Genomic DNA, 115,343 nt, shown 5'->3' with positions numbered 1-115,343 from the left:
GTCAACAATTGACAGCCATTAAATCTTAAAATCAAAAAAAGTCGCGAGGCATTTAACCCGCGACCCTTTTAATTTCGTTCAAACCATCAGCCAACAACCATTGACCAAGGACTATTGACTACTGACTAATAGATAAAAAGCATCTCGCGATACTTCGGCAGCGGCCAAAGTTCGTTCGGCACAATCTTTTCAAGGCCGTCCACTTCCTTGCGGAGAGCGGCAATCGCATCGACAATGCCTTCGTGGAGTCCACCGAGCGATTTTTCCATTACGTCAATTGCGGCGAGCAAGCGGTTCATGCCTTCGCCAAGCGATTTGGCGTAACCGTCAAGACCCGGGAATCCCTGGTTAAGGGCCATTTCGTTTGTCTTAAGCGCCTTAGAGTAAGCTTCGACAACGGCAGGCAAAATGATATTCTTCGCCATGTCGCGGGCGATTTCGCCTTCGATATGGATGCGCTTGTGGTAATCTTCCACATTCACTTCGTAACGGGAAACCATTTCGGCACGGTTCATCACGCCATACTTTTCGAAGAGCGCAATGTTTTCGTCCTTTGTCAAAGCCTTGAGTGCTTCCATAGAAGTACGGATGTTCGGGAGGCCGCGCTTTTCAGCTTCCTTCACCCATTCTTCGGTGTAACCGTTGCCATTGTAAAGGATGCGCTTGTGTTCCTTCACGATCTTTTGCAAAATCTTTTGCAGGCCCGTGTGGAAGTTCTTGTCATCGAGCTTTTCGAGCTGTTCTGAGATCATGTCGAAAGCTTCAGCGACAATCGTATTTATAACAACGTTCGGTTCAGAACAACTTTGGCTAGAACCCGGTGCACGGAATTCAAACTTGTTGCCCGTAAATGCAAACGGCGAAGTTCTGTTGCGGTCCGTAGCGTCACGCGGAAGCGGCGGGAGCGTATCGGAACCAAGCTTCATCGCGCCAGCCTGCTTGCTGGACTTCGGCACGCCTTGTTCCAGCTGTTCAATCACGTCGGTGAGCTGATCGCCAAGGTAAATGGAGATGATTGCCGGAGGAGCTTCGTGAGCGCCGAGACGGTGATCGTTACCAGCACCTGCGCAAGTCATGCGGAGCAAATCAGCATGCGTATCGACAGCATACATGATGGCACAAATAGCAGTGAGGAACACGGCATTTTGATGCGGGTCCTTACCCGGATTGAGCAAGTTACCCTTGCCGTAAGAAAGGCTCCAGTTGTTGTGCTTACCAGAACCGTTCACACCTGCAAACGGCTTTTCGTGCAACAAGCATACGAGACCGTAGCGGTCAGCCACGTTGCGAAGCGTTTCCATCACGAGCATGTTGTGGTCGCAAGCGAGGTTCACTTCTTCAAAGAGCGGAGCAAGTTCGAACTGAGCCGGGGCCACTTCGTTGTGACGAGTCTTTGCCGGGATGCCGAGCTTCCACAGTTCCTTTTCCACATCGTTCATAAAGTTCAAGATGCGGCTCGGGATGCTGCCAAAGTAATGGTCATTCATTTGTTGGTGCTTTGCAGGAGTAGCACCGAAAATCGTGCGGCCGGCTTGGTACAAGTCCGGGCGTTGCAGATAAAATCTCTTGTCGATGAGGAAGTATTCCTGTTCAGCGCCGAGCGTAACGGTAGTCTTCTTCGGACCGGCCTTGAAGCAAGTCATGAGGCGGCGAGTCGACTTGGAAAGAGCTTGCAAGCTGCGGAGGAGCGGAGTCTTCTTGTCGAGAGCTTCACCCGTGTAGCTGCAGAATGCCGTCGGAATGCAAAGCGTTGCACCATTGCCGTGACGCTTGATGAACGCCGGAGAAGTCGGATCCCAAGCGGTATAGCCGCGAGCCTCGAACGTGGAACGTAAACCACCACTCGGGAAGCTCGAAGCGTCCGGTTCGCCCACAATCAAGTTCTTGCCGCTGAAAGCCATAATGGCCTTACCGCCAGACGGTTCAATAAAACTGTCGTGCTTTTCGGCCGTCGACCCCGTCAAAGGCTGGAACCAATGCGTAAAGTGCGTTGCGCCGCGATCCATCGCCCAGCGCTTCATAGCGTGAGCGACATCGCCTGCGATGCTCGGATCAAGAGCCACGCCCTCGTCGATCGTTGCGAGTAACTTTTCGCAAATATCCTTCGGGAGGTAGGTGCGCATGGCATCAGCATTGAAAACGTCTTCGCCATAGAAATCGACATTCGCAGGAGCGGCAGGCATCACAGCACTCACCGGAGCAGTTGCGATATCGTAGATGGCCTTATTACGACTATTGTTCATTTTTTACCCTTAATGTCTTCTCCGTCTTGTCATCCCGGACTTGTTCCGGGATCACCATTTCAGAGATTTTTAATTAACAGACTTAAAACTAGCAATGCTTTTACCCCTTTGCACCGTACAAAATCGCCTATTTTTTTTGGTTTTCATTACATTTTTGTAAAATTATATTACTTTATTACATTTTTGTAAAACAAGAACGCAAATTATTACTATATTAAACACGTTCATCTCTCCTAGAGCTGCGTCGGGCAACCGCAAGCCCGGCGCAGCAACAGAGATTCCCCGAAACGCAAAATGGATATTGAAGCTCTTGAAAACACGACTTTCGCGGCCATCGTCGAGAAGATCCAAAAGGTTCGCAAGCGTGGCGAGCTTTTAGAGAGCATTCACGGGATTTTAAAAAAGAACTTTGAATCCGTCGAAGAGCAGCACCAAATCGAATGCCAGAAAATCCGTAACGTCATTGAAGGCATTCCAGGCGAACTCATCGGCAACACGCGCGAAATGCGCGAAGTAAGCAAGCTCGTCCGCCAAATCGCCCCCACCGCCGCAACAGTCCTTATCCGCGGCAAGGCAGGCACCGGCAAGGAATACGTCGCCCGCAGCATCCATGAACTTTCGGAACGCAAGGATTCCCCGTTCGTAGCGCTCAACTGCGACGCCCTCACCGAAGGCGCAAACTCTTTTGAAAGCGAACTTTTCGGTTTTGAACGCGGAGCCTTCACTGGCGCCACTAACCGTCACATCGGCAAGGCCGAACAAGCAAACGGCGGCACGCTATTTCTAGATGAAGTTGCCGACTTGCCGCTCCCCGCGCAAATCAAGCTTTTGCAATTTATTCAGGAACAAAGTTTCAAGCGCCTCGGCAGTAACATCGAGCAGCGCTGTAACGTGCGCCTCATCGCAAGCACCGGCAAAAATCTCGAAGCCATGATGCAACACGGCGCATTCCGCGAAGACCTTTATTACCGCCTGAACATTTTCCAGATTTCGCTCCCCGAGCTCATCCAGCGCAAGACGGATATTTTACTTTTAGCGGACCATTTCATCGAAAAGATGAATTACAAATACGGCAAGAAAATTTTGCGCTTAAGCTCACCCGCCATCGACATGCTCATGAGCTACCATTGGCCCGGAAACGTGCGCGAACTTGAAAACTGCATTGAACACGCATGCCTTGCCACAACCGATGTCTGCATTAACGCCTACGATTTGCCGCCCACGTTGCAAACCGACGTCACGTCAGGAACGTCCGTACTCCCCGAAGGCAACAGCCCGCTTGCCACGCTGATGGACAGCTACGAGCGTGAAATCTTAAGCGAAGCACTCCGCCGTCACGACGGTAACATGAGCGCCGCCGGCCGCGACCTTTCCGTAAGCCCGCGCATGATGCTATACAAAATAAGGCGGCTAGGAATAGCCGCCTCGAACTAAGCAAATTGTCATCCCGGCCAAAGCCGGAACATCAATCAATTATCTCACAAGAGCGATGCCGTAAACCGGGAGAGCATCCTTCGGAGCATCAATCTTTGAGACCTTCTTGCCGTCATACTTATAAAGGCCACCCTTAGAGCCACGGTCACCAATGTAGAGGACGCCGTCAACATCGTCAAAGACGAGAGAGCCAGACACATCGCTCACATCAGAAACAGTCTTCACAGACTTTTCAGAGAGATTAACCTTAGCAAGAGGAACATCACCCCAAGTCTTATACACTGCTGCGTATGCAACGCCATCCGGATCAACAGCAAATGCATAGACACCACCGCCAAGCTTCTTGCCGTCAACAACCATCGAGGATTTCTTCTTAGCGAAGTCTACGACTTCAATGCCGCGAGCATCATCGGCATCCGTGCCATAAGCTTCATTGTATTCACCCTGAGAAGCCACATAGAGTTTGCCATCAGCAAATCCCATTGCAGTCGGATTCTTCTTAGCAAGCTTAATCGTGTCAAGGAGTTCACCATTGCTGAGCTTATACATAGCCAAAAGACCCGGAACCTTGAATGCATAAGATTCAGAACGCTGGAAGAGGGCAAACAACGTATCACCGCTCACATCAAGATCAACAAGGTTCGGAGTCGTAGCTTCACCCTGATTGAACTTATTCGTCTTAACAGTCTTTGTGACCTTGCCATCCTTGACAGCAACCTTCACAATCTTAGCAGCACCTTCCAATGCCACCCAGACTTCGTCCTTGTTGGCCTTCACGACATCGCTCGGATTTTCGCCGTCTTCAAAGTCAACCTGCCACGATACCTCATTTTCCGAAGCATCAACAAGAGCAAGGTTATCAGCACCGAATCTTTCGAGCACGAAAAGATTTCCATCAATTCCAATAATTTTAGAGTCTTTATGGAACTGAAGAGACTTATCAGAAATTCCATCTTCGTTAACCCAACGAAGTTCTCCAGACTTCGAATCAGCACCGAACACATAGACCGAAGCCGGTTTGAGAGGATCGTCATCGGCAGAAGTAGAGTTGTCCGAGCAAGCCGTCATATAGAGGGCAAGGGACGATGCCGTTGCAAGCATGAGGAATTTTTTCATAGTTGTTCCTTTTTATGTTTTTCGCAGACAATGTGAATTACAGATTTTGCAAGTCCCATTCTGCGCGGGGTTTAAAACCCCTGTGTTAATGTTAATTTGTACTCTCGCCCTGGAGTCGGGAATGAAATATATGGATTTCTATACGTTTCATCCGTCAAATTCCGGAGCGCAAAGACAAGTCGTGTTTTTGTAAAAGGTGTATAGCCCAACGCAAAGTGGTGTAAATCTACAGAAGGCTGCTTGATGCGATTGGCACGGTCATCAAAGATTTCAGTACGATATTCCGAAGTCCACGTAAAATCAAAGTGGTACGGCAAGTCAAATCGCGCCTCGGCATAATATGAACGCGCAGGTTCATTCGGGAGAACCTTGCCATTGTAATAAGGTTCATCGCTTCGATCTTCTGCATCCTGGAACGTCGCACGCAAAATCACAGAGAGCCATTTTTTAGGCTTGCTTTCGAGTTCCGCTTCAAGTCCACGCACATGCGATTCACCAACATTCATCGGCTTTGAAAAACCTGCACTTACCAACCAATAAATCCCGTTATCGACTTGAGTTTCAAAATACGTCGCCCGAATTGCGGTATTGCTTTTCGGAATCATGTAATAGCCACCGACTTCAAAACGCAAAGCCGTTTCATCTTTCAAATCAGGATTCGAGAGCATCCCCGGATAAACACCATAGAGTTCCATCAACTGCGGCATACGAGCAAAGCGGCCAAAGCTTACGTTGCCACCGTACCTAGAATTTGGAGCATCATAACGTACAAAGCCGCGACTTGTCCAAGAAACGCTTCGAACATTCTCCGTTTTCAACGTTTTCGCCGTCGTCGGCTGCACAAACTTTCCACCATGCACATCGTCTTTAACAATCGACGCCGAAGCTTCACCACCAACAGAAAGATTCTTAATAATATCATAGGACACATCACCAGAGATATTCGTCGCAATACGCATCAAGTTCCATTTGCTCGACGACGTTCCTCTTTTTTCGTAATAGGCAGCATCCATAGACAAACGCACATTGGCATCAAGACGTTCAGCAGAATAACTTGCAACAATCTCAGGAACAAGAGTATAACCCGCAGCGCCATATTCCTGAACACCCGGCAAATCATAGCCCAGATGGTCTAGCGGATAATACGAATGCGAAGTCGCCTTTTCGTACTTTCCCGTCAACGAGAGTTCCAACCAAAGCCAGCCGAGCAACTGCGGAAGTTCTGCACGATATGTTGTCTGCGCAAATTCGCCCTTGTAGCCCGCCACAGACGTCTGGTAATCATCACGTCCAGGGTTACCGCCTTCCGAACGGCTAAAGTTCATATTCAACGTCGAGAACACACCATTTGAATGCAGAACGCGAGCCTTGAAAAGCCCCGAGTATTCCGTAAATTCCGCATTGCGGCGCGTGTCCTTGAAATCATCATTAGGGTTGTAAGGCGTTCCGTTTTGGCTTTTAAATTCGTAATCGTTATCGCTGTGACGCGCCGACAAAGACGCACTCACCGAGGCGCTATCCGTCAAGCGAGATAGCAACTGCGTCGAAGCCTCCCACGTGTTGTGGCTGCCGTAACTTAAAAGCACACGACCCGACTTCTTTTCTTCAGGCTTGAGCACAGCTTCGGCAGGCTTCGAACCTTTCGTGATAAAGTTGATGGCACCGCCAATGCCGCGACCACCAAACTTCGCCGGCACACGGTCCTTGTAGACTTCAATCTTTTCAATCTGATTCAAGTCAATCGAACCAAAATCAACCGCACCGCCCGAGGCATCGTTCAGCGGAATTCCGTCCATGCAAACGACAATATTTTTTGCCGAAACACCACGAATGCTCACCGTCTGGAAACTCCCGACACCGCCCTGGCGCGTGTACTGTACGCCCGGCAAAGACGCGAGGACTTCAGCCGCCGAAAGCGAACGGCCTTCCCACGCTTCGGGCAAAACTTCGGCATAGCTCGAAGACGCCTGCAAAGGCTTTTCAACACTCGTCGTCTCGTAAACAGAGGACTCGCCTAAATCTTGAACAAACTCTTCGGAAAAACTAGAAACGCTCGCAAGCAGTACGGCCGCGCACACGCGAACGCCCAAGAGACTGCCAGAACGACTGCACGCAGTCAAACACCCACGCAAACGCGTGGCTATGCAAAGCGATGTCTTTCGCACCGTTTAACAACCCGTGGCGCAAAGCGCCCGTTGTGCCTTACAGTTCTTCTGACTCGGGGATCACTCTACTTCCAGCCCCTTCACACCCACCTTGCGGCAAGCATTGGTTTATGCTGGTTTCGTCCTCCCTTACAGCGGCGAGACCGTTCCCGGCTTTCACGGGATTCTCTTATATCGCACCAGTGGTGACACGATACAGCGTTTTACCGCATAAGGCATTACCTATGAAAAATATAGTAAACAATTCAGGGCGCTGTAAACAAAACTTGTCATGCCCGTCACCGAACGGGCATCTCCCTTTCATGAAATCTTACTTTCGCGGTTTCCACTCCGCAAGGACCATGCCCGCAACAATGGCAACAGCACCCGCAATCGCGACCGACGTGATGCGTTCCCCAAGAGCAATGACCGCCGTAATAATTGTCACCAGCGGAATTGCGTATATGTAATTGCTCGCCAAAACCGTCCCAAGTTGCTTTAAAACTTTATTCCAAATCAAGTAGCCAAACAGCGACGAGAAAACCGTGAGGCAAAGGAAGTTGAGCGACACGACAGGTTCCGCAAAGTTCTGCCACGGAACACCGAGGAAATGCCCAGCGCCGGTCTCGTTTGGAGCAAAAGCCGTTTCGCCAAGCATAATGATTATTGACGAGAGCGCGCCATAGAAAAACATCTTTCGCGTGACAAACAACGTAGAATATTTTCCGTTGAGGGGCCGGACAATCAAGGAATAAATCGTCCACATGCATGCCGAACTGAACGCGAGCAAATCGCCAACCGGCGAAAGCTTCAGAATAAACTTTCCATTCAGCACCACAAGCACCATGCCGATAAACGTAATCACACACCCGAGAATCTGTCGCTTGCAAAGGCGTTCGCTCTTGTAAATGAGCCCGCCAAAAATCATCGTCAAAAGCGGATTCGTGCAGACAATCAACGAGACATTGCTCGACGGCGAAATCGAAAGCGCCGTATTTTCCGCCCAAAAGTAAAGTGTGCAACCCGTGAGCCCACACAAGCACAGAATCAACTCGTGCTTCCAGTTTTCGCAACGGAATTGTTTATGAGTCATCGCAAGCAGCAACAAGTACGTCACCGTAAAGCGCAACGTAAAAATCTGCACCGCCGAGAAACCGTGATTCAAAAGCACCTTCGTGCTCACAAAACTCGTGCCCCAAAATGCAATCGTCCCTATGGCAAGCAAATGCCAAAGAGCAAGACCGCGCGAAGCGTTTGCAGAAGATTCGAAAGCTTTAATCGGAGCCGGTTTCATCAACCGCAAAGATAGTTTTTTTCTAAAGCCGTCAATCTATAACGGTTGGTTCCCCATATCGCACAGGTTCCACACGATTTACATCTTTATTCGATAAAAGACAATCAATCGTTTCTCTCGTAGCTGTGCTAAGAATGACAGATCGATCCAATGCGGCATCCTCGCCTTTGCAAGTTTTCACAATTTCTTTGCAAGCATCCATTGGTACATCATCCCAGCAGCCGACAACAATTTCAAGAGACACATCTTCAACAACCCAATGCGCCCCCATGTAATCAAATTCCAGCTTTGTCGTATCATCAACACTGAACGTGTTATAAAACCCTACAATCAAGGAATCCATGGTGGCCTTTTGAATATCGCGAGCCCCCTTCATAAAGCAAATGCCCATGTCCAAACTTTCGGTATGGAGAGCAGAACAGCTTAGCGTTTCTACTCCGAAAGCTTCAAGAGATGCTCTTGCTTCTTTGTTCAACGAATAATCCGTAATAAGCCAAAAACGCCCTGCGGCTTGCGTCATAAGGGAATCATCGCCAAATCTTTTGACCACCGTTTTCTGATCTCGGGATTCCCAGACAATGCCTTCCGCCACCGTTTCATCCGCATCAAATGAGTTGTAGAATTCGTTAATCCGTGAATCGATAGCACTCTTCTGGACATCTTTTTCCGCCTTCATAAGGCAAAGACACATGTACCCCAAATCATCTTGGGAGGGACCATTATAGTCATACAGATAATACCGATAGCCTTCATAGCAACGTTGTCTGTAAATTCCAATATTTTCAAGGGATTCTGTTTCTTTTTGGTTTAGGGGATCCCTCATCACAAGCCAAAAACGCCCCGCGGCCTGAGTTTTAACAGAATCGATGTCAGACTTTTGGACAGCTGTTTTCTTGTCACCATTTCGAAAAACAATTCCTTCAAAACGAGATACCGAAGAAGATGAAACCGCAGTACTAGACGTAGCCTCAACCTCGCTACTTGAAGAAATCAAGTTTTCAGACGGCAACGCATCACTAGAAGAACCCACACTGTTCCCAGACATTTCGCTAGACGATTCGTTAAACGTTTCACTGCTAGAGGAAATCGCAACAAAAGCATCATTTATCGCAGCGGAGTCGTCACTACATGCGACAAGACAAAGTGCCAAAACACTTGAGCAAAAAATATTTCTCGAAAAGCGCATTTTTTTCCTTTCTTTGTTCTTAATTTACAAAAAAAAACGCGAAACACGACATCTTTTCATAAAATAAACGGCATTAAAAACAAAAGAAGCTGTTCAAAATACATTTCACAGTTATAATGTTTTCCTATTACTATCTATAACTTTTACCTAATTTTGCCAATACTTTCTGTTTTTCCGCCATTTTTGGAAATTTTTTTTACTAGACTACGCTATAGAATCTAACTATATTACACAACATAAAAATTTTATAAAGGATTCTAAAAAATGTCCAAAATCGAAACTCTTTGCATTCAGAGCGGTTGGCAGCCGAAAAATGGCGAACCGCGCGTTCTCCCCATCTACCAGAGCACCACGTTCAAGTACGAAACGACCAACGACATGGCCGACTTGTTTGACCTGAAGGCTTCCGGCTACTTCTACACCCGTCTGCAGAACCCGACGAACGACGCCGTCGCCAACAAGATCGCCGCTCTCGAAGGTGGTGTGGCTGCTATGCTCACGAGTTCCGGTCAGGCAGCAAACTTCTACGCCGTTTTCAACATTTGTGAATCCGGCGACCACTTCATCAGCACTTCCGCTATTTACGGTGGTACGAGCAACCTCTTCTCCGTGACGATGAAGAAGCTCGGCATCGAATGCACGTTCGTTGACCAGGATGCCTCTGACGAAGAAATCGAAAAGGCTTTCCGCCCGAACACCAAGTGCGTCTTCGGCGAAACCGTCGCAAACCCGGCCGGCAAGGTCTTGGACCTCAAGCGCTTTGCTGATCTCGCCCACAAGCACGGCGTTCCGATGATTGTCGACAACACCTTCCCGACCCCGATTCTCTGCCGTCCGATTGAATTCGGCGTTGACATCGTGACCCATTCCACGACCAAGTACATGGACGGCCACGCTATGGCAGTCGGTGGCTGCATCGTTGACAGCGGCAACTTCGACTGGGAAGCAAACCACGACCGTTTCAAGGGCCTCACCGAACCGGATCCGAGCTACCACGGCCTCGCCTACACGAAGGCTTTCGGCAAGGGCGCTTACATCACGAAGGCAACCGCACAGCTCATGCGCGACTTCGGTTCTATCCAGTCTCCGCAGAACGCATTCCTTCTGAACGTCGGTCTCGAAACGTTGCACCTCCGCATGCCGCGTCACTGTGAAAACGCTCTCGCCTGCGCCAAGTTCCTCAAGAACCACCCGAAGGTGGCCTGGGTCAACTACGCCGGCCTCGAAGGCGACAAGTACTATGACCTCGCTCAGAAGCAGTTCAAGGGTGGTCTCCCGTGCGGCGTTCTCACGTTCGGTATCAAGGGTGGTCGTGAAAAGTCCATCCAGTTCATGGATAGCCTCAAGATGATCTGCATCGTGACCCACGTGGCCGACGCCCGCAGCTGCGTGCTGCACCCGGCAAGCCACACGCACCGTCAGCTCAGCGACGAACAGCTCATCGAAGCAGGCGTTGCTCCGGACCTGATCCGCTTCAGCGTCGGTATCGAAAACGTCGAAGACATTATCGCCGACCTCACTCAGGCTCTCGAAAAAGTGTAATCTGTAACTGAGAAATCTGCGATTTCACAAGTAAATTCTGCACGGCACCGCAAAAACGGTGCCGTATTTTTTTGACATTTAGTCACCATTTTTATATAGCCACGCACTGCGTATATGCCTATATTTAGGGCACCTCAAAAAGAAGGATATAACAATGCTTAATTTAATAAAGGCTGTTAGCCGCTTTTTATCGACATACACATCGCTTTTCGTCATCGCATGTGCAGTCATCGCATTTTTCATCCCCACGCTTTTTGGCTGGGTTCACGGCAACACAAGCTCGATTATTCTCGGCATCATCATGCTCAGTATGGGTCTCACCATTACCATGGACGATGTCCGCAACTTGATGAAACGCCCTTACGACATTTTTCTCGGCGCCGTCGCACAGTACACCATCATGCCACTCGTCGCGTTTACACTCACGAAGATTTTCGGACTGGACCCGTATTTGGCCATTGGCATCATTCTCGTCGGTTGCTGCCCAGGCGGCGTTTCAAGCAACGTCATGAGCTTTTTGGCTAAAGGCGACGTGACCTATTCCGTGAGCATGACTATGGCAAGCACACTTCTCGCTCCGCTTATGACTCCGCTTTTGGTCCTTTGGCTCGCAGACACGAGCATCGAAGTGAACGCAGTCGGCATGTTCCTCAACATCCTTTACGTGACCGTCTTCCCGATTGCAATCGGCTTCACTTGCAACTACTTCTTCGGCAAGCGCGCTGGTTTCAAGGAATTCCAGGCAAACATGCCCGCCGTGAGCGTTATCGGCCTTGCGTTAATCGTCGGTGGCGTTATCGTGACCGTTCGCCCGCAGCTTTTCGCGAACGGCGTTGGCCTTATCGCGCTCATCCTCGCGGTGGTATTCTTGCATAACGGTCTCGGTTACGTGCTCGGCTACAGTGTCGGTCGTTTGTTCAAGTTCAACACTGCCAAGAAGCGCACCATCTCCATTGAAGTCGGCGTGCAGAACGCAGGCATGGCAACAGTCCTCGCCGGAGCATTCTTCGCCAACCCGGAGAATCTCGCGCTCCACCCGGAAGCCGCCCTCTGCGTTGTGCCATGCGCCATCAGCTGCGCCTATCATTCCATCAGTGGCACAATCCTCGCCGGCATCTACGCTCACATGGACAAAAAGAAAGCAGGGCAAGGGTAAGGGTAAGGGTAAAAGCTAAAAACACAATCTTTACTTTCAATATTACAAGAAAGAGCTGTTGCATTCTTTGCAGCAGCTCTTTCTCTAAATGCAATTTCAAAACGCCGAATTATTTGACCTTCGACTTTTCTTGCATCGCTTTTGCTTCCTGAATTTTTTCTTCAGGAACCCCAAGCTTGCGCATAGCATCCAAGGCGTCATCAAAGCCTTCTTTACGACCTTCTTCAAGACCTTCTTCTCGACCTTTTTTCAAGCCATCTTCCCGACCAGCTTTTTCAGCGGCACGGCGGGCATCCCCGGCGCTTACAAAGCCCATCCTCTGTCCGATACTTTTCCATGCCATCTGAAGTTCCTCCACGGTACTTTCGTCAATATACTCTCCTAAAAAACCTTCAAGCTGAGAGCAGCGTGAAAGCTTGCTTTCACATTGCCGAAGCGAAGGGGTTTTCTGTAAATATAATATGATTTTTTCGACAAGGGTAGCCTGCTCAGCGCTAGACATTTTACGAAGAATAGTTTCGACATTCGGGATAGCCGACTTAAAGCCTTCAGGACTGAAAGCGTATTTCATCGCCATTACCCCGACAGCCGCCGCAGGGGAATCCGATTCAACACAGGCAATATCATCAGCTGCAGCAAGGTTCACAAGCACGCACTCAAAAGGAAGCTCATTCCCCTGGAATTTAGCGCGTGCCTTTTTGCGAAATTCTGCCAAAGGATCCCATCCGGTAGGGCCGTTATAAATGATAATAGCCTTCGTCGGAATCCAGCTGAACACTTCGTCTTCGTGATCCATGATGACCCTGAGAGCGTAACGCCCGACTTGATTGAGCACGCTCTTCTCCTGTTTGGACTTGTGCTCCAAAAGGATACCGACATTAATTTCACCACCACCCGAAAGATGAGCCTTGAACGCAATGTCTGCTTCGCCGCGTTCACCAACTTCGCTGTAAGTGTCCGGCAGACGCACAAGCGTATCCAAGTTTACACCAGCAAGGATCCTATCAAGATCGCTATTGTTTTTACTACAAATGTTCAACAGCGCCTTGGCATTCTTGGGAACGCTATAGACATAACGGAAGAACCCATCGTGGTCACGCGAACGTGTTTTTTCTTGACTCATTTAGCCTCCTAGTTTTGAAAAAAGAAAAAGCATCCGATTTTTTTCGGATGCCTGAGGCCTTTTCAAGGGTCACGCATTAATGTATCAATATTTGAATATAGTGGCAAGCGACGTTTTGTAACTTTATTGTAAAAAGTCTAAAAACGTTCACTCAGCCTCTCCAAAATAAATAGTACTTCCGCATACACCAACATCTGCGCATAGTACCAAATCATCAACATACCCAAAATAACCACTAAAAGTTTGAGACGTCTTTCCATTTTTAAATCCTCGTTTTGCCATAATCTAGATTCAAGGCACGACAATTAATGTCGTCTCTAACGACTCCCACGCATAAAAAAAGAACTGCTGCATTTTACTGCAACAGTTCGTTTTTTTCAAAATCAGTTGTTATTTCAACCAGTTTTCTTTAAGCCAACTACAGAAGAAATCTCGTGAAGTCATGCCACAAGCTTTTGTGTAGCCCGTCATCGGCTGGTTCCAGTGGACACTTGACGGATGCTTCGTATAGATATATTCAATGCCGTGCGGTCCCATCCAATCCCAAAGTTCACCGCCAAAATACTTCGGGTAATCAAAGCCCTCCGCCTGTTTGCAGACTCGAGAACTCAAGAACACAAACATGTCCGGCTTCAAAATTTCCAGCACCTTGATAAAATTGCGGATCGCTTGTTCGCAGTCAATTTCTTTGCCACCATAAGCATTCCACAAGTCCTCGATTCCAGTCGCACAATCCGCCGGACGCAAGAAGTAATTGAGGAACGCCACCTGATGCCAGCCATTGCCACCGCTCGGCAGCACCAGATTCAAGCAGCGATCAATCTCTTTCCCGAAACGCCCGCTCTTGCCCTCACGAGTCCCACGAGTGTTGCACCAATCCTGTTCATCATTCGTTAGCATGGGAGTGCCATACCACGAATTCGCATTGTGATGCACCGTAGCACCTTCAGGCAAATAAAAGCTCTCGCCCACAAGCAAAAGCTTTTTATGCACCGAAGATTCGTAAGCATCCCCCACAAAGGGCATCATGTACGGATGAGATCTGTAGAACGGGATAGAAAGAAAGCGGGAATCGTAAGCGGTATTGGACATTAACAAACCCCTTATTTTTTTCCCATTCTTTCTTTTATTTTTTGAATTTCATCTACCGGAAGTTTGGCGATTGTCGAAACATCTCCTATAGTCAAATTTTTATCAAGCAATTGAGCTGCGACACTTTGTTTTTCAAGACGCCCATCACCAAATAAGTTTTTTGTTTTCTTGTACTGTTCAATAATTTTATCCAATTCATCAAAGCAAGCATCATAATGTTCAAAACCCATTACAAGCAAATCGGATTCTATTTTGAACTTTTGGATTTGAGATTTAAAATCTGCGTTCAAACCAATATCAAAACCAAATATTCCAGACAACACAGTTGCAATTCCACCAGAAACAATAGACATAGGAGCAGCAACCGAAGCGCTAGCTGATGTAGCACGTGAAATAATCCCCGAAACATCAATCGCTGCGGCAAGAGTCAAATATTTGCTTAAATCTGAAGATATTTGATACTGTATAAAATCAAACTTTTTCAAGCCATTTTCGGGGTTACGAGATTCAAGAAGAGCCCGAAAATCTTCATTATAATATAACCTATTTTTAATGAGAAATTCTTTCGCCTTTTCCCATCGTTGTTCATTATACTCTTTAGTTTCAAACACTTCATATTGCAAAAAGCCTCTATTTAATTTTTCCTGAATCAAAGACTGGATATTAAGATTTAGTGCCCCTTTTTTTTGATCACTAGATTCATTTTCAAAATCAGCTTTTATTTCAAATTTCGGAGTCTTTGCGTTACCTTGTACTTTTTTATCAGATTCATTTACTTTACCGCCACCAGAACCTAAATGAAATCTAAACCCATGGTTCATTTCATCTTCTTGAACATTCATCTTTGTTATCATTGTCGCGCCCAAAATATGAGCAACATGCTTAAACATGTTGAAACGTTCACGATTCATTCTATTTATTGAATCAAACGTAGCTTCATAATACACATCCGGTTCATCAAAATATTTTGCACGAAGATAAGCTTTATCAACCTCAGGATCAATTTCGACTCCAGAAACATCTATAAATTTCGGTTTCTTTAAATCGTCTAATTTTACAACATCAACATTATGCAACTTCGGGTCGACGCCAACCATCGTGTGATTATTGTACGATTCGGCAACAGCATCCTTAACAACAACCAACATATCTTTATTTAATTCATTCATTTAAATACTCCTTATTTTAGAATGTTTAATAAAACTCGTTTTACCATCAATAAAGTTTCAGTCCATTTACAAAAAAAGAGCGATATAAAACTTAATACTGCACAAATCAGAGTTGTACAAAGCTTCTTTTTCGTCAAAAAAGGAACAAAATTTTGATTTACATACAAACGCAAGAATCTATCTATAGTTTCGGAAGGTGGAGTTAATCTATTGTTCTTCAAACGCTGATCAAGCAAAGTCATGACATGAAATATGTTTTTTTCTCTTGCAAAAAAAGCAAAAGCGATTTTACGTCCAACCGAATCCAAATTATCAACATGCCCTTGAACAACAATGCCGATTTCTTTTTCGCTGTAAAAAACCCTTATTTGGTTATCTTTTATTAATTTATAATTAGGATTATTTACAACAAAAACATAATCAGCAATATCAATATCACTTGCAACGCCATCAACAAGTACAGATGATTCTGGTTCTGTTTGAATCCACAAAATATCATGCATGAGGCAATTCCTCCATTTTGTTCAATATCTGCATGAGCATGTCCTTAGCTTCTTCTTCATTGGTCAAGTTCACATAAAAAGAGTTATCTGACGTAAAAAGTTGAAAATCCGTTCCTCCCCTTGCTGGCGATGAAAAGAAATCATGCATTTTCTTCTTCATTTCATTTACATCATAAGTATCACTGTGCGTCGCAATAAAGAACACCCTTTTATTTTCTAATCCCTGCAAACGTTGCAGAAAATAACTTTTTTTTGGATTTGAATCGTCCAAAACAACATCTTGGGGATTATAACAGAAAAAAACAATATTTTTATCTATGCACAATACCTTTTGCTTTCTTAAAAATTCCTTTGCTCCCGATGTATCAATTACCGTCTCTATAGGCCGATTCCATAATGGGGATTCAAAAGAATCATGTTTTTCTTCAACAGAATGTTCTTTGACATCAACAAACCGACCTTTTTGCAAATAATTAAGCAAAGTAGTCTTTCCTACAGCAACATCTCCAACTAAAGCAACAGAATATATTGTTCTCTTTTTTCTCAACAAAGCAACCATAATGGTAGCGGGAATTGTCACTCTATACGCAGGACCAGCAACGTCAATTGCCGTCCACACCCCCGTAATAACCCATCCTACAGGATTTCCAAGGAGAAGAAGTCTTCCTAGCGCAACTTTGGCAACAGATTTTCCAAAAAAATATTTCAGAATAGCTCCTACGGTACTTTTTATTATAAAGCCACCACCTGTAGCAAAAATTGTCTGAACTGAGGCTGTTATAAATTGAGGTGTTATATTTCCCGTATTTTTTATTCCCAACTCACCTGCAAATTCTTTTAGTTCTTCTTCACTCATTTTTTTTGTCACATCTGACAGCACTTTTAGCAACAAACTATCTTCAATTTCAGGGACACTTTTTTTTTCATCATAGTCTACTTTGAGTTTTTTGCAAACATCAACCAACACTTCTTTGTACAAAACTCCTTTACCGCCACGAAAAACCGTTGCAAAGCTGTTCGCCCCAAAGCACTGAATTTCCGCAGCTATCTCTTTCCAATATTGATGATGATCTGGATAATATTTTTTATACACCTCACTCCCTGTCAATTCTTCGGAGAACCGAGCGACAGCATTCTTCTTATCCGCGCCATCCTTTTTACCATACGTCAAGCAATAAACCAAATCATCCAAATCTTCAGACTGCAACTGACCTAAAAATTTAAGATCTTCGTCTTCACGATATGCCATTATACATCTCCTTGCTACAAAATTTCATTTTTCAACTTTGGCTTCACGTCAATATAGAACAAGCAAGCGACAACTAATGTCGTCTACTATACCCAGTTAAGCAGGAACTTAGACCAAAAGCCGGGAAACAAAAGTTTACACGAGAATGGGTAAAGGAAATTCGACTCCAGCCTTATTCCCAGAACAGCAAACTTTACCAAATCTAAAGCCACCATATTTCCATTACCTAAAATCATCTGCAATAAATATACATTCATCAAAAAAAATAATTAGTCAAAAGGTCCCCAAAAATGTTTTTTCCACCATTTTAGCCCAGCAACTACAACTTAAGCACACAGCACAGCATGCCAATATTTAGACATATTGGCATGTAGATTTTACAACTTACTCGTTCAACAAGTTACAGAGCAGGTTCGTGACCGCCTTTCGACGGCCCCTTTAAACAACGAGCATTCACCATGGCAAATATCGTCGGGAATTGCAGCCCACAATACTTGCAAGTGTACTTGGACTTTTCAGACCCCTCATACAACACATGGTTTGCACCGCGGCCCTGTTTTGCACAGCGAGCATTTACTAGAGCAAAAACCGATGGGAAAGCGATTCCGCAATATTTACAGTAGAACTTGGAAGACATTTTTTGCTAATTCACAATTTCAGCATCCTGAACGTTATCTTGCACCCATTTGTCGTAGCGAGCTTTAAACTTTTCAAGATCATCAATTTTCTTTTGCAATTTATCCAGCTCATCTTTTTGAGATTTTATCATATTTACCAATTCAACGTATCCGGGAGCAAGATTCTCAAAATACTCAGAATCGTTCATAAGCGTGCTGTATTCAGCAAAGAGGTCATTGATAACCTTTTTTAACTTGTCCTTCAAATCCGTCAATTTCTTATTATCACGGTATTTACTCCACCACGACCAAGCTTCTACAAGAGCGGCAATAACAACAGGAGCCTTTTCCAACACCCTAGCAAAGCCCTTTGCTAGATTATTCAATTTACCAGCAAACTTTACAGCGCCCCACGGTTTAAATTTAATCCCTTTTGCGAGCACATTTCGAGCATTTTTCACCATTTCTGCATTAACATTAACATTCCCAAAATACTTAGCCCCTTCAGCCGCTCCTTTTTCCAAACCTTTCTTTAAAGCACCATCAACAATCTTGTTAGACTCGTTAAACGTTCCTTCAAAGTCTACTTTTTTATCCATTAAATCAATCGCAGATTGGTTATTCGCTCCGCACTCTTCAAAAATTTGCCGGATGCTATTCTCTAAAATCCAAAACGAGACTTCGCTCTTTCCATTTTCTTTATTCGTCTGCACCCCTATTTCCGTTTCAATAAAAGAGCCAAACGCATCCTGATTCATGCCATTAATTTCTGAGATAAGTCGATTTTGCAATTCAATCAAACGTCTATTTGCATTTTGCTGATTTAATTGCAAGTCTTTTTTCAAATGGTCCGAATCTTCTTCCAACGACTTTATAATTTGTTTAGAAGATTCAACAGCCCGTTTCATCGGCAAACATTCAGCATCAATGCCCCGGCAAACTCCATCTAACATTTCCTTAACAGAATTATCCGAAGTGTCCACTTTTATTTTCAAAGCATCCGTCTGTTCAACAACATCATCTACAGCATTTCTAAAAAGGTCAATTCGCGAGCGTCTTTTATAATCCTGCCATTTTTCAATCCAATATTTTAGCCCCTTTCCTTTGGGATCTGCAGATATACAAACTATTTTGAGTTTTTTTTCCTCATCTGGAGTCAAATTAATCGTCGTGCGAAGCCTGCCAATCAAATTATTTTTCTTTATCTCGGAAACACGTGCATAATCATCATCATCAAGCATGTCAACATCCGTTTCGTCCATTTTGTTAATAACGAAAATGGTAGAATCCAACTTGTTCAAATCTCGCAGGACCTTTTTCACAATTTCAACATGGCTATCTTTAAGTGGAACAACAGCATCACATAAATAAACCACTATATGAGCTTCCGAAATATAATTCTTTGTGATGTCCGAAAAACGAACAGATTGTCCATCAATCCTTTTTTCCTTAGAGCCAAATAGCCCCGGAGTATCGACAATTTCAAATCCTTTTTTCAGTCCCAAAGGTCTATATACAATAATTTCATCAGAAGATTCCGTTTCATCAATTTTCATGGAATCTTCTAGCTTACCAAGCAGTCCTGCTATTGCCGAAGTTTTACCATCAGAAAAACTTCCTAGCAAAACAATCTTGACAATTCCATCGTCAACAACTTTTTTTACTCGCTCTAATTTTTCCAAAACAAAATGAAAATCGAGACCAACATTTTCTCCTTGTTTTACAATTTCATAAAGAGAATTCAGCTTTTGAAGTATCTTTTGTTTAAAATCAAATTCTTCCATTTTACGCTCCTTGCATTTAGGCAAGACAAACCCGTTTAAATTTTACTTTTAAATCAGCAACAATCGAGACTATTTCTTCGACAGATTGAAGTTCTTTTTGGATCTTTTGTTCAATTTCACCATGCTTAACAGAAACTATTTTTTGGAGTTCTTCAACAAGTTTAATCAATCGCCGATTTAACCGTTCTTTTTCGTCTGCAATATCACGTTTTGCAGTTTTCTGAGCATCACCTACACCGCCATCACCAAAAACACATTTTTGACCAACATAGCTTATGCCACCCACTACGGCTCCTCCAATAGCTCCGGCTAGATTTCCGAGTCCAGGTATTACGCTTCCCGCTCCAGCTCCAGTCAAAGCACCACCACCAACCGCAGCAGCAAAGCCACCTACATCACCTAAACTCACATCCAATTTTTCAAGAGCATCCGAAAAATCTATCTTCACTCCACCCTTTTTCTGAAGCTGAGGGAAAATCAAACGTACATTATCAAATCCATCAAAATCAGCACTCTTTTTTTCGACAAATTCATTCCAGCTTTGGGCACAGCCGTCCATTATTGATTGTATTCCTAACTGTATTTCATCAGATAACTTCGAAACGCACTTATTCAGTTCTTCTTTCTTATTTTCAGACTTCGAAGCCAGAACATCATTGGCCGTAGATACAACAGAATCAAATTTTTGATTAATGAGCGAATCTATTCGAAATTTAAGATTAGAGTGTTGTTCATCGGCAATTTTCTTCAAATCAGATTTAAAGCGTTCCAATTGTAATTTATATTGATCAACCCCCGCATCTGAATTAATGGATTCCAATTCTTTTAAAATTTCATTTTTCAAAGATCGCACTTTCAATATGTTTGCAGATGAAATTTCATCAGCAAAATTTTTCGCCTTCTGCTCTACTTGATTAATCAACGTCTGAAACTGACTGAACCGCAATATTCCATCGGCAGATCCAAAATATTCTAAAAGACTTTTCTGCTTTTTACTTAAATCATCCCGTTCGGGAGCAAACGACGCCTTTGCGCACATAGCCAGCAAAGCTTGCAATGTGATATTTCCTTTATACACATCACCAAGAGTTTGGTAAAATGCATTTTTTATTTCATTTTCAATCTTTAGTGTACTATCACTAAACAACGTTTCTCTTTCTTCAGGCTCATCATAATTATTGACATTGCCGCGAACGTTATATATAGAATAGACCTGAACCCAGTCTCCTAGATATGATTGTATTTTTCCTAGAGCTGTGGTTTCCAATGGTTTGTTATGACCATGAACATAAAAGACACAATGCGATCGACCTAAAGCCTTCTTTATGCCATCTTTAAATTCTTTTTCATTTCCTTCAATTCCAGGCACATCAATCAAAATAAAAGGAAGACCATTAATTTTTAAATCATATTCATGATACTCTTTTGTATAATCAGACTCTCCGTTACCAACAATATTACCATCAGAAGCAAGAGGTCTATTAGAGTCAAACAGAATCCTGAACGTTTCAATGATGGTACTTTTCCCAGCATTGGTTTCACCAAAGAAAGATATTACCAACTTGTCCCAGTGCATATCGTCCAACGAGCGCTTCATCGAGTCTTGCACACAACTAAGTTTTTCTTTTAACGATTCTACAAGCTTCGACTTAAGCTCTTTGGATTGTTGGTTTAAAAAGCTAGACGTATCTACCTTGTCAATAGTAGACTTGATTACATTCATCAATTCATTGTATTCGTATTCAACAACTTGGCGTTTATCCATAATTCAAATCCAATTAAAGTAGATACATCTATGTTACTTAACCTAAAGTAAAAGGCTCATCTGCAGCAGCTTCACCCACGAGGTATTTTTTACGCAAAGCGGCAATCTGAATAACCGCAGGAATCGTGACTCTATACGCAGGGCCCGCAATATCAAAAGCAGTCCAAAGGCCTGTCAAAACCCAGCCAATCGGTCCAGCAAAAGCAGCCATGACACGAGTCAAAGCAGCGTTTCCAGCAACAGAGAGTCCTCGTCCAATCAACAACTTTGCGACAGCATTGACAACAATTAGTGTAATTTGATACGACATAAATCCACCAGCAACAAAAGCTGCTTGGAAAGTCCCCGTCAAAACTTCAGCAGTAATTCCATCTGTATTTTTCAAACCTACAGATTCCGCAAGCTTTCTTAACTCCTCTGAGCTCATCTTTTCAAGAGAATCAGCAATGATCTTCATCAACATATTGTTTTCTATTTTTTCAACAGATGAATTTTCGTTGTAATTCACTTTCAATTTATCGCAAACATCGGTCAAGACTTCTCTATAAGGAACCCCTTTCCCTCCACGAAAAATAGTGATAAATGAATTCGCTCCAAAACACTGAATTTCTGCAGCAATTTCTTTCCAATATTGATGATGGTCAGGATAGAACCTTTTATACAATTCATTGTTCGTCAATTCTTCAGTATAGCGAACCTCTCCATCTTTATCATGCGTTAAACAATAAACCAAATCATTCAAATCCTCGGATGTCATTCGACCAAGAAATTCCAAGTCCGAATCTTCACGATATGCCATTTTTTATCTCCTTGTTATTTTATTTTCCATTGGTAATATAATATATATTCAACAATCGTTGAATTAGCCAAAATCGCTAAAAAAACTAATTTTTCGACTATTTTTGTCGGCAAAGACAGCGAAAAAATATACCCTATTCCTATTCTGCCGAAAATCACTAAATTCAAAGCCCTGTTTTGCCCAAATTCACCATTTTTTACAAAACAGCCCCATATTGAAAAGGGCGGCCCTTTCGAGCCGCCCTTTGTTATGACCAGGAAAACCAAAATAACTGTTATCGTGCCACGCGCATCTTGTTATGCATTTCTCCGCGCATCTTGCCTATGCACTAAGAGATTAGCAGTATCGCAAGCACTTGCCCACTCAAGATTCTCAGCAACATCGTGAGCGGATAGACAGATGCGTAACCGATGTTCGTTGCTTCAGAATTGCTGAGACCGTTTGCGAACGCGAGAGCCGGAGGGTCAGTCGTTGCACCTGCAAGCACACCGCAAAGCGAGAGGTAATTGACCTTGAACACCGCCTTGCCAACAATCGCCACAATCATCAGCGGGAAGAACGTGATAATTGCCGAGAGCGCCATGTAGTAGAAACCGTCGCCATTCAAGAGCACATCGAAGAACTTGATACCGGCATTGAGACCCACGCAGCTGAGGAATATCGTAATACCGAGTTCACGCAGCATGAGGTTTGCGCTGTTTGCCATGAAGAAGTTGAGCGGGCCCATTTTGCGTTTGCGGCTGAGGATAATCGCGACAATGAGCGGGCCGCCAGCAAGACCGAGCTTGAGCGGGGTCGGCATTCCAGGAATCGCAAGCGGGATGCTTCCGACAATCACGCCGAGGAAAATTCCGAGGAATGCAGGGAGAATTTCCGGATGGTCAAGCGCCGTGAGCGAGTCACCAAGTTCCTTTGCGGCAGCGGCAATGCTTTCCGGCGTACCGACAACGAGCAACTTATCTGCAAACTTCACACGGATATCGAGGCGCCCGGTGAACTTGAATCCGCCACGAGTCACGCGGCTCACGGTCACGCCAAAGCGGTCATTGAGCGCAAGCTGCTGAATGCTCTTGCCAAGAATTTTCTTGTTCGTCACGAGAATCGTCTTGACCGCCAAATTCGACTTCTGGAGCGTAATCGGATTTTCTTGCTTTTCTCCAATAATCTTCTGCAAACTCTCAATCGCATCCGGCATTCCGACGACATGCACCAAGTCATGGAGCTCAAGCGTCATATCGCCCTTCGGCATGTTAATCACCTGGTCGCGAGCATGGCGCGTCACCACAGCACCCGAAGAGATAAGGCCCGGAATATCCTTGATCTTGCAGCCCACAAGATTTACGTTATCCACACGGAGCGTGCAAGAGACAATTTCCTTGGACTGTTCTGCAATTTCTTTCTGGTATTCGGCAGCAGCGACATCCGGCTTTTGCCTAAAGAACACGCGCACAAGAATCATCACGAGGATAATGCCAATCACACCAAACGGGTAAGCCACCGCATAGCCAACGCCCGTGAGTGAAGCGTCCACGCCAGCCGCCGTAAGCGCCGAATTTGCAGCACCGAGCGACGGAGTGTTCGTCACGGCTCCGCAAAGCATGCCAATCAGCACCGGCACGTTATCGTGCATGTTCGTCGTGAAGTAAATAAGAACGGTAGCAAGTACACCCAGGAGGACGATACTCACCGCAAGAATGTTGAGCACCAGACCGTGTCGCTTTATGGAGTCAATAAAGCCCGGGCCTACTTGCATACCGATTGTATAGACAAAGAGAATGAGGCCAAATTCCTGCATAAAATGAAGAACGCTGGGCTCGATTCGCATTCCGATATGACCGAGAAGGATTCCTACGAAAAGAGCGCCAGCTCCCCCAAGGCTCACGCCTTTCACCTTGACCTTGCCCAGCATGATGCCGATGGCAGCCGTCAAGGATAGCGCGAGTACTTGTTGCCCTACAGAGGGCTTTGCAAACAGGTCAATTAGCCAGTCCATTTTATACACCTTCTTTTTTTCGCACCCAAATGTAGCATAGGAGATTAATAATGACTAATAGATTATTCATATTAGATTAATAACGAAAAATGATAGATAATGCATTTGCGCAATTTGCGTCCCTCCAGTTGCTAGTATTAATATAATTTTACCGCGCTACAAAAGGCAAACAAAAAGGTCTACCCCTTACAGATTTTCGGCAAAAACTACTCCAGATACACTACTTCGCCCATTTGCGGCATAAGCACAAGCTTTCCTGATTCCTGAGCGGCGCGTTTTGCGTTTTCGAGCGGTTCAAAATACGTATGGTAACCCAAGCAGAACTTGGAATGGTGAACCGTCATGTAGCGGTCTGCATTCAAGTCCAGCATTTCTTTACTGAGCTGTTCGGGCAAGGCATGAATTTGGTTCCAATCTTCATTGTACTGCCCGTTCTCGAGAATGGCGAGGTCGATATCTGCAAATTTTTCACCAATCTTCTTGAAATGCTTGCCGTAACCGCTATCACCACCAATCCAAACAGTGCGTTTCGGAGTATTGAACACAAACGAGGACCACAGCGACTTATTCGGCCTTATCCCACGACCCGAAAAATGTCTAGCAGGTGTCGATGTCACCACAAACTTTGCATCCTCAGCCGCTTCCAAGTCAACAGTTTCCCACCAATCAAGTTCCACGAGTTTTTCGACAGGGTAACCCCAGTATTCAAAATGTTCACCCACGCCAAGTCCCGTCACCACACGCTTTACGCGCGGTTCGAGTTCCTTCACGGCCTGATAATCCAGATGGTCCCAGTGGTCGTGCGAAATCACCAGGTAATCGATATCCGGCATGTCGACAGGCTTGTAAACGTCTGTTCCCTTGAACATCTTGTTCACAAAGCTTACTGGCGAGCCCTGATAAAACACGGGATCCACAAGGATCTTTTTCCCGGACAAGTTCATCAGATACGAAGAATGCCCGAACCAGACAATCCAATCACGGTCCTGCGGTAGCGATTTTAAGTCCGTCTTGACAACCGTCAGCGCTGTATCGGGAACGGTTTGCGACCTTTTGCCGAACAAGAATTCAAGCGTCGTTTCAAACAAGTTCTTATCGCCCGTCATTGTGACAGTCTTTTCGTCATTCACGAACTTCTGGCCATCGTAATGTGGTGACTGCTTGATGCGTTCAAGGCGTTTACCTTGCGGAATACGCCCAAATTTCGCTTGGTTCAGGAACAGCACGCCAACGGTTCCCAAAATAAAAAGGGTCGAAAGTGCGATAATCATAATTTTCTTTTTCTTCGTTAATTTTTTCACGTCTAGCCTGTTACCTTGTCAAAATCGTCCGGTGATTCGAACAGTTTTTTCTTGAGTCGTAAAAGTTTCGGATTCTTGTCAGCGGCATCAAGGCTTCCCTGCTTGATAGCTTCCTCGTACAAGAGTTCCTTGAAGTGGATCTTGTTCAGCACCACCGTAAGGCGTTTCATTTCTTTTTCAACCGCCTCACGACGGCTTCGGAAAAGTTTCAATCGTTGCTGCAACGTAGAATCACCTTCGCGGTACCAGTCGATATACTGGCGGATTTCCTTGATTTGAAGCCCCGAATCCTTGAGGCATTCAATCATCGTCAACCATTGCAAATCCATATCGGAATAGGCTCGCATTCCGGATTTATTCTTTTGCACAAAAGGAAGCAGTCCCTCTTTTTCGTAATAGCGCAACGTATGCACAGAGAGACCCGTCTTCTTGACAACCTCACCGATAGAATAGCTCATTGCTTTACCCCCATGTACACCTCTTTCCTTGCCTTTTTCACAATCGTTCTGCGCGGTATTGTCCATAGCCATTCATCCTTGGTTTAGATGTTCTCTAAAAATATAACATCTAGAGTTAGCTCTAGGTCAAGGTATTTTTTTTTGAAAAATTTGCGCTTAGAAAAAAATTTCTCTTGCCGTCCACACATTTTCGTTCATTACTATATTATACTGCAACAAGTTTTTTTCGGGCGGGTAGACATGGCAGAAGAGATGATTGACATTTTGAACAGCGACGGCACTCCGGCGGGGTATTCCCGCGGCAGGACAGAAGTCCATGCGAAGGGACTTTGGCACCGTACCGTCCACATTTGGGCATTTGCTCCTGACGGAAGAATCGTCTTTCAGCTCCGGAGCCACCTCAAGGAAAACAACCCAAACCTGCTCGACACGAGCTGCGCCGGGCATATTACCGCAGGCGACGACAGCCGACACGCTGGCGTCCGTGAACTCCGCGAAGAGATGGGCATCACCAAACGCCCCGAAGACTTGGAATACCTTTTTGAGGCGACCCACGAGAACGCTTTAAACAACAGAACGTATTTCGACAACGAATATTATGACACGTACAAGATAACGCTATCTGACGAAGAAGTGGAACATCTCGTTCCGCAGCCAGGCGAAGTAGACGACTTCATTTTGATGACGCGCGATGAATTTTTGGCCATGTTCGCTCAAAATCCCGAAAAATTCGTAAATCACCCCAAAGATTACGCTTGGATAAAATCAATACAAATTATGCAAAAATAAGTTTAAAGTAGTTAAATAGCCAAATTAATTAATATAGATTAATAAGTCGGATTTGGGTTAATTTTATGAAGTACAAAAACACAGCCATTGTTGTCGAGGGCGGCGGTTTACGCGGATCGTACGCCGGCGGCGTTCTTGACATACTCGCCGACAAAGAAATCAAGTTTGGAGGGGCCTGCGGCACATCGGCAGGCGCCACGCACTTATGCAGTTTCCTCTCGGGGCAAATAGGTCGCAACTTCCGCGTCGATACCGTACACTCCAAGAGCCCGCGCTACATGAGCTTCAGGAACCTGCTTTTCACAGGCGACTACTTTGCTTTCGACTATTGCTACAAGCAAATTCCATACAAAATTGACCCGTTTGAATTTGACAAGTTCGCCGCCCAGTGCCAAGAAACCGAATTCCGCGTCTGCATGACAGACGTTGAAACCGGTCTTGCCGAATACCCGCGCATTTTGGACTACCGCAACGAAGACGACATGAACCGCATCCGCGCATCGGCAAGTCTCCCGATTTTAAGCAAGGTTGTCGAAATTCACGGGAAAAAGTTCCTGGACGGCGGCGTTGCCGACAGCATCCCGTTCGAACCCATGTTCAAAAGCGGTTTTGAACGCGCGGTCGTAATCCTCACACGTCCGCTCGGTTACCGCAAAAAGATCAACAAGGCTCTCCCGCTCGTCAAGCTTGCGTTCCGCCATTACCCGAAATTCGTCGAAGCGGTCGCCACGCGCCATATCCGCTACAACCAGGCGCTCGACAAGCTCGCCAAGCTCGAGTCCGAGGGAAAAGTCTTCATCTACCGCCCGAGCCGCCTCATCAAGATTTCGGACATCGAGAGCAACAAGAAGAAAATTGCGGAACTTTATGAACTCGGCAAGGAAGACGCGCACAATAAAATGCCAGATTTGTTGAAATTTTTAGAAGGATAGAGTTGTCAAGAGGGTGATGCCCGCTCCCCGGAACCTGTCCGGGGCAGGCTCTGGCGGGCATGACAGGCCTCTGCACCTTGCGTTTTTCGCTAAAAAACAGCAATTTACAACGCTCGTTGAAAATTTTACAACGCGAAGCCTATTTTCTCAACGCGTTTTCGCAACACGTCCCTATAATAATATAGATTATAGGGTATGCCTGAAGTATTAGATTACCTGGAATATCGCGAGTACCTTAAGGACTGGTTTGTCGAGACCAAGAAAGACAACCCGTTTACCTCGTACCGCTATCTCGGCCAGAAAACCGGCGTGGACCCGGCCTGGCTTGTTCGAGTTTTCCAAAAAGAAGGCCATCTGAACGAGAGCACCCTGCCCGTGTTCATCAGAATTTGCGGCCTAGACGATCGAAGGGCAGAATATTTCAAGACCCTTTACAGGTTCAACAAGACCAAGGCGAAGCAGACGCTCTCCGAGCTTTACTACAAGCTCCTGGAACTCCGTTCCCTTGAAACGCGCGTGCTTTCGGAACCGGAACTCGCCTACTTTGGCAGCTGGGCATGCGCAGCGCTCCGCGCCCTCATCGGCATTACGAAGGACACGAGCGATATCGCAGGTCTCGGCAAGCATTTGAACCCGCCTATTTCGCAGGATGACGCCCGCAACGCGCTCGGCATCTTGAAGCAGCTTGGGCTCGTCGTGCCGGACGGCACCGGCGGCTGGAACATTACCGACCAGATTATCAGCACCGGCGGCGAAGTCAAGAGTTCTGCAGTCCGCAGTTTCCACAGACACACAATGGAACTTGCGCAGGAATCACTTGACCGTCACAAGCCCGAAGAACGCGACATTTCGAGCGTGGTATTCACCGCTGATGAATCCGACCTGCCCGAAATCAAGCACAAGATTGAAGAATTTCGCCGCGGCCTTCTGCAGTTTGCCCGCAAGAGCGAACGCGCCGACCGCGTATACGCACTGAACATCGCCATGTACCCCCTCTCCGACAAGGTAGCCGACCCGGCAACAGGCCCTACCTCGCCCGAAAACAAAGGAGGTGCAAAATGATTTTCAAAAAGAAATTATATATTAAGGGTATGGACTTGAAGCAGAACAACAACAGACGCATGATTTCGCTGATTGCACCGCTTGCAATCGGGTTTTCGCTTTGCGCCTGCGGTTCTGACAACGTAGCAGGTGGCGGCCCGAGCGGCACAGAAGCTGGCAACGCCATCACTGCACAGATCCTTATCGCCAATGCACCTGCAGCAAATGCACGCGTCAAGCTCGTCGAGCACAACAGTCTCGACGGTCAAGGCTATACGGCTACCGCAGACTCGAACGGCTTTGTCTCCATTGAACACGTCGCCGTTGGCAACTACACGATGGAAGCCACCCTTGATGAATCTGCACTTGCACTCCAGCTCCCTGTGGATGTCAAGGATACCGTAAGCGACGTTGCACTCGGCCAGCAGAACTTGCAGAAGTCAGTCTTTATCGGTGGTTCGATTACCGACTTTATTGACGATACGACTGAAAGCCTCAAAAACATGAACGGCTACGTCAAGTTCCGCGGCCTCGACCATTCTGCCGCCATCACGAACGGCAAGTTCGAAATCTTCGGTCTCCCGGCAGGTCACCTGAACATGGTGATTATTCCGGCAGAAACCGCCGACACGGTGAAGGTCACTGTTGAAACAGATGCAGGCGATTCCGTCACGACACTCAAGCCGAACACTCCGGAACCGGAAAAAGAGACTCTCCTCATTGACGATTTTGAAGACGGGGACTTCTATCACCGCCTGGCTCCCGAATACACAAATTTCATATTCGGCTCTTTTGGTGGACAGTGGGCGATAAACACCGATCCGGTATTTATAAACGATTCATCAAACCCTGCATCGTTTACAATCACTCCGACAGCATCTTATGCAAATTTCGGCTCACCTTTTGTAGCCGTTATCCAAGATGATGGGAACGGAGGCAAGGAAGTCCACTTTACAATTGAGTTCCCGGATACATCCGCATACAAGCAGGCTAGCGCCATTGTCAAAGTGGATATCGGAAATTCCGGTGTAAGCTACGACCTCTCCCCCATCGATACGATTGCATTTGAAGCATGGGGCCAAGGCACCGCAGATTTTGTAATTATTGATGCAACGCTCAAGGACGTCGACGCCTCGCTTGGTGGAGCAGCATTCACCATCGGCAAGACCTTCATGGAGCTCACGCAAGAGAAGAAGAAGTACAAGTTCGCACTTGCAGACATTGTGCCCAACGAAGAAACGCGCAAGAGCGCAACTACAATCGGTCTCGTATTCCACAGCGATGCAGAACTCCACTTCGACAATCTCGAGTTCATCGGCAATGACTTGCTGAACATCTGGAAATCGAACAAATAATGTCTGGAGCAAATTCCGTAACATCGAATCAGGAAACCCTGCATAAAGATCTTGAAGAAGTTGTCCGCAAATACGCACGGACAACTTTTTTGCGTCCTATCGCAGACCACACACGAGAAGCATTTGCAGAAGTCGAGACTTTTGTAGAGAAATTTTACGGGAAAAATGGTGACCCCGGAACAGCGTCCGGGGTGACAAATGCAATACGCGATGGCGCCCCCGGTGCAAATGCGGAGACTGCGCCGCGAGCTGTCATTCTAGATTCCGGTTGCGGAACAGGCGAAAGCACAATCCACATCGCTCGCCGCTTTCCGGGCATTCCCGTCATTGGGATAGACAAGTCCTGCGCCCGCCTGAACAAGGCCGGCAACCCATCGCAAACGGCGGGCGAAGACGTTCCCGCAAACGCATTCTGGATTCGCGCAGAACTGCTAGACTTTTGGCGACTCGCATTGGATTACGTCAAAGCATGCAAGTGGACCATTCCGTACCATGCCGTATATTACCCGAACCCGTGGCCCAAGCAGAGCGAAGCCACGAGACGTTTCCACATGCACCCGATTTTCCCGACGCTCCTTGCGCTCGGGAAAACAATTGAACTCCGCACGAATTGGGAAATCTACGCTCGGGAATTCGCCGAAGCCGCGAGAATTGTTTTTGATGAACGCGCGGAAGCGGGAATGACAATTAAGTGCGAGAGCTTTGACCCAATCGCCCCAGAAACAGCCTTTGAACGCAAATACAAAGAAGCCCGCCAAACACTATGGCGAGCAATCATTAAAAAGTCTAAACTTAACTAGGTCCTATTTACGATCCTTCATCCAGTTGGCGATGAACTTCAGATTGCGCGTAAAGCGCACATCCATTTCAGCACCCGGCACTACGATAAATTCCGTAAGCCCATACTTGTCCGCCTTGCTCCCCCAGTCGTACGTATAACCTAAGCGAGTCCACGGGCGGGCATCCGGTCCTGTATAAATTTTAGAAGCGCGAGCGTCAAACCAGTTCTTGAACCACATCATGCGTTCCGAAATTTCGGCATCATTACTCAGTTCGCCTTCAAACGCCGTACGCATGTCGTAAGACTTTACATCCGGCATATATGCAGGGCGCATCAAGTCATCCGGCTTTACCCACAAGAACGCCATGTGCGTTGCCTTGGACGTTCTCGGTTCGCCAAAGAGCTGTTTGAATCTCAAGTCCCAGTTGCGCACGCCATCCTTATGATCCTGGTACCAAAGCAACAGTTCCTTTTCATTCACGACCCAGACCACGCTATCGGACTTGACGAGTTCGCCATCCTTATAAGTCTCGGGATCGGACGTAAGCGTGACCACAAGGAGTCTGGACTTATCGCCATTCCAAGTGACCTTGTCGCTGTAATCATCAAGCGTTACGACCGAGAATTTTTCTTCTTCAAGAGCTTCGGCCGCATCCTTCACCGCAGCGGCAAACTTCACGTCCAAAACGGAATCGCGATTGACCATCGAGATCTTTTGGCCCTTGTTGTCGAGAATGTCGCAATACGGGATGCTATCGGTATTTACCGCCACTTCCGCCTTTGCAAACTGCTCCCTCAAAAGTTCGCCATTATAGGTAAACAGCGTGTCACCATCCATAAACGAGACGACCACCTTGCAGAAGCCCTTCTCCGGAATCACGACCGACGTCGGGAAACGTTCATTGCCAGCCCCTGTCGTATCGAGCTGCATCTTGTTTTCGTTTTCACCGCAAGTGTAATTGTATTCCGTAAGCGTCGCAACGCCAGGCTTCATTTCGCTGAAGAACACGTTTTCCTGTTCGCTGCTAAAGGCGGGCTTTACAATGATGGACTTGCCGCCAAGCATCATCGTATGCGGGATACCTTCGCCGCAGTAATAAGCAGGCTGGCGAAACACGCCGATAATGCCCGTCTTGCCCTGAAAATTTTCAGCCTTGGAGACGCTATCGCCTCTCGTAAATGCACAACCTAACAAAGCAAGAGCAAATGCGCTCCCCAGTAAACAAATGTTCTTCATCCGATTCCTCATCCTAATAATGCACCACTTTGGCACCAAATTAACATGCAAAATATAGTTAACTCGGATTTTTTGCTACTTCATTTCATCAAAGTAGCCACACGTTTTGCAAAAATCAGGCGCCCATTCACGTCAAGCCGCACAAAGACGGGACGATTCCACCCGGAAATATCGACCGAAGCGGACTGTTCGACAAACGAATGCATACCGACCATGTTTCCGATTGCATCGTAAAAACGTAGCGTTTTTTTGCCCGACATCGGAATCTTCACATTCAAGATTCCATGCGACAATTGCACTTGCATTCCAGGCACCAAGCGATGACCGAGCAGCCCGATAGTGCCAAACGAAGACGAACTTGAATATTCAACAGAGGAACTCGAAATCGCCAGCGAACTTGACGAAGCTACAGAAGAACTCGATTCAGCTTCAGAGCTGGACGAAGCGATATCAGGGCATTTGTCCAAAGTCTTAGAACGATTTACCGTAAAGCAAACTCGGTCATTTCCGTCAAAGACAACATTAAAAATCCCTTCGACAGATGCATTGCCATTATTATTGATAAAGTTAAAGCCCGTAAAGTATTCCTGATTCTGGCTCAACACGGAACGCATTTCGACACGCTGGTGATTGACATCGTCATTTGTCTTATTGGACGAAAAGACTCTCGCATCATAATCGATATACCAAATAAAAACACCATTCTTACCTTGTTTGCCGCTATAAGACGAATTTTTAATTTTCGAATCAAAGCCTACCGCAGGACGGTATTCAATAAGGTAATATTCGTTAGGATACTTCGGGTTTGAAACCGCATACGCTTGCATTTTTGAAAGAGCCTGCAAGACATAGACGCTATCGGGATTTGCAATTTCTGTCGGTGTTAGCCACCCCACCGATTCGCGTTCAAACGCAGAGAATGTCGGTGGATAGCCTCCGTTTCCGTTGCGAAGTCCAAGTGCCATCACATCATACGGCAAAGGACCGATTGTCGCATAGCCATCCTCGTTTGTACTGTACAAATCAGAAAGTCCCAAAACGTGGCAAAATTCATGGATAAAAGCCCCAAGCATAGCAACATCTTTTGTACTTGTAGCATTAGGTTTCTTTTCTGCTTTCTGCGATACAAAAGCGTAGCTATTAAAGCTGTAGCCGTTTTTTGAATAAATTCGACCTGTGCTATTTTTCAAGGCATCCATGTGATTAAAAAAGTAACGGTCGTACTTGTTTGCTTCTTCTTTTGAGGTGGGGTGCAAGATGATAAACGGAATAACGTTTCCGTACATGCTCGCATGGGATTTAAAGTCACTGCGCTCGACCAGCGAATCTATAGAAGGCAAAATAAATTTGCTATCGGAATTGTAATTGCTAAAATTATTAGGAAGTTTTATCGGGTAGATGTCAAACGTTGGCTTAAACTGTCCATTGGAGCTTTCTATAAAGTAATCGCGAACGCTGCCGTATACCCCGTTTTCCTTGAAACCTTCTTCATTGAACATCCTTGCAATAAAAGCAGAATCCAAGGCCTTGAAATCGGCTGTTTCGACAAGCATCACCGGAAAATAGCGTTCGCCAGAGGTGTAGACTTCGGGAGTGATGTTGGAACGGATTTTCGACAAACCTTCAGGTGTTGTGCGGAACATTTCATCTCTGTAGACGATTTTTTCCATCACAATGTTTTCTTCGGCCACAATCGACTGCGCACACGCCAAAGAACCAGAGAACAAACATGCCCCGATCAAGCCCTTCCAAAATGTCGAACGTTCAAACCAACTCATGATAATGAATATAAATATAAATTCGTCAAAAAGGAGATGCCCGCTCGGCGGCGGGCATGACAAATCAACGAATTTCCCATCATTTTCACAGAATGCGTCGATACAAGCAGTCCCTAAATTTTTATCTTTGGGCGTGTAAAACTAAAGAGGTCTAATTATGACGTTTGAAGAAATGTACGCACTGGCCTGCCAGCGCAAGAAAGACATGCCGGAAGGCAAGGGCACCACGGAACTCTTCAAGAAGGGGCCGCACGGCATCGGCAAAAAGCTCGTTGAAGAAGCCGCCGAAAGCTGGATGGCAGCCCGCTTTGAATCGCGCGACGCCCAGTGCCTCGAACTTTCTCAAGTGCTCTACTACGTTGCCGTCATGATGGCAGAAAAAGGTCTCACCCTCGAAGAAGTGTACGCAAAACTATGATTAAGGTAGCTCTCCCGAACAAGGGCATGCTTTTTGAACCGACCCAGGAACTCCTCAAAGCCTGCGGTTACAAGGCATCCAAGCCCTACAAGACTTTGACCCAAATCGATTCCAAGAACGGTATCGAATTCTTCTTCCTCCGTCCGAGCGACATCCCGATGTACGTGGGTCGCGGCATCATCGACGCAGGCATCACGGGTATCGACTTCAACGCTGAAGCGAAGAGCCCAGCCGTGAAGGTTTTGGACCTCCCGTTTGGCGCTTCCAAGCTCTGCGCTGCAGTCCCGAACGAAAGCCCGATCCAGAGTCTCGCTGACTTGAAGGATGCAACGATTGCAACGAGCTTCCCGAACATCGTGGAAAGCTACTACAAGAAGAAGATGGACTTCGTGGTGCTCGAAGGCGCCGTCGAAATCTCCGTGAGCCTCGGTGTCGCAAACGCTATCGTGGACGTTGTCGAAACGGGTACGACGCTCAAGCAGGCCGGTCTCCGTATTATCGGCGAACCGCTCTTCCGCTCTAACGCCGCCATTTTCTGCAACCCGCAGAAGACCGAACTCGAAGAAGTCAACACGCTCATCCGCCGCATCCAGGGCAAGCTCGTCGCACAGACGTACATGATGATCGAGTACGACTGCCCCTCTGAACTTCTCTCGAAGGCTTGTGAAATGACTCCGGGTCTCGATGCCCCGACAGTGACAAAGCTCCACGGTCGTGAATGGTACTCCGTGAAGGCCATGGTGCCGCGCGAAGAAGCCAACGCCATCATGGACAAGCTCTGGGACGCAGGCGCCCGTAGCATTCTCCTGTTCGGCATCGAAAGCGCTAGAATTTAACGAATTAGATAATGGAAAGGTCATTAGTAGTTAGTCATTAGTTATTAGACAAGCATTCGCGCCTATGGCGCCATACTTTAAAACCAATGACCATTGACTAAAGACTACTGACCTAAATATTTCTAAAGTCTGCCAACTAAGTTCTTACAGCTTCCTACTAACTAGAAACTCCGAATTCCTAATTCCGCATTCCGAACTAAAAATGCAATCTCTCGCTTACTTGGCACGTCAACCGATTCTCGACCGCGATGGAAATATCTTCGCGTATGAATTGCTATTCCGAGACTCGCCAAGTAGCGATACTGCGGTTATCGCAAGCGACTTGCAGGCGACCGCCCAGGTGCTCGAGAACATCTTGAACAGCATCGGGCTTACACGCCTCGTCGGTGAAAGTAAGGCGTTCATCAACTGCAGTCGCGAGATTCTTCTCGACAACTTGTTCGGTCTCTTGAATACAGACCGCTTCGTTATCGAAATTCTCGAAGACGTCGCTGTAGACGAAAATCTCATTCGCGCCATTCAGCGTCACAAGTCTCTCGGCTTTGAACTTGCGCTCGACGACTTTATCATGAGCGACGAATACATCCGCCGCTTTGAGCCGCTGTTCGAATACGTCTCTTACGTCAAGATGGACCTGGTCGACAACTCGCCCGAAGACATCGCAAAAGCGGCGCAGTTCTTTAAATCAAAGAACATCAAGCTGCTCGCCGAAAAAGTTGAAGACGAACCGACATACAAACGCTGCAAAGACATCGGCTACGATTACTTCCAGGGATTCTATTTTGCAAAGCCCGAGATCGTAACAGGCCAGAAGATAGACGCCACATCGGCCGCCATCCTAGAAATCATCAAGCTCTTGCGCACACGCCCGACGCTCGAAGTCCTCTGCGATGAATTCGACAAGCACCCGGACATTTCGGCGAACCTTTTGCAGTTCGTGAATTCAGACGTGCGCAACAAGCCTGTCATCGAAAGCGTCAAAGGCGCCATCGTCTGGGTGGGCATGAAGCACATCCAGGAATGGCTGACAATCATGCTGTACGCGCATTTGGACTCCCGCTCATGAACGTAGAACCGCAAAGCCTAGAAAACCTGATTTCTGAATTTGCCTCCCTCCCGGGGATTGGCCTGAAGACGGCACGCCGCCTCGCCTACCACATGCTCTCGCGCAAGAAAGGCGATGTCGAACGCTTTGCCGATAGCTTGATGCAGGCCGCCGAAAAGGTCCACCCGTGCCCGCGCTGCCACGCCTTCACCGACGAAGACATCTGCCCTACGTGCAGAGCCCGCGAAGGCGCCAAGTCCATCTGCGTTGTCGAAAAAAATTCAGACATTCTGCCGTTCGAACGTTCGTCTGTCCATAAAGGCCTTTACTTTGTCCTCGGCGGCGTGATTTCCCCGCTCGACGGCATCGGCCCCGAAGCGCTCCACCTGCCGCAACTCGTGGAACGCATCAAAGCAGAAAACATCGAAGAACTTGTCCTTGCACTCGGTTCTAGCCCCGAAGCCGACAGCACCGCACTCATGATCGACCGCATGCTCGCCGGCGTCAACGTCAAACGTACCCGCCTTGCCCGCGGCATCCCAATGGGCAGCGACCTGGAATTCATCGACGAAGTCACCATGCTTCGCGCATTCGAAGGGAGAGTTTCCTTATGAGTACAAAAGAAAAAGTCGTCCACCAGGCCCCTGTTGAAGTTGGCGGTTACACCGTCCGTTCGGCAAAGTTTGTCAAGGCAGCCGTGAACCTCAAGGGTCTCCCCGAAGAACACCTCCCGCAAATTGCGTTTCTCGGACGCTCCAACGTGGGCAAGTCCTCGCTCATGAACACCCTCATGGGTCAGAAAAAACTCGTGAAAATCAGTTCGACCCCCGGAAAAACGCGCGAATTGAATTTTTTCAAAGTCAATGACGAATTTTTTCTTGTAGATTTACCAGGTGTAGGGTTCGCTAAAGTCAACAATGCAAAGCGCGACCAGATGTCCGACTTTATCCGAGAATACGTCGAGAAGTGCAAGGACCTCAAGGGACTTATCTACCTCGTAGATATCCGCCACGGAGGAACGCCCATCGACATCGAAACAGTCGAAAGCATCCGCGCCACGGGCTGTCCCGTGTTGGTTGTCGCTAGCAAACGAGACAAGGTGAACCAGTCCGAACTCGCCAAGGGGCTCCGCGACATCCAGCAGCGTCTGGACCTCGACCAAAAGCCGCTTTGCGTCAGTTCGCTCAAGAAAACCGGGCTCGACGAACTCTGGACCGAAATCCTAGAGGCAATACATAGCGATAATGGAAAAGACGCGACTTAAAAACTGGCAAAAGATGACCCCTGTCGGGCGATTGTTCCACACGCTCGGTATATTCATCTTGAAGCGTAGACTCGGGCAGCTCATCGCCCTGTTTCTCCGCACAGTTGCGTCCCTATTCGACAAAAGCCACAACTTCAAGAGCGACTCCCGCAACATCATCTTGCAGACGTTCTTTACGGGTATCGAAATATTCCCGCCGCTGTTCATCGTCGCAACATTGTTCGGAACCGTAACCATCATCGAAGTCATCTCCCTCATGGGCAAGATGGGCATGTCGGGCTTTGTCGGCGACCTCATGGTGGTAGTCCTCATCCGCGAAATGGGTCCCATCCTTACGGCATTCCTTATCGCAGGTCGTACAGGATCTTCGCTTACCACATACATCGGCGGCATGGTCATCAACTCCGAAGTGGACGCTCTTGCCACCATGGGTATCAACCCCATCCGTTACCTTGTCATGCCTAGCGTTATCGGCGGCACCATTGCGACCATCATCATGAACATCATCTTTAGCGCAAGCGCCATTGGAGCAGGCTTCCTCGTCACGAAGGCAATCATCTTCGTTACCGGTAATGCCCCCAACTTGCAGATTACGTGGAGCTACCTCTCTACCGAAATTACCAAGGCGCTTACTATTCCGGACTTTGTCTTTGCCGTTGTAAAACCGCTCGTCTTCGGCATCATCATTACAACTAACGCATGCTACCAGGCGCTCAACATCAAGCGCGATATTCGCCAAGTGCCAAAGGCGACCTCCCGTTCGGTTATTTCGTCTTTCCTCTACATCGTTTTTGCTGACGTCGTGCTCTCGTTGTACTACTTTATCAGTTACATGAATAACCTTTCAACGCTTATTTAAAGATGCTAGACGAAGCCCTCAGACTTGAAAACATTTATCTTTCGAGAAACGAGCTGTCGGGAACCATGTTCTCGATACCGAGGGCTGTTAGCTATTTCGAAAATATCAGGACCAGCAAGAGCAGTGAAGAAAACCAGCTCATCGCAGGAGCGAACCTCACGCTAAAACTCGGCGAGACGATTTGCATTGGAGGACCTTCGGGCAAAGGCAAGAGCGCCATCCTCCGACTGATTGCAGGACTTGCACGCCCGCTCAAGGGACACATCTATTACTTCGGCGAATACATTCCGTCAGAAAGACTTACCGCACTTGAAGTAGCCAATCGCCAAGTGGGTTATGTGCTCCAGAGCGCCGCACTGATTTCGAACCTGAGAGTTGTAGACAACATCGCACTTCCGCTCCGCTACCACAAAATGGGGACCGACGAAGAAATCGCCAAAAAAGTCAACATGGCTATGGACCTGATGCGAGTGCGCGACTTTGCCAAGATGTTCCCGCACGAACTCAGCGTGGGCATGCAGAAGCGCGTCGCCATCGCAAGATCATGGGCGATGGACCCGAAGCTCTTGCTCATGGACGAACCGACCGCAGGTCTCGACAACTACAACCGCCGAAACCTCTTGCCGTTGATCGACAACATGCGAACGATGTTCAAGACGTCCATTATCATCGTCACACACGACCTCATGATTGCCAAAGAACTGGACTGCAACCTCGTATTCTTGCACCAGAAAAAGCTTACCGAGCCGCACTCCTTTGATTACTGGCTCCATTCGGACAACGAAATTTCGAAGGACCAGTTCCGCGACCTTCAATCCGTTTCACCTAATACTTAATTACAGTTATGTTTCTCCCTTTACCAGACGATTTTCATGCGCACTTGCGCCAGGGCGAACTCATGCCCGGTTACGTTCGTGATCTCGTGAGCCAGTTTGGCCGCGCCATCATCATGCCGAACACCGTCCCCGCGATGACTAGCGCAAAAGCAATTGCAGACTACAAAAAACAGATTCTCGAAGCCGCCGCTCCGGTACGCCCGGACTTTGAACCGCTCATGACGTTCAAGCTGAACCCGAACTATACGGAACAGGACTTGAAGGACATGATGGCAGTAGGCGTTGTCGCCGGCAAGTACTACCCCGCAGGCGTGACGACCAACAGCCAGGACGGCATCAGCGATTTTGAAGCGGTGTTCCCGGTTGTCGCCATGATGGAAAAGCTTGGCTTGGTACTTTGTGTGCACGGCGAAGAACCCGGTGAATTCTGCCTGGATCGCGAACCCGCCTTTATCAAGCGCGTCGAAACGCTCGCCGAAAAGTTCCCGAAGCTACGCATCGTGTTCGAACACTTGAGCAGCGCCAAATCCGTTGAAGCCGTGAAGCGCCTCCCTGCAAACGTCGCCGCCACATTCACGGTACACCACCTGATGATGACTCTCGACGATATCGTCGGTGATGCACTCCGCCCGCACCACTTCTGCAAGCCCCTGCCGAAGCGCCCAGAAGACCGCAAGGCCATCCGCGAAGCCGCCTTCAGCGGAAACCCGAAGTTCTTCCTCGGTACCGATTCCGCCCCGCACCAGCAGGGCAAAAAGGAATGCCCGTGCGGCGCCGCTGGCGTTTACAGTGCACCGGTCGCCATCCCGCTTTTGGTACAGGAATTTGACCGCGCAGGCGCCCTCGACAAGCTCCCGAACTTCATCGCAGGATTCGGCGCAGACTTCTACCACCTCCCGCGCACGACAAAGCAAATCGAAGTTGTCAAGGAATCGTGGACTGTCCCTACAGTCGTGAACAGCGTTGTACCGCTCGCTGCCGGGCAAACGCTCGAATGGAAACTTAAATAACGTTTTAAACCTCGTTTTTTATCGCAAAACGCACAATTTCCATACAAAAATTCGCCGTAATAGGCGAATTTTTTTTGTACAAATAAAAAAAATTTTCCTTATTTGCTTTTTTTACTTATATTAAAAAGCGATCCAAGGATTATACCACTTTTCAATCGGAGGTTTTTAATGAATCTGGTAAAAACAATTGGTCGTATTCTTCCGGTAGCTCTCTCGCTCTCTGTCCTCGTCGCTTGCGGTGACAAGAAATCTGAAAAGCCCGCTCCGGTCAAGCAGCCGGAACCGGTCAAGGTCGAAGCTCCGGCACCGGAACCAGAACAGCCGGCACCGTTTGACTTCTCCAAGTTCGCAGCTATCAAGAACAACTCTCAGGTTTTCTTGACCACGAATGCCGAAGTCGAAGCATACCTCAACGATGCATTTGCCAAGGTTGAAAACGGTCAGGCCACCTCGATCGAATTCCCGAACGTGAGCAGCCTCTTCGAACTCGCTAGTGCAGAACTCAGCAGCGAAGGCCGCGCAGTCATCGCAACAGTCGGTTCCAAGTTTGCACAGACCAACATCGATGCCGCATCCCTCCTCGTGGAAGGCTACACCTGCGACCTCGGCTCTGTCGCTTACAACGACGAACTTTCTCAGCGCCGTGCTGAAACCGTTAAGGCAGAATTCTCCAAGTACATCCCGGCTTCCAAGATCACTGCTAAGTGGTACGGCAAGCGCATGTTCAAGAAGTTTAAGTACGGTTCCAGAGAAGAATACCGCCGCGTGAACGTCCGCATCCAGTAATTCTTCTAAACGCACAAACTTAGACGTGCAAGTATTTGAAAAGGCCTCCGCAATTGCGGAGGCTTTTTCGTTTGTTAAAGACTGTTTTAAGACAGTCGCCACAATAGAAATGCCGCGACAAAAGGAAAGCCGCACTACCCGTTCATTATGTATTCAGCATTTTCGAGAATGTACGAATCTTTGGACTTCTGGTCTTCGGGGAGACGGTCGAACGGGATAATGTCGTGACGCGTAAACGTCCGCTCATCTGTAGGCCCTGAGCGGTAGCCCATTAGGAGCATGGACATCATCCAGCGACGATGTTCCGCTTCGCGGAGCAAATAGTCATCGTCCGTCATTTCAAAGCAACGCTTGCGGAGCGGGAGCGCGTTTGCGCAGTAAATGGCAGAAGTCTTGTCGGCTTCGCTCAACTGGTACCAGAGTTTTTCTTCGGTATCGCGAGTGTCGGGATTCAAATGGCGTTCGCGAACGTAGTTTGCACGCTGACCGCGTTCTACGCGCTTGGACTGCACAAACTCCTTCATTTCATCGATATCACCCATGATGCGCACATAGCCATACATGCCGCTTTCGTTGATGTTCTTGATGATATCGTCGTTCGCTTCACGCCAGTAGACGGCAATGTCTGCATTGTCGTAAACGGCTCGCGGTAAATGCACGAGTGTCGAAATCGCCTTGGACGCGTCTTCCTTACAAATGCACACAACGAGACGTTCCTTAGGGCTTGCCGCCACAGCGGCAATAAAGTTACGAGCCAAGTCCGCTTCGCAGTAGGCATCAACAAAGTTCCATTCGACATCGAGGTAATCCCCTCGCGTTGTTTCCGGATCATGCGAGACCTTGTTGCCATTCGCATCGACGTAGGTGTACTTCGAAAGTCTAAAGAGCCCCATGCGGGAGACCACCAAGCGGTCTACCCATTTTTCGCAATCTTCATCGACAAACGTAATGCAAGTCTTTAAACCCGTACGGCTGTAGTTCGGATAATGGCAGATGTTTGCAACCGCAAACGCAACCGCCTGGGCAATCGGTCCCGTGCCAATCAGCACGACATGCAAGCGTTCATTTTCCGATTCACGGATCGTCGGCAAAAAGTCTGTGCCCACGAGCAACTGTTCCGACATGAACTCGTATTCATTAAACACGTCAACAAGCAGATGTCCCTTGTTCTGTTCAGGAGCTTTCAGATACCACAAGATTTCTGAAGACGAAGGTTCGCTCAACAGCAAATGGCAATGGATATCGCGCGGAGACTTGGCGCACACTTTGCGAAGCACCTCGATGCAATGCAAGTTACGGGAATCGCGTTCCGGACCATCTTCGCCAATCACGAGAATCTGGTCTGCCAAAAGAGCACCAGCAAAAATCAAGTCTTCTTCGTTTTCGTAGTCCTTTTTATAATGGATAAAATGTCCATCAATATCGCAACGGCTCACGACAACAATCGGACGCTTATCCCCTGCGAGCGCACGCAAGATACTTTTGAGTTGATGTCCCGCACCAAGCACAAGTACATGACCGCGCACATCGACGTGTTTCTTGCCTTCGCGCATGGACTCGGAAGTATTCTTGAAAACGTTTATCATGACGCTGATGAACAGCACGGCAAAGACGACGTAGCCCGACAAGAAACCTTTCCAGCCAAGCGTCTTTTCGCCAAGCACCCATGAGCCAAGCAAAACGCCTATGACAAAGATGACCAGGGAAAGGCCTAGCAAAATCAAGAGTTTCTTGGCGATGCCATTCGACCAGGCGCCTTTAATAAGTCCGTTGTAATTCATGAAACGCTCCCGATAAAATCTGGTAATATAATAGCTAATTTCTAGCCATTACTGACACCAGCGCCGCTCAAGAAGCTACGGCCACCGCGTGGAGTCACTTCAATGTGCGTCTGAAGCTCGTTCTTTACCAGATCCAAATGCGTGATGACGCCCAAGAGCTTACCTCTTTCCTGTTGCATTTTCTGGAGCACCACCACAGTTTCCTGCAACATCTTGGTGTCAAGCGTTCCAAAGCCTTCATCAAGGAACAGAGAATCGATGCTCACATTCTGGCTTGCAATCGTAGAGATTCCAAGAGCAAGCGAAAGGCTCACAATAAAACCTTCACCACCGGAAATGTTCTTTATCGGACGGATAGCATCGCTATTGTCATGGTCGATAAGCATAATATCGAGCGTTTCCTTCGCCGCAACCATTTCGTAGCGTGGGAACATATCGTGCAAATAACCGTTTGCAATTTTCAGCAAATTGCGCAGCGTGATCGACTGGATGAACTTGACAAACACATCACCATTTCCAGTCCTAGCATTATTTCCGTTAAACCAGCACTGCATTTGCAGCCAGTCACCGCGTTTTTCCTGGAGCGTTGTCAGCTGTGTTTGCAAATTCGCAAACTGTTGACGCTTCAAGTCATCATTACGCTTCTGCTCTGTCCACGTACCAAAATTCAGGTTACATTCAGCAAGCTTGGTTTTCGCAGCCTCGCGATTCTGCGTTGCAGATTCTTCGGAATCCTCGAAGTTACGCTTTTGCAGATGGGCGGCCAGCTGGTCATTGAAATTCTTGACAGATGTCTGCGCAGCCGTCAAATTATCGTCCACACGCTTTTGCGTTTGCTGGAGCGACTTGCGTTCCATTTCAGGAAGCTTTGCCGCCTTAAAATCCTCCTCATTCGCAAAATTCTTCGCAGCGAGATTTTCAAGGAACCGCTTTTGGTTTTCCGACAGTTTCGGTTCCGTTTCAGCAATTCGACGGTCCAAATCAGCAATGGAATTATCAAGCGCCATCTTAGCATCACGCTTTTGCATTTCTACATTACGAGCCTCATTCGCCAAGCGTTCCGCCGTATCACGCAAGTTTCTAGCCTTGTTGCGTTCATCGTCAACAGATTTTTCACCAAAGAGATCCTTGCGGAGTTCTTCGTTTTTTTCAAGTCCCTGCTTGGTGCTTTCGAACTGGGCCGACATGCCATCACGCCTAGACTGAACCAGCTTGAGATTTTCTTCGAACTGAGCGACGCTTGCCAAGTCCTTTTCCAAATCACGTTCTGCCTTAAGCATGTCGTCTTGATTCTTTTTCCAAGACGTATTTTTCTTTTCCAATCCAGCAATCAGCGCATCCACTTCTTCCATGCGGACGTTCGAGAACCACGTTGCAAGTGCAGTTTCGATTTTCGTCGAAAGCTCCTGAACCTTGCCCTGCGACTTCTTAAGCGCATCGTCGGTAACATTCAAATCGCTCACGAGATTGGCTCGGTCAACAGCGGCATTATTGACCTTGTTCTGCAAACTATCAGCATTCTCTTTTTTCTGCAAATACGTTGTCTTAAGCGTTTGCAAGTTCTGCAAAACAGAACGTGAAGTTTCAAGAGTAGCCGTCATTTGCCACGGTTCAATCTTTTCGTTCAAAAGCTTGAGAGCAGCCGACTCAGCATCCACCTCTCCCTTTTGCTTTTGAGCCGTTTCGTCAAGCAGGTTTTCAATATTCTGCTGACGCGTTGCCAAACCATCCAACTTGCGCTGGGTCTGATCCATTTCGCCACTGATTTTGCGCAGCTTAGTGGCAAAATCATTCAAGCATTCTGCACCATTTTCAACTGTTGCGTGTTCTTCGCACGAGAGATGGTCGCGCGATCCACAAACAGGGCACGGTTCGCCAGACTTCAATGTACGGCGAAGTTCGGCTACAACAACAGGAATATCCTGTTGAATAATGGATTCCTTTTCATCCAGCAACTTTTTCAAGCCAGCCTGAACCTGTTCACGTTCGGAAGTCAGTTCCGCAACCTGATTCTGCTTAGACTGCATTTCGCCCTGTAAACGGAGAGATTCCTTATGATGGCGTTCAGCGTCACTGACGTAGCCATTCATTTCGGGCAAGACATTGACGAGATTAGCATCCGCCTGATGTGCCGTCAAGTATTCTTGCAATACACGCAAATCCTGCTTTTGCTGTTCGCAGGCAGCATCAAATTCCTGCAAGGAGCTCTGCTTTGCGGCAAGCTTTTTAGACTCCGCAATGACAGCCGCATTTTCAGTTTTCCATTCCACAACGTTTGACTTCAAGAGCGAAAGCATTCCATCAATCGTTCCGTCTTTTTCGTTTGCGGCAACGTAATTTTTGGCGCTGTTTAACTTCTGTTCATTCTCAGAAATTCGGCCTTGCGTGGCTTTGATTTTACCCTGAGTCGAGTCAATTTCTGCGACAAACTTCGCAATTTCAGTTTGCAAATTGTTCAACTGCGTACGCGTATTGCGAATATCGCCATCCAGCGAAGACACGCGTTCCCACAGCTTTTCATTTTCGGAATAATCCGCCTTGCACTTTTCAAGCGCTTCATGCTTTTCACGATTATCCGTTGACGCCTTTTCAAGATTTGCGACTGCATCCGGCAACTTGTTTTGACATTCCGCAAGCTGAGTTTTCATTTGCGAAAGACTATCACGTACCGAGTGGAATTCTGCATACGAAGTTTCCACTTCCTGAGCACGGAGCGCACGTTCCAGCTTTTCGCGGTTCGGCTCAAATCCAGCCTTTTCGCGATTGGCAGTTTCCAGCTGTTCCTTTGCAGTTTTCAAATGGGACTCAATGCCATGGAAATTTTCGTACCATGTACAAATATTGCGGAAGCGTTCCTCATCTTGAGCGAGCTTTTCCTTTAGCGATGACGCCTCGGCAATTTTTGCATTCAGTTCTACGAGTTCATCTTCGCTCAGCAATGTAACATCACCCAATTTCGTTTCAAGAGCCTTGACCGCTTTATCAGCCTCTTCATACAAATCATGAACCGCCATTGCGATTTTTCTGTAAATGCCATCGCCCGTCAACTTTTCGAGAATCGCAGCGCGTTCATTTTCGTTGCACTTCAGGAACTTGTTGAACTCACCCTGAGCAAGCATCATCGACTTGGTAAATTGATCAAAATCAAGACCAATGATAGGCGCAATCGCGGCTTCAATCGCATTCTGCCTAGCACAAGTTGTTACAACGCTCTGAGTCGTTTCATTTGTCAATTTCCATTCAGCCTGTTGAAGCGCATCCGACCTCGGTTTACGATTCTGCTCCCAATGAGCTGAATACACAATACCATTACACTCGAAAGTCACCTTTGCGGAGCACTTTTTGGTGCCGTAAGTCATCACCTCGTTTGAGCCACTATTAATCGTAGAGATTCGAGGAGTCCTTCCATAAAGACCAAGGCAGATGGCGTCAAGAATGGACGTCTTGCCGGAACCCGTCGGTCCGACAATGCAATACATGCTGCTTTTGGCGAAATCCGGGCTTTCAAAATCAACAACCCATTCTCCCGCAAGGGAATTCACATTGCAAAATTCAAGCTTTTTGATTTTCATTTTTTACACCCCTTATGCGTTTTCGTGAGCCTTGACTATAGCTTCGTTAAACAAGTCAATAAACTTGTTATATACCGTTTCGACTTCTTTCGCCTCAGATTCCGATTCGAGCTTTTTGCCCATATTCTTTGCAATCAGCATCCTAAAATAATCCTTATCTGTATATTGTTTTGTCGACACAACCGCATCATCAATTCCAGACACTCCCTTCTTCAGAATGTCTCGCGAGAGGCGGTGACGCTTGACTACAAAACGCTTGCTCAACTCTTCCGCTGCAAACGCCGCACTCAAATCAACAAATTCGCCCGTAGTCAAAAGCAAATCGACATACGTTTCCATCGGATTTGCCATTAACTCTTTATCCAAATCCCGCAATTTCTTTCGAAGTGTTGCAAGATCCCCCTTGAACTGTTCGTAACGCACCGATTTTTCGACTTCAATCTGCTCCAAAACAGGTTCAGCACCAGATTCCACATCAACAGCAAATACACGGCGCTTATAGTTGGCTTCGTCAAAGCCCATCACAAAGGGAGAGCCCGAATACCACACTTTCGAACTGCCCGCCACGTTTGTCGCATAATGGATATGTCCCAGCGCCACATAATCAAATCCGGTCGGGAAAACGGAAATATCCACATTGCCAAGCGTCCCGACAACTTCACGAACACCATTGTCCATGGCGCTATCAGCCTCAGCCAACGTCGAATCTCTACCCGAAAGACCATTGGCGTACAGATGCCCGGTCGCAATAATCGGGATTTTACGGTCGCCACGCAATTCAACAGCATAGCGATACACATCCGCATAAAGGCGCTTCAGCAAATCATCATCCGAAGCAGATTCGCTTTCAGAACTGTCGCCAGAGTCCTTTTTATCATTCTTGTAGAAGTGTTCCAGTTCCAAATCTCGCATGAAAGGCACGGCACAGCAAATGCCGATGACATTGCCATCGCCATCCTTGAGTTCCACCACCAAATCTTCAACTTTGCGACCGTTAATCGACCCCACAACCTTAATATTCAATGCATCCAAAAGGTCTGCAGGCGCATCGAGCAGAACACCCGAATCATGGTTTCCGCCCACAATAACGATATTTGAACATTTCGTTGCCAAAAGCGAGGCAAGGAACCTGAAATACATCTTCCTTGCAATAACAGTAGGGCTAACCACATCAAAAACATCGCCTGCAATGACGAGAGTCTGCGCTCCAACACGTTCAATTTCGGATTTCAACCAAGCAAGAAAGGATTCCGTTTCCTTCGTGCGGTCAATGTCATGCATCATATTGCCAAGATGCCAGTCTGCGGTATGGATCAATTTCATTTTTAAACCTCTACTATCTTTATCGTTTTAAATATAAAAAATGTAAATGTCTATTTATGACAAATCTAGAGCTTTCAGCTTGAAGGCATTTTATAATGCTGAAATGAAAGTTATGCGGGCGGGGCCCCAGCTCGGAGTTGCGAAGGCCGCACGGGCCCCTCCCTGCACCCTCCCCATCCTTGGCCGACGCTTTATTCTCACAACACTATATTATAATCCTTAATAAGAAACACTTTACTCGCTATATTTATGACTACGTTTATAAATTATTCTATAAACAAGCCATATTCAGATACAATTCTTACTATAATTCGGTTATGGATTACGAATATAGTGTTATCGGGTCGGTTTATTGTAACGCGGAGGCGCTCGCATCGGCGCCGGACACCCCTGTTGAATACACGTACAAGGGCTACAAGTTTTTGCTCCGCAAGTTTAGCGAACAGATAAGCGTCAGCCTGCACGGCTTCACTGACAGTGATTCAAAAAGCGAATCCATCTGCATTCAAGAAATCTGCAAGAACATCCCGGAATCCATCATCACCGAAGTCTGCAAACAGCTTTCCGAAAAGTTCGCCTGCCCCGTTTCCATGCGCAAAGGCTACGAAGTCTACGGAAACGCAAACGTCTTTAACGGAGGTTCCGACTACGAAGTTATCGAAGAAAAGTGGTTTACCGTTGAATTTGACAACGGCGTGCAAAAAACTATTTAAAGAACTTGGCGAGGGTAGCGCAGAGGACGTTTACATCCACGGGTTTTGCCACATGGTCGTTCATGCCCGATTCTAAGGCAGCGCGCTTGTCTTCTTCAAATGCGTTTGCGGTCATCGCAATAATCGGCACATTCGCGACTTCCCTGTTTTCTAGGTTACGAATCCGGCGAGCCGCCTCATAACCGTCAATACCCGGCATCTGGATATCCATCAAAATCGCATCGTACTTGACAGACGAATACTTGAGCTTTTCAACAGCCAAGTCGCCACGTTCCATCGCAGTCACTTCTATACCGCGGTCTTCCAGAATTTCCATTGCAATTTCACGGTTCAGTTCGTTATCTTCAACAAGCATGACCTTGCGACCCGTAAAGTCATACGTTTGGGGCTGATTCGAAAGCGTCTTCAACGCAGAATCAGATTCCAGCGAAATTTCCGAAGAATTCCCACAGAACTTTTCGAGCATTCGCCTTAAATCCGAGGGGAACAAGGGCTTTGCAAAGAACGAGGTCACGCCCGCTTCAAGCGCTTCTTTTTCAATGTCGAGCCAGTCATAAGAGGTAAGCACCACAATCGGCGTTTTCGGCCCAATTACCTTGCGGAGCTTACGCGTAATCTGAATGCCCCTCATCTCCTGCACATTCCAGTCAATCAAAATCAGCTGGTAATCATCCTTTGCAGTGCGGGATTTTTCGACACATTCGAGAGCGCCTGCATCCGATGTGCAGAAATCATAGCGCAAGCCTTCGCCTTTCAAAGACGCGTCAACGGTTCTGCAAATATTCGGGCGGTCATTAACGACGAGGCAATGCAAGCCCTTGAACTTTCCGGTTTCAAGAGTCGATTCAGAATCTTCACAAAGTTTAAACTTAAACGTCATCAAGACTTCGGTGCCAAAATTTTCTTCACTCGAAACCTTAATCGTCCCGCCCATCATGTCTATAATATTCTTCGTGATGGACATGCCAAGACCTGTGCCCTGAATGCCGCTCACCGTCGAAGAATTCACGCGGGTAAACGGATCGAAAATCTGCTTCAGGAATGCTTCGCTCATGCCGATGCCGTTATCTTTCACCAAGAACTCATAAACGCCATAGCCCGATTCAGCCGACAATTCCTTGACATTCATCGTAATGAGTCCATTTTTCGGCGTGTACTTGATGGCGTTCGAAACAACGTTTAACAGCACCTGATTCAAGCGCAACTTGTCACAGAAAATCATTTCATTGTGAACGTTTTCAAGTTCCACAAAGAACTGCTGTTTGCGATTGCGGACATCCGAAAGCACAATTCCCTTAAGCGTGTGGATAATATCCGAAAGGCGTTCCGGACGGGCGGTAATGTTCATCTTGCCCGATTCGATGCGGCTCATATCGAGCACATCGTTAATAAGAGCAAGCAAGTGTTCCGAAGACTGCCCGATTTTCGAGAGGTAATCAGCGACCTGTTCCTTGTTGTCGATATGCTCTGCCGCAAGGCCCGTAAACCCGATAATAGCGTTCATCGGTGTACGGATATCGTGGCTCATGTTGTTGAGGAACGTCGTCTTTGCGCGGCTTGCAGAATTTGCCATCTGTAGCGCCCGTTCCAAAGCTTCCTGGTCTTTCTTCTGCCTGCGCGTTTCTTCGTCAACGCTGTGGAAACCCGCCACAATCTGCACCGGGTTCGTTGCAGTCAGCACAAACTTGATTTGCCAATATTCAACGTGTCCAAAGACATTCGCCTTGAAGTTCACGTAATAGGCGTTCTTGTTTTTGAGGTTTTCAAGAACAATTTCCCGACGTGTCGCCTTACAGAAGCCTTCGCGGTCCTCTTCGCAGACAAACTTTTCGACAATGGCATCAATTCGATTTGCAAAGCCTTGAATTTCGTTCCAGTTCGGGAACAAACGCAAGAAGACGTCCGTACAGCGGTACACGTTTTCATGCATGGAAACAGTATCAATATAGCACACCAAGTCAAAGTCTTCGGCAAGGCCTTGAATCACCGCCTGCTGCTGGATTTCCTTGCGGAGCACGTCATCCTTGTCGGCAAAACCAAGCGCAGCAAATGTCGGATGGTCCGAATCACCCACCTTCACGAGCTTCATCTCGCAATAGCGATTGAGGAAGTTCACGTACATCGTGTTAAAGCTTTTCTGGGTGGCAAGCTGCTCGCGGATATTCTTGAGAGAACCCGCCTGGAGCATGCGATTCTTATAGATGCCGCTCACAAACTTGTCGACATAGACAGAGTACGCTGCCGAATACTTGACGTTTCGTTTGAACGTTTCGCCAAACGAGTTCGCCGTCGCCTTATTCATGGAATAAGGCGTAATCTCTTCGGTTTCGAGATTGATGTAGTACACCGACGTGTATTCAGACGATAGCGCTTCGATAATGGAAATATTGCGTTCGAGTTCTACTTTCTGTTCTGCAATTTTTTTGTTCAGCTGAATCTTTTCAGCACGTTTCTTGTCCACTGCGGCAAACGTCATAATCACAAGAGTCGCAACGCCATTGCGGCGTTCCACGACCTGCATCACAAAGCTTATCCACGGGTTCTTGAAAATCGAAGCCTTAAAGAGCAATTCGCGACGGTCATCGTAAGCAAGGAGACGCTGGATATACTGCGGGCTTGCAAGGCGCATCCATTCTTCCTTGTATTCGCTATCGACAATCTGCACCATTCGGCTAGCGCGATAAGAACATGTATTGCGCTCTTGCTCGTTGCCAAAATCAACATTTTTCGAGGGCAAAATTTCACGGGCCGTATCGTTCGACAAATCGCAAAGAAGTATCGCCTCGTACTCCGCCATAATCTTTTCGTGAACAAAGCGTGCGCTAACCTCGTCATCACGGTTTGCAAAGGCGACCACCATTGCCGTCGGCTCTTCATTTTCATCATCGACCTTCACGAACTTCATTTCGCTGTAGCGGATTTGCCCCGCAACATTCGAACGGAACAACGTCACATAGGTCTTATTGTTCTTAAGGTAGGCCTTGATGTTGTTGAGTTCACCAGCCTCAAACATTTTTGGCTTATCGGCGTCACAAACAAAGTCTTTTACAAAGCTTAGGTACACTTCATTGTAGAGCGCACCCTTTTTTATCATCGTCTCATAATAACGCTGCGACAACTCGTTCATGGAATATGGAATCACCTCATTGGTCACGAGGTTCACATACATCACCGAGGAATATTCCGACGCAAGCACGTCGATAATCGAAAGGTTGATTTCCAGTTCCTTTTTCTGCTGCACGAGCTTTTCGTTCAAGCTGAGCCTTTCGGACTGGTCCCTATCCACAACCGTGGACGTCATGACAAGCGTTACCGGGACACCGTCAATCCTATCCAGGACACGGAATACGTTGCGACACCAAAAATACGAGCCGTCACCCGTCAAATGCTTGAAAACAATTTCCCGGCTATCTGTAGTCGCAAAAATACGTTTCAAGTTTTCAATACTTCCAAACTCATTCCACTGTTCCCGAAATTCTTCATGAACAAATGCAGACGCGTTCTTGAAGCCGACTTCAAAAGGAATAATATCCTTTTCTTTTACGCCATTGTAATACTTTGACCTGCGAATAACCTGTATGATATTCTCTTCCAAGTTGATAAGGTCAATGTTTGCAAATTCTTCACTGACTTTTTCGTTGATTTTTTTATTGATGACTTCATCGTTCTTGTTGACAAAGCCCACCAAAAATTCATTATCGTCACCAATATCAAAACGCATCACGCGCGCTTCGTACCAGCGGGCATAACCAAGAGCAATATCACGGAACAGGTAGCGGAAATTACGCTCGCGAGAAAGGCGGTCAAGGACATTGTTTATGTCAAGGCCTTTCTTCATCATCTCCCGATCAGCGGGATGAATGACGTCCATGACAACAAGTCCACCTATTCCATTGAGCTTGCCCTCGGCCGGAAAAAGACCTTTGAGTTCGTCCTTGCAATACAAAGTCCTGAATGTCTTTTTTGTCGGGTTGAAGACAAAAACGGACTCCACCTTTTCGCCAAACTTCATGACGATATTTTCGTTGAGGTGGCGTTCAAGTTCGTAACGCTGCTTGGAACGGATGTCGCGGTCCACATTGCGCAGTCTTAAAGTAAAGCCCTTAAGCATGCCGGACTTGTCGCGGTCGGCAAAGAAGTTCATCTGGAAATAGACTTCGGCACCATCCAGTTCACATCTAAACGGGACTATATATTGAGTGGCTTTTTCAAGATTTTGCGCAATCACTTCGCGACGGGTTCGTTCACGAAAATCATCACGATCTTCGGAGCAAACGAAATTATCGCAAATGAGCTTAAACCGCTTACGGAGATTGCGCTCTCCACAGAGAGCGGGTACACGGGCGACCAAAAACTGGCTCGCATGGAAAATATCGACATCATCTTCATCTAGATTTTTTGCCAAATCGACATAGCAGACACAGTCAAATTCATCAGCGATGGAATCGATGATTGCATTACTTTTTTCAATCCAGGATTGTTGATTTACGTCTTTATTTATCATTCATGCTCCGTCCCTATTAAATATATGAAAAATCCCCAAAAAGCAAATGTTTTCCCCAAAAACATGAGATTAAGGTCACAGGCAAAAAAGTCTTAAAAAAACTCAATTTTTCCGGTGTCAACGCCTAAAAATGACAGAAATAAAAAATATATTGTTGCTATGCAACACTTACACTTAAAATTTGCGCTTAATCTTGAAAATCTCGCCGACGAAATGATCGACGCTGTGTCCAAAGCCTGGACAACCCCCTTTGAAGCCCCAGTGGTTATCTTCCCCGACCCGAAACTGGAACAGTGGTTCCGCCTGAAATGGGTACAGAAAAAGAAATCGCTCATCGGGTTCAAATCGATGATGATCGACCGATTCCTCATGGAAATCCTCATCGGCGACGATAAGCAAAAGCAGAAACTCCATGCCGACATGTTGCGGAATGTAATCCTCGCGTACCTCGTCAAGGAAACAGACGGGACTCCGAACTACATGCGCATGGACGACGAAGTCAAGCGCTATTTAGTGGTAGACGGAAAGCTCGACGAAACGCACCTTTTCGACTTCGCAAGCAAGATGGCATCGCTATTCCTAGAATACGAAACAAGCCGTCCAAGCGAATTCATTAGTGGCACTGAAGGCTTTCTCGACAAGTGGAAGCAAGATCATTTGAATGACTTTTTTGGAATTGCAAATCCAGACATAGCAAAGCGCGAAGCCTGGCAGCGCGAACTGTACTCTGCCATCTTCCACGAACACGACGGCAAGCCCTCGTTACTGACGGAAGTCTTCGAAAACGAAGCGAAGCGCAAGGGAATTGAACGCACAGACTACTTGACTATTCCCTATCTCTACGAAGCATGCAAAGAGAAAGGCACTAAAAATGTCAAGTTCCACACGGAACACATCGGCAACACGCCCCTCTTTATTTTCGGCCTTGGCGGCATGGGGCAATTCTACCGCGTGATTTTGCAGAAGTACGCCGAAACCCATGACGTTTACGTCTACATCCAAAACCCCTGCATGGAATTCTGGGAAGACGCGTCCACAGTCCAAAACCAGACTGCCACAGTCCACAGGAAATGGCAATCCAGCAATGGTCAATGGAGCGACAACGGAGAAAACCTCGACAGCGTTTGCAAAAAGATGTCCCTGGACTATTCCAACGCCGGTGACAACACAGACATTGACGACATTTCCGAATACAAAAACGAAGAAGCGGAATCCGAAAACACGTTGCTCTGCAACTGGGGCCGTTCCGGTCGTGACAACATCAAGCTCTGGTGCCAAGCCACAGATTACGATTTCGGCTTCAGCATAAGCGGTCGTGATGGCAAGTCCAGCGACGAAATAAGCGACGCCAGCGAACTCCCGCAAGACACGCTTCTGCACAAGGTGCAGTACGCGATAGCAAACCGCCAAAACACGCTGCCGAACTTTACCGCAAGCGATTGCAAGGCGCACGACTTTAGCCTTGACATTACCGCCGCCCCGACCAAGATTCGCGAAATCGAAGCGTTGCACACGAACATCAGTAAGCTCATGCAAAACGGTGCACGAGTGAACGATATTCTCGTGGTATCGCCCGCATTGGACGATTACCGCACCGCCATCAAGACGATTTTCGACCAGACTCCCGAAAAGAAAAAGTATGCCGGAGAAAACGAAAAAGAAGGATTCCTGCACATCCCATTCGCCATCGTAGATTCTCCTGCCAGAAGCTCTCTGACCGAAAACGTTTTGGAAAACCTGTTTGCGATTCTCGAGCAGGGTACCATCACACGACCGACATTCTTTGAATTGTTGCGCAACCCCGTTGTACAGCTGACGCGCCACATTACCGATGACGACGTCAGCAATTGGGAAAGCTGGATTGAAGCGACAAACGTCTACCGCGACCGCGAGCAGAAAAAAGAAGACTGGCTGAGCGGCGTACGCCGACTGCTCCTCGCCAAGATGACAAAGAATCGTGTCGAATTTTCCGACAGCGAATTTCTGCCATACGCCGACATGGCGACAAGCGACAGCAACTCCCTCTGCAAGTTTGTAGAATGCATCGACTCGCTCAAGAAGTGGATGGAATTTGCAGGCTGCAAGCAGAACGAAAAACACGAAACCGTTTGCGAAAACCGCATTGAAAACCTCGACAAGCTTTGCGATTTCATCAACGAATGGCTCTCGATGGCAAGCTCTCCTGACGGATTTGCAAGCGAAAGAATCATCGTCAATAATGTAACGCAGGGCATCGAAGGTCTCCGCAACCAAATGGACGCCGGGTTACAAAGTATCTCGTGGAAAGTGGTCAAGCAGACGCTCCTCAATGCAGCACAATCATCCGCTTACAGCTGCGGCTCGCTGTTCGTCAATGGCATCACGTTCATGAACTTCATCCCGAACCGAATCATCCCTGTAAAGCACCTGTTCTTTATCGGTGGTGATTCCATGAACTTCCCAGGCGCAAAGCAGCAGAACACGCTCGATCTCCGCAAGTCTTGCCGCCCATGGCCGGGTGACGACTCGCCTATCGCCAAGCGCCGTTACGCCTTCCTCTGCCAGCTCATGAGCACAAGCGAAAGCTTCCACATCAGCTACGTGAATCAGGACATCCGCAAGGACGCAGAACTTTACCCGACCTCAATCGTGAACGACATCCGAAAGTTCTTGATCAACGCCGTCAACAGCCAAACCGATGCTTCCGGTGAAAAAGTCAGCCAGTCCGAAGCCTGGCCCGAGAACAAAATCTCGCTCGATGAAACTCGCGATTTTGGCGACTTGTTCACGCAAAAGAGCCTCCGCAACAAGCGCGCATTCCTCAACATGATGCAAGACGGGTACGCCCACGCGAATCCGGAAGCAGACGCCATCAAATCCGCAAGTAGCAACATTAAGGCAAAGCTCCCTGAACGAGTTTCAATTTACAAGCTGAGCGATTTCCTGAAAGATCCGTTCCAGTTTCGCATCAGCCAGATGCTTGCCGACTCTGATTCAGAAGACCCAGAAAAGGAAATGTTCGAGCCCATCCAGCTAGATAATTTGAAAAAGAGTACACTACTCAAAATGACGCTCGCAGCGGAACTTTCAAACAAGTCCGATGAACTTGATAAGTTCAAAAAGGAATCCAAGTTGAAAGGCGGAACGCCCGATGGAGTCTTTGGTGAAAAGCTCTCTGCCGAAATAGAAGCAAACAAGAAAATCATCACGGACAACATGGGTAAAGATCTTGTCCAAAAAATCAAGGATTCCTGGAGCTACCAAGCCAAAATTGAGGACATCCAATTTGAACGTAGTGATTCGGAAAAATGGACTCTTTCGGGCTCGCTGGACTGGAGCGACAGTAGTGACCTTGACAAGATTACCGAGATGATTTCGATTACGTCGTCGGGATCAGACACCACACAAGAAAAATTCATTCCTTCGTACGTCAAGGCGCTCGCTATTATTGCCCAACGAGCAAAAAATTCCGAACAATTAGACAAAGATCAAAGCATCAAAATTTCCATTTTCAACAGTAAAAAAGGAAACCCAGCAACAACGGCAACCGTCAAGATGACTCCGAAAAAAGCAACCGAGACTTTGCAAGAAATCTACACCGCCGCATTCGGCAATAAAGAACAAAGTCCTTATTTCAAGGCGGTTCCGATTGCTATTTGGCAAGAAGAAAAAAATCCCGAAAACATTCGCACATATAAAAACAAGCTCCTTGAAAAGCATGGTCCTTGGGAATATTTCGACAAAAAATCCCTATTCGACCCCATGACCGATGTGGGCTTTGATGCGGACCAAGATTTCTCAGGACAATGGACTGAGGCTGTAAATAAAATGAAAGATCTTATCAAAATAAAGATCGATTCAAAGACACCAGATAACAGTGCAACAGAACAAGACAACTAAGAAGAAGGCTTAACTATGGAAAATTTTACTCTTAAACAATTTGCCACTTCCAACAAGCTTCCATCCCAAAGCCTCTTCATCGAAGCCTCGGCAGGCACAGGCAAAACATACACCATCCAGTTGATGGTCGCAAAACTTATTAGCCTTGGCACACCGCTCAAAAAAATTCTGATCGTCACGTACACCGAAAAAGCGGCTGGCGAGTTGAAAGACCGTATTCGCAAAAAAATCGACGAAGTCCTCGTAAACCGAAAAATCGACAAAAGCGACGAAACCGAACAACCGCTTAGCGATGCAGAACTCACCCTGTTCACGAAAGCATATCAGGATGTCGATAACGCAGCCATTTTCACCATCCATTCCTTCTGTCAAAAAGCACTCAAGGAATTTGCCTACGATGCAGGGCGTCCATTCGACATGTCCATGATCGACGACAAGGAAGTTAACGACCTCATCGAAAAGTTCATTCGCGACAATTGGAGCAACGATAAAGATTTTAATTTATTGTTAGATTTCGAAGAAAAGACATCTTCTTTCATCCGCGATTTGAAAGAAAAATTCATCAAAGCTATTAACGCCTATAAAGGTTCGGATTCCAACAGTAAAGAAGTTATCCCACTGGATAAAATTGAAGAAATCTCAGTTCTGGGCTATACCTTAAGCACCGAAGACAAGCGAAAAATCGCCGAAGCAGAAAAATTTGATGACATAAAAAAATTTCCGGCATACAGCAAAGCTTTTGAAATTCTTAAAGGCAGCCCTGATCACAGATTCGGCAGTACATCAAAGAAGTCCATAAAGAATTTTACAGACACTCTCGGAAAATGGGAAAAAGGAGCTTCCCTTTATTCTGGTTCAGAGTTCAAAGATGGCAAGTATCTTCAAACAAACTGGCAACCAGACGTTTACGAGTCCTTCGTTGCATTCAAAGTACTCAACAATTTCCTCAAAAATTTCAATGATATTTTGTTGAACAATTTTTTGATTGCTCAAACGCCTATCGTTTTTGATGAATGGCAAAAACACAAGACCGATATGAAAGTCCAGTCGTTCAACGACATGATTCTCTCGGTCCACCAAGCCGTACTCGACAACAGTAAGGGAGATTCCCCACTCAAGACAAGGCTTCGTGCGCAATACACCTACGCCATCATCGACGAATTCCAGGACACAAACCAGCTGCAATGGGATATTTTCAGCGCCGTTTTCGACAAGATTTTTGTCGTGGGTGACCCGAAACAGTCCATATACAGTTTCCAAGGCGCCGACGTGAACGTCTATCAGAAAGCGATTCATGCGATTGGCAACGGAATGTCGCTACAGACGAACTTCAGATCAACAAAAGGCATCATCGACGGTTGCAATGAACTTTTCAAAGGTTGCTTCTTCACGCCTTACAGAGGCTCTCCCAAGCTCGTCGATTTCGAGGGTTCGCTCTCACCAGATAAAGAAGGTCAAATCAAGGCTTCGCCCCAAATCAACGGCAAAGAAGTCGCACCTATTTGGATCAGCCAGGAAGAAATTGATGAAGTCAAATTTGCCCAAACCGCGGTCCAGAAAATCGTGGAATGGTGTTCCTTTGTTGGCGACAAGACCGTTTTACAAGTCTTCGATAAAAAAGACTGCACCAAGCTCAGAAACGTCACCTTCAAAGATTTTGCCATCCTCGCCCGCAGTCGAAGCGAAATGGACGAAATCGAAGATGCCATGCGTTCAGCCGGTGTACCATTCAGCCGCTACAAAGACTGTAAACTTTTCAGCAGCCGCGAATGCGCTGAATGGATAGCACTATTCAAAGCCATTGATGCGCCCGATTTTTCCGCTTGGAACAGACGCCTCTTGAGCGAAGCCCTCATCACAGATTTCTTCAGAATTTCTTGTCAAGAAATCGAATATGTCGAAAGCGAAGCATTTGACGATCCCGAAAATCCAGTCCGTAAGAAAATAAATTCCTGGCATGAGCTCGCCCAAAAGCGACGCTATGCAGAAATGCTCGAGCGCATTTACAGCGATACACAAATCGAAGAACGACTGACTGAAATTTCCAAATTGCAGAACTTGGCAAAACTCCGCCAAATCGGCAACTACGCCGTCGAATACCTCTACAACCATAACTGCTCCCTCGAAGATATCGTGCGCCACTTGGAAGCTCTAGCCAGTTACAACACAAGTGCCGAAGATGAAGACGGAAACCTCATCGAAAAGAGCACCGACTATGACGCCGTACAAATCATGACCATCCATGCCTCAAAAGGTCTTGAATTCCCGATCGTTATCTCTGTAGCCGGTTTTAAGCAAAGGTACACGAAAGACCCGGGACCATTCCTTTATCACGACCAAAACGAAATTCATCTTGGGTTTGTAGAAGATGCCAAGAAGCGCCGCGCCCAAGAAGAACTCGAAGAATGGAAACGACTCTTCTACGTCGATTTCACGCGAGCATCTTCTCTCTTGATTTTACCACGCTACAAAAAATGGTATAAGAGCGAAAAAAAGAATGACAACGATAATGACGATAGCACAGTCAAGGAAGTTAAAGTCAAAGACGAATTCAAGTTCATTGACGGAGCCATAAAGGATTTGCTCAACTCAGAAAACGCAAGCGAGCTGACAACCATCTTCCCAACTCTTGAAAACTGGGATCCTAACACATTAAAGAAAAACGTCAGGAACAACATTCTCAAGCCGCTCAATGAAAAATCCGGAGCAGGCGCAGTTTTGACGAACGAAGAAATCGCTCAAAATATCGCCCAGCAAAAGATCAACATGGCAAGCTTGCAGGGAAAACTCGCTACTGCAAGCATCATGCAATTTTCGTACAGCACGCTTTCCGGAAAGGCTGATTCGCAAATCGAATCCGATGACGGCAGCAACATCAACCCCAATGGCGATGACACAACGGCAACACAAACAACCGCAGTCAAGATTAGCGATATCGACAAAGAGGTGAAAAACTGCACTATTGCTTTCAACGAAGAACTTGATTACCAGACGAACCTGAACGAAACTGCGAAAAAATTCCCGCGCGGCTCGCACGCCGGTAATGCCCTCCACCGCATTTTTGAAAACACCAAGTTCATGGAATTCGGTGAAAAAAACAAGACTCTTGAACAGGCTCTCGCCAATCCAAAGACGCAGAACCTCATCGAAGAAGAATTCAAGCGTGAATCGCTCCCCATCTGGAATCATCGCGAAGCTTGGCTTGACATCGCCACACGCTATACCTGGAACACGCTAAACGCAAGGTTGCCGGAAATCGCAGGCAGCACGACGACATCGGAGACGTTCGCACTTACCGACATTCCCGAAAGCGACCACAAGCCCGAAGTTCAGTTCAACCAGGACGCCTCCGAGAAAGATATTCTCTGGCGCTTCTGCAAAGGCTTCATCGACTTGCTTTTCGTCCGCACCATAAACGGTCAAAAGTACTATTCCATTCTCGACTGGAAATCGGATATGCTCGAGAACAACAATTACACGCCCGAAGCACTCAAGGAAAAAGTCGATAACGATTACTCCATCCAACGCGTGCTTTACAGCTACTGTTTGATCCAATGGCTCAAGCAGTTCTACGGCGAAGGCACAGCCGAGAACTTGAGCAAGGATGACATTTTCACAAAGCACTTCGGCGGCATTTATTACGCGTTCATCCGTGGCACCGAAGGCGGCACCCCCAAGGGCATTTACGCACAAACTTGGGAAAGCTACGATAAACTCGAAAAAGCCTATCAAAAAGTCAAAAAACTCATGAGCAAGACCTCCAATAAGGAGGGAAAATAATATGAACAACAAAACACTCGCTACACAATCGATTGACGAATTCATTGACGCCCTCATTGAAATACGCGGGCTCGTTCCGCTTGACAAGCACTTGCTCCATCTGCTTTTTGAAATCAAAAGCGACATTTCTCTCCAAACGCAAAAATTCTTGACGCTCAGTATGTCGCTTCTCGACGACGGCAACACGCGCGTTCCGCTAGACGCAGAACAGTTCACGGAAAAGTGGACCCGCAAATGGAATGGTCTTGTCGCACTCAGCATCAGCACTGCCGAAGAAGATATCGACGAAAGCGCCTATGCAACTGCAAACGATTTTGCAAGCATCATCAGTGACGGTATTCAAGACATTTTGACGAAAGACTTTTCCGCCATCATGGAAAGCCGCGAGACCGACACAGAGTCCGTTGAAAACGCCAAGAGCAAGCCTTTTGTCCTCGCCAAGCGCAATAACGGAACGCACCTTTACTTCACCAAGCATTTCGATGCCAAATGCGTGATTGAAAAAGCAGCGAATATTTTGTTCAAGGACGGCAGCAAGCCGAGCCAAAAAGAAATCGATGATTGCACACAAAAAATCGCTGACATGTGCGAGCCTAAAGACGGCAAAAAGTTCATCATCAAGGAACGCCAAGCCGAAGCCATCATCCGTGGGCAAACAGAAAACTTGGTCATCACTGGCGGCCCGGGCACCGGCAAGACAACCGTCGTTCTCTACATTCTGTGGAACCTGCTCGCAAACCACAGCGAAATGCTCGACTGGAACATCTATCTCGCCGCTCCGAGCGGCAAGGCAGCCGACCGCATGCGCGAAAGCCTTATCGGCGGTCTCTCGAAAATTCGTAAAGAACAACAGACCGGTGATAACGAGCGCGTTTTCCGCAAACTGAACGAACTCGAAAGCAGCACCATCCACCGCCTGCTCCGATTCTCCAAAAGCAAGGGATGTTTCACATTCAACCGCAAAGAACTATTCCCCAAGAATTCCATCTTCGTCATCGACGAAGCTAGCATGATCGACATCGAAATGTTCGCAGCCCTCCTCGAAGCCATCCCCGAAGGCGCGCGCATATTCATCCTCGGCGACTCATTCCAGCTCCCGTCTGTTGATTCCGGAGCCGTCCTCGGCGAAATCTTGAAAGTACAATCCGGCAAGGATTTCTCCGTCATGCTCAACGAATCCAACCGATTTGACGACAGTTCAAACATCGGTAAGCTCGCTGCAGAAATCAAGAAAGTTGCCGAAAGCAAGGACAACAACCAGTTCGTCCCGCACAAATTCACCATTACCGGTGAAGAGTCTGCTCCTGAAAATGACGAGTCCCCAAAATTCAAGGACAAAGTTCTTTACAAGAGCCTCGAAACTGGCGACAAACCGCTTACGAAAAAAGAAGAGGAAAAGCTCATCGAATCGTTCATTAGCGAATGGTCTCAAGATTTCGCCAAGCTTCCCGAGTTCGCCGTGCAAATCAACCCACAACGTACCGGCATCGAAGCAGACGACCCAGAACAAAAGGAAACAAAACGTCGCAACGACATTTGGAAGCTTTCGTTGACAAAGCGAATCCTCTGCGCTGAACGTCGTGGCCTCCGAGGCGTAGAAAACATAAACAAAAAAGTTTGTTCTAAAATCAAGAGTCTCTGGCGCGCAAAGAAGAAAGAAGAAGGCGAAACCGTCCAATGGGACGACTCCGGCTATTTCCCTGGACAGCTCCTGATTATTACCAAAAACCAGGAAATGTTCAAGCTCTACAACGGCGACACAGGCATCGTCGTCTTTGACGGCAACACTCCCTGCCTCATGCTCAAAAAAGCGCCTCCACAAAGAAAGGACCTCCAAAAGACTCGCGATGACTATGTATTCTACCCGCTTTCGATCCTCCCCAAGGATGCAATCGCGACAGCATTTGCCATCACCATCCACAAGTCGCAAGGCTCCGAGTACAATCACGTGACCATGTTCCTGCCGACCAAAATCGGGCACCCCCTGCTCACGAACCAAATCATCTACACAGGCATTACCCGCGCTATGGATAGCGTCACCATCATCGCAAACGAAGACACATTCGAAGCCGCCGTGACCACTGTCAGCGAGCGTGACACGGGAATTTCGCTATAGTTTTGCAATTCCCCGTTTTTCCACCCGCGTTTCTGTGTATATTTAAGTAAGAAAAAAATAAAGGAAGAATCATGGCAACAATCAAAGAACTCAAAGCAAATGGCGCCCCGCGTTTCAAAGTCCCGGGCAAAGAAGAAATCTATGACGCATTCGACCAGTTCCTCGCTGAGAACTTCCTCGGCGAAACCGTCGAAACCGTCCCCGCAGCACCGGCCAACGGCGAATTCGCTCCGCAGGCAGTCGCCCTCTACGCCATCGCCAACACCGGCAAAGGCAACGCAGGCCTCTGGAAAGCAGGCACCGGTACGTCCTCCAAGAATTGGGACCTCAGCTTTTTGCAGGGCATCCTGAACCAGTTCTCCACCCTTCCGGCAGCCACCCGCGGCAAGACCGTTTCCGAAATCAAGGAACAGCTCGAAGACTTCGCCTCCAAGAAGTTCGCAAAGAATCCCGCAAACGCCCGTAACGGACTTTTGCACCTCTGCAACCCGAACATCTACGCCCCGATCTATTCCTTTGCAGATAAACTCGCCATCTGCAAGGAACAGTCCCGTTTGCTCGAAGACTTCAAACTTTCTAAGCGCTGGGACAGCGGTCTCTTGAAGCTCAAAGTGTTCCGCAAAGACGGCTACGTCGCCATCCAAACCGACGAACAGCTCTGCTGGATTTTTGACAAACTCTCTTCCATGCACAAAATCGAAGACGAAGAATTCGAAGTCTTCATGAAGAACTATTTCACCGCTCCGAAAAAGAGCACTGCAAAGAAGAAGCAGTAATAGAATGTCACCCCGGATTTATTCCGGAGCCGCCATACACAAATGTTTACAGCACATCGCCCGCAATTACGCGGGCGATTTTTTTTGCAATTAAGCCCCCCCCCATTTCATTTTGACGCATTGGTTGTTTCACTAGCGAAACACCGACCGTTAATTTCTGAAATACCCGCTTCGCTTGCGACCATACAACCGCATTTTTCGGCCACCCACGCACACATTTTCGCACATTTTTCACCGCATTTTCCATCAAAAACCGCGTTTTTTCATCAAATTTCGCCATTTTTGCAATTTTCGCCATCACCTCAAAAAAAAATTTTTCTGCACAAGCCTCAAAAACGAAAAAGTTGGCACGGCTTTAGCTTAAGGTAGGGTGTAAAACAAAAGGGCCAACAGTAAACGCCGAGCCCGCAACAAAAAGAGGTTAAAATTATGATGAACACACAGATCCTTCCGAACGCTTTCTATGGTATCCAGAACTTCATTGACAGCTTGAACGCCGCAAACGCAAAGTGCGAATGCACCTACACGCCGAAGGCTGACTACTACGAAACCGAAGGCGGCTTTGCTCTCGAAGTCGAGCTTCCGGGTGTCAAGAAAGAAGACATGGACATCCAGGTCGAAAAGAATATCTTGACGGTCAAGGCTACCCGCGCACGCAAGGACGAAAAGTTCACTTACGAACGTAGCTTCCGCTTGGCCGACGATATCGATACCGACAATATTAAAGTATCCTTGGAAAACGGTATCCTGAAATTCGATCTCTCCAAGAAAGCTCAGGCCGCAGCCCGCAAAATTGCCATTGCCTAACGGCAATCGGGCTAGCGCCTCGTGCTGAAAAGCACATCAACCAAGCAATTTTTCATACAACTCCTCCTTAGAACAAAAAATTCCCGGCAGCGATGTCGGGAATTTTTTTATTTGTCATGCCCGCCACCTTTGTCATCCCGGACTCCGTTCCGGGAGGGCATTTTCTTTCCTATTGCCAAAATTTCTTTTTTGTACTATATTTGAATTTGCGAATGATTCTCAAATTGAATTTACACGTACTTGACAGGTTGATAGTCGCATTGGCGCTCTTTTACACGGAGCGTCACGTTGAACATCACTGCCATGGCGAGCATTGCCACGTCTGTCATCACCTCCACCACTGTCTGGACTTGATTTCGGAATTTTGCTTTGAGCTCGTTGAAGCGCCGATTAAAATCATTTGCCGCTGTTTTCTTTTTAAGCTAGTGAAATTTGCAGTCCCTGTACTGCGCCCGACAACGCTAGTTTCGCAAAAGATTTTACTGCTAAATTAACTTTCCAGCAGTACAACTAAATTCTTTTTCAATAGAATCTGGCCATGAACGCCCCAGGACTCGTCTGGGATAACATCAGGCATATTCTTTCTATTGCCCTAAAAAATTATTCAACATTCATAAAAGGTTTAAAAATGAAAAAGCTTTCATTTTGTTCTTTGGCGTGCGCCATTTTTGTCGCAGCGCTCTTTTCTCTCGTAGCCTGCAACAGCGTTTCCGAAAACAAAAAGCAGGAATCACACGAGCTCTCCATCATCACCACCATTTATCCAGAATACGCGTGGGCAAAAGAAATCCTCGGAACACGCACCGATTCCGTCAATCTCACGTTGCTCATCAAGAACGGTATCGATTTGCACAGTTACAAGCCCACAGCCCACGATGTCGCAAAAATCGCTAGCGCCGATATGGTGATATACGTCGGTGGCGAATCTGACGAATGGATTAAAGACGCGCTCACTGCTTCCCCGAAACAGGGTCGCATTGAATTCAATTTGATGGAAGCTCTTGGCGACCGCGTAAAGGCAGAAAAAATCGTCGAAGGCATGCAGGCTGAAGAAGAACACCACCACGAACACGCAGAAGCCCATGAAGCAGACGAACACGAACATCACGCAGAACACGAACATCATGACGAGCACGCCGAAGCTCATGAGCACCACCATCACGATGAAGAAGTTGAAAATGATGAACACGTTTGGCTCTCGCTGAAAAATGCCGAAATTCTCGTCAAAAAAATCGCCGAAGAACTTTCCAAAATCGATGTCACCCACGCATCCGCCTACAAACAAAATGCCGAAGCCTACATTGCCCAAATCCAGTCACTTGACGCAGAATACCGCACCGCAGTAGAAAGCGCCGCCCGCAAGACAGTTCTTTTCGGCGACAGATTTCCTTTTCGCTATCTGGTGGACGATTATGGCATTAAGTATTATGCCGCGTTTGTTGGCTGTTCCGCCGAAAGCGAGGCTAGCTTTGAAACTATCGCATTCCTCGCAGGAAAAATGGACAGCGAATCCCTCCCGTCAATTTTCATTATCGAAAACGGCAACGATAAAATCGCAAAGGCAGTGCTTGCCGCAAGTAAAAAATCCCAGAACGCACAAATTCTCACCATCAATTCAATGCAGTCTATCACAGAAGAGCAAATAAACAACGGCATCAATTACTTATCGCTAATGAGAGCCAACTTGGAAAACTTGAAAAAGGCTTTGAACTGATATGTTTCTGCTCAAGTGCAACAAATTAACACTGGGATACAACAACAAAGACATTCTTCACAGTTTTGATTACGGGATTCATTCCGGCGAATACCTCTGCATCATAGGCAGAAACGGCTGCGGAAAAACGACGTTTTTGCGCGGCCTCGCCGGAGTTTTACGCCCAAAATCTGGGAAGATCGAACTTTGCGACAATCTCAGGCGAAACCAAATCGGCTACTTGCCTCAAATCACGATAGCGCAAAAAGATTTCCCGGCATCTGTCGAAGAAATCGTCCTTTCGGCATTTCAAGGGAAAAGCCTGTTGTTGCCATTTTATGGGAAAGCCCTCCGCAAACGCGCAAACGAGTGCTTGGAACTCACGCGGACAGAGAATCTGCGGAAAGAAAGTTTCCGCGAACTTTCTGGCGGTCAAAAGCAGCGCGTTCTTTTGGCAAGGGCTTTGTGCGCAGCCGAGCGTTTGTTGCTTTTGGACGAGCCCGTCACAGGACTTGATCCCGAATCATCGCAGAACATGTACAACATCATCAAGGACCTTCACGAAAATAAAAACATGACTATCGTGATGGTCACGCACGACATTGAGGCCGCACGTAACAATGCCACCCGTGTTTTGAATTTTAATGAAATAGTGCAATAATCATGCTTGACAAACTATTCTTCTACCTAGACTTCCCTTTTGTACGCTACGCGATTATTGTCGGAACGCTCATCTCGCTATGTTCCTCGCTTTTGGGCGTCACACTCGTTCTCAAGCGATACTCCTACATTGGCGATGGGCTTTCGCACGTCGCATTCGGAGCGCTCGCGATTGCTGCAGTTCTTAAAGTCACGAACAACATGCTCATCATTTTGCCCGTGACCGTAGCTGTTGCAATTTTACTCCTTTGCGGTAGCAGAAACTCGCGTTCGGGCATACAAATCAAGGGTGATGCAGCCATCGCCATGGTTTCGGCTGGGGCCCTTGCCATAGGCTATTTGCTGATGAACATATTCTCGTCATCGGCAAATGTCGCGGGCGATGTCTGCACAACACTATTCGGCTCCATGTCCATTCTTACTCTCAAGCCGACAGACGTTTACCTTTGCGTAATCCTCTCTGCAATCGTCCTCGTAACATTCATCCTCTTTTACCACAAGATTTTCGCCATCACGTTTGACGAAAATTTTGCACGTGCGACAGGCATAAACGTCAACGCATTCAATCTCCTTATCGCCATCATCATCGCAGCGATTATAGTCCTTGCCATGAATCTCGTTGGCGCGTTACTCGTTTCGGCACTCGTCGTATTCCCTGCACTTTCTGCCATGCGAGTTTTCAAAAGCTTTTTCACGGTGACCGTTGCCGCAGCTGTAATTTCCGTCGTCTGTTCCCTCACCAGTATCATCATTGCCATCCTCGCTGGAACTCCTGTAGGTTCAACGATTGTCGCCGCCGATATTGTCGCATTCCTCATCTGTTATACAACAAGTTTCATCCGCTGCAGGAGAGCTTAACGTCATCCTGAGTCCCGGAACGGAGTCCAGGATAAACTCCGCGAAGGATCCATATTTTTGGGAGATCAAATTTTGCATAAGTTATTTACATTTTTTCTTCTACTCCTTTTCACAACAGCATCATTCGCCAAGGAAAATTCCAGCAATGCCGACATCGACCTCACGCGAATGAGCAGTACCATGGTCTACTCGATGGTCTACCAAATGGTCACCGACCCTCAAAAATACGTCGGCAAGTGCATCAAAATGAAGGGAGCCTTTTCGAGCTATTTCGATGAAGAAGCAAACCAACGTTTTTTCGGTTGTGTTATCAAGGACGCCCTCGCCTGTTGTTCTCAAGGTCTCGCATTTGAGCTAGCCAAGCCACGCAAGTTTCCAAGCGAATACCCATCCGAAGGCACATCCATCACCATCATCGGCACATTTGAATTTGAAAAAATAGAAGACGGCATCGGTTTCCCAATAATCAAAGACGCCAAAATGTTCAGATAAGATTTCACCCATACAAAGGATAAAAATGAAAATCAAACACCTCTCTCTTGCCGCGCTCTGCGCGTTCTTTGCCGCATGCAGCGACAGCAATTCCACCTCCACCGATCAGCACGAGCACTTCGAAGCCGAAGGTTGGAACCTCTATTGGCCCGACTGGAAACTCGCCTACAGTGTTTACCAAGGCAAAGAAGACAAGAGCCTCGAAACGCTCCGTGTCAATGCAAATTGCCTTAGCGAACATTTGACCGTCAAGTTCCTCGATGACGAAAAGAAAGAAGTTTCCGCACCCAAGGACGACGAGCACACACTCGGCTGGAACATTGACGATGAATCTATCCTCGACATCGAAGCATGTGGCAGTTGGGGTTTCCACCTGAAGGGCGTCAAAGAAGGCGAAACAACGCTAACGCTCAAGGTCAAGCACCACGATCACGCCGACGCCCGCACGCCGGAAATCCGCGTCATTGTTGACAAAGCTTTGAAGGCAGAAGATTGCCCATTCCAGGACGATGACGATGATGAATAACACCCTTATTAGGGCTGTCATGGGGAGCCTCCTTTGCGGAGGCTTCCTTCATTTTTCTTTTGCCCAAGAATTTATCCAAGATTTAGGCAATTCAACAGTTATTGCCGAGCAATCTAGCGAAACAATTTTAAACGGACTCCGCGAAGACGAAGTTTTAAAAGACGAAAAGCTCGACCGCAAAATTTCTACAACTATTGCAGAAACCATCAGGAACGAGCCTGATATCGCCATCCGCTCCATGGGCCCCGCCGCCGCACGCCCTGTCATCAAAGGACTTTCCGGCAGTCACGTCACGCTTACCGAAGACGGTTCCTTTTGCGGAGACATGAGTGCAACATCGCCCGATCACGCCGTCGCATCCGAAGTCCTGACCGCACACAAATTGCGCATCACGCGCGGACCACAAATTCTCGCACAATCTTTTGCCACCGCAGGCGGTGTCATTCAAGTCAATCATCAAGACATTCCCTACGATGATTCGCTTTTCCACGGCCACATCGCGAACTACGCAGAAACAGGCCAACCGGGATTCGCTACCGTCATCAGCGCAAACGCAAGCGTTCACGGCGTTTCGCTCAAAGGCGAAGCTTCAGCCCGCAACATGGGCGACATGGAAACATCCAAAGGCACGCTCAAAAACACGGATATCGAAAACAGGAGTATTGCCATCGGCGCTGCCTACAGTCTCGAGCGCTTCAAATTCGGAGCATCCTTCCGCTCGTTCAATTCCGATTACGGCATTCCCGGCGGATTCATCGGTGGTCACCCCAACGGCGTAGACATTGAACTATCCAAACGCGATTTTACTTTGCAAGGACTGTACATTCCCGCAACCCGCCCCGACACACTGAACGTCATCTTCCGTTACAATCAATACCACCACAAGGAATTTGAGACAAAGAAATACGTCGGTGCAGAATTTGCCGTCAATCAAGCAAACTTGCGCATTGAAAAATTCATCGCCAATAGCGGTCCATTTTTCGGTATTCGCCTCGGCACAGAACTCGACAGCCGCTCTGTCGAAATGGGCGGTTACGTCTTTACACCACCGACCAATTCTTACGCCGCATCGCTATTTTCCATCGCTAGCATAAACGGATGGGATGGTTTAGAAATCACCTTATCCGCACGACTGGGCGGAGCATTTTTTAGGCCACGCGAAAGTGTCGTTGCAGACAAAGACGCCATCGAAGACCGCAATTTTGTACTATGGGCTTTCGCTGCCGAATTTTCACAAATCGTCGCCCCCGGGAAATTCCTGACACTTGATGTTTTCCGCACCACGCGCGCCCCGACCATCGAAGAACTCTACAACCAAGGTCCACATCTCGCCGCCTACACTTACGAACGTGGCTATCACAAACTCGAAGCCGAAAGCGGTTACGGAGCAGAACTTGAATTTCGAGATTACGGCGAGCACTTCAACTGGCGAGCATCAACGCACATCACGTGGTTCCTAAATCACTTGGCACCTCGCGCCACCGGTGACACCAACTGGCCCCAGCTTTTGCCGATTTACCAAGTCAGCGGCGACGACGCCCTCCTCATGGGCGCAAACGCATCCATCGAGACTTCTGCAGAGCAGGGATTCTACGCCCAAGCAGGCGCAAGCTACGTTTGTGGTTTTTATCAGAACGAAAACTGGAGTGACATGCCTCAAATCCCGCCGTTCCATTTTCACGCCGAAATGGTCTACATTTGGTCACTCGTCCGTGCAGGCATCAACACGGAATTTGCACTCGCGCAAAACCGCCTAGACCGCTACGAACAACGCACACCCGGCTACGTCACGTTCGGTGCGCTACTGGAATTCCATTGGGCGCTTACGCATACCAATTACAGCATTGTCCTCCGTGGCGATAACTTATTCAATGCCGATGTCCGCAACCATCATTCGCGCCTCAAATCCGTCATGCCCGAGAAAGGACGCAATATAAGCATCCTCGCCAAAGTCGAGATTTAGTGGCAAAGCGGTGGCGATTATGGTCTTTCTCGCGCGATATTTGTATATTCTTTAGCGTAAATAAGAAGATATTACGATGGCCGATAAAGAATTGCTTGATAAAGAAGTTTTAAAGACCGTTAGCCGCATTGAACTTTCTGTGCGCGGCACGCTCGACACCGTGATGACCGGAGCTTACCACAGTTCCTTCAAAGGGAACGGTATGGAATTCAGCGAAGTTCGCGAATACATGCCCGGCGATGACGTTCGCACAATTGACTGGAACGTGACCGCCCGAACCGGCACACCTTACGTCAAAAAGTTCATCGAAGAACGCGAAATGACCATGCTCCTCATGGTCGATGCTTCAAGCAGCTCCGAATTCGGCTCGGGCAAGCAAATGAAAGGCGAAGTCATGGCAACGCTCACGGCTCTCCTCGCGTTTGCCGCCATCAAGAACAACGACAAGGTCGGCCTCCTCATTTACACCGACCAAGTCGAACTTTTCATCCCGCCCGAGAAAGGCCGCAAGCACGTGCTTCGCCTCATCCGCGAAATTCTCTACTTCAAGCCGCAGCACCACGGCACCAATACGCAAGTCGCCTTGGAATATGCCGGCAAGATTTTGAACCGCAAAGCTGTCGTTGTCGTAATGAGTGACTTTTTGGATGAAGGTTTCGAAAACGCATTCAAGATTTTGCGCAAGCGCCATGACGTTCTCGCCGTGTCCGTCGTGGACCCGCGCGAAATGGAGCTCCCGCCCGCAGGCCTCGTAGAACTCGAAGACCCCGAAACCGGCGAAACGCTTTTAATCGACACTGGCGATGCCGCCTTCCGCGAAGCATTCGCCCGCGAAGCCAAACGTCAAGGCAAGGCAACCAAGGAACTCTTCCAGCGCATGTCGATTGACTTTGTCCGCATCGAGACGCACGACGACTTCAAGGAAACGGTTGCCCCGCTCATCGAGCACTTCCGCCGCCGTGCGAAAGCTGCAAGAATGTAGTTCCTTTTTATCCTTTGCACTTTTCACCACGCCAATCCATTGGCGTGTCACTGCTATTGGCAAGAAAAAGTAACCCATATCGAGCACAACAACATTTACAAATCCTTAACACACCGAAGCGACGCTCCAGCACGCTTATTCATTTTAAAACTATAATAGTTTTCTCCAATCACAGCCTTATAGCATTCATTACTACTTCCGCGATTAGGCACAATCTGATCCACTGTAGTCAATATAATTTGCTTATTCAAATCACGGAATTCACAATTCCTTCCAGCAGACCAATACCCCGCTGGGAGAGCATTAAAACCATACAAATCTTCATTCACACCATCGTCCCAAAAATCCACGGACTTCAACCCGACACCCTTCGCCAAATCTCCATTATTGGCATCATCAAATTCCATCAAGATTTCCAATTCATTCATTGTTGGAACATGCCACCCATCAGGGCAAATACCCTGAACAGGCAAACATATATCAAGATATGCATTTTTGTCATTATAGGACGAATCCAAATTCAACGCAGCACTCCATGAATAAAGACGGCCGTACTTTGTACAAGATTCAGCTTCATTATCATAGCACCACGAATTTCCAGCAAGATTCAACGTCGATAAACTATCAGAATAATTTAAATTTTCCGCCATCCATACCTGATTGCCTATGGTTACAACTTTATATTTTCGCCCATCACGTGGGTCTGTAATTGAGCCATCTATTATTTCGACAGGAGACGGTCGAGATGCTAAAACAGAATCTGTGCATCGATACAACTTTTTAGTTTCTTCAATTATATGAATTAACATCGATTCACGAGAAACTTCCCTCACAACATAATTAGAATCTGCATCAAAATCACATATATAAAAATAGCTCACATCAAAAGCATTAAACCCATCATTTCTAAACCGATCTCGCGGAAATTCACAAGGTCCTTGTTTTGCCATATACGCTTTTCTAAACGCATTTATGGCCGTCTTCTTATCAGTCTTTACAAAACTATAAGAGTCCCCTTTTTTCTGGCATCGATAAAGATTAGTTTTATAAGAAACAAATCGCAACTCATCATTGTCTTTACAAGGTTCCTGTTTTCCCCAAAACTCATATTCTTGAGCACGAGTCGAATCAGTCTCTTTAAAAGTGTAAGCCCAAACACCTCTTCTAAGCTCTACACTATCACAAATATAATAGCTAGAATCCGTTTTCACTACACGATAACGGTCACTCTCACGATCACAGGATTTTTCAGAAGCTAAAAATTTATACTCATCATTTATCGGTTGCCAGGATTTTGTCGTACAAACGTACTCTTTACCATGCAATGTATCAATAGTCCATAATTCTCCGACAGAACACACATTTAAGTAATAACTTAATGTATCTTGATTGAATGCGTTCCAAGTCGATCTATACGCATCACATTGATAAACGGTTCCCCTAAACACACCCTTTGTGTGACCACACCCCGAACAACACTTGCCCAAATAATGATTCAGCACAACTTGCTCACTAGATACAGACCAATGGTCTTCATATTGTTCAAGACTCTTATAATATTCTTCGTATCCTATATTTTTTGACTTGAGCATTATACGGTGATCGCAAGTATAATGGACGCTATCAACATCTTCATATACGTAGGCTTCAGCTCCTGAATAACTGCAACTACCAAGTTTCTTTTCGCGTTCCGTCAACAAACGTTTAAATGGCCACAAATTATTATCACAAATAACAGAATCTCCAAAGAACACCGATTTCTCATTTAAAATCGCATAAGCTGACCAATTTGGATCGCATTTTTCTAGACCATATAAATAATCTATCAAACCACTATAAATCTGCCAAGCCATCATTGTACTATTTGGATCACCCCACTTTCGATCCCACAAAAATTTTTTATAAAATCCAAGCCAATTATCTAACAAATTATCGGCAATAGCCACTTTCGTTTCTGCATCATCCCAACTGCCATCAGCAAAATCTTTTCTAAAACTAGAAATCCACTTATCCTGCAATTGCAATGAATCACCTTCCATAAAAATAACAGGCACCATTATATCATCATTTTTATTTTGAATTTTTTCCAATGGTATATTCACAAATGATCCCGATTCAAGCAGAGACAGTTCCTTTTGTATTTCATTCGAAGCAATCGATTTTGCCGCTGCAAAAGGGAAACCTTCTTTTACAAGATTTTTCACCCTGAGCACTTCAAGATGATTAACCAATCGTACAAGAACACTATCCACATTCGAGATATCCGTCAATGTTTCAAAAGAAAAAGACGTTTCCAATTTACCAACAGAAGTCCATATTCCATCTACAGAAATCTTGACATACGGAGACTTATAAGATCTTTTCGGGAAAAAGAATTTATCCCCTTCGATATCCCCCTCTATTTTCGTTCCTTCATTCAAAGAACTATCAAGTTCAGTAACATAAACATTTTTTGCTTTAAAATAATATTCAGAAATACTAATTTTTCCCGATAAAATACGGTTCTGCAGTGGGAAATCTCCATACAAATTATGATTTTTTATCTCTTCATAATCCGTGTCCGCATTTTCATAATACATATCTTCATAATAGCACCCAACAAGTCCAAAAAGGATTATGGCAAGGAACGCAAACACGCTTTTTTTTCGATTCAACAAAAAATACATTTTATATCCCTCTGTTGGCATTCTTCATCACCCTTTTGAACATCCATATCAAACAAAAATTCTTTTTTCTCAATTTTCAAACGAAAATGATACTGTTTTGTAACATCACAATCATAGCCATCTTCTCTAGAATAAAAACTTGTTGATGGGTCCAAAATTTCAAATTCACCCTTGTTCAAAAGCTTTACATCACTATAATCGTCATTACGAACAATCACTTTTTGGGCATTTTTGCAATTAAAATCACGACAACCATAGATTTCAACTAGGATAGAATTTAGGGTTCTACCATTATAATAATCATTAGGATTACCATCAAATACAATACTTAAACTTATCGAAAAGGGTTCATTAGATTTATTCAGCGTTCCCGAAACAAGGACTACATTAGAGAGAGAATCTTCTGACTTCGTTTTTAATTCACTACTAAGAGGCGTATAATTTCTAAAATAATAAGCATCGTATAAATTTTCTTTTTTTATAAACTCAAGTAATGCGGAGTCTGCAGATTTCCATGATGCAGATTTCACCACAACACGATCAATATTATTTTTTACCGTATAATAATCGTACTGAGAACCGCAACCTTCAAGAGAATAGGCTGCCCAAAAACACAATAGCACGCAACAAAAAAGTTTCATATTTAACAAATCCATAGCAATAATGGCTATATAAAAAATATATCTTTTTGAAAAAATATATACGTTTTTCATCGCCGTTATTAAACCGTTCATCCGTCAAATTTGTTCGGGTTCTTGATTTAAACAAATTCTAGTTTCAAAGATTTAAATTCAGAAATACTTTCAAATTCCATTTCAAATAAAAACAAATATTGCTATTAGACTCACACTCTGCGAGCCTAAACTACAACTTTTTTCTTCAGTAACCCTTCTTGGATTCTACATGAAGCAAATATTTTGAACTTTATTACAAGGAATGGAGTAACACTAATTAAACTGTCGCCGGTCTATACCCTAGCAATTTCATGCTATAAAGCGCGGTGCCTTTACTGATGCTGCGAACGCCCGTAGCATAACCGAAAATTTTTCGCAGTGGCACGTCAGCTTTCAAAAAGTGCGTTTTGCCATCGCCTTCGATTTCTTTCACTTTGCCGTCACGCGCCTGGATATCGCCCGTCACAAGGCCCGCAAAATTCACAGGGCATTCGAGCGAAAGTTCCATCACAGGTTCGTACAACTGCACATCCGCAGGTTTCACAAGTTTTGCCACCGCATCAGCACAGCACTTCTTGATCATCGGCGGGAGCGCCCCTTCTGTCCATTCAAAGCGATGGACTTCAAAACGCACACCGACAAGCGGACCCTTCCCGAGCACGCCAACTTCAGTCGATTCCAAAAGTGCCGAGCGCACGCCTGCCAAAATTTCAAGCGGAGCCTTTTCCATAAATTCCGCAGACAAGCGAATGTCATGCGCATCACCTTCTAGCGGAGAAGCCGAAATGCTAATGGACATTTTATGCGGACCAATCTGGAATGTGTTTTCGGCAGGGCCAACTTCACGGCACAAACGTTCTTGCCAGCGCACTTCAGGACTCCCGGCACGCACTTCGCAGCCAAATTCACGCTTGAGGCGGGCAAGCAAAACATCGAGCTGCACCTCGCCCACGGTATGCAAATACCAAAATCCGCCATCGTCCTTTTGCACGCGGAAACTCGGGTCCATTCGCGCAAGCACTGAGAGGCTGCGCTCCACGTGGGCATAATCTTCCGTGCGTACGCATTCCACACGTGTTTGCAACAATGGCAAATAATTTTCGCTGATTGACGGCGCGGCATTCCCATTCAGCGCGGCATTTTCAACAACATTCCCCGCCGCATCTCGCTCCGCGCTCTCGCTGCACATTCCACAACCATCTAACCGAATCACCTGCCCGAGTTCCGTTTCAAACGGCGAGACCATCGCATAAATATCGCCCGAACGGATTTCATCCACCGGCAAAAGCATATTCGCCTTGAGCCTCGAAAATTCAAAACCCGCCGGCCAATCGCGACGCAACAAATCCACGTGACTGCGGAACAGCGAAATTTCGCCCACGCCACGGAAATGTCTCAAGCGCACAACTTGCCCAAGCTCATTTTCACCAAACGTCGGGACTTCCGGCAAAAAGAACGAAAGCGCCGTCACAAGGCTGCGAATGCCAAATCCTTCCAGCGCAGAACCCGCATAGCAAATCACATATTCATCGCTTGCAGCAAGAGCCTTGAGCCCGCGCAAAAGCATCTTCGGCGGTACCGGTTTATTTTCAAGCGCTAGCGACAAAATTTCATCGTCAAAGTTGCTTGCAAATTCCACAGCCTCGTCGTAATACTTTTTTAAAAGCGCACGCTCTTCCGCCGCACCCGCATCCGATTCCCAGCCGTCATCGAGAACTTCCGCACCTGATTCCGAATGCACCAAGCGACTTTGGCTCAGCACATCGAGCATCGCGCACATCTTGCCATTTTTAAACTGCGGCACAGACATGAGCACCGGGCGCACGCCAAGCGTTTCTTCAATGTTGATGAGTGTTTCATCCAGCGAGTAATCGGGATTGTCAAGCTTATTTACAAACAAAATTGTACGCACACGGGATTCGCGCAACTTGCGAAACGATGCAAGCGTCTGCGTTTCAACGCCACTTGCGGCACTTACCACAAGCACTGCGCCTTCCACAGCCGTAAGCGCCATATCAACTTCGGCACCAAAGTCGACATGCCCCGGCGTATCAATAAAATTGAACCATGTATTTTTCCATTCGAAATGCGCCACGCCACTTTCAATCGTGATGCCGCGTTCCTTTTCTTCGGGCATGTAGTCCATCGTGGCTAAGCCATCTTCCACGCGCCCCGGGCGGTGAATCTCGCCCGCCGCGAAAAGGATTCTCTCAGAAAGTGTCGTCTTGCCCGCATCAACGTGGGCGAGAATGGCAATATTTCGAATCGGCTGTTTCATAAGCCCAAAGATACATTTTTACCGGTTCATGAACGAGAGTTTCAGCGCATTCTTGTAGAGTCGATTTGCCCAAGCTTCATGGCTTGCAGATTCACCATAAAGGTCATCCAGAATCGTCCGGATTCCCGCCACACCGCCACCTTTTTTCAAGATGTACACCACAAGCAGGCTAATCACACCCAGCGACGAATTGATAATGTCCAAGTCCGTATTTGCAAGCTGGAACGCCGCCAAGTGGTACGCATCATCAGAATCCTCCTTGATGAGTTTATCCACATCTGCAAGCGTTTCAAAGCGTAAGAACTTCAGCGCCTTCAAAAAAGGCATCATCGACGACTCGTGAATTTCCGCCTGGTTGATTGCCGCAATACGCTGGTTCAACTTATCAAACGGTCGCAGTTTCAGGTAATTCGTAAACGAGTCGCCGTTCAGCGCCACCTCATCAAAGCGCCCTGAATGCACAAGTGACTGCACATGATATCTGTAATTATTGATTTCCGTTCGAATTTTGCAGAACTGTTCATCGACAAGTTCCAACATACCGGCCAAGCGGTTCAAATTGCGCAAATATTCATGCGGAATTTCAAAGCCCGACTTGTAACCCGTATCATGGTCCAGCGTTGCCCACACATGTTGCAATGCCGTACGCATCTGGATTTCAAAACGAATTTCATTGAGCTCAGGGCACTCCGGATCTTCGAACAAAGCTTTCGGAATGGTACATATAAAGTGTAACGAGTTATAGCCAAAGCTATCGAGCTCGTGCATTTTGCGCTTGTCAACGCTATTTTTCCAGTCAATTTCAAACAAGCTCTCGACAAGCGCTGCGATTTTATCCACATCGTCGTTATAGAACGCAATCACGCGGGCACCCAAAATGTCCGTCAAATCAGTCAGAGATTTGTACTTGCCATTTTTACGTTCAAGCTTTTCGGCAAGGCTTGCTTCGGCCTTGATTCGCGCTTCAACAGCAGTCACATAGATGTTATTCTCTGCCACTTTTTTCTTGAGCAAGTCGCAAACAAAATCTCTCAACCGTTCATAAATCGGCATCTTTTCGCGATAATCCTCAAGAATCATCGTTTCAGCAGGATTCAACCCATATTTTTCAACAGAGTCTTCGCTCATTATTTTCTACCGCCAAATATCTTTTCAATCAAGTCCGTAAATTCCGCATACGCAAAAGTTCCTTCAAGTTCTTTCAACGACGCCGCCAATCCGCGATAATGCCACTCGTGTTCCTTTATATCGGTCACGTGGAAAATTTTCCAGAGTTCATCGCCTTTTTGGACAAAATCACGGTAAATAATTCTTGCATTGCTGAGCTTATCGCCAAGCGCCACAATCTTTGCATCGCGACTGGCTCGTGCCAAGCGGTCAATCGCCGCCTGCTTGCGGGAATGCCAAGAATCCGATTCGCTCACGCCTTCCATGAATACGTCCGATTCTTCTTCCACAAGTTTTGCCACGCGCGGCCCAAACTCACGACTGATATCATCCAACGTAACAGACGTATCTTCAACGGTATCGTGCAAAGCCGCAGCCGCCATCAATTCTTGGTCATCCGTCATGGTCGCTACAATTTCCACAGCTTCCATCGGGTGGACAATGTACGGGAACCCTTTCCCGCGGCGACCCGTACCGGCATGCGCCTTGACCGCAAAAACAATAGCCTTGTCGAGAACTGATGTATCCATCCTTAGTCCTCCAAGAAATACTGGACATTGGTCACGACGCGTACGTTCTTAATAAACGGCGTATTTTCATCGCGGTCGCTAATGGAGAACTGGCCCTGCGTTGCCGTCTTGATTTTACCGAGTTTGCTTTCGGAATCCGTCGCAAACTTTTCAGCAGCGGCACGGGCATTCTTGTTCGCTTCGTCAATCATCGTGGGCTTGATCTCGTTCAAGCCATTGAAACTGTAAATTTTACGGTAGCGGTAATCATCACCAGCAAAAGCAATACCTTGTTTTAAAAGGTCGCCTTGCTTGCCCATGATTTCACGAACGCGGTCCACATTCTTCGATGCAACGGTCGTTACCACGGTTGCAATGTAGCGGAACGGGCGGCGGTTATCGCCATAACGTTCACCTTGGGCATCTTCAATTTCTGGAGCAGACCAACTAATTTCAGCAGTATCCACACCATTGTTGCGCAAGAACTTTGCAAGCGTCGCATTCTTCGTCTGCACAGCATCATGAATCAACGAAAGGTCATTACCGACTTCTTTGTACACAATCGGCCAAATCACAAAATCCGCCTTGACCTCGCGCTCCGAGAGCCCACGGACTGACACAACACGGTCGCGATCTTTCGTATGGATCATTGCGCAATAGAGGAACGCGCCAAGCCCGAGAATACCAATAGCCAACAATAAAGCTTCTTTAACTCTAGACATATATTTCTCCTTCGCCGCAAAACACCCACGGCTATAAGTTTAATATACAATCTTGAGTAGTTAGTAGTCACTGGTCAATGGTCATTAATCGTTGGTTTTTACCCAAGACAACAGCATGATTATACATCTAATGACCAAGAACTAATGACTAAAGACCACATTCTAATTTCTATATTTTCCCCCGTAACAAAAACCCGCGTGTGCGGAAAGGATAATCTATGTCTAAACTGACTGATTCTAAGGAATGGAAGGCCCTCGAGGCCCATGCCGAAGTCGCCAAGACTTGGCAGATGAAGGAACTCTTCGCGAAGGACCCGACTCGCGCTGACAAGTTCAGCGCTGAAGCCTGCGGACTCTTCCTCGACTACTCCAAGAACATCATCACCGACGAAACCATGGCTAAGCTCCAGGACCTCCTGAAGTCTGCCAACTTCGAAGACATGCGCGCCAAGTACTTTGCTGGCGAAAAGATTAACACCACCGAAAAGCGCGCCGTGCTCCACACAGCACTTCGCTACAAGGGCAACGATCCGATTTGCGTCGATGGCAAGGATGTCATGCCTGAAGTTCGCGCCGTGCTCAAGCACATGGAAGACTTCACCCACCTCGTCCGTAGCGGCAAGTGGAAAGGCCAGAGCGGCAAGTCCATCAAGTACGTTGTGAACATCGGTATCGGCGGTTCCGACCTCGGTCCGGTGATGGTCACCGAAGCTCTCAAGCCGTATGCAGAAAAGCCGATCGCAGGCGAAACTTCTCCGGAAGTCTACTTTGTTTCTAACATCGACGGCACCCACATGGCCGAAACCCTCAAGAAGGTGAACATCGAAGAAACGCTCTTCATCGTCGCTTCCAAGACGTTCACGACTCTTGAAACCATGACGAACGCCGAAACCGCAAAGGCAGCCGTCCTCAAGGCATTCAACGGCGACAAGTCCGCTATCGCAAAGCACTTCGTCGCTCTCTCCACCAACACCGAAGCTGTTTCTGAATTCGGCATCGACACTGCAAACATGTTCGAATTCTGGAACTGGGTTGGCGGCCGCTATTCTCTGTGGTCTGCAATCGGTCTTTCCATCAGCCTCCGCATCGGCTTCGAAAACTACATGAAGCTCCACCAGGGCGCTTACGAAATGGATCAGCATTTCAAGACCGCTCCGGTCGACAAGAACCTTCCGGTCATCCTCGCCCTCATCGGCGTTTGGTACAACAACTTCTTTGGCGCATCCAGCTACGCCATGCTCCCGTACGACCAGTACCTCCACCGCCTCGCCGCCTACTTCCAGCAGGCAGACATGGAATCCAATGGTAAGACTGTTGATCGCGATTCCAAGCGCGTGAACTACCAGACGGGTCCGATCCTCTGGGGCGAACCGGGTACGAACGGCCAGCACGCCTTCTACCAGCTCATCCACCAGGGCACCAAGATGATTCCGTGCGACTTCATCGCCCCGGCAAACAGCCACAACAAGATTGGCGATCACCACCAGAAGTTGCTCTCCAACTTCTTCGCTCAGCCGGAAGCTTTGATGAACGGCAAGACTCTCGCCCAGGCTCAGGAAGAACTCCGCGCCGCCGGCAAGTCTGAAGAAGAAATCGCATTCCTCGCTCCGCACAAGGTATTCGAAGGCAACAAGCCGACGAACTCCATCATGATGGACTACGTGAGCCCGGAACGCCTTGGCGCTCTCATCGCCATGTACGAACACAAGATCTTCACGCAGGGCGTTATCTGGAACATCAACAGCTACGACCAGTGGGGCGTTGAACTCGGTAAGCAGCTCGCCAAGAAGATCCTTCCGGAACTTGCAAAGGCCGACGCCGAACTCCACCACGACAGCTCCACCAACGGACTGATCAAGTGGTTCAAGGCTCACCAGGCTTAATTAGACGAAAGAAGCGGGGCAAAGCCCCCGCGCAATTTTGTCATCCTAGGCCCTTCGACAAGCTCAGGGTAAACTCCATCGAAGGATCCAGGCATTAGAAAAAGTCGCAGCACTCCGCTGCGGCTTTTTTTTGCATTTTCGCATATATCACACATTGCAAACTTCCATAAACAAGTTGCAAAAATCTGTCATTCTTGTAACTTTTTCTACATTTTCCTTCATGGAAAGCACGGGTAATAGTACACAAACCTCCAGCAGACCTCAATTGTTGGTCATAAACCAATTACCCCCCCCGTTCGTAAAGTTTAATTTACAACAAATTATTTCCCCATTAATTTATAAAAACCTGAAATCAAAATCAGGTCGTTGTAGCGTATTCTCTCTAGTACAAAAGGAGCAAAATGACTAGTCCAAATTTTAAAAGACTCTTTCTACTGGGATCTATAATCATTATGATTACGGCGTCTCAAGGATTCTCTCAAGTAGTAAAATGCGTATTTAGCAGATGCGCTATAAATCCCATACTAGAAACCCCATATTGCGATTACGAATGCGAAGACGGAGTCAACAGATCTGTTCACGGAGTAACAAATCAGCCGAATCAATATGCCTGCAAGGGATCAAAAAAACTTTTCGTATTAAAACCCAATTGCAAAGACGTTCTAGCAAAGGAAAAGGCTGAAAAAGAACGTTCACAAAGAGAAATTGACGCCTGGAAAAAACAGCAGCAACAAGAGAACGAAAAACGAGAAAAGGAACTTCAAAAAGACTCCGACAAATATTCTGCAAAAAATCTTGCAGAACGTCTATTCACAGCGGCAAACCGCTATATCGACATATTGAACGATTACCTTGTAAACGGAGACAAACCAACTATTGAAAATCTAGGCATAACAGCAGACATTCTAAAATCAGCTAACGGCAAAGAAGACGCAGGAATACTCGCTTTAAGGAACCCCAAAAAAGGATATGGAATAGAAATTTACCTTACTGCGCCATTAACTAAAGGTAGTTGTACTCAAAAGATGACAGCAACTCTTGAAGTCACGCTGAAAAAAGGATTCCAAGACATTGTAGAAGATGAATGTGATTTTTGGAACACCTGCAAAAAGAAAGACGGTTTTGAAATAGACAATGTTTCTTGGAATGTTCCTGCAGTTTCAAACTGCGCAACCGACCTAAAAACATTTTTGAATGAAAAAACTCTTGATACAAGGAAAAAACTGAAATGAGAAAATTAGCTTTGTATTTAATTCTTGTAACGGTCATCAGCGAGTTTGCGATGGCTCAAGAGCATGCTGGTTTTAGAAAAGCAATCAACAACGGCGACATCAAAACAGCCATAAGCCTCAAAAAAGCTGGAATCAAAGACATTTACTGTCCAGAGACAATGTCGCCTGCCTCAGCAGTCAAATTATACAGAGAGGAACTGAGAAATAAACCTTACGAAATCATAAGCAATTGTTCAGAAGGATTTCTTGATAAAATCCGTCCTCTATCTTGTGCAAATTACAATAATATTGAATTATGCAAGTATATGCTAATGACAAGTCCTATTGAAAAATGGGAGCCTATGCTTGACCAAATAATTGAAAAAGATGTACACAAACACCCCTCTGTCCACCTCGGAATAGAAATTCACGAAGGTTATTCTAGGCTATACGATAAAATTGATCAAGACCCTTTATATCCACAAAAAACAGCTCTAAGTCAAAAACTAAAGGTAATATCTTTAGGTAACTCGCCAAAATCTCCTGAATGCTACGCTGATGAAAGTTGCTCCGCCAAAAAACTAACAAAAGCTTTTGTCAACAATTCTGAAATTTCCAATATAACAGCATTATTTTTCTGTTCAGCCCACCCCGACATTGATAAAAAAATAGAAGCTGAAAATGGTTTTAACATTCTCAATTGTTCAGAAATTTTGGACACATATTCAAAAAAATGCTCTTCCGCTAACGCCAATGAAACATACACATTAAACGAAGATCCAAGAATTTTTAAATGTGAAAACAAGGACAACATTTGGTCTTGGCAACCCAACGGCATCAAAATCGGGAATACAATCTGGGCAACACAAGATGTAAAAATAAAAGGATCAGGAGCATTAATTGATCCCATTGCCAACTGGTACCGAAATCTAACAGAAACCGCTAAAACCGAAGGAAGAAACAGCGCATTACGAAAGTATCCTATTCCTTGCAGCAAGATAGACAGAGACCCTCTCAGAAAGTCTCTTTGTACCAATAATGCAAATCCATTTTCAAAAGAAATATTTGATTTCTTTCATTATCTCGGATTTGCACACTCTTTTGAACAAGCACAAAACATTTGCCCAGATGGTTGGACGCTCCCCACAGAAGAACAATTTAATGAATTGGCACAAACAACACAATCCGCTTCAACGTTAAATTCAAAATGGAAATTCAATTTACGAAAGTTCAGCTTTAATCAAAAGCACAAATCCTTCCAAAATATGGTTTATTATTGGTTAGCCAATGGAAATATCGGTCGTATAGACGACTACGACAAATATCATCTTGAAAAAGGAATAGATTTTGAAACATACAAGCGTTATGACAACGCCCTAAACAATGCCGCGGCAAACATATCCAATGAAGAAAACGAAATCAAAAAGCTCGAAAAAATCATTGAAGACGAAAAAGAGAAACTTAAAGAGACTAGATTCACAACAAACAACACAATTTTAAAAGCAGAAAACGACATAAGAGAAAGAAAACGCAATATCGAATACACAAACAAAGTAATTAAAGATATTCAAAGAAAAATAAAAGACGACAACGATGAAATAAAATACATGTATTACAACGTTCGTTGCGTACAAGGAGCAAAACCTGCACCAGCCCCCGCTCCCGTCCAAACCCAGTCTGCACCCACACCCGCTCAAGAAGCCCGCACCGCAACAACAAACAATGCTGCAGTCACCACAGCAAGCGCACCCACAACAGCAACGCCAGTATCCACAGCTCCGACAAAAGTTGTTGCTACAGAGCCCGCAGCTTCCACATCTGCCACAGCACAAGCTACAGTAGCAACTGAAGTAACTGTTCCAGCATCCACGGCAACTGTCGAGCCAGAACAAAAGCAGGAGCAAGCAACCGAAGCAGCGGAATCCGCATACAACATTGGAGACCTGTTCAAAAAAGTCAAATGGCAACAAGTCGTCAGTGTAAGCGCAGCTCTCGCCGGAGGCGGACTCGCCTACTACTTCAACAAAAAGGCAAAAGACGCAACAGCCAACCCGCCAGCCAACGCTGCCGAATACCAAAAAGGATACGACGATGCGGGCAAAAACCAAACATACAGAAACATTTCCATCGGGCTAGCCGCCGCAGGTCTAGTCGCATTCGGAATCACATTCATTTTCTAGGAGGTTGACATGAAATACTTATTTGCAATCTCAGCAATTTTACTTTGCGCCTGCACTGACTATCAATCCGACTGGGAAAATAAATGGGGTAGCGCTTTTACTGCCCCAACCGCCGACGTTCCTAACACCCCGACCCCTATATTAATTTGCTATGAAGGCTCCACAACGGCTCTCACAAACAACAACTGCACAACAAACTTCGTTTGTTCCGGCAACAACTGGGTACAAGTCGGCAATCCTGTATGCCAAAATGCAAACACGACTCCGACGCCCATAGTCATCCCCGTTGTAACCTTGGGTACCATGACAGATTCCCGAGACAAGCAACAATACGTCACAACAACCATCGGCAAACAAATATGGATGGCTGAAAACCTCAATTACACAGATCAAAGCACCCTAATGATGAAAAACAGCTGGTGTTACGACAACGCCGAAAAGAATTGTGCCCAATTCGGCAACCACAAGTATGGTCGCCTTTATGCGTGGGATGCAGCGAACAAGGCATGTCCTAAAGGCTGGCACCTTCCCACAAAACAGGAGTTCGACCTGTTGCTTAAATCTGTGGGCGGTGAAGCCATAGCCGGCAACATGCTCAAAACACAAAGTAACGGGTGGCCCGCAGGCGGCGAAGGCATAAACGCTTACGGTTTTTCCGTACTCCCTGCAGGCTACCGATACAACCAAGGCGGTTTTTACTATGTCAACCAAATCGCCAATTTCTGGACCAGCACCGAAGACGCAAGCGGAGGAGCATACCGCGTTTCAATCGATACGCAAACTAACGCCCGCCCCGGTACAGACTTGAAAGGTTACGGATTCTCCGTCCGCTGCCTGAAAAACTAAAAAGCAAAAAGTCGCAGCACTCCGCTGCGGCTTTTTTTTGTATTCAAATTTGCGGGTTCCTAAATCCCCACGCCTTTCTCTTTAAGCACCGCCATCACCTCATCATACGGGAGCGGCTTCGAGAAATAATAACCCTGCACGCGGTCGCATCCAACCGACTTCAAGAAGTCCAAATGTTCCTTCGTTTCCACGCCTTCCGAAAGCGTTCCAATATGCAATAGCTTGGCCATTTCCACAATGGCGCGGATAATCACCTTGGACTTTTCCGTGAAGTTTCGCAAGAACATCATGTCGATTTTCAAAAAGTCAAAGTCATAGTCTTTCAGCACGTTCAACGACGAGAAGCCCGAGCCAAAGTCATCCATCCAGACCTCATAACCATCCTTCTGGAAACGCGCTACCTGTTCGTGGATATAGCCGTCCTCATCGCCATCAAGCACCGATTCCGTAATTTCAACGTGAATCATCTCATGCGGCACATTATATTCCTTGGTCAATCGCGTGAGTTCCTTGTAAATATCACTCAGCTTAAAGTCCAAGCGCGAGAGGTTAAACGAAATCGGGACGCACTTGTGTCCAAGATTCGTTTCCTCACGATACTTTTCGCAAATTTTCTTGAGCACGAACAAGTCCAGTTTCTGGATCAAATGCGCATCTTCGAGAATGCCGACAAAATCTAACGGCGGCAAAAATCCGTGTTCCGGGTCATCCCAACGGGCAAGCGCCTCAAAGCCACAAAGCTTATTCGTATTGATATCCACGACAGGCTGATAATACACCTTGATGTATTCGTTTTTCACAGCCTCGTCAATGTGCGCAATCAGGTACATTTTCAGGCGTTCGCGAGCGCCCATCTCATCGGCATAAACTGCGAAATATTCATCGTAAACGCCCTTGGTTGTCGCCTCTGCAAGGCGCGCACGCATAAAACAACGTTCAACATTTTCATTTTCAACGCGTTGCACATACACACCCGCCTTGATTTCGAGCACGCCCTGAGTCGAGGAGCTACGAATTTTATCATGAGCTTCTTTGATCTTGGATTCCACCTCGGCAGCATCACATATCACGCGGAACGTATCGCACGACACATGCGTCACATAGCGCTCCCCGAACAGCGACCTAAACGTATCCGCCATGAACTTCAACGCATTATCGCCCTCTTCAAAACCAAGCCTTTCGTTAAACGCCTTGAAGTTGTCCAAATCAAAAACGACAAACGCATAACGTTTCTTGCGATTTCTAAAGAGCAAATCCTGCACGTAGTTCGAAAACAAAAGTTCATTCGGGAGCCCCGTCAACTTGTCATGGTTACGCGCAATCTCCGCCTGCTGCGTCAAGCGCACCGTCCTGAAAATAAGCTTCACCGCAATCGTAAGCGTAAGCCAGAAGAACCACGATACAAAGACAAGGTAATTCAAAAATTCAGGAGTTACCTCGATCATGCGCACGCACACATACATGGCGAGGTTCACTAGCATACTAAATAACGTGACAAAACCCAAGAACCCAAAGCGCGCAAAGATTTGCGTGTTACGGACAAATAAAAGCTCGTTCCAAAGGAGTTTCCACCAAATGAAAATTGCAACCAAGTTTACCAGGGCTGCGCCAACCTGCGTCTTGCCCACCACCATGCCGAGGTAACCCACACCGACAGACGCAGAAAGCATGAACAGCGATGGCGACCAGTGAATCGAAAGCACCTTCCCAAAAACAAAAATCGCCACAGGAATCAGAATGACGCGGCTCATGTAGTCCACTATCACGTCGAGCAGCAACGGGACCTCGCCCATCACGCACGTAAATAAACGCATTACCCCATGATAAATCCAGTCCGAATAGATCATGTAAGGGGTCAACGAAAAAACAGCTCCCCAAAAAAGCACTTTTTTCAAATTCTGTTTTTCACCAAGCGCCACCAGCGTAAAAAGCAAAAAACCGCTCGCCAACAGCGACGGAAAAAAGAAGACATGATTTGCGTAATCCAGAAAATTTATCATTGCCAATACCCTAATATCATAAATATAATGTATAACCCCATCTCGTGCACGCGAGTGGTGAAAAAACGCACATTTTAGGCGCTATACATTGGAATATAGATGCTAGGATTTACTTCACTTTACTAAAATCAAGCCTGTCATCAACCGAAATCGGCTCATCCAAATTCTGGACATTGACATCTACCGGTTCGGGCGTTCCAGAATTCGACGGCGGCGCAGGCATTTTCGTCATTTGGACAGTCTGATCATCGCGACCATCCTTTTTCAACTGCATTTCATCCGGGTTATTTCCAACACCGATTACAGCAGGGCAACCCCTCGGATTATCGCACGCACAACCTAAAACAAACAAAGAAAAGGCAATTAAAACAAATTTCATGATTTTAATATACAAAAGAAGTCATAAATGGACAATTAGTCACCGAAAAACGCCCCCAATGCGCCCGGCAGCAATGTCAAATTTTTTAAATTTGGCGCGAAAAAATTTATTTGGGAGCAATATATGAAATCCAAATTACTCTTCGCAACATCACTCTTCACACTTTTCACACTCAACGGCTGTCTCGACGAAGTGACCGAAACGAGCGCTCCGGACTTGTCCGAACTCGCCTGCAAAACGGAGCCGCTAGACGATGACAGCGGACTCAAGATTGTTTGCGGAGGCGATTCCGTGGGTGTCGTTTTGAACGGCAAAGACGGTAAAGATGGTACCGATGGTAAAGACGGCGAAAAAGGTAAGGATGGAAAATCTGGTACCGACGGTAAAAATGGCAAGGATGGAACAAACGGAAAAGATGGAACTTCCTGCTACGTCACTGAAAACGAAGAAATAAATGGCTACGATGTGTTCTGTGGTGACGAAAAGATCGGCTCCATCGTAAACGGCAAGGACGGTGCCGATGGAAAAGACGGTAAAGACGGTAAAAACGGTAAGGATGGCGATAAAGGCGACAACGGTGATGACGGCAAAGATGGTAAGGATGGAACGTCCTGCATTGTTAAAGAAAACACAGAAATAAACGGCTACGACGTTATTTGCGCTGGCGAGAAAATCGGCGAATTGCGCAACGGCAAAGACGGCAAGGATGGTAAGGACGGTAAAGACGGCGCGGCTGTAGGTTCTTGCACCGTCGTCCTGAACGAAGACATCGATGGCTACGATGTCGTATGCGGCGGCGAAAAGGTCGGCGAACTCCGAAACGGCGCCAAAGGCGCTGACGGAAAGAACGGTGAAAACGGAAAGGATGGTAACGACGGTTCCTCCTGCACGGTCGTAGTAAATGACGACATCAACGGCTACGATGTCATCTGCGGCAACGAAAAGGTCGGTGAACTCCACAACGGCGCCAAGGGCGCTGACGGTAAGAACGGTGAAAACGGTAAGGATGGAAACGATGGAACTTCTTGCACGGTCGTAGTAAATGACGACATCAACGGTTACGATGTCATCTGCGGCAACGAAAAGGTCGGCGAACTTCGCAATGGCGCCAAAGGCGCTGACGGTAAGAACGGTGAAAACGGAAAGGATGGTAACGACGGTTCCTCTTGCACGGTCGTAGTAAATGACGACATCAATGGTTACGATGTCATCTGCGGAGATGAAAAGGTCGGCGAACTTCGCAATGGCGCCAAAGGTGCTGACGGTAAGAACGGTGAAAACGGTAAAGATGGCAACGATGGTTCATCCTGCACGGTCGTAGTAAATGACGACATCAACGGTTACGATGTCATCTGCGGCAACGAAAAAGTTGGCGAACTTCGCAATGGCGCCAAAGGCGCTGACGGAAAGAACGGTGAAAACGGTAAGGACGGCAACGACGGTTCATCCTGCACGGTCGTAGTAAATGACGACATCAACGGTTACGATGTCATCTGCGGCAACGAAAAAGTCGGCGAACTCCGCAACGGCAAGGACGGCGAAGACGCAAAACCTATCGAAACTTTGAGCAACGCTTGCAATACTCTGCGCTCCACAACAGACAAGTTCTCTTCAATGTACGACGTTTTCTATTGCCTCCGCTCCAACGAAAAAGTTGCATTCATTCTCCGCCACGCCGCCCGCGATAGAAATAACTATGGTACAAGCGGCAGCCTCAATGACATCGGCAAAGAACAATCTGCACAAGTCGGCAAAAAGCTCAAAGAACTCAACATCGGCGATTTCTTCTACATGCACACAAACGTAGTTCGCACCGTAGAAACAGCAATGATCATTTCTAACAACAAAGGTCAAACAACCGGCAGCGAAAACGAATGGAAAGACAACATAGCCGATGACTACCACATAGAGAACATGGACCTTCTTGAATCTTGGTACATAAAAGACGAAAGCAAAAAAAACGCCTGCCAAGGCAAAAATAGCTGGGGATGGAGCATCTATTCAAAAGCAGCCTATGAAGAATACGACAAAGAAAATAACGACGACAGCAAAAACAAAGACGCATGCGAAGCCGCCTTATACAACATCAAAAACAGAACTCAGGAATTCATCAACACATACTTCACATACGATAAAATGCACAAAATGACCATTGCCATCTCGCACGACCAATTCCTCGTGCCTTTCGTCATCGCCATCAGCAATAAACAAATTCACGACGAAAACAACTACACGCTACAATTCCACAAGCACGAAAACGACTTCAACTATTGGATAAACTACCTAACGGGCATCGCCATCATCACTGGTCCTGATGAAGAAACCACAGTCATCCCAGTCATGGCATTAGACGACGGATTCCTGCGCACCTACTAATCTATTCAAACAGCAAAAGCTTCAAAGCCCCCTCCCGGGGGCTTTTTCATATATTCAGCATCAAAGCATTCCCCAGAAAGAAATTGAAGAATAGCAAGTCCTTTTTTATATTTGTAAAAATATTTTTCAATCAATGGAGAAAAAAATGAAGCAAGCCTTTTTGGCAACATTAATCTTTGTCACCACGTTCCTCTTTTCAGGATGCACTCATCAATACGCATTAAAAGAAAACTGGGTAGATGATGACGACTTAATATCCATCGTTAGCGCCCCCGATATCAACAAGTGGTCAAAGCAGTTCGGCACCCCCGTATTCACAGAAATTAGACAAGATACAGCAGAATTCATCTACAACTACAAGCCACACCTATACAAAAGCGTCGAAGACAACAGAATGTTCAAGCCAAACAACAAAGACCGTGTAGACTTGTGGAACGACCGCACAGAATATGTTGGCATTGTTGTTTATCAAGATAAGATTATTCAAGTTCACCCTCGCCCTGACTATGCAGCAACAAAAGAAAAAATAGAAGCCACCGAATCATCTTCTTGGATTATTGGACTCATCGGCGGAATTATCGGAACTGCGGCGCTCGTTATTACAATAGTGGAGAACAATTAAATTCTATGAAATTTTTTTTCATCATCTTATTTTGCGCAATCGCTTTATTTGCTCAAGACGACACCTGCCAAAAACTCTGTTTAAAATGTCAAGAAGATTCTTCAGAAGTATGCCTTGAGATAAAGCAAAGTTGTGAATGTACCTCTTCAAGCGAAGCATCAGCAACAACCAGCGCTCCTCTTTCCAAAGTGGATTTCGGACAGTTTGGATCCAGTAGCAATCAAAAATTCGAACCTATTACAAAAGTAGACTTCGGAAGCAAAGGAGACGACACTCACACGGCAGTTTGGCAAGAAAATGGATCGTATGAAATTCAAAACAAAAACAAAACTTGGATTATCATCGGAAGTATAGTTCTAACAATACTCACTGCAACAATTTTAGGAAATGTGCTATAGTTCTTAATAGCAAAACAACGCCCCGCAAGGCGTTGTTTTTTGTTAATGTCAAAATTCCAAAACACAATTAAAGCCGAGCTTAAGCCCGGCTTTAATAACGAATTCAATACCGCATTGTTTTTTATTCTACGTATAACATCATCTTGTTAGTTTGCTTAACATCGCAATACTGATGATCATAATAGTAGTAGGTAAAATTACCTAGCAAACCATCCACAAACAATGGGAAAAAGAACATCGCATCGCCTGCAATAGCCCACCCTCTAACGCCTCTTCTATAACAGCTTGCTTTGGGATCATTTGATTCCAGCATCTTATTGTACTCAGCCTTCGATACATCAGGCTTAGTCACCGGAATGATCATTGCGCAAGACGTCAAGAAAAGTGCCAAAACAAGAAGAAGGCACATGCTCTTCATTTTTACGGCACCTCAACAGAATCCAAAATCTTCTGCACGACGGTTTCGGCAGTGACTTCTTCTGCTTCGGCTTCGTAACTCAGAATCACACGGTGGCGAAGCACTTCCATCGCAACAGCCTTCACATCTTCCGGCGTCACGTAAGCGCGGCCCTGAATAAACGCATGAGCCTTCGAAGCCTGGGCAAGACCGATAGAAGCACGCGGAGAAGCGCCAACTTCCACAAAGCCCACCAAGTCGCTACGCTTGATGCTACCCGGATCACGCGTTGCCAAGACCAAGTTCACGATGTATTCGCGCACGCGTTCGTCCACATAGACCTGCTTCACGAGCTCGCGAGCCTTCAAGATATCTTCCTTCGTCGCAACAGCCTTCGGCTGGCGAAGTCCCGCACCCGAGACAGCATCGAGAATCTTCATTTCATCAGCCTTATTCGGATAGCTTACCTTCACCTTCAAGAGGAAACGGTCCACCTGAGCTTCCGGCAGCGGGTACGTACCTTCCTGTTCAATCGGGTTCTGCGTGGCAAGCACCAAGAACGGTTCGTCAAGCTTGAACGTTTCGTCGCCAATCGTGATGTGGCGTTCCTGCATCGCTTCGAGCAAAGCGCTCTGCACCTTCGACGGAGCACGGTTAATTTCATCAGCAAGCACAAGGTTCGTAAAAAGCGGGCCCTTGCGCGTTTCGAACTTCGCTTCGCGGGCGTTATAAATCGTTGTACCGAGCAAATCTGCCGGCAGCAAATCAGGAGTAAACTGGATGCGCTTGAAGTCGAGCGAAACAGCATCGGCAAAAGCCTTCACCGCAGTCGTCTTGGCCAAGCCCGGAAGACCTTCCAAAAGCACGTGGCCATCTGCCAAAATACCCGTCAGAATGCTTTCAACCATCGCCTTCTGACCAATCACCGTATCTTCAACTTCACGCAGCAAGTTCATGCAAAAAGAACTCTGCTGTTTCACCTTTTCCGAAAGTTCCTGAATATCCATTTATTTTACCTCTAAGTTTTTCCACGCATTAAGATACTAAAATCTTTCAAAAAAAACAAATGAGATTAGTCTTCTTCATCGCTCCGTCTACTCTCATATTCTTCCAAAGATTCCAAATCACGAACTTTTTGCCGTTCTTCTGCAGCCTTTCTTTCCCTTTGCATTTTTTCATGTTTTTCACTTGAAGTAACAATAGATTCCGACGTACTTATAATACTTACCGTTACAGCAAACCTGTCCATTTTTGAAATTTTTTCGTACTCTACCGTATAGGAACTATACTCCCTGCGTTTATACGTCAAGTCTCTTCCGTAACGGAATTCTATACCAACCCTTAACGATTCATTCGGTATAAATGAAATATATCCACCGCAGCCAATTTCATCATAAAAGACCGGAGCTGACCGCCCCACACCAATAACCATAGCCCCATGTTGCGCCGTATTGGCTTCGCGCCCATTTCTAGACAAATGCTGAGTCAAGCCTATGCGGAAATTATCCCCAATCGACAACTGTTCAATAATGGACACACCTCCACCCCACTGAAAATACTTGTGCTCCACTTTTTCCAATTGCCACAGCCATAAATTACTCCAACCCATTACGCCGAAATAATCAGAGGCAAAGCCAGCCTGCACATAGGGAGTTATAAAATCAAAACCAAAACCGTACTTGAAATACCCTTTATTTCTCTGAATGGAGAAGTTCGCCCCTACAGGCCATTCCTTGTTTTTATAATACCATTCATCATGCCAATCATCTGACAGTTTCACTTCCTTAACGCCGTCGGCAACATAATTAACATGCGGTTCATCATCAACAAGATCTCCGAAAAACGCCGAGACCGATGCATCCGTCACAAAATTGCCATCACTCTTTTCCATAAATGTAGCAGCAGAAGGCGGATGAATAATAGCAACGCTACACCCCGCAAGCATCGCCGACACAAACAAAATAAATAAACAAGCCAACCGATTCATCACGTATAAAACCACTTAAATTTCAAAAATTCATCAGTGCGATTGAGTATCAAACACCACGCTAAAATCAAGATAAAAACGCTGGTTATCAGAACCAAGTTCATTCCCGTAACGGAATTCTAAAGAATAACCATCATAACTGACATACGCCCCAGCACCTAATTCCCCATAAAATTTCATATAATAATCAAGATTTATTGAGCAACATTCATCTAAAACTCCTGAATAAGAATTGTAAGCGAAAAACTGATTCACGCCCACTTTTAATTTCGAGGTAATAGGGTACTGTTCAATCGTCATAATTCCGAAGGGTCGCTTCCAATTCGTCGAGCTATCATCATTAAGTACAATAATATCGCCCCATCCCTGAACACCAAAATAATCACTAACAAAACCCAAATTCAAACGAACAAGAGAATGCTCTCCTAAACTTAAACCAAATAAAAAATGGTCATTTCTAAAAAAGAGCACCCCGTCTAGTAAAAAATGCGGTTCCTTATATCGGTATGCTTCTTGAGCACTTTTTTCTTCACGATGAGAATTATCGTCGCCCCAAAAGCCTCCACCACTAAAGCCAATATTGATAGAATTCGGTTTGGCACTCATAAAACGCGCTGCCGACGGAGCATGCGACGAGCACCCCGCAAGCATCGCAGCCACAAGCAAAACAAGTAAACAAGCCAACCGATTCATCACGTATAAAATAGCTTTAATTCAAAAAGTTTCAACGTAATCCATCGGCTAATTTCAACCGCCCATCAGGCGATTTGCCATTTACTTTTTCTTTTTAGCAGCGGGCAATTCTGGAAGCATGGCGTCGAGCAATCGCACGAGCAAGCCGTTGTCTGCAATTTGCTCTGCGGTGACACGCAACATCGGCTTTGCGCCATCATACGGCAATTGCAATTTCGAATCTGGGAGTATCGCCTTTGCTGCAGCCACAGGCTTCACGAGCAAGCGATCATCGTAAATCCCGCCAAAAATTTTTCCATCAGCATAAAGGATATACTCGCCCATCATTTTGCGGGTGGTCACGCGCAGTTCCCCCTTGAACTGCGCCAAGACGTAATCACGGAACTTTTCAGAACTCGGCATTTTTATTCTTCACCAAATTAACGATACAGTCCCTAAATTCACCAGCATTACCAATATGGTAGCTATCCGCACCATAATACAAAAGCGAATCCTTGCTATTGTAGGTGGAAGCAAGATCCATCAGACCCGCGTTTTCTGCCTTACAAATTTCTGGAGTCATTTTGGAATCAGACATATAATCCAAAACGCAAACTCCATTGTCAGATTTCAAAGTCGCACCAACTTCTACATAACTACCACGGTTATACTGCAAGCGTTTCGCCTTGGTAAACTCGACCTCAAAATTCTGTCCACGAATCACAAAAGAAATATGCGTTTTATCTTTACTGTTAATAACAACATTCCTTTTTTGCGCATGGGCTTCAAAATTTTCACTTTTCCAGAATGCCGTCCACGGGAAAACTTCATATTGCGATGTAATAATCACATCAAAGATATCTTCCATAAAAGAAGACCCCGTATAATCATCATATTCATCTTCTGTCGGGGCATTTATGTCTACCGCATTTCCTTTCAAATCGATCACAGACGCAAAAAGAGTATCCTGCGTAAAATCAAAGTATGTGATTGTATTTTTTAGCCAGCCGTTAAGTTCGCTTGCATCACGGCAATCAAGAGAATTGCTTTCTTGAACATACTTACAGTTTATCATTTTCCATTTGTTCTTAATTTGCCCGTTTTTACCATCAACAAAAACTTGACCATACTTTCGAGATTCTCCATCGTTATAGAAAATAACAAGCGTATCGCCTCTAAAATCATAGTCCCTTTCAATATGTTGTGTATCCACCATCGTCACAAATTCATATTTGTCATCGTCGACTTTACAAACATCATGACTGTGCACTTCAAAAGTCGAAAACTTCCGATTTGCCTCATCCAAGACAAGCGGGTACTTGACACCCACAAAATTTTCCCTTGAATTATTGGACACCGGGTTAGACTCGTTACTTTCACTGCAAGCAAGCATCGTAGCACAACAAAGCAGACCAGCAAGACCTAAAAATTTCATAAAAAACTCCTTCCAAATCGTTTACTGCTAATAATACATTATTTCAGCATCCATTTTTAACAGTCGTGCATATAAAAATTCATTTTCCATCTTTTTATATGTATTTTTCTACTTTATCCAAAACATTTTTATAATTCCAGCTAGTTTTCATACATATAAAACTTTCCTTTTAGCCAATTTTATATGCATCGCACACAATTTTTTTCCGAAAAAGGTTAGCAGAGAAGCAAATTATACATATAAAAAATGTCCTTTGAGCTTTTTTATATGCACACCCCCTCAAATTTCGGCACATAAACAGTCCTATTTGCATAATTTGTTGTATATTATATGCCGCATGACAACAAAATTCACTGAAGAATATCTCAAGGACTATAAAGAACAAATTCGCAAGTTGCCGCTTGACGAACTCTATGAAGTTTTAGATATCATCAGCAAAGACGATTCTCTAGAACGCCAGGACATTGTCAAAGCTCGCATTGCTGAAATCGAAGACGAATCAGATGATGAATCGAATGTTGCACCCAGCGCGACATTTTCCGAGCAATTCCAAGACGAAACCGAACGTTCCATCGAGCAAACTTTTGAACCATATCCTAGTTTAAACGACGACCAAATCTCAATTCCAGGCTCTGATCAAGCAGACACCGAAAGCGACGACTCATCAAATCACAAAATAACGCAAGAAGAAATAGACAAATACAACAACACGCAACCGGTACCTGATACTAACGGACTCATCTCATTCATCTTCTTAATGGCAATCGGTTTTGGTATTATTCTCTTTGCTCTAATTATGGGATCAATGGGCGCGAACAAAAGTGCAGGTTTTCACGATTTTAAAATAACAACCGTCTTGCCCTTTCTCAAATACATTCCTATAGCAACCATCTTGTTTTTTTACAAGCAAACCCATAAAGACATAGTTCGAGACTACTGGCTAAACCATCTTAAATTAGCACTCAGCATCGCATCATTTCTCGCCGTAAATGCAGTCATCACATTCATCACAGGAACATACAGCGGAATCTACCGCAGTTGCTCAGGAAGGCCCGCCTATATGATAGCCGCAGGGGTTCTCTTTTTCTCGATAACATTTATCGTGAACGCATTCTTGCCCATCAGCCAAAGATACCGTCCAAAAAACGGGCTTACGCTAGCAGCGCTCGCCCTCGTCCTTGAAACAGCCCTCCGATAGACGTTTTTACTCGTCTTCTTTAATACCCATGAGTTGCATGGCGAGTTTCCAAGTTTCCTTGTTTTCGAAACTATCGCGTTTGCCACCGCCGTAGCGGGCATGCGCAAATTCTTCAAGCAAGGGCTTCCAGCCGTCCAGTTTGCCATCAGCCACAAGTGCATCAAGATTTACCGCGGAGGCGGCAATTCCTTCGGCAGCTCCGAACTTTTTAAACGCATATTCCTTGCAAATGCCTTCGAGTTCCAAGAGCCATTCGCGGCTATCGGCAACCATCACGCGCTGCTTCAAGACCACCATCTTCTCGCGCATAGCATTTTCAAACGCATTCTTCGCTGCAGCCGCAGCTCGCGCATTAGCACGCTTACGCATGCGCCACAGCGCCGCCAGCAGCACACAAACGCCAACCGCTCCGCCTGCAATAAACGGCATCGCATTGAACGGAGCATCGACACGTATAGGCACACTATCACTACGCAAATCGAGCGACTGACCCATCGGCGTCGGGATTTCAAAACGCATCGCGGGGATGTTCAGGTTACCCGTATCCTGCATAACGAGCTTGTAGTTGAACGTGATCTGCGCCATTTCCTTGCCGTCTTTTACCGAGCGGCTAGATTCCTGCGACACGCCCAACTGCAAAATGCCCTTTGCATTTGCTGAACTCGTCGGCACCACGAGAATCGCGCTCCCGTTCACACTCCAAGAGACCGTCACCGGGAAGTTGATCGTATCGCCCACAGTTGCCGAAAGCGGCACATTTCCGGCAGCATTTCCGGAGGCGCTCCCAGCATTCCCTGCATTTCCTGCAGTAATCGTAATCCCGAGCTGTTCAGCCGTCGGGAGCGCGGGCATTCCTGCATCATTTTGCGCAGCATCACCAACCGCATTCGAACCGTCTGCGGCACTTTCGTGAGCATCCAAATCGCCCGGCGCATTCAAGCTATCGGCAGGCACCACAAGTGCCGTGTCCGCAGCACTCTCCTTGACCAATGCTGCACTTTCAGCTGGAGCATCATTCTTTACGGCAGCGCTTTCTGCCGCCTTCGTCTTCGACTTTTTAGACTTAACCTTTGCAGTCTTAGAATTCACAGTTTTTTCTTTCATACGCCAAGAATATACAAAAAAGACTCCCGTAAAAAAGAGAGTGCCCGCCATAGCGGCGGGCACGACAACTGAAATTATTTCGGCTAAATTAGAACGGACGCACAAACAAGCCGTTCAGCAAGCCCGAATACATCGTGAGCAAGATATCCGAGAAGTAGCTGCTGTTCGTGTTCGACGGGTCCTTAGCATTCAAGCCCTTCGTGCACTTTTCAAGCCAAGTCGGATTGCCAGAGAGACCCGTTGCGCACCATGCAGCGTACCACTGGCTCGAAACGACGTTGTTTCTGGTGTTATCCGGACCTACAGACAAATTCCAGGAGTAATTGACTGCCAAAGCCTTATCATCCGGGTTGTTCGTAGATTTTACCGAGATAAAGGCGTTCAGCTGATTCAAGATAGCTGCTGCACGCGTTTCCTGGAACCAGTAGTAATCCCATGCAAGGCGCCACGGAATACGCACAGATTCCTTGTTGAACGTGTACCAAGTCCAGCTACCTTCACCAGAACCTGCGGCTCCGTTAGGCGGATTGGCGGCATTACCCGTTGCATCGCTCCAGTCCGGGAACACGCCCGTACCCATCGACTGCACCAACTGCATGTAGGTGTACATTGCATCAAGCACGCCCTGCCAGTTGTGATTCTTGTCCACCATAGCAAAGAGCCTGATTGCCACCGGAGAGAAGTAGCTCAAGTTGTAAACCGGGTTGGAGCCCTTCCACAAGTCCGTATCACCAGAATAGATAAGCAACGTCGTCTTGTTGACTTCCAAGTCCCAGATGGCATTCACAAACGTCAAGGCATCCTGCAAGAATGCGGCATTACCCGTCTTGTAGTACATGAGGATCAAAGCCGTTGCGATATCTTCGTCAGCGTCAGTAGCGCTGGAATTATCCACTTCCGTCCAGTGGAACGACTGGGTGATCCACGGCATGAGCTTTGTATTGCTATAAGCTCTAAAGCCTCTAGTGTAGTTCCACAAGCGGATAAACGTGTCATCATCGCCATTGAAATAGGCAAGGAGCATACCATAGCCAACACCTTCAGACACGGTGCAAGCACGGGTCTTCATGGCAGGGACTGGCGTCGTATTATCAGAGCAGTAGTTCTTGTAATAGCCCGTCTGGCTAGACCAGACTACACGACCAGCAGGCAAAAGATCGGCAGTCGGGAACACAACGTTGAATTCCGCTGCAAGATTCGGATAAGTCGTGATTTCCTGTTCGTAAGTGGTAAAGTGGAAACTCTTCCACAGAGCATAATCACCCGTACCGTAGGTCACGTTTGCCGAAGGTGCAAGAGCAGGATATGCGGTAGGACTCGGGGCAGGAGTGGAGCTTGTCGGAACAACAGCAGAACTGCTGACAGGCACTGGAGTCGAAGACGTCGGACCCGGAATATACGCAGAAGAACTTGTCGGGAGAACAGTCGAGCTGTAAACCGGGTTATTAACAGGAGCGCTCGGCGAAGTATCGCCACCGCAAGCGCCGAGGAAAAAAGCCGAGCCTACCAAAGCAGGCAACAGGATTTTTTTGGAAATCATAAGGCCTCTCAAAATCAACCCTCAAACGGGTCTGGTAAATGCCAAAGTAATATATATAAATATAGCTATTAGTGAAAACTTGAAAGTAAAAATCAAGTTTACCTGTGAGCACAAGCACTAAAAAAATTACATACAAGAAAAGGGCCGCATGCGCGACCCTTTCCTAAATTCTTGCGAATCCGAAATTACTTCAACACGATCTTGTTGGAGAAGTTGACGGACTTGCCAGCAACGCGAACCATGTAGACACCAGCGTCGAGGTTTGCGAGGCTGAGAGCAGAAGCGGTGTTGCCCTTAGCAACAACCTGGCCCTGGAGGTTGAGAACTTCAACGTTAGCAGCGGTGTTCACGCCAGCAACGCTGAGGGTACGGCCAGAGAGGATTGCCTTAGCAGCGGAAGCGCCACGAGCAGCCTTGATTCCAATAGAACCGCAGGTACCAGCATACGGACCAACGGACTTGATGTTGAATTCATAGGAACCCGGAGCAGCCTGGAGCTTGAACTTGATAGCAACGAGCTGAGAAGCGGCAGTTACACCGTCCATCTTCGTTGCACCCTTGTACCAAGACGGCTGAGCAAAGCCAGACCATGCGATGGTCTTGGTAACAGGAGCAGAAGTAGCCTTAGCGAGGGAAGCAGCCGGGTTTGCATAACCGATCGTTGCGTCAACAGCGTCACCGAGACCGAGTTCGAGAGACGGAGCAGCAGCGGAAGTGTAAGTGATGCAGATGCCACCCCAAGAAGAGGCGTCGCCAGCAGCCGGAGTGTTGTCGGTAGCAGAGGTTTCACCAACAACGTTGAAACCGATACCAACGAACGGGTTATAGGTCAACTGACCCTTATCGAGAACTGCAGTACCGCAAACGCCCTGGCAGTAGTCAATGATCGGGTCCATAGCGTCGGCAGAGTATTCGTTACCGCGTTCGACCGGCCAAGTAACAGAGGAAGCACCCTTGTCACCGCTGTCGTCGTAGCTGAACCAGTAACCGGCAGTTTCAGTGTCGTTGCCGATTTCAGTGTCAACCTTGTAAACGCCGTCAGCACCGTTCCAGGTTACGAATGCAAATGCACTAGAGGCTGCGAGAAGAGCCGATGCAATTGTAAGTTTCTTATTCATAATTCTCTCTCTTTTTTTAACTGTTTTACCCAAAATGGGCGATTTGGACAACAATATATTTTTTTTTCTTCAAAAATGCCATACCTACAGCCCTTTGAAAAAAAAATTTACAATATCGTCATCAAAAAGCCCTTTCTCTAGTAATATAGCACATTGGGAGGCGTCAGAGTACATACAAATTTTATTACAAATTACTTCTGTGTAATTCATCACACCCAAAGGAACGCAACTTTTTTATTACGATACAAGGTATTTCATTCTAGCACACAGAAAGCTACATTATATGGTAATACAATCGCCCGTTAATGTGAGCGGCAAGCATCGCAAAGCCAAATCACTCGGGGGTGAAAAACGGGACAAAGGTGTACAACAGACACAAAGCAAATAGCCTTGTGTTCAATAGTAAACAAAAAATTAGCCTAAATTGTTTACTATCTTGGTTTTAATTAGATAATTTTTGTCAAAACAAAAGGAAAACACTCATGAAATTGACAAAGCTACTGACAGGCGTCTTGGCTGGAGCGGCAATATCCGCTTTTGCAGCCGATGCATCAACAGCAATCCCGAGAAAAGCAGGTCCGGTATCCTATTACGGCGCCCTCCACACTAGCGGCAGTAAGATTATTGGCGCAAAGAACAACCAGCAAGCAATGCTTCGCGGCGTGAGCCTTTTCTGGTCTGACGCAACGGGTGCTTCTTATTACAACCCGACGGTCATTTCATGGGCTGTAGACAACCTCAAGATCGACGTGTTCCGCTACGCCATGGCAATTCAATACTATGATAGCAATGGCGGCACCAAGAACGAAGTAGACAAGGGCAACTCTTACGCAGGCGCCCCGGAAGGACAGCTTTCCATGATCGATAAGATGGTCAAAGCCGCTATCGAAAACGACGTCTACATCATCATCGACTGGCACAGCCACAGAGCCCACCTCGAAACCTCCATCGCCAAGACGTTCTTCGAGACGGTTTCCAAGAAGTACAAGGACGTTCCGAACGTCATTTATGAAATTTACAACGAACCGGTCAGCGGTAGCGGTGGCGACTGGGGCGCAATCAAGAATTACGCCAACCAGGTTGTTCCGGCAATCCGTAACAATACGCAAAACTTGGTTATCGTCGGTACGCCAAACTGGTCCCAGCATCCGGAACAGGGCGCAAGAGATCCTATTGCATCGACCAACATCGCTTACGTTTTGCACTTCTACGCCTCCACCCATTCCAAGGGTAGCTTCGGCGGAAACGTTTCCAGCGCGCTCAGCGCAGGCTATCCGGTGTTCATCTCTGAATGGGGTACCACAAACGCAGACGGTGACGGCGAACCGAATGCCAGCGCCACAAGCGAATGGACCTCTTTCATGGACCAGAACATGATTCCAAACTGCAACTGGAGTTTGCGTCAGCAGACGAGTGACGTCGACCAGAAGAGCGAAAAGTCCGCTATCTTCGCAGGCGACAAGTCCCTCATCACGGCAGCCGCCCTCGATGCAGCCACCTACACTTCTTCCGGCAACATCATCAAGAGCTACCTCACCAAGAATGCCCGCTCCTGGGCAGACTCCCTCGTCAAGGGCAAGAACACCGGCTCCTGCGCATTCAAGGCAACAACGGCAAAGCAGACCGATGGCAAGATTTCTGGCGTTCTCAAGTCTGGTTGTACCTACACCTCTAGCAACGATAAGATTGCCTCTGTTTCTGGTAGCGACATCGTCATTAACGACTATGGCTTTGTTACCCTCAAGGGTAACGACGGATCCGAATCTGTTGTGACCATCACTCAGGTTGCAGGCCAGACCATCGCAAACCTCGAAGATATCACTTGCAACTACACCAACACTTGCAAGTCCACCTCCAAGACCGGCCGCGCCATTGACTTTGACGGTGATGGTTCCCTCGACTATCTCCTCACCATGGACGACAAGACGAATGAAGGTTCCAAGTTCACGCTTACATCGCTTGATCCGAGCATCGTAACCGTAAGCAAGACCACTTGCACAAACAACAGTTGCGCCAACTCTCAAAAGAATAAGCAAGTTTGGATGTTGCACTTCAAGAGCTACGGCACCGCAAAGGTCGTCGCAAGCGCAGCAGCAATTACAGGCTTCCGCGCCATGCAGGACACCTTCGAAATCAAGTTCACCAAGGGCAATGACCGTATTACTGAAAAGTACAAGGACCAAAAGGTCGCTGTCAACTTCGAATCAGCAACGGGTCTTCCGAGCGCAAGCCTTAGCGGCAAAACTCCGATTACCTACACGTTCAACGGAAAGGAATCCTCAGCCTACATGGTCAAGCTCGGCGAAGGCTTTGCAACAAGCTCCTACCCGGCAATCATCGCTGTCACGGCAAACATTCCTGAAAGCGACAACTATTTAGCCATGACCAAGACTGTCACGTTCATTATCGGTGGCGACAGTACTTTGGCAATGAACAAGGACGAATACTACAGCTACATCAATGGTACAACCATTGCCATGAAGCCGATTCGCAATGTCCAGAACAGCCTCAAAGCTAGCATGAACGGCTCGATGCTCCAGTTCACGACCAAGAATACCGGTCTCGTGAAGGTGGACATCTATGATGCTCTCGGTGCAAGCGTAAAGCAGATGTCCGACATCTACGGCAAGGGCAGCCACGCTATCGACCTCAAGGGTCTCCCGAACGGCTCCTACACGCTGGTTATCCGTCAGGGCAGCCACAAGGCTTCGCTCCGCTGGACGAACAAGTAAGCAGTAGATAATGGCGGGCACGCCCGCAAAACAGATATGAAAAACTCCAGCCAAATGGCTGGAGTTTTTTTATGCGAAGTTTTTGAAAAGGAGATGCCCGCTTACTTCGACTTCGCTCAGTACAGGCTCCAGCGAGCATGACATATTACTGTTTCGAGCCACTCAGAATGACGAATGACGAGAGCCGTTTGACTTGTAAGAACATTCGCCGTTACGAATAATCACGTTATTGCGTTTACGCAGGACGTATGGCGTCTGGGATTTTTGCACGAAGCTGCGGGAAGCGCGCGGCGCAATGGACACAGCATTTTCATCATAATAGAACTTGCCCAAATAAGCGGCGGACTGTTCCCTACCGCAAGTACCCTTCGCTCCAATCGTAGCGCTAGCGAACTCTATTTCGCCCACCTTCAAATACACTTGGTAACGTCCCCTGGAGAGCTTATTCAACTTGACTTCAATCTCCATTTCGTTGTTTCCGTCAAACGTCATCACAGTATCGCCGCCTGCAACCGAAATAGTACGGCTATGGATATCGCGGGAATCAATTTCTGGCAGATCATAATAAGCCGTCGAAGGACACATTTCCAAATCGCTACCTTCCAGGTCCTCCAAAACAGCAAGCCTTACCGGAGCTTTCCAAGTGAGGTTACCAAAGCCCACATTCTGCACGCGGAACTTTGCACGGAGCACGCGGTCAGAGCCCACCGTATCGCTCAACCACGATTCTCGCAGCACAAAGCGGTAGCCCAGGTGGTCATTGATGTACTTGAAACCCGTAAGCGAATCGTACAGCGCCGGGTCGTAATCAAAGTCTTTCTGCTTGAACAGCGTCTTTTTCCAACTGTTAATCAGGTTGTTGTTCCACTGGATATTTAAATAGCTCGTATGCGTGCGGAAACCCTCGTACGCGAGAAATTCGGGCGTATTGATGACTTGGTAGCCGTTCGCTGTGGTAAGCGCCTCGCCGCCGTATGGCGTGTTGATGCCGTACTTTTCGAGCCATGCCACGCCTTCTTCGCGGCAAATGGACGTTTTGCAGTCTGCACCCCAGGTACCGTAATCGTATTGCGTCCCCAAGTAGCCGTCATTGAACATTCCCACGCGGTACATCGTATCGCCTTTGGCTTCTGCAATTTCTGCAAACTTTTCGCCGTCAATATGGAAGTCCACACCCCAGTTGTCAAAGCCGAGCACCTTTGCCGAATAGTTCCCTGTACGCGTTAAAATTTTGAGCTCAGGAGGCGTATTGCGGAGCATCAAGTTTGTCGCTTCGGCAACGCGGTCATAAGTAATACTCGTGTCGGAATGCATTTCGCCATAGGCGCCGTGCATGCCCATTTCGAGCGCGACAATAACATCAGTGTTTTTCGAAAGCACAGGCGCAAGCTGTTCCACATGGCGTAACACCCACTTGTGTTCCGGCGTCACATTGCTACGCCCATTGTACCACGGGTCATAACAGACGCGCACAATCACAAAGCCCTTGTTTGCGCGGATATTATCAAACGTCTGTTGCAACACGTTCAAGGCATCTTCGGTGAGGTCTTGGCTTTTGCCCCAAGTCGTATCCTTCTTGCCGCCCGTCGTATCGATCCCGAGCCAAGCTCGACTGCTGAATTCCGAAATTTCGGCGCGCAAGTGCAAAAGCTTGCTATATGGCTTTTCAATCGGCTTAGAGCCCGATGGCTTTATATGCAACACCTGCGGCGTGTAAAAACCTCGGTCGTAATTCGCGAGAGTCCGCATGGCATCGGTCGTATCTATACTTTGCTTCACAAGGCCCGCTGCCAAAACCGGCGACTGCAAAAAAGCAAGCGACATAACAACAAGTGCAAAACGCGCAAAATGCGCGGCACCCCTCAAACGCCAAAAATGTGTAGAAAGTAATTTCATAGAATGAATATATATAATTCGCCGGAAGTTAGAATCAAGAAGTAGACCGTAGATAGCAAGCAGAGGATTTTTAAAGCAAAAGAAAAACCGCAGCGGTTGCTGCGGCTTTTCGAATTGCACAAAAGGCGCCCCCGGAACGGCGTCCGGGGTGACATTTGCATTACTTCTTAGAACGATGGCTGTTCTTGATCCATTCAGTCTTGTGGACTTCCGGGATGTCATCGAGCAAGCGAAGCGTATGCGGTTCGTTCGTGTTGTCGAGCACTTCAGCAGGAGTACCCTGGTTCACGATCTTACCGTCGTGCATGATGAAGATACGGTCAGAAACGTAGTTTGCAAGACCGATATCGTGGGTCACGAACACCACGGTCATCTTCAGCTCGTCTTTCAACTTGCGGAGGTAATCGAGGATGTTGGCACGAACGCAGGCGTCCACCATGGAGGTAGCTTCGTCAGCAATGAGGACCTTCGGACGGAGCGCGAAGATACGGGCGAGAAGCATACGCTGCATCTGACCGCCGGAGAGTTCGAACGGATACTTGCCTTCGATATCTGCCGGAGCGACGTTCACAGCCTTGAGACCTTCGTCAACGCGGCGGCGGACTTCTTCCTTGGACGGCTTGTCCTTGAGGATGTTGAGAGCGTCTTCGAGCTGGCTACGGATTGTGAAGAACTGGTTGAAGCAGCCAAACGGATCCTGGAAAACGGACTGGACTTCGTTCCAGTGGTCCTTCAGGTTCTTGATCGGCTTGTCGCGATAGAGGAACTGACCGCGAGTCGGCTGGTAAAGACCGAGCATGATCTTAGCAAGCACGGACTTACCGCAACCAGAACCACCCACGATGGAGATGAATTCTTCGTCATAGATGTCAAAGGAAACATCCTTAACAGCAGTCTTCAAGCTCTTGCCGGCACCGAAATCCTTGCTGATGCGCTTGGCAGAAAAAACAATGGGCTTATCACTTTGCATAATCGCACCTCACGTCACGATCGCCGACAATGCGGAGATTCTGGGTATTCTTCTTGCAGTCCGGGCATGCCTTGCTGCAACGCGGAGCGAAGCGGCAGCCCACAATCTTGTTCTTGAGGCTAGGAGGAGCACCTTCGATAGCCACCGGATGACGGCCACGCTGGCTTGCCTCGGTACTGAGCATAGCGCCCATCAAAGCCTGCGTATACGGATGACGCGGGTCCTTGACGACCTGTTCTGCAGTACCCTTTTCCACGATTTCGCCTGCGTACATGATGGCGATGTTGTCTGCCACGTGGTAGAGGAGCGGAAGTTCGTGGGTAATGAAGATCATCGATTGGAAGATGCCCTTGTCGAGCAAGTCGAAGATCATCTTGATTACTTCCTTCTGCGTGGAAACGTCCAAAGCAGAAGTCGGTTCGTCAGCAATCACCATCTTCGGGAGAAGAATCGTAGAGATTGCAATCACGCAACGCTGGCGTTCACCTGCAGTGAGGTTGATCGGGAAGGAGTTGAGCACGCGCTTGGTGTCCATACCGATACGGTCGAAGTGAGCATAGACGCGATCGTAGATCTGCTTAGCGTCCTGCTTTTCGCCCGGTTTGGCGTGAGCCTTGAGCACGTCGGCTGCGATATCCTTAATCTTGCGAACCGGGTTCAATGCGTTGAATGCGCCCTGCGGAATCATGGAGACCTGCTGAGCGAGGACATTTGCACGAACATCTTCGATGGAACGGTTCATGAGGGATTCCATCTTGTCGCCGTTCTTGACGCGAACGTCACCCGTTTCCGGGTAAAGCGGCGGAATGCACATGCCCATGAGACCAGAAACGAGCGTAGACTTACCGCAACCAGATTCACCGGCGATACCGAGAATTTCCCCCTGCTTCATGGAGAAAGACACGTCTGTTACAGCGTGAGTCTTGTCTCCAAAACGGCCGAGGTAATAAAGACCCAAGTGGTCAACTTCAAAAACATTTTCAGACATTTTTTACCTCTTACTTGCGCAGGCGCGGGTTGAAGACGCCTTCCATGGAAGTGTTGATCAGGTAGAGAGCAAACACCGTGAGGGTAACGACGATCGTTGCCGGGATGAATGCAATCCAGATGGAGTCGGAGAGAGCACCGTTATCCTTAGCCTGGTTCAAGATGATACCGAGGCTGGTGGAATCGACAGGGCCAAGACCGATCATGGAGATGGAAGCTTCGGAAAGAATACCGGAGGACACCTGCATGATGAACACCATGAACACGTACGAGAGCAAGTACGGAAGCACATGCTTGATCACAATCGTCAAAGTCGATGCACCGTTGAGGCGGGCAAGGGCGATGTGGTCGCGGCTACGGAGAGAAGAAGCCTGGGCACGAACGGCACGGGCAGACCAGCTCCAAGCGGTAAGACCGATGATGAGACCAATCAAGGTGAGGGAACGGCCATCCTTAACAGCGGAGCTGATAAGAACGAGAATCACGAACTGCGGGATAACGATGAAGATGTTGGTGAGCATGTTCAATACTTCATCAACCCAGCCACCGCGGAAACCGCCGAACAGACCGATAAGCACGCCGATAGTCGTAGCAATGATACCTGCAACGAAGCCCACATAGAGGGAGCTGCGGAGACCGGCAATCAAGAGAGACACATAGTCACGGCCAAGGTGGTCCGTGCCAAGCCAGTGAGCAGAGCTAGAACCTGCATACGGACCAGCGACGATGTCACGAGCGTGAGTGTCTACGTTGTAGAAAAGAGGTCCAAAGATGGCGATGAGGAGCGTGAGCACAAAGATGGACACGCCTATCACGAACATCGGGGACTTGAGAAGGTTTCTTAAAAGCTTACCCATGATTACTTACCTCCCATCTGGAGACCGGCCTTGACACGCGGGTCAAAGACAGCGATCAAAACGTCAACTGCAAAGTTTGCAACGAGAACGCAAGTAGAAATCATCAAGGTGCAACCCTGGATTGTTGCGTAGTCGTTCTTCTGAATGGCATTGAGCATTGCCATACCGAGACCCGGATAAGAGAAGATCATTTCGGTAATGAGAGCGCCACCCACCATGGCACCGAGGCTCTGGGCAAGACCAGTGAGCTGCGGGAGCATAGCGTTGCGGAACACATAGCTAATAATCTTGCCTTCACGGAGACCAAGCCACTTAGCATACTTCATGTAGTCTGTACCGAGTTCGTAAATGGACATGGAACGCATACCCGTTGCCTGACCAGAGAGAAGAATCGGGAACACAGAGAAGAACGGGAGCACGTAGTACCAGCTGACGCTCTTGAAGCAAGACCAGCTGAAAGTGAGTTCCGGAATGTCCGGGCTGTAAGCGCCCATAGCCGGGAACCAGCCGAGCGTGATGGAGAAGAATGCGACCAAGAGCATACCGAACACGAAGAACGGCACACCGTTGAGGAACATGGCGCACGGGAAGAATACCTTGTCGAAAATGCCGCGCTTGTAAGCAGCGAAAGCACCGAGAAGGTTACCCACAATCCAGCCGAGAAGAATCGTCGGAGCCTGGATAGCGAGCGTCCACGGGAGGGACTTCTTGATAACGTTCGTCACCGGTTCGTTGTTCTGGTAAGAGAGACCGAGGTCACCGTGGAACACCTTGCCGATATAGCTAAAGAACTGAGAAACAGCGGAAGAGAGCTTCGGGTCGGTTTTCATGACCGGCTGATCGACCATGACGGTATCGACGCGTTCGGCCTGGACGGTTTCCATGACAGGAACCTTTTCGACAGCTGCAACTTCAGCAGCCTTGGCACCCTTCTTGCCCTTCTTAGCCTTCTTCACCTTCTTTGCTTTCTTAGCCTTCTTGCCCTTCTTGCCTTTTTCGGCAGCAGGAGACTTTTCAACAAAGACCGGATTGCCAGCTTCGTCGAGCTTCTGGCGTTCGACCATCACCGGATTGCCGGCTTCGTCAACAACCTTCACGACGTTCACGACCGGCTGGCCATTTTCGTCGAGCTGCGGAACCTTCTGCATCACGACATTGCCGTTGGCGTCAGTTTCCGGTTCATAGATAACGTTACCGTTTTTGTCCAATTCAGCCATGCCGAAAGAGACGAGGAGTTCTGCCTTTTTCTTCTGAGCTTCAGTCGGAGAAAGGCCCTTACCGGCTTGACCCATGATGATGTCAACCGGGTTGTTGTCGCCGAGACGCGGCAACGCGAAGTTGAGTGCCACTGCGCAGACGAAGGTCAACAAGTACCAGAACGCCTTCTGCAGGACATAACGTAGCATAGGATATTGTTTAAGCATTGGTAGTCCTTTATCCTTTATTTAGCAAGCTTCAAATTCCAAAGGGTCTTGGTACCCGAAGCTACCCACGGAAGCTGAGCAGGAGCGTACGGGTTCTTTTCGGTCGGCCAGTTCGTCCAGACGCGGTCGCTGAATTCGTAGAACTGTTCCGGCAGGTAAACCAGCGGAATAGACGGCTGGTCTTCCATGAAGATCTTGTTGAGTTCGCGGTAAGCGGTTGCGATAGAATCAGCATTCTTCATGAGCGGGATAGCGTTGAGGAGCTTGTCGACTTCCGGACGGAAACCTTCGGTACCCGGCTGGTTGTAACGACCAATGTTCACGCCAGCCCAGGCGCCAAGCGGCTGCCAGTCGCGGCTTGCCATGATTTCGTTGAAGCGGCTCCACGGAAGAGACGGAGTCACGTCAGCAACAGGCTTGTGCATGATGAGGTCGAAGTTACCGAGACCCATGGCCGGCCAGTAAGAACCGCCATCCACGAAGCCTTCACGAATATCGATACCAGCCTTGCGCATACCTTCAACAGCGATGGTCACCATAGCTTCCCAGTCGGTCCAGCCGTTCGGGCTCGTGATGTACATCGTCGGGATCTTTTCGCCCTTGGCGTTTTCCATGTGGTCGAGCGTGCCGTCGTCATTCCAGACAGACTTGTAACCAGCTTCAGAAAGCATCTGCTTCACCGTTTCGACGCGTTCCTTTTCGTCCGTGATGGTGAGCTTGACACCATACTTAGCGAGGTCTTCGTCGCTGATGTACTTGCCTTCGAGGTTAGTCGGCATGATGAGGCCCGGCTTGATCTGGTCCGTGTAGTCGGACACAGCGAACTTGCGGAGAGCCATGTAGTCAATAGCGGTTGCAAGAGCACGGCGGAAGCGCTTGTCGTTAAGCGGTTCCTTCATCGTGTTGATGATGAGCATCGGCATTGCACCCGGCAAGAAGTACGGCGGTTCATTCAACCAGGTGTGCACGCCGGCACCAGCCTTGCGGTTGATACGCGGGATGTAGCTCTGGGAAGCATCGAGGTTGCCGCTACGCATAGCGATGGTGTTGTGTTCGTTGTTCTTGTAAATCGGATGAACGATATACTTCGGAGCAGGGAGCTGACCGTTGTGGAGAGCGGCATTGCCCCAGTAGTCGTCGCGGCGTTCAAGAATAATCTTGTTCGGGTCGGCGCTGCGGAGAGCGTACGGACCGGAAACGACCGGGTTCTGGTCCATCGGGAGTTTCTTGACTTCGTCCTTGGAGCCGAGCTTTTCGATGAGCGGTTCAAACACGTGAGCCGGAACGATACGGATGGCCTGCAACAAGTCCATCACAGAAAGCGGGTTGTTACGCTGCTTCTTGTTGATAAGGAAAGCAACGCGTTCCACCGCACCTGCCGGTTCGGATTTAACGGTATCAACGTGAATTGCGGAAATCTGTTCGCTAGTGTTGATGGAACCCATCGTGTAGATGAACTTCACGTCACGGGAAGTAACCTTTTCACCATCGCTCCACTTTGCGGCCGGGTTCAAGTCGACGACGATAGAGTCGTTGTTCTTGCTCACGAGCGTGCCGAGGAGGGATTCGATTTCACCCGTCAAGGAGTTGTAGGTGAGAAGCGGTTCGTACATCAAGTTGAAACGACCACTCACAGGCCAGGTTGTCATCCAGCTTTCTGCAAGGGGGTTGAACGTACCAGGAGCATCATTCTGCTGCCCAGACAAATAGAGCGTTTCCTGACGCGGCAAGGAACCGCTGGCAAGCTCGTCTTGCGATGAGCTACCGCACCCAAAAAGTGCGCCAGTTGCCGAAAGCACCAAGGCCGTTCTAGCAATCGATTTCAATCCAATCATTTGAGTCCTCTTAGAATAGGGCCTTTGCGGGGGCCCCTTTTAATTGAAAATTCAAATCTAATATAGATTATTCCAATTCAAAATTATTTTTGAACTTGGTAAAAATCCCTTGATGATTTCTCAAAACGGATTAACAAAATTTTACATTTAAAAATGTTTACAAAGTAGTTGTTGGTCAACAGCCATTGGCCATTAGTTATTGGATAACAGCTGGAAGAGCTACGATATTATTTATCCTAATTCAAAAGGCAACGGACGCTATATCCATCTGATTTGTCAATAAAAAAAGCCACAAACAATGCTTTGACATTATTCGCAGCTATTCATCACAATAAAAAAATTAGAATTTGTAAACCTTAAAGGTTTCTCTAGGCAACACTTTCTCGCCCTCACTCGAGAATTCATAATAGTAGCCTTTTTCGCCTGCTTTATTAATAACAATAGAATGCATCATAACATTAGTGCCCTTATCAATCCAATCCCATCTTAAATCCAAACCCTCTCTATAGCAGACTGCAATTTTTCCTTGAGTTCCACCCTCATACAACACAAATCCAAAATAAGGTTCATCTCTAAAATAACCCACCTGAAAACGAACTTTACTTGAACCTCCATACTTGTCTATTGCATACCACCGTTCAACTCCACCAAATTTACTTTCAGAAACAACTTTTCCGTTTAAAACTAACTGCCTATCACGCGGAGCATATTCAATATACTTCGATTTATCCATTAATGCGCAAGATTGCGTTATAACCGAAGTTATAAAAAGAGCTAACAACAATATCACTCTTTTTATTTCAAATTTCATGATTTACCTCTAACATTATCCATTTCTCAAAAACATCACAAATCTAAACAATCAAGGTAATTAAGTCAAATTACATCTTCAGCGGCGTCACCACCGGCGCAATATTCAGCGACTTGTTCGCGGAGTTTTGTGCCGCGGACTTTTCCAAGCAAATCGACGATGTCTTCGAGCGGCGCGTCCATAAACGCTTCGGCGCTCTTGTACTTGCTCAAAATCTTGATGCGGGTTTCGTGACCGACGCCCGGCATTTTGAGCCATTCGACTTCGAGATCTTTTTTGCGTTTGCTGCGCTGATACGTGATGGCGAATCGGTGCGCCTCGTCGCGGGCGTTCTGCAAAAGCTTTAGCGCGGGGCTTGTACGGTGCAGCACAATGCTTTTGCGATCATCGGGGAACACGATTTCTTCGAGGCGTTTTGCAAGCCCGATCAGCGGCAAGTCCTTATCGTGACCGAGTTCCTTTAAAATCTGCATCGTGGCATCGACTTGACCTTTACCGCCATCGCACACCCACAAATCGGGCATGGGGATCCCTTCTTCTTCCAAACGGCGGATGCGGCGGGTCATCACTTCACGCATGCTCGCAAAGTCATCGACACCCGTTACAGTCTTGATGATAAACTTGCGGTAATTGCTCTTGTCAGGGCGACCGTTCTTGAACGCCACAAGGCTTGCAACCGTGTTCGTACCGGACAAATGAGAAATATCCACGCACTCGATGCGGAACGGAGTCTTCTTTAAACCGAGAACTTTTTGCAATTCAAAAACGCTGCTGTCGATTTCGCTGTACTTCTGCACCTCGGCGCGCATTTCCACGAGAATCATGTCGGCATTCGCGGAAGCAAGTTTCAAGAACCCAAGCTTCTCGCCGCGCTGCGGATTCGTGAGCACGACCTTGTGCGTTGTCTTGGACGCAAGCGCCTGTTCAATAGATTCTCGCTCCGACATGTCCGTCGGGAGCGGCACATCCGTTGCAATTTCGCCCGGAATAAATTCCACGTCCATGTACCATTGCACCACCATCTGGCGGAAAATTTCCGTTTCGTCGTCTTCGAGCTTGCATTCCAAGCGGTAGTGGCGGCGCCCACAAAGCACGCCGTTGCGGTACTCGAAAATCACGGCGGCAGCCATCGTGCCATTCCGCTTGAGCGAAAGCACGTCCACGCAGAGGCTCGCATCGGACACATCCGTTTTCTGGTGCGCACTCGTCGCCTTGAGCGCCTGAATCGCATCACGCTTTTTCGCCGCCGTCTCAAAATCCATGCGTTCGCTCGCCTCGAGCATTTCGCGTTCCCAAAGTTGAATCAGGTCATCTCGCTTGCCGCCCAAAAGCATCTGCGTCTGTGCAACTTTCTTCTGGTATTCTTCACGCGTCACAAGCCCTGCACACGGTGCGCCACAACGCCCGATGTGATAATTAAGGCAAGGACGCACCGGCCGATTGAGAGGCAACTTCAGCTTGCATTCGCGAATCTGAAAAAGTCTCGCCGCAATATCTTGCAGCTGGCGGATCATGCGCGAACTCATATAAGGACCATAATACAGGCAGCCATCCTTCTTGACCGAACGGCTCAAAAACAGCCTCGGGAACGGCTCATTCACAGAGAACGCCAAATACGGAAAATGCTTGTCGTCCTTGAGCAATATGTTGTACTTAGGCGTATGCTTTCGGATGAGATTTGCTTCCAAAATAAGCGCTTCAGTTTCGCTCTCCGTGATGATCCACTCGATGTCGCGGATATACGGGAGCATCAGCGTTGCCGCACGGTGACCGGCATGGTCGCTGCCGTCAAAGTAGCTAGACACGCGGTTTTTCAGGACCTTCGCCTTCCCTATATATATGATCTTCCCCTGGGCATTCTTCATGATGTACACCCCAGGTAGCAGAGGGAGTTCCGCCAGTCGTCGCTCAATGTGTTCACTTACAGGAATCATGTAAATTCAAATCTATTTATTTTTTTATATTGTCGCGCCCCAATAAAATCAACCCCTTACCTTTTCTCATTTATGAAATGGTGATCCCCGAATAAATCGGGGATGACAGCATAAAAGACAGGAGATCGCAAAGCCTCAAAAAAACGAAAATACAAAGGTCATTTTACATTTTATAATACTCTAGTTACAAGAAAATTTTATATATCTTACGTAGTAAGTTTCGCACCCCGCCAAATATGGAGAAATAATGAATTTCGAAAACATGAACTTGTTGTCGCAGAAGGTTGAAAGCGTCCTCGGAACAGTACGCGCCCTGCGTGAAGAAAACGCCAAACTCAAACAGCTTCTCGAAGGCAAAGACGCCCAGGCAGAAGACCAGAAAAACTTGTTGGACTCTGCTAACGCAAAGATCGCCGACTACGAAGCCGCCCTCAATGCAAGAGCCAACCAGGCTGCCGCACAGGACGAAGCCATCAACGAAAAGAATGGCATTATCGACAACTTGAACGCTCAAATCAATGAAAAGAATGGTATCATTGACGCCCTTAACGGCCAGGTCGCCGAAAAGAACGGAATCATCGACGCTCTCAACGGTCAGGTCGCTGAAAAGGACAACGCCATCAATTCTTTGAACGGACAAGTTAACGAAAAGAATGGCATTATCGACAGCCTCAACGGACAGATCAACGAAAAGAACGGCATCATTGACGCCCTTAACGGTCAAGTCGCCGAAAAGAACGGAATCATCGACGCTCTCAACGGTCAGGTCGCTGAAAAGAACGGCATCATCGATGCCCTCAACGGCCAAGTCGCCGAAAAGAACGGCATCATCGACAGCCTCAACGGCCAGATGGACGAAAAGAACAACATCATCGATTGCCTCAACGGTCAGGTCGCCGAAAAGAACGACATCATCGACAACCTTAACAACCAGGTCCAGAACCAGGGCAACGAAATTTCCGAAGCCCAGAGCAAGTTCCAGCAGCTCCTTTCTACGATCGAAAGCGAACTCGGCACCGAAATCAATATCAACGAGCCGGCTGCAGAACAAGCCCCTGAACAGCAGGCTGAAAACAAACCTCAGGAAGAAAACCCTGACCTGTTCGCGAGCAATGGAGGCTCGCAACCCGGTTTTTTCGGCTAAGGTGGTTGTTGGATAACGATCCATTCGGCGT

Annotated in this window: 88 protein-coding genes, 2 pseudogenes and 1 riboswitch (1 of these 91 only partly in view); of the genes and pseudogenes, 41 read left to right on the top strand and 49 right to left on the bottom strand. The window is 47.1% G+C overall.

The annotated features are described in order from the left end of the window. Nucleotides 1-12: the end of a Fic family protein gene (locus BUC30_RS10585; protein ID WP_073424824.1), read on the top strand. The gene continues 1,014 nt to the left of window position 1, outside the view; only the last 12 of its 1,026 coding nucleotides appear in the window; the start codon falls outside the window, past its left edge; the stop codon is at nt 10-12. Between the two features lie 113 nt (nt 13-125). Here BUC30_RS10585 and BUC30_RS10580 read toward each other — a convergent pair whose 3' ends face one another. Beyond that, a complete protein-coding gene (locus BUC30_RS10580) occupies nt 126-2,183 on the bottom strand; it encodes a glutamine synthetase III domain-containing protein (protein WP_170861541.1) in 2,058 nt (685 codons plus the stop codon). A 354-nt stretch (nt 2,184-2,537) separates the two neighbouring features. Between BUC30_RS10580 and BUC30_RS10575 the strand changes: the two genes are divergently transcribed. Continuing rightward, nucleotides 2,538-3,677 (top strand): sigma-54 interaction domain-containing protein, encoded by a 1,140-nt coding sequence (locus tag BUC30_RS10575; protein WP_073424822.1) that lies wholly within the window; start codon nt 2,538-2,540, stop codon nt 3,675-3,677. A gap of 39 nt (nt 3,678-3,716) precedes the next feature. On the opposite strand, the gene BUC30_RS10570 is transcribed toward BUC30_RS10575, so the two are convergent. From BUC30_RS10570 to BUC30_RS10555, 4 genes are all read right to left on the bottom strand, one after another. After that, on the bottom strand, nt 3,717-4,793 hold the full coding sequence (locus tag BUC30_RS10570; protein ID WP_073424821.1) for an NHL repeat-containing protein: 1,077 nt from the start codon (nt 4,791-4,793) through the stop codon (nt 3,717-3,719). 71 nt (nt 4,794-4,864) lie between these two features. Then, the gene (locus BUC30_RS10565) at nt 4,865-6,913 is read right to left on the bottom strand and encodes a TonB-dependent receptor (RefSeq protein WP_170861533.1); all 2,049 of its coding nucleotides are present in this window, start codon (nt 6,911-6,913) and stop codon (nt 4,865-4,867) included. A gap of 65 nt (nt 6,914-6,978) precedes the next feature. After that, nucleotides 6,979-7,172: riboswitch (cobalamin riboswitch) on the bottom strand. A 96-nt stretch (nt 7,173-7,268) separates the two neighbouring features. Continuing rightward, nucleotides 7,269-8,231, bottom strand: a complete 963-nt coding sequence (locus tag BUC30_RS10560) for a DMT family transporter (RefSeq protein ID WP_083555751.1) — start codon at nt 8,229-8,231, stop codon at nt 7,269-7,271. Between the two features lie 31 nt (nt 8,232-8,262). Continuing rightward, nucleotides 8,263-9,381: a hypothetical protein gene (locus tag BUC30_RS10555; RefSeq protein WP_244536591.1), complete on the bottom strand. Its 1,119-nt coding sequence runs from the start codon at nt 9,379-9,381 to the stop codon at nt 8,263-8,265. 300 nt (nt 9,382-9,681) lie between these two features. On the opposite strand from BUC30_RS10555, the gene BUC30_RS10550 reads away from it, so the two are divergent. Next, a complete protein-coding gene (locus BUC30_RS10550) occupies nt 9,682-10,959 on the top strand; it encodes an O-acetylhomoserine aminocarboxypropyltransferase/cysteine synthase family protein (protein ID WP_073424818.1) in 1,278 nt (425 codons plus the stop codon). A 154-nt stretch (nt 10,960-11,113) separates the two neighbouring features. Further along, the gene (locus BUC30_RS10545; RefSeq protein ID WP_073424817.1) at nt 11,114-12,115 is read left to right on the top strand and encodes a bile acid:sodium symporter family protein; all 1,002 of its coding nucleotides are present in this window, start codon (nt 11,114-11,116) and stop codon (nt 12,113-12,115) included. A 109-nt stretch (nt 12,116-12,224) separates the two neighbouring features. Here BUC30_RS10545 and BUC30_RS10540 read toward each other — a convergent pair whose 3' ends face one another. The 13 genes and pseudogenes from BUC30_RS10540 to BUC30_RS10485 all read right to left on the bottom strand — a co-directional run bounded on the left by BUC30_RS10540 (nt 12,225) and on the right by BUC30_RS10485 (nt 26,040). Further along, nucleotides 12,225-13,238 (bottom strand): Rpn family recombination-promoting nuclease/putative transposase, encoded by a 1,014-nt coding sequence (locus BUC30_RS10540; protein WP_073424816.1) that lies wholly within the window; start codon nt 13,236-13,238, stop codon nt 12,225-12,227. A gap of 390 nt (nt 13,239-13,628) precedes the next feature. Then, nucleotides 13,629-14,330 (bottom strand): hypothetical protein, encoded by a 702-nt coding sequence (locus BUC30_RS10535; RefSeq protein WP_073424815.1) that lies wholly within the window; start codon nt 14,328-14,330, stop codon nt 13,629-13,631. 11 nt (nt 14,331-14,341) lie between these two features. Beyond that, nucleotides 14,342-15,499 carry a hypothetical protein gene (locus BUC30_RS10530; RefSeq protein WP_073424814.1) on the bottom strand — a complete coding sequence of 386 codons (1,158 nt, stop codon included), beginning with the start codon at nt 15,497-15,499 and terminating at the stop codon, nt 14,342-14,344. Between the two features lie 11 nt (nt 15,500-15,510). Beyond that, nucleotides 15,511-16,002 (bottom strand): hypothetical protein, encoded by a 492-nt coding sequence (locus tag BUC30_RS10525; protein WP_073424813.1) that lies wholly within the window; start codon nt 16,000-16,002, stop codon nt 15,511-15,513. Then, a pseudogene (locus tag BUC30_RS16525) lies at nt 15,995-16,510 on the bottom strand (hypothetical protein); the annotation flags it as partial. The pseudogene BUC30_RS16525 and the gene BUC30_RS10525, both read right to left, overlap by 8 nt. 27 nt (nt 16,511-16,537) lie before the next feature. After that, nucleotides 16,538-17,251, bottom strand: a pseudogene (locus BUC30_RS16520) (DUF3944 domain-containing protein); the annotation flags it as partial. Nucleotides 17,252-17,651: 400 nt separating this feature from the next. After that, a complete protein-coding gene (locus tag BUC30_RS10515) occupies nt 17,652-17,888 on the bottom strand; it encodes a hypothetical protein (protein WP_073424811.1) in 237 nt (78 codons plus the stop codon). 6 nt (nt 17,889-17,894) lie between these two features. Continuing rightward, entirely contained in the window at nt 17,895-19,652 is a 1,758-nt protein-coding gene (locus BUC30_RS10510; protein WP_073424810.1) for a LeoA/HP0731 family dynamin-like GTPase, read from the bottom strand. Nucleotides 19,653-19,668: 16 nt separating this feature from the next. After that, nucleotides 19,669-21,417: a GTPase domain-containing protein gene (locus tag BUC30_RS10505; protein WP_073424809.1), complete on the bottom strand. Its 1,749-nt coding sequence runs from the start codon at nt 21,415-21,417 to the stop codon at nt 19,669-19,671. A gap of 37 nt (nt 21,418-21,454) precedes the next feature. Then, complete coding sequence (locus tag BUC30_RS10500; protein ID WP_073424808.1) at nt 21,455-22,216, bottom strand: YaaW family protein; 762 nt, start codon at nt 22,214-22,216, stop codon at nt 21,455-21,457. 328 nt (nt 22,217-22,544) lie between these two features. Beyond that, a complete protein-coding gene (locus BUC30_RS10495) occupies nt 22,545-24,209 on the bottom strand; it encodes a putative transporter (protein WP_073424807.1) in 1,665 nt (554 codons plus the stop codon). A gap of 206 nt (nt 24,210-24,415) precedes the next feature. Further along, nucleotides 24,416-25,510 carry an MBL fold metallo-hydrolase gene (locus BUC30_RS10490; protein ID WP_244536590.1) on the bottom strand — a complete coding sequence of 365 codons (1,095 nt, stop codon included), beginning with the start codon at nt 25,508-25,510 and terminating at the stop codon, nt 24,416-24,418. Nucleotides 25,511-25,512: 2 nt separating this feature from the next. After that, nucleotides 25,513-26,040, bottom strand: a complete 528-nt coding sequence (locus tag BUC30_RS10485; RefSeq protein WP_244536589.1) for a MerR family transcriptional regulator — start codon at nt 26,038-26,040, stop codon at nt 25,513-25,515. A gap of 168 nt (nt 26,041-26,208) precedes the next feature. Here BUC30_RS10485 and BUC30_RS10480 point away from each other — a divergent pair, with 168 nt between their 5' ends. The 5 genes from BUC30_RS10480 to BUC30_RS10460 all read left to right on the top strand — a co-directional run bounded on the left by BUC30_RS10480 (nt 26,209) and on the right by BUC30_RS10460 (nt 30,885). Further along, nucleotides 26,209-26,757: an NUDIX hydrolase gene (locus BUC30_RS10480; protein ID WP_073424806.1), complete on the top strand. Its 549-nt coding sequence runs from the start codon at nt 26,209-26,211 to the stop codon at nt 26,755-26,757. A gap of 65 nt (nt 26,758-26,822) precedes the next feature. Further along, complete coding sequence (locus BUC30_RS16450; RefSeq protein ID WP_073424805.1) at nt 26,823-27,689, top strand: patatin-like phospholipase family protein; 867 nt, start codon at nt 26,823-26,825, stop codon at nt 27,687-27,689. A 195-nt stretch (nt 27,690-27,884) separates the two neighbouring features. After that, nucleotides 27,885-28,751 (top strand): TIGR02147 family protein, encoded by an 867-nt coding sequence (locus tag BUC30_RS10470; RefSeq protein WP_014545866.1) that lies wholly within the window; start codon nt 27,885-27,887, stop codon nt 28,749-28,751. Continuing rightward, the gene (locus BUC30_RS10465) at nt 28,748-30,085 is read left to right on the top strand and encodes a carboxypeptidase-like regulatory domain-containing protein (protein WP_073424804.1); all 1,338 of its coding nucleotides are present in this window, start codon (nt 28,748-28,750) and stop codon (nt 30,083-30,085) included. The genes BUC30_RS10470 and BUC30_RS10465 overlap by 4 nt, the downstream gene beginning before the upstream one ends. Continuing rightward, a complete protein-coding gene (locus BUC30_RS10460) occupies nt 30,085-30,885 on the top strand; it encodes a tRNA (guanine(46)-N(7))-methyltransferase TrmB (protein WP_073424803.1) in 801 nt (266 codons plus the stop codon). The genes BUC30_RS10465 and BUC30_RS10460 overlap by 1 nt, the downstream gene beginning before the upstream one ends. 3 nt (nt 30,886-30,888) lie before the next feature. On the opposite strand, the gene BUC30_RS10455 is transcribed toward BUC30_RS10460, so the two are convergent. Both BUC30_RS10455 and BUC30_RS10450 read right to left on the bottom strand, forming a co-directional pair. Continuing rightward, nucleotides 30,889-32,103 (bottom strand): hypothetical protein, encoded by a 1,215-nt coding sequence (locus tag BUC30_RS10455; RefSeq protein WP_073424802.1) that lies wholly within the window; start codon nt 32,101-32,103, stop codon nt 30,889-30,891. Between the two features lie 80 nt (nt 32,104-32,183). Then, a complete protein-coding gene (locus BUC30_RS10450; protein WP_073424801.1) occupies nt 32,184-33,881 on the bottom strand; it encodes a metallopeptidase domain-containing protein in 1,698 nt (565 codons plus the stop codon). Between the two features lie 157 nt (nt 33,882-34,038). On the opposite strand from BUC30_RS10450, the gene hisE reads away from it, so the two are divergent. The 9 genes from hisE (at nt 34,039) to BUC30_RS10405 (ending at nt 40,935) form a co-directional block, all read left to right on the top strand. After that, complete coding sequence (gene hisE, locus BUC30_RS10445) at nt 34,039-34,299, top strand: phosphoribosyl-ATP diphosphatase (RefSeq protein ID WP_014545870.1); 261 nt, start codon at nt 34,039-34,041, stop codon at nt 34,297-34,299. Next, a complete protein-coding gene (gene hisG, locus BUC30_RS10440; protein WP_014545871.1) occupies nt 34,296-35,135 on the top strand; it encodes an ATP phosphoribosyltransferase in 840 nt (279 codons plus the stop codon). Before hisE ends, hisG begins: the two co-directional genes overlap by 4 nt. Before the next feature lie 202 nt (nt 35,136-35,337). After that, on the top strand, nt 35,338-36,201 hold the full coding sequence (locus BUC30_RS10435) for an EAL and HDOD domain-containing protein (protein WP_073424800.1): 864 nt from the start codon (nt 35,338-35,340) through the stop codon (nt 36,199-36,201). Next, the gene (gene recR, locus BUC30_RS10430) at nt 36,156-36,794 is read left to right on the top strand and encodes a recombination mediator RecR (RefSeq protein ID WP_244536588.1); all 639 of its coding nucleotides are present in this window, start codon (nt 36,156-36,158) and stop codon (nt 36,792-36,794) included. Before BUC30_RS10435 ends, recR begins: the two co-directional genes overlap by 46 nt. Continuing rightward, nucleotides 36,791-37,444, top strand: coding sequence for a ribosome biogenesis GTP-binding protein YihA/YsxC (yihA, locus tag BUC30_RS10425; protein ID WP_073424799.1), 654 nt, complete (start codon nt 36,791-36,793; stop codon nt 37,442-37,444). The genes recR and yihA overlap by 4 nt, the downstream gene beginning before the upstream one ends. Further along, nucleotides 37,425-38,303 (top strand): MlaE family ABC transporter permease, encoded by an 879-nt coding sequence (locus BUC30_RS10420; RefSeq protein ID WP_073424798.1) that lies wholly within the window; start codon nt 37,425-37,427, stop codon nt 38,301-38,303. The genes yihA and BUC30_RS10420 overlap by 20 nt, the downstream gene beginning before the upstream one ends. 65 nt (nt 38,304-38,368) lie before the next feature. Further along, complete coding sequence (locus tag BUC30_RS10415) at nt 38,369-39,139, top strand: ABC transporter ATP-binding protein (RefSeq protein WP_073425016.1); 771 nt, start codon at nt 38,369-38,371, stop codon at nt 39,137-39,139. 8 nt (nt 39,140-39,147) lie between these two features. Next, nucleotides 39,148-40,149: a dihydroorotase gene (gene pyrC, locus BUC30_RS10410; RefSeq protein WP_073424797.1), complete on the top strand. Its 1,002-nt coding sequence runs from the start codon at nt 39,148-39,150 to the stop codon at nt 40,147-40,149. Between the two features lie 168 nt (nt 40,150-40,317). Continuing rightward, a complete protein-coding gene (locus tag BUC30_RS10405) occupies nt 40,318-40,935 on the top strand; it encodes an OmpA family protein (RefSeq protein ID WP_073424796.1) in 618 nt (205 codons plus the stop codon). A 134-nt stretch (nt 40,936-41,069) separates the two neighbouring features. Here BUC30_RS10405 and BUC30_RS10400 read toward each other — a convergent pair whose 3' ends face one another. From BUC30_RS10400 to sbcD, 3 genes are read right to left on the bottom strand one after another with little or no spacing between them, the layout of a single operon-like run. Then, the gene (locus BUC30_RS10400) at nt 41,070-42,716 is read right to left on the bottom strand and encodes a potassium channel family protein (protein ID WP_073424795.1); all 1,647 of its coding nucleotides are present in this window, start codon (nt 42,714-42,716) and stop codon (nt 41,070-41,072) included. Between the two features lie 41 nt (nt 42,717-42,757). After that, complete coding sequence (locus tag BUC30_RS10395) at nt 42,758-46,288, bottom strand: AAA family ATPase (protein ID WP_073424794.1); 3,531 nt, start codon at nt 46,286-46,288, stop codon at nt 42,758-42,760. Nucleotides 46,289-46,300: 12 nt separating this feature from the next. Beyond that, entirely contained in the window at nt 46,301-47,611 is a 1,311-nt protein-coding gene (gene sbcD / locus BUC30_RS10390) for an exonuclease subunit SbcD (RefSeq protein WP_073424793.1), read from the bottom strand. A gap of 317 nt (nt 47,612-47,928) precedes the next feature. Here sbcD and BUC30_RS10385 point away from each other — a divergent pair, with 317 nt between their 5' ends. Next, on the top strand, nt 47,929-48,324 hold the full coding sequence (locus BUC30_RS10385) for a hypothetical protein (RefSeq protein WP_073424792.1): 396 nt from the start codon (nt 47,929-47,931) through the stop codon (nt 48,322-48,324). Here BUC30_RS10385 and BUC30_RS10380 read toward each other — a convergent pair. Continuing rightward, entirely contained in the window at nt 48,317-52,828 is a 4,512-nt protein-coding gene (locus tag BUC30_RS10380; protein ID WP_073424791.1) for a response regulator, read from the bottom strand. The genes BUC30_RS10385 and BUC30_RS10380 overlap by 8 nt on opposite strands. A 159-nt stretch (nt 52,829-52,987) precedes the next feature. On the opposite strand from BUC30_RS10380, the gene BUC30_RS10375 reads away from it, so the two are divergent. From BUC30_RS10375 to BUC30_RS10360, 4 genes are all read left to right on the top strand, one after another. Then, nucleotides 52,988-56,707 carry an exodeoxyribonuclease V subunit gamma gene (locus BUC30_RS10375; protein ID WP_073424790.1) on the top strand — a complete coding sequence of 1,240 codons (3,720 nt, stop codon included), beginning with the start codon at nt 52,988-52,990 and terminating at the stop codon, nt 56,705-56,707. A gap of 15 nt (nt 56,708-56,722) precedes the next feature. Then, entirely contained in the window at nt 56,723-60,487 is a 3,765-nt protein-coding gene (locus BUC30_RS10370; protein ID WP_073424789.1) for a UvrD-helicase domain-containing protein, read from the top strand. Nucleotide 60,488: 1 nt separating this feature from the next. Continuing rightward, nucleotides 60,489-62,603, top strand: a complete 2,115-nt coding sequence (locus BUC30_RS10365; protein WP_073424788.1) for an ATP-dependent DNA helicase — start codon at nt 60,489-60,491, stop codon at nt 62,601-62,603. Nucleotides 62,604-62,674: 71 nt separating this feature from the next. After that, nucleotides 62,675-63,379, top strand: coding sequence for a hypothetical protein (locus tag BUC30_RS10360; RefSeq protein WP_073424787.1), 705 nt, complete (start codon nt 62,675-62,677; stop codon nt 63,377-63,379). 46 nt (nt 63,380-63,425) lie between these two features. On the opposite strand, the gene BUC30_RS10355 is transcribed toward BUC30_RS10360, so the two are convergent. Further along, nucleotides 63,426-63,677 (bottom strand): hypothetical protein, encoded by a 252-nt coding sequence (locus tag BUC30_RS10355; RefSeq protein WP_073424786.1) that lies wholly within the window; start codon nt 63,675-63,677, stop codon nt 63,426-63,428. 131 nt (nt 63,678-63,808) lie between these two features. Here BUC30_RS10355 and BUC30_RS10350 point away from each other — a divergent pair, with 131 nt between their 5' ends. The 8 genes from BUC30_RS10350 (at nt 63,809) to BUC30_RS10315 (ending at nt 71,360) form a co-directional block, all read left to right on the top strand. Next, a complete protein-coding gene (locus BUC30_RS10350) occupies nt 63,809-64,186 on the top strand; it encodes an Hsp20/alpha crystallin family protein (RefSeq protein ID WP_073424785.1) in 378 nt (125 codons plus the stop codon). Between the two features lie 628 nt (nt 64,187-64,814). Continuing rightward, a complete protein-coding gene (locus BUC30_RS10345) occupies nt 64,815-65,900 on the top strand; it encodes a metal ABC transporter substrate-binding protein (RefSeq protein WP_073424784.1) in 1,086 nt (361 codons plus the stop codon). Nucleotide 65,901: 1 nt separating this feature from the next. Further along, complete coding sequence (locus tag BUC30_RS10340; protein WP_073424783.1) at nt 65,902-66,540, top strand: metal ABC transporter ATP-binding protein; 639 nt, start codon at nt 65,902-65,904, stop codon at nt 66,538-66,540. Between the two features lie 2 nt (nt 66,541-66,542). Further along, entirely contained in the window at nt 66,543-67,397 is an 855-nt protein-coding gene (locus BUC30_RS10335; protein WP_073424782.1) for a metal ABC transporter permease, read from the top strand. Between the two features lie 72 nt (nt 67,398-67,469). Further along, complete coding sequence (locus BUC30_RS10330; protein WP_073425015.1) at nt 67,470-67,889, top strand: hypothetical protein; 420 nt, start codon at nt 67,470-67,472, stop codon at nt 67,887-67,889. 25 nt (nt 67,890-67,914) lie between these two features. Further along, nucleotides 67,915-68,415, top strand: a complete 501-nt coding sequence (locus tag BUC30_RS10325) for a hypothetical protein (protein WP_073424781.1) — start codon at nt 67,915-67,917, stop codon at nt 68,413-68,415. After that, nucleotides 68,405-70,378 (top strand): TonB-dependent receptor, encoded by a 1,974-nt coding sequence (locus tag BUC30_RS10320; protein ID WP_073425014.1) that lies wholly within the window; start codon nt 68,405-68,407, stop codon nt 70,376-70,378. Before BUC30_RS10325 ends, BUC30_RS10320 begins: the two co-directional genes overlap by 11 nt. Before the next feature lie 76 nt (nt 70,379-70,454). Further along, nucleotides 70,455-71,360: a DUF58 domain-containing protein gene (locus BUC30_RS10315; protein WP_073424780.1), complete on the top strand. Its 906-nt coding sequence runs from the start codon at nt 70,455-70,457 to the stop codon at nt 71,358-71,360. Between the two features lie 95 nt (nt 71,361-71,455). Here BUC30_RS10315 and BUC30_RS16340 read toward each other — a convergent pair whose 3' ends face one another. The 6 genes from BUC30_RS16340 to BUC30_RS10285 all read right to left on the bottom strand — a co-directional run bounded on the left by BUC30_RS16340 (nt 71,456) and on the right by BUC30_RS10285 (nt 79,376). Beyond that, entirely contained in the window at nt 71,456-74,047 is a 2,592-nt protein-coding gene (locus tag BUC30_RS16340; RefSeq protein ID WP_083555748.1) for an FISUMP domain-containing protein, read from the bottom strand. Continuing rightward, complete coding sequence (locus tag BUC30_RS10305) at nt 74,011-74,760, bottom strand: hypothetical protein (RefSeq protein WP_073424778.1); 750 nt, start codon at nt 74,758-74,760, stop codon at nt 74,011-74,013. Before BUC30_RS10305 ends, BUC30_RS16340 begins: the two co-directional genes overlap by 37 nt. A 217-nt stretch (nt 74,761-74,977) precedes the next feature. Further along, nucleotides 74,978-76,978 (bottom strand): GTP-binding protein, encoded by a 2,001-nt coding sequence (locus tag BUC30_RS10300; protein ID WP_073424777.1) that lies wholly within the window; start codon nt 76,976-76,978, stop codon nt 74,978-74,980. 18 nt (nt 76,979-76,996) lie between these two features. Further along, the gene (locus tag BUC30_RS10295) at nt 76,997-78,106 is read right to left on the bottom strand and encodes a GTP pyrophosphokinase (protein ID WP_073424776.1); all 1,110 of its coding nucleotides are present in this window, start codon (nt 78,104-78,106) and stop codon (nt 76,997-76,999) included. Continuing rightward, nucleotides 78,106-78,675, bottom strand: coding sequence for an HD domain-containing protein (locus tag BUC30_RS10290; RefSeq protein ID WP_073424775.1), 570 nt, complete (start codon nt 78,673-78,675; stop codon nt 78,106-78,108). The genes BUC30_RS10295 and BUC30_RS10290 overlap by 1 nt, the downstream gene beginning before the upstream one ends. Before the next feature lie 2 nt (nt 78,676-78,677). Beyond that, nucleotides 78,678-79,376, bottom strand: a complete 699-nt coding sequence (locus tag BUC30_RS10285) for an SIMPL domain-containing protein (protein WP_073424774.1) — start codon at nt 79,374-79,376, stop codon at nt 78,678-78,680. Between the two features lie 218 nt (nt 79,377-79,594). Here BUC30_RS10285 and pgi point away from each other — a divergent pair, with 218 nt between their 5' ends. The 4 genes from pgi to BUC30_RS10265 all read left to right on the top strand — a co-directional run bounded on the left by pgi (nt 79,595) and on the right by BUC30_RS10265 (nt 85,496). Continuing rightward, nucleotides 79,595-81,259 carry a glucose-6-phosphate isomerase gene (pgi, locus tag BUC30_RS10280; protein WP_073424773.1) on the top strand — a complete coding sequence of 555 codons (1,665 nt, stop codon included), beginning with the start codon at nt 79,595-79,597 and terminating at the stop codon, nt 81,257-81,259. Between the two features lie 452 nt (nt 81,260-81,711). Beyond that, nucleotides 81,712-82,491, top strand: coding sequence for a hypothetical protein (locus tag BUC30_RS10275; protein WP_139260828.1), 780 nt, complete (start codon nt 81,712-81,714; stop codon nt 82,489-82,491). Beyond that, a complete protein-coding gene (locus BUC30_RS10270; RefSeq protein WP_073424771.1) occupies nt 82,488-84,650 on the top strand; it encodes a fibrobacter succinogenes major paralogous domain-containing protein in 2,163 nt (720 codons plus the stop codon). The genes BUC30_RS10275 and BUC30_RS10270 overlap by 4 nt, the downstream gene beginning before the upstream one ends. Nucleotides 84,651-84,659: 9 nt before the next feature. After that, nucleotides 84,660-85,496, top strand: a complete 837-nt coding sequence (locus BUC30_RS10265; RefSeq protein ID WP_073424770.1) for a fibrobacter succinogenes major paralogous domain-containing protein — start codon at nt 84,660-84,662, stop codon at nt 85,494-85,496. A gap of 59 nt (nt 85,497-85,555) precedes the next feature. Here BUC30_RS10265 and BUC30_RS10260 read toward each other — a convergent pair whose 3' ends face one another. Then, nucleotides 85,556-87,310 (bottom strand): putative bifunctional diguanylate cyclase/phosphodiesterase, encoded by a 1,755-nt coding sequence (locus tag BUC30_RS10260; RefSeq protein ID WP_244536587.1) that lies wholly within the window; start codon nt 87,308-87,310, stop codon nt 85,556-85,558. Between the two features lie 295 nt (nt 87,311-87,605). Continuing rightward, nucleotides 87,606-87,770, bottom strand: a complete 165-nt coding sequence (locus BUC30_RS16105; RefSeq protein WP_170861532.1) for a hypothetical protein — start codon at nt 87,768-87,770, stop codon at nt 87,606-87,608. A gap of 228 nt (nt 87,771-87,998) precedes the next feature. On the opposite strand from BUC30_RS16105, the gene BUC30_RS10250 reads away from it, so the two are divergent. From BUC30_RS10250 to BUC30_RS10240, 3 genes are all read left to right on the top strand, one after another. Next, nucleotides 87,999-90,251: a histidine phosphatase family protein gene (locus BUC30_RS10250; protein WP_073424767.1), complete on the top strand. Its 2,253-nt coding sequence runs from the start codon at nt 87,999-88,001 to the stop codon at nt 90,249-90,251. 145 nt (nt 90,252-90,396) lie between these two features. Beyond that, complete coding sequence (locus tag BUC30_RS10245; RefSeq protein ID WP_073424766.1) at nt 90,397-90,873, top strand: hypothetical protein; 477 nt, start codon at nt 90,397-90,399, stop codon at nt 90,871-90,873. A 5-nt stretch (nt 90,874-90,878) separates the two neighbouring features. Beyond that, nucleotides 90,879-91,271 carry a hypothetical protein gene (locus BUC30_RS10240; RefSeq protein ID WP_073424765.1) on the top strand — a complete coding sequence of 131 codons (393 nt, stop codon included), beginning with the start codon at nt 90,879-90,881 and terminating at the stop codon, nt 91,269-91,271. A gap of 420 nt (nt 91,272-91,691) precedes the next feature. Here BUC30_RS10240 and BUC30_RS10230 read toward each other — a convergent pair whose 3' ends face one another. From BUC30_RS10230 to BUC30_RS10210, 5 genes are all read right to left on the bottom strand, one after another. Next, a complete protein-coding gene (locus BUC30_RS10230) occupies nt 91,692-92,675 on the bottom strand; it encodes an AAA family ATPase (RefSeq protein WP_014545931.1) in 984 nt (327 codons plus the stop codon). A 65-nt stretch (nt 92,676-92,740) separates the two neighbouring features. Then, nucleotides 92,741-93,655, bottom strand: a complete 915-nt coding sequence (locus BUC30_RS10225; protein WP_073424763.1) for a hypothetical protein — start codon at nt 93,653-93,655, stop codon at nt 92,741-92,743. Between the two features lie 33 nt (nt 93,656-93,688). Then, nucleotides 93,689-94,348 (bottom strand): hypothetical protein, encoded by a 660-nt coding sequence (locus BUC30_RS10220; protein ID WP_073424762.1) that lies wholly within the window; start codon nt 94,346-94,348, stop codon nt 93,689-93,691. Between the two features lie 81 nt (nt 94,349-94,429). Continuing rightward, on the bottom strand, nt 94,430-94,750 hold the full coding sequence (locus BUC30_RS10215) for a TfoX/Sxy family protein (protein WP_073424761.1): 321 nt from the start codon (nt 94,748-94,750) through the stop codon (nt 94,430-94,432). Beyond that, entirely contained in the window at nt 94,737-95,762 is a 1,026-nt protein-coding gene (locus BUC30_RS10210) for a hypothetical protein (RefSeq protein ID WP_073424760.1), read from the bottom strand. The genes BUC30_RS10215 and BUC30_RS10210 overlap by 14 nt, the downstream gene beginning before the upstream one ends. A gap of 337 nt (nt 95,763-96,099) precedes the next feature. Between BUC30_RS10210 and BUC30_RS10205 the strand changes: the two genes are divergently transcribed. Further along, nucleotides 96,100-96,960 (top strand): hypothetical protein, encoded by an 861-nt coding sequence (locus BUC30_RS10205; protein ID WP_073424759.1) that lies wholly within the window; start codon nt 96,100-96,102, stop codon nt 96,958-96,960. A 6-nt stretch (nt 96,961-96,966) separates the two neighbouring features. On the opposite strand, the gene BUC30_RS10200 is transcribed toward BUC30_RS10205, so the two are convergent. From BUC30_RS10200 to BUC30_RS10190, 3 genes are all read right to left on the bottom strand, one after another. Next, nucleotides 96,967-98,064, bottom strand: a complete 1,098-nt coding sequence (locus tag BUC30_RS10200; RefSeq protein ID WP_083555745.1) for a BatD family protein — start codon at nt 98,062-98,064, stop codon at nt 96,967-96,969. An 88-nt stretch (nt 98,065-98,152) separates the two neighbouring features. Next, a complete protein-coding gene (locus BUC30_RS10195) occupies nt 98,153-99,604 on the bottom strand; it encodes a glycosyl hydrolase family 8 (RefSeq protein ID WP_073424757.1) in 1,452 nt (483 codons plus the stop codon). A gap of 185 nt (nt 99,605-99,789) precedes the next feature. Continuing rightward, nucleotides 99,790-100,722, bottom strand: coding sequence for a T9SS type A sorting domain-containing protein (locus tag BUC30_RS10190; protein ID WP_073424756.1), 933 nt, complete (start codon nt 100,720-100,722; stop codon nt 99,790-99,792). A 482-nt stretch (nt 100,723-101,204) separates the two neighbouring features. On the opposite strand from BUC30_RS10190, the gene BUC30_RS10185 reads away from it, so the two are divergent. Next, nucleotides 101,205-103,454: a cellulase family glycosylhydrolase gene (locus BUC30_RS10185; RefSeq protein WP_073424755.1), complete on the top strand. Its 2,250-nt coding sequence runs from the start codon at nt 101,205-101,207 to the stop codon at nt 103,452-103,454. Nucleotides 103,455-103,616: 162 nt separating this feature from the next. On the opposite strand, the gene BUC30_RS10180 is transcribed toward BUC30_RS10185, so the two are convergent. From BUC30_RS10180 to uvrC, 8 genes are all read right to left on the bottom strand, one after another. Beyond that, complete coding sequence (locus tag BUC30_RS10180; protein ID WP_139260839.1) at nt 103,617-105,278, bottom strand: DUF4832 domain-containing protein; 1,662 nt, start codon at nt 105,276-105,278, stop codon at nt 103,617-103,619. A gap of 232 nt (nt 105,279-105,510) precedes the next feature. Further along, nucleotides 105,511-106,320: an ABC transporter ATP-binding protein gene (locus BUC30_RS10175; protein ID WP_014545945.1), complete on the bottom strand. Its 810-nt coding sequence runs from the start codon at nt 106,318-106,320 to the stop codon at nt 105,511-105,513. Continuing rightward, on the bottom strand, nt 106,310-107,308 hold the full coding sequence (locus BUC30_RS10170; RefSeq protein WP_073424753.1) for an ABC transporter ATP-binding protein: 999 nt from the start codon (nt 107,306-107,308) through the stop codon (nt 106,310-106,312). The genes BUC30_RS10175 and BUC30_RS10170 overlap by 11 nt, the downstream gene beginning before the upstream one ends. 10 nt (nt 107,309-107,318) lie before the next feature. After that, the gene (locus BUC30_RS10165; protein WP_073424752.1) at nt 107,319-108,164 is read right to left on the bottom strand and encodes an ABC transporter permease; all 846 of its coding nucleotides are present in this window, start codon (nt 108,162-108,164) and stop codon (nt 107,319-107,321) included. A 2-nt stretch (nt 108,165-108,166) separates the two neighbouring features. Further along, nucleotides 108,167-109,570 (bottom strand): ABC transporter permease, encoded by a 1,404-nt coding sequence (locus BUC30_RS10160; protein WP_244536586.1) that lies wholly within the window; start codon nt 109,568-109,570, stop codon nt 108,167-108,169. A 35-nt stretch (nt 109,571-109,605) separates the two neighbouring features. Then, on the bottom strand, nt 109,606-111,423 hold the full coding sequence (locus tag BUC30_RS10155; RefSeq protein WP_073424750.1) for an ABC transporter substrate-binding protein: 1,818 nt from the start codon (nt 111,421-111,423) through the stop codon (nt 109,606-109,608). Between the two features lie 340 nt (nt 111,424-111,763). Then, nucleotides 111,764-112,234, bottom strand: a complete 471-nt coding sequence (locus tag BUC30_RS10150; protein ID WP_073424749.1) for a hypothetical protein — start codon at nt 112,232-112,234, stop codon at nt 111,764-111,766. A gap of 65 nt (nt 112,235-112,299) precedes the next feature. After that, a complete protein-coding gene (gene uvrC, locus BUC30_RS10145) occupies nt 112,300-114,168 on the bottom strand; it encodes an excinuclease ABC subunit UvrC (RefSeq protein ID WP_073424748.1) in 1,869 nt (622 codons plus the stop codon). A gap of 247 nt (nt 114,169-114,415) precedes the next feature. Here uvrC and BUC30_RS10140 point away from each other — a divergent pair, with 247 nt between their 5' ends. Continuing rightward, a complete protein-coding gene (locus BUC30_RS10140; RefSeq protein ID WP_073424747.1) occupies nt 114,416-115,312 on the top strand; it encodes a glycosyl transferase family 2 in 897 nt (298 codons plus the stop codon). Nucleotides 115,313-115,343 lie beyond the last annotated feature (31 nt).

It is taken from the genome of Fibrobacter sp. UWB7 (assembly GCF_900142945.1).
In the GTDB taxonomy this organism is placed as follows: Bacteria; Fibrobacterota; Fibrobacteria; order Fibrobacterales; family Fibrobacteraceae; genus Fibrobacter.
This window is presented reverse-complemented; position numbering and strand designations above follow the sequence as displayed.

Bases quoted from the DNA above. Each gene is read 5' to 3' on its own strand.
- BUC30_RS10580 (WP_170861541.1), bottom strand. From the start codon at position 2,183: ATGCCTGCCGCTCCTGCGAATGTCGATTTCTATGGCGAAGACGTTTTC.
- BUC30_RS10575 (WP_073424822.1), top strand. From the start codon at position 2,538: ATGGATATTGAAGCTCTTGAAAACACGACTTTCGCGGCCATCGTCGAG.
- BUC30_RS10570 (WP_073424821.1), bottom strand. From the start codon at position 4,793: ATGAAAAAATTCCTCATGCTTGCAACGGCATCGTCCCTTGCCCTCTAT.
- BUC30_RS10560 (WP_083555751.1), bottom strand. From the start codon at position 8,231: ATGAAACCGGCTCCGATTAAAGCTTTCGAATCTTCTGCAAACGCTTCG.
- BUC30_RS10550 (WP_073424818.1), top strand. From the start codon at position 9,682: ATGTCCAAAATCGAAACTCTTTGCATTCAGAGCGGTTGGCAGCCGAAA.
- BUC30_RS10545 (WP_073424817.1), top strand. From the start codon at position 11,114: ATGCTTAATTTAATAAAGGCTGTTAGCCGCTTTTTATCGACATACACA.
- BUC30_RS10540 (WP_073424816.1), bottom strand. From the start codon at position 13,238: ATGAGTCAAGAAAAAACACGTTCGCGTGACCACGATGGGTTCTTCCGT.
- BUC30_RS10535 (WP_073424815.1), bottom strand. From the start codon at position 14,330: ATGTCCAATACCGCTTACGATTCCCGCTTTCTTTCTATCCCGTTCTAC.
- BUC30_RS10530 (WP_073424814.1), bottom strand. From the start codon at position 15,499: ATGAATGAATTAAATAAAGATATGTTGGTTGTTGTTAAGGATGCTGTT.
- BUC30_RS10525 (WP_073424813.1), bottom strand. From the start codon at position 16,002: ATGCATGATATTTTGTGGATTCAAACAGAACCAGAATCATCTGTACTT.
- BUC30_RS10515 (WP_073424811.1), bottom strand. From the start codon at position 17,888: ATGTCTTCCAAGTTCTACTGTAAATATTGCGGAATCGCTTTCCCATCG.
- BUC30_RS10510 (WP_073424810.1), bottom strand. From the start codon at position 19,652: ATGGAAGAATTTGATTTTAAACAAAAGATACTTCAAAAGCTGAATTCT.
- BUC30_RS10505 (WP_073424809.1), bottom strand. From the start codon at position 21,417: ATGGATAAACGCCAAGTTGTTGAATACGAATACAATGAATTGATGAAT.
- BUC30_RS10500 (WP_073424808.1), bottom strand. From the start codon at position 22,216: ATGGCATATCGTGAAGATTCGGACTTGGAATTTCTTGGTCGAATGACA.
- BUC30_RS10495 (WP_073424807.1), bottom strand. From the start codon at position 24,209: ATGGACTGGCTAATTGACCTGTTTGCAAAGCCCTCTGTAGGGCAACAA.
- BUC30_RS10485 (WP_244536589.1), bottom strand. From the start codon at position 26,040: ATGGCTATGGACAATACCGCGCAGAACGATTGTGAAAAAGGCAAGGAA.
- BUC30_RS10480 (WP_073424806.1), top strand. From the start codon at position 26,209: ATGGCAGAAGAGATGATTGACATTTTGAACAGCGACGGCACTCCGGCG.
- BUC30_RS16450 (WP_073424805.1), top strand. From the start codon at position 26,823: ATGAAGTACAAAAACACAGCCATTGTTGTCGAGGGCGGCGGTTTACGC.
- BUC30_RS10470 (WP_014545866.1), top strand. From the start codon at position 27,885: ATGCCTGAAGTATTAGATTACCTGGAATATCGCGAGTACCTTAAGGAC.
- BUC30_RS10465 (WP_073424804.1), top strand. From the start codon at position 28,748: ATGATTTTCAAAAAGAAATTATATATTAAGGGTATGGACTTGAAGCAG.
- BUC30_RS10460 (WP_073424803.1), top strand. From the start codon at position 30,085: ATGTCTGGAGCAAATTCCGTAACATCGAATCAGGAAACCCTGCATAAA.
- BUC30_RS10455 (WP_073424802.1), bottom strand. From the start codon at position 32,103: ATGAAGAACATTTGTTTACTGGGGAGCGCATTTGCTCTTGCTTTGTTA.
- BUC30_RS10450 (WP_073424801.1), bottom strand. From the start codon at position 33,881: ATGAGTTGGTTTGAACGTTCGACATTTTGGAAGGGCTTGATCGGGGCA.
- hisE (WP_014545870.1), top strand. From the start codon at position 34,039: ATGACGTTTGAAGAAATGTACGCACTGGCCTGCCAGCGCAAGAAAGAC.
- hisG (WP_014545871.1), top strand. From the start codon at position 34,296: ATGATTAAGGTAGCTCTCCCGAACAAGGGCATGCTTTTTGAACCGACC.
- BUC30_RS10435 (WP_073424800.1), top strand. From the start codon at position 35,338: ATGCAATCTCTCGCTTACTTGGCACGTCAACCGATTCTCGACCGCGAT.
- recR (WP_244536588.1), top strand. From the start codon at position 36,156: ATGGCTGACAATCATGCTGTACGCGCATTTGGACTCCCGCTCATGAAC.
- yihA (WP_073424799.1), top strand. From the start codon at position 36,791: ATGAGTACAAAAGAAAAAGTCGTCCACCAGGCCCCTGTTGAAGTTGGC.
- BUC30_RS10420 (WP_073424798.1), top strand. From the start codon at position 37,425: ATGGAAAAGACGCGACTTAAAAACTGGCAAAAGATGACCCCTGTCGGG.
- BUC30_RS10415 (WP_073425016.1), top strand. From the start codon at position 38,369: ATGTTCTCGATACCGAGGGCTGTTAGCTATTTCGAAAATATCAGGACC.
- pyrC (WP_073424797.1), top strand. From the start codon at position 39,148: ATGTTTCTCCCTTTACCAGACGATTTTCATGCGCACTTGCGCCAGGGC.
- BUC30_RS10405 (WP_073424796.1), top strand. From the start codon at position 40,318: ATGAATCTGGTAAAAACAATTGGTCGTATTCTTCCGGTAGCTCTCTCG.
- BUC30_RS10400 (WP_073424795.1), bottom strand. From the start codon at position 42,716: ATGAATTACAACGGACTTATTAAAGGCGCCTGGTCGAATGGCATCGCC.
- BUC30_RS10395 (WP_073424794.1), bottom strand. From the start codon at position 46,288: ATGAAAATCAAAAAGCTTGAATTTTGCAATGTGAATTCCCTTGCGGGA.
- sbcD (WP_073424793.1), bottom strand. From the start codon at position 47,611: ATGAAATTGATCCATACCGCAGACTGGCATCTTGGCAATATGATGCAT.
- BUC30_RS10385 (WP_073424792.1), top strand. From the start codon at position 47,929: ATGGATTACGAATATAGTGTTATCGGGTCGGTTTATTGTAACGCGGAG.
- BUC30_RS10380 (WP_073424791.1), bottom strand. From the start codon at position 52,828: ATGATAAATAAAGACGTAAATCAACAATCCTGGATTGAAAAAAGTAAT.
- BUC30_RS10375 (WP_073424790.1), top strand. From the start codon at position 52,988: ATGCAACACTTACACTTAAAATTTGCGCTTAATCTTGAAAATCTCGCC.
- BUC30_RS10370 (WP_073424789.1), top strand. From the start codon at position 56,723: ATGGAAAATTTTACTCTTAAACAATTTGCCACTTCCAACAAGCTTCCA.
- BUC30_RS10365 (WP_073424788.1), top strand. From the start codon at position 60,489: ATGAACAACAAAACACTCGCTACACAATCGATTGACGAATTCATTGAC.
- BUC30_RS10360 (WP_073424787.1), top strand. From the start codon at position 62,675: ATGGCAACAATCAAAGAACTCAAAGCAAATGGCGCCCCGCGTTTCAAA.
- BUC30_RS10355 (WP_073424786.1), bottom strand. From the start codon at position 63,677: ATGGCGAAAATTGCAAAAATGGCGAAATTTGATGAAAAAACGCGGTTT.
- BUC30_RS10350 (WP_073424785.1), top strand. From the start codon at position 63,809: ATGATGAACACACAGATCCTTCCGAACGCTTTCTATGGTATCCAGAAC.
- BUC30_RS10345 (WP_073424784.1), top strand. From the start codon at position 64,815: ATGAAAAAGCTTTCATTTTGTTCTTTGGCGTGCGCCATTTTTGTCGCA.
- BUC30_RS10340 (WP_073424783.1), top strand. From the start codon at position 65,902: ATGTTTCTGCTCAAGTGCAACAAATTAACACTGGGATACAACAACAAA.
- BUC30_RS10335 (WP_073424782.1), top strand. From the start codon at position 66,543: ATGCTTGACAAACTATTCTTCTACCTAGACTTCCCTTTTGTACGCTAC.
- BUC30_RS10325 (WP_073424781.1), top strand. From the start codon at position 67,915: ATGAAAATCAAACACCTCTCTCTTGCCGCGCTCTGCGCGTTCTTTGCC.
- BUC30_RS10320 (WP_073425014.1), top strand. From the start codon at position 68,405: ATGATGAATAACACCCTTATTAGGGCTGTCATGGGGAGCCTCCTTTGC.
- BUC30_RS10315 (WP_073424780.1), top strand. From the start codon at position 70,455: ATGGCCGATAAAGAATTGCTTGATAAAGAAGTTTTAAAGACCGTTAGC.
- BUC30_RS16340 (WP_083555748.1), bottom strand. From the start codon at position 74,047: ATGCCAACAGAGGGATATAAAATGTATTTTTTGTTGAATCGAAAAAAA.
- BUC30_RS10305 (WP_073424778.1), bottom strand. From the start codon at position 74,760: ATGAACGGTTTAATAACGGCGATGAAAAACGTATATATTTTTTCAAAA.
- BUC30_RS10300 (WP_073424777.1), bottom strand. From the start codon at position 76,978: ATGAAACAGCCGATTCGAAATATTGCCATTCTCGCCCACGTTGATGCG.
- BUC30_RS10295 (WP_073424776.1), bottom strand. From the start codon at position 78,106: ATGAGCGAAGACTCTGTTGAAAAATATGGGTTGAATCCTGCTGAAACG.
- BUC30_RS10290 (WP_073424775.1), bottom strand. From the start codon at position 78,675: ATGGATACATCAGTTCTCGACAAGGCTATTGTTTTTGCGGTCAAGGCG.
- BUC30_RS10285 (WP_073424774.1), bottom strand. From the start codon at position 79,376: ATGTCTAGAGTTAAAGAAGCTTTATTGTTGGCTATTGGTATTCTCGGG.
- pgi (WP_073424773.1), top strand. From the start codon at position 79,595: ATGTCTAAACTGACTGATTCTAAGGAATGGAAGGCCCTCGAGGCCCAT.
- BUC30_RS10275 (WP_139260828.1), top strand. From the start codon at position 81,712: ATGATTACGGCGTCTCAAGGATTCTCTCAAGTAGTAAAATGCGTATTT.
- BUC30_RS10270 (WP_073424771.1), top strand. From the start codon at position 82,488: ATGAGAAAATTAGCTTTGTATTTAATTCTTGTAACGGTCATCAGCGAG.
- BUC30_RS10265 (WP_073424770.1), top strand. From the start codon at position 84,660: ATGAAATACTTATTTGCAATCTCAGCAATTTTACTTTGCGCCTGCACT.
- BUC30_RS10260 (WP_244536587.1), bottom strand. From the start codon at position 87,310: ATGCGTTTATTTACGTGCGTGATGGGCGAGGTCCCGTTGCTGCTCGAC.
- BUC30_RS16105 (WP_170861532.1), bottom strand. From the start codon at position 87,770: ATGCAGTTGAAAAAGGATGGTCGCGATGATCAGACTGTCCAAATGACG.
- BUC30_RS10250 (WP_073424767.1), top strand. From the start codon at position 87,999: ATGAAATCCAAATTACTCTTCGCAACATCACTCTTCACACTTTTCACA.
- BUC30_RS10245 (WP_073424766.1), top strand. From the start codon at position 90,397: ATGAAGCAAGCCTTTTTGGCAACATTAATCTTTGTCACCACGTTCCTC.
- BUC30_RS10240 (WP_073424765.1), top strand. From the start codon at position 90,879: ATGAAATTTTTTTTCATCATCTTATTTTGCGCAATCGCTTTATTTGCT.
- BUC30_RS10230 (WP_014545931.1), bottom strand. From the start codon at position 92,675: ATGGATATTCAGGAACTTTCGGAAAAGGTGAAACAGCAGAGTTCTTTT.
- BUC30_RS10225 (WP_073424763.1), bottom strand. From the start codon at position 93,655: ATGAATCGGTTGGCTTGTTTATTTATTTTGTTTGTGTCGGCGATGCTT.
- BUC30_RS10220 (WP_073424762.1), bottom strand. From the start codon at position 94,348: ATGAATCGGTTGGCTTGTTTACTTGTTTTGCTTGTGGCTGCGATGCTT.
- BUC30_RS10215 (WP_073424761.1), bottom strand. From the start codon at position 94,750: ATGCCGAGTTCTGAAAAGTTCCGTGATTACGTCTTGGCGCAGTTCAAG.
- BUC30_RS10210 (WP_073424760.1), bottom strand. From the start codon at position 95,762: ATGAAATTTTTAGGTCTTGCTGGTCTGCTTTGTTGTGCTACGATGCTT.
- BUC30_RS10205 (WP_073424759.1), top strand. From the start codon at position 96,100: ATGACAACAAAATTCACTGAAGAATATCTCAAGGACTATAAAGAACAA.
- BUC30_RS10200 (WP_083555745.1), bottom strand. From the start codon at position 98,064: ATGAAAGAAAAAACTGTGAATTCTAAGACTGCAAAGGTTAAGTCTAAA.
- BUC30_RS10195 (WP_073424757.1), bottom strand. From the start codon at position 99,604: ATGATTTCCAAAAAAATCCTGTTGCCTGCTTTGGTAGGCTCGGCTTTT.
- BUC30_RS10190 (WP_073424756.1), bottom strand. From the start codon at position 100,722: ATGAATAAGAAACTTACAATTGCATCGGCTCTTCTCGCAGCCTCTAGT.
- BUC30_RS10185 (WP_073424755.1), top strand. From the start codon at position 101,205: ATGAAATTGACAAAGCTACTGACAGGCGTCTTGGCTGGAGCGGCAATA.
- BUC30_RS10180 (WP_139260839.1), bottom strand. From the start codon at position 105,278: ATGTCGCTTGCTTTTTTGCAGTCGCCGGTTTTGGCAGCGGGCCTTGTG.
- BUC30_RS10175 (WP_014545945.1), bottom strand. From the start codon at position 106,320: ATGCAAAGTGATAAGCCCATTGTTTTTTCTGCCAAGCGCATCAGCAAG.
- BUC30_RS10170 (WP_073424753.1), bottom strand. From the start codon at position 107,308: ATGTCTGAAAATGTTTTTGAAGTTGACCACTTGGGTCTTTATTACCTC.
- BUC30_RS10165 (WP_073424752.1), bottom strand. From the start codon at position 108,164: ATGGGTAAGCTTTTAAGAAACCTTCTCAAGTCCCCGATGTTCGTGATA.
- BUC30_RS10160 (WP_244536586.1), bottom strand. From the start codon at position 109,570: ATGCTACGTTATGTCCTGCAGAAGGCGTTCTGGTACTTGTTGACCTTC.
- BUC30_RS10155 (WP_073424750.1), bottom strand. From the start codon at position 111,423: ATGATTGGATTGAAATCGATTGCTAGAACGGCCTTGGTGCTTTCGGCA.
- BUC30_RS10150 (WP_073424749.1), bottom strand. From the start codon at position 112,234: ATGAAATTTGAAATAAAAAGAGTGATATTGTTGTTAGCTCTTTTTATA.
- uvrC (WP_073424748.1), bottom strand. From the start codon at position 114,168: ATGATTCCTGTAAGTGAACACATTGAGCGACGACTGGCGGAACTCCCT.
- BUC30_RS10140 (WP_073424747.1), top strand. From the start codon at position 114,416: ATGAATTTCGAAAACATGAACTTGTTGTCGCAGAAGGTTGAAAGCGTC.